General features: G+C 71.9%; 96 protein-coding genes and 1 pseudogene. 54 read left to right on the top strand and 43 right to left on the bottom strand.

The window, feature by feature from the left end; genetic code table 11:
- Positions 1 to 144: 144 nt before the first annotated feature.
- Positions 145 to 1,152: a hydroxyacid dehydrogenase gene (locus ACIRD7_RS01950; protein WP_403448421.1), complete on the bottom strand. Its 1,008-nt coding sequence runs from the start codon at positions 1,150 to 1,152 to the stop codon at positions 145 to 147.
- A 117-nt stretch (positions 1,153 to 1,269) separates the two neighbouring features.
- On the opposite strand from ACIRD7_RS01950, the gene ACIRD7_RS01945 reads away from it, so the two are divergent.
- The 9 genes from ACIRD7_RS01945 to ACIRD7_RS01905 all read left to right on the top strand — a co-directional run bounded on the left by ACIRD7_RS01945 (position 1,270) and on the right by ACIRD7_RS01905 (position 12,875).
- On the top strand, positions 1,270 to 2,532 hold the full coding sequence (locus tag ACIRD7_RS01945; protein WP_403448418.1) for an FAD-binding protein: 1,263 nt from the start codon (positions 1,270 to 1,272) through the stop codon (positions 2,530 to 2,532).
- 153 nt (positions 2,533 to 2,685) lie between these two features.
- On the top strand, positions 2,686 to 3,933 hold the full coding sequence (locus tag ACIRD7_RS01940; RefSeq protein ID WP_403448415.1) for an ROK family protein: 1,248 nt from the start codon (positions 2,686 to 2,688) through the stop codon (positions 3,931 to 3,933).
- Between the two features lie 182 nt (positions 3,934 to 4,115).
- Positions 4,116 to 5,378, top strand: coding sequence for an ABC transporter substrate-binding protein (locus ACIRD7_RS01935; protein WP_403448412.1), 1,263 nt, complete (start codon positions 4,116 to 4,118; stop codon positions 5,376 to 5,378).
- Between the two features lie 20 nt (positions 5,379 to 5,398).
- On the top strand, positions 5,399 to 6,364 hold the full coding sequence (locus ACIRD7_RS01930) for a carbohydrate ABC transporter permease (RefSeq protein ID WP_403448409.1): 966 nt from the start codon (positions 5,399 to 5,401) through the stop codon (positions 6,362 to 6,364).
- Complete coding sequence (locus ACIRD7_RS01925) at positions 6,361 to 7,242, top strand: carbohydrate ABC transporter permease (RefSeq protein WP_403448407.1); 882 nt, start codon at positions 6,361 to 6,363, stop codon at positions 7,240 to 7,242. The genes ACIRD7_RS01930 and ACIRD7_RS01925 overlap by 4 nt, the downstream gene beginning before the upstream one ends.
- A gap of 25 nt (positions 7,243 to 7,267) precedes the next feature.
- Positions 7,268 to 10,144 carry a glycoside hydrolase family 2 TIM barrel-domain containing protein gene (locus ACIRD7_RS01920; protein ID WP_403448404.1) on the top strand — a complete coding sequence of 959 codons (2,877 nt, stop codon included), beginning with the start codon at positions 7,268 to 7,270 and terminating at the stop codon, positions 10,142 to 10,144.
- 113 nt (positions 10,145 to 10,257) lie between these two features.
- A complete protein-coding gene (locus tag ACIRD7_RS01915) occupies positions 10,258 to 11,265 on the top strand; it encodes an ATP-binding cassette domain-containing protein (RefSeq protein ID WP_403448402.1) in 1,008 nt (335 codons plus the stop codon).
- A gap of 1 nt (position 11,266) precedes the next feature.
- Positions 11,267 to 12,073: an ABC-2 family transporter protein gene (locus tag ACIRD7_RS01910; protein ID WP_403448399.1), complete on the top strand. Its 807-nt coding sequence runs from the start codon at positions 11,267 to 11,269 to the stop codon at positions 12,071 to 12,073.
- Between the two features lies 1 nt (position 12,074).
- Complete coding sequence (locus tag ACIRD7_RS01905) at positions 12,075 to 12,875, top strand: ABC transporter permease (protein ID WP_403448396.1); 801 nt, start codon at positions 12,075 to 12,077, stop codon at positions 12,873 to 12,875.
- Positions 12,876 to 12,934: 59 nt separating this feature from the next.
- Here ACIRD7_RS01905 and ACIRD7_RS01900 read toward each other — a convergent pair whose 3' ends face one another.
- From ACIRD7_RS01900 to ACIRD7_RS01885, 4 genes are all read right to left on the bottom strand, one after another.
- Entirely contained in the window at positions 12,935 to 14,962 is a 2,028-nt protein-coding gene (locus ACIRD7_RS01900; protein WP_403448394.1) for a calcium-binding protein, read from the bottom strand.
- A gap of 120 nt (positions 14,963 to 15,082) precedes the next feature.
- Positions 15,083 to 16,360 (bottom strand): MFS transporter, encoded by a 1,278-nt coding sequence (locus ACIRD7_RS01895; protein WP_403448392.1) that lies wholly within the window; start codon positions 16,358 to 16,360, stop codon positions 15,083 to 15,085.
- Positions 16,361 to 16,439: 79 nt separating this feature from the next.
- The gene (locus tag ACIRD7_RS01890; RefSeq protein WP_403448390.1) at positions 16,440 to 16,952 is read right to left on the bottom strand and encodes a hypothetical protein; all 513 of its coding nucleotides are present in this window, start codon (positions 16,950 to 16,952) and stop codon (positions 16,440 to 16,442) included.
- Positions 16,949 to 18,673: a PHP domain-containing protein gene (locus ACIRD7_RS01885; RefSeq protein ID WP_403448387.1), complete on the bottom strand. Its 1,725-nt coding sequence runs from the start codon at positions 18,671 to 18,673 to the stop codon at positions 16,949 to 16,951. The genes ACIRD7_RS01890 and ACIRD7_RS01885 overlap by 4 nt, the downstream gene beginning before the upstream one ends.
- A 243-nt stretch (positions 18,674 to 18,916) precedes the next feature.
- Between ACIRD7_RS01885 and ACIRD7_RS01880 the strand changes: the two genes are divergently transcribed.
- The 5 genes from ACIRD7_RS01880 to ACIRD7_RS01860 all read left to right on the top strand — a co-directional run bounded on the left by ACIRD7_RS01880 (position 18,917) and on the right by ACIRD7_RS01860 (position 24,447).
- Entirely contained in the window at positions 18,917 to 20,236 is a 1,320-nt protein-coding gene (locus ACIRD7_RS01880) for a jacalin-like lectin (RefSeq protein ID WP_403448384.1), read from the top strand.
- Between the two features lie 487 nt (positions 20,237 to 20,723).
- Entirely contained in the window at positions 20,724 to 21,542 is an 819-nt protein-coding gene (locus tag ACIRD7_RS01875) for a hypothetical protein (protein ID WP_403448381.1), read from the top strand.
- 59 nt (positions 21,543 to 21,601) lie between these two features.
- Positions 21,602 to 22,204 (top strand): TetR-like C-terminal domain-containing protein, encoded by a 603-nt coding sequence (locus tag ACIRD7_RS01870; protein WP_403448379.1) that lies wholly within the window; start codon positions 21,602 to 21,604, stop codon positions 22,202 to 22,204.
- 61 nt (positions 22,205 to 22,265) lie between these two features.
- Positions 22,266 to 23,687, top strand: a complete 1,422-nt coding sequence (locus ACIRD7_RS01865; protein WP_403448376.1) for a hypothetical protein — start codon at positions 22,266 to 22,268, stop codon at positions 23,685 to 23,687.
- A gap of 37 nt (positions 23,688 to 23,724) precedes the next feature.
- Positions 23,725 to 24,447 carry a hypothetical protein gene (locus ACIRD7_RS01860; protein WP_403448374.1) on the top strand — a complete coding sequence of 241 codons (723 nt, stop codon included), beginning with the start codon at positions 23,725 to 23,727 and terminating at the stop codon, positions 24,445 to 24,447.
- Here ACIRD7_RS01860 and ACIRD7_RS01855 read toward each other — a convergent pair.
- From ACIRD7_RS01855 to ACIRD7_RS01840, 4 genes are all read right to left on the bottom strand, one after another.
- A complete protein-coding gene (locus ACIRD7_RS01855; RefSeq protein ID WP_403448372.1) occupies positions 24,434 to 24,859 on the bottom strand; it encodes an NUDIX hydrolase in 426 nt (141 codons plus the stop codon). The genes ACIRD7_RS01860 and ACIRD7_RS01855 overlap by 14 nt on opposite strands.
- A 73-nt stretch (positions 24,860 to 24,932) precedes the next feature.
- Positions 24,933 to 25,727, bottom strand: a complete 795-nt coding sequence (locus tag ACIRD7_RS01850) for an isocitrate lyase/phosphoenolpyruvate mutase family protein (protein ID WP_403448369.1) — start codon at positions 25,725 to 25,727, stop codon at positions 24,933 to 24,935.
- Positions 25,728 to 25,893: 166 nt separating this feature from the next.
- A complete protein-coding gene (locus ACIRD7_RS01845) occupies positions 25,894 to 27,582 on the bottom strand; it encodes a DUF2264 domain-containing protein (RefSeq protein ID WP_403448366.1) in 1,689 nt (562 codons plus the stop codon).
- A 67-nt stretch (positions 27,583 to 27,649) separates the two neighbouring features.
- Positions 27,650 to 28,675, bottom strand: coding sequence for a rhamnogalacturonan acetylesterase (locus ACIRD7_RS01840; protein ID WP_403448363.1), 1,026 nt, complete (start codon positions 28,673 to 28,675; stop codon positions 27,650 to 27,652).
- A gap of 188 nt (positions 28,676 to 28,863) precedes the next feature.
- On the opposite strand from ACIRD7_RS01840, the gene ACIRD7_RS01835 reads away from it, so the two are divergent.
- Positions 28,864 to 30,528: a rhamnogalacturonan lyase B N-terminal domain-containing protein gene (locus ACIRD7_RS01835; protein WP_403448361.1), complete on the top strand. Its 1,665-nt coding sequence runs from the start codon at positions 28,864 to 28,866 to the stop codon at positions 30,526 to 30,528.
- Positions 30,529 to 30,558: 30 nt separating this feature from the next.
- Here ACIRD7_RS01835 and ACIRD7_RS01830 read toward each other — a convergent pair whose 3' ends face one another.
- Positions 30,559 to 31,632 (bottom strand): family 43 glycosylhydrolase, encoded by a 1,074-nt coding sequence (locus tag ACIRD7_RS01830; protein WP_403448359.1) that lies wholly within the window; start codon positions 31,630 to 31,632, stop codon positions 30,559 to 30,561.
- A gap of 188 nt (positions 31,633 to 31,820) precedes the next feature.
- On the opposite strand from ACIRD7_RS01830, the gene ACIRD7_RS01825 reads away from it, so the two are divergent.
- Entirely contained in the window at positions 31,821 to 33,917 is a 2,097-nt protein-coding gene (locus tag ACIRD7_RS01825; protein ID WP_403448356.1) for an autotransporter, read from the top strand.
- A gap of 109 nt (positions 33,918 to 34,026) precedes the next feature.
- On the top strand, positions 34,027 to 34,950 hold the full coding sequence (mmuM, locus tag ACIRD7_RS01820) for a homocysteine S-methyltransferase (protein ID WP_403448353.1): 924 nt from the start codon (positions 34,027 to 34,029) through the stop codon (positions 34,948 to 34,950).
- 37 nt (positions 34,951 to 34,987) lie between these two features.
- On the opposite strand, the gene ACIRD7_RS01815 is transcribed toward mmuM, so the two are convergent.
- Positions 34,988 to 36,562: a carboxylesterase/lipase family protein gene (locus ACIRD7_RS01815; RefSeq protein ID WP_403448350.1), complete on the bottom strand. Its 1,575-nt coding sequence runs from the start codon at positions 36,560 to 36,562 to the stop codon at positions 34,988 to 34,990.
- A gap of 397 nt (positions 36,563 to 36,959) precedes the next feature.
- On the opposite strand from ACIRD7_RS01815, the gene ACIRD7_RS01810 reads away from it, so the two are divergent.
- Both ACIRD7_RS01810 and ACIRD7_RS01805 read left to right on the top strand, forming a co-directional pair.
- Positions 36,960 to 38,021 (top strand): LacI family DNA-binding transcriptional regulator, encoded by a 1,062-nt coding sequence (locus tag ACIRD7_RS01810; protein WP_403448347.1) that lies wholly within the window; start codon positions 36,960 to 36,962, stop codon positions 38,019 to 38,021.
- Between the two features lie 165 nt (positions 38,022 to 38,186).
- Positions 38,187 to 39,344, top strand: coding sequence for a ferritin-like protein (locus ACIRD7_RS01805; RefSeq protein WP_403448344.1), 1,158 nt, complete (start codon positions 38,187 to 38,189; stop codon positions 39,342 to 39,344).
- An 11-nt stretch (positions 39,345 to 39,355) separates the two neighbouring features.
- On the opposite strand, the gene ACIRD7_RS01800 is transcribed toward ACIRD7_RS01805, so the two are convergent.
- Positions 39,356 to 40,009, bottom strand: coding sequence for a ThuA domain-containing protein (locus tag ACIRD7_RS01800; RefSeq protein WP_403448342.1), 654 nt, complete (start codon positions 40,007 to 40,009; stop codon positions 39,356 to 39,358).
- An 83-nt stretch (positions 40,010 to 40,092) separates the two neighbouring features.
- Here ACIRD7_RS01800 and ACIRD7_RS01795 point away from each other — a divergent pair, with 83 nt between their 5' ends.
- Positions 40,093 to 40,725 carry a VOC family protein gene (locus tag ACIRD7_RS01795; RefSeq protein WP_403448339.1) on the top strand — a complete coding sequence of 211 codons (633 nt, stop codon included), beginning with the start codon at positions 40,093 to 40,095 and terminating at the stop codon, positions 40,723 to 40,725.
- A 51-nt stretch (positions 40,726 to 40,776) separates the two neighbouring features.
- Positions 40,777 to 41,184, top strand: a complete 408-nt coding sequence (locus ACIRD7_RS01790; RefSeq protein WP_403448336.1) for a VOC family protein — start codon at positions 40,777 to 40,779, stop codon at positions 41,182 to 41,184.
- Here ACIRD7_RS01790 and ACIRD7_RS01785 read toward each other — a convergent pair.
- A complete protein-coding gene (locus ACIRD7_RS01785; RefSeq protein ID WP_403448333.1) occupies positions 41,161 to 41,853 on the bottom strand; it encodes a helix-turn-helix domain-containing protein in 693 nt (230 codons plus the stop codon). The two genes, ACIRD7_RS01790 and ACIRD7_RS01785, sit on opposite strands and share 24 nt — an antisense overlap.
- Before the next feature lie 72 nt (positions 41,854 to 41,925).
- Positions 41,926 to 42,864, bottom strand: a complete 939-nt coding sequence (locus ACIRD7_RS01780; protein ID WP_403448330.1) for an AraC family transcriptional regulator — start codon at positions 42,862 to 42,864, stop codon at positions 41,926 to 41,928.
- Between the two features lie 80 nt (positions 42,865 to 42,944).
- Between ACIRD7_RS01780 and ACIRD7_RS01775 the strand changes: the two genes are divergently transcribed.
- Positions 42,945 to 43,796: an NAD(P)H-binding protein gene (locus ACIRD7_RS01775; RefSeq protein ID WP_403448327.1), complete on the top strand. Its 852-nt coding sequence runs from the start codon at positions 42,945 to 42,947 to the stop codon at positions 43,794 to 43,796.
- 16 nt (positions 43,797 to 43,812) lie between these two features.
- Here the strand turns inward: ACIRD7_RS01775 and ACIRD7_RS01770 are convergent, their stop codons facing one another.
- Positions 43,813 to 44,961 carry a YihY/virulence factor BrkB family protein gene (locus ACIRD7_RS01770; protein WP_403448324.1) on the bottom strand — a complete coding sequence of 383 codons (1,149 nt, stop codon included), beginning with the start codon at positions 44,959 to 44,961 and terminating at the stop codon, positions 43,813 to 43,815.
- A gap of 137 nt (positions 44,962 to 45,098) precedes the next feature.
- On the opposite strand from ACIRD7_RS01770, the gene ACIRD7_RS01765 reads away from it, so the two are divergent.
- The 15 genes from ACIRD7_RS01765 (at position 45,099) to ACIRD7_RS01695 (ending at position 59,838) form a co-directional block, all read left to right on the top strand.
- Positions 45,099 to 46,733 carry an acyl-CoA dehydrogenase family protein gene (locus tag ACIRD7_RS01765; protein ID WP_403448321.1) on the top strand — a complete coding sequence of 545 codons (1,635 nt, stop codon included), beginning with the start codon at positions 45,099 to 45,101 and terminating at the stop codon, positions 46,731 to 46,733.
- A gap of 258 nt (positions 46,734 to 46,991) precedes the next feature.
- Positions 46,992 to 48,281 (top strand): GAF domain-containing protein, encoded by a 1,290-nt coding sequence (locus ACIRD7_RS01760; RefSeq protein ID WP_403448318.1) that lies wholly within the window; start codon positions 46,992 to 46,994, stop codon positions 48,279 to 48,281.
- Between the two features lie 168 nt (positions 48,282 to 48,449).
- Positions 48,450 to 49,739 carry a hypothetical protein gene (locus ACIRD7_RS01755; protein ID WP_403448316.1) on the top strand — a complete coding sequence of 430 codons (1,290 nt, stop codon included), beginning with the start codon at positions 48,450 to 48,452 and terminating at the stop codon, positions 49,737 to 49,739.
- Positions 49,740 to 49,810: 71 nt separating this feature from the next.
- Positions 49,811 to 50,383: a GNAT family N-acetyltransferase gene (locus ACIRD7_RS01750; RefSeq protein ID WP_403451609.1), complete on the top strand. Its 573-nt coding sequence runs from the start codon at positions 49,811 to 49,813 to the stop codon at positions 50,381 to 50,383.
- Between the two features lie 126 nt (positions 50,384 to 50,509).
- Positions 50,510 to 50,593: a putative leader peptide gene (locus ACIRD7_RS01745; protein ID WP_349817346.1), complete on the top strand. Its 84-nt coding sequence runs from the start codon at positions 50,510 to 50,512 to the stop codon at positions 50,591 to 50,593.
- 128 nt (positions 50,594 to 50,721) lie between these two features.
- On the top strand, positions 50,722 to 52,419 hold the full coding sequence (locus ACIRD7_RS01740) for a nitrite/sulfite reductase (protein WP_403448313.1): 1,698 nt from the start codon (positions 50,722 to 50,724) through the stop codon (positions 52,417 to 52,419).
- The gene (locus tag ACIRD7_RS01735; RefSeq protein ID WP_403448310.1) at positions 52,416 to 52,595 is read left to right on the top strand and encodes a hypothetical protein; all 180 of its coding nucleotides are present in this window, start codon (positions 52,416 to 52,418) and stop codon (positions 52,593 to 52,595) included. The genes ACIRD7_RS01740 and ACIRD7_RS01735 overlap by 4 nt, the downstream gene beginning before the upstream one ends.
- Positions 52,592 to 53,302, top strand: coding sequence for a phosphoadenylyl-sulfate reductase (locus ACIRD7_RS01730; RefSeq protein ID WP_403448306.1), 711 nt, complete (start codon positions 52,592 to 52,594; stop codon positions 53,300 to 53,302). The genes ACIRD7_RS01735 and ACIRD7_RS01730 overlap by 4 nt, the downstream gene beginning before the upstream one ends.
- 36 nt (positions 53,303 to 53,338) lie before the next feature.
- Positions 53,339 to 53,875, top strand: a complete 537-nt coding sequence (cysC, locus tag ACIRD7_RS01725; protein WP_403451607.1) for an adenylyl-sulfate kinase — start codon at positions 53,339 to 53,341, stop codon at positions 53,873 to 53,875.
- Positions 53,872 to 54,819: a sulfate adenylyltransferase subunit CysD gene (cysD, locus tag ACIRD7_RS01720; protein WP_403448304.1), complete on the top strand. Its 948-nt coding sequence runs from the start codon at positions 53,872 to 53,874 to the stop codon at positions 54,817 to 54,819. The genes cysC and cysD overlap by 4 nt, the downstream gene beginning before the upstream one ends.
- 2 nt (positions 54,820 to 54,821) lie before the next feature.
- Positions 54,822 to 56,156, top strand: a complete 1,335-nt coding sequence (locus ACIRD7_RS01715; protein ID WP_403448302.1) for a sulfate adenylyltransferase subunit 1 — start codon at positions 54,822 to 54,824, stop codon at positions 56,154 to 56,156.
- A gap of 128 nt (positions 56,157 to 56,284) precedes the next feature.
- The gene (locus ACIRD7_RS01710; RefSeq protein WP_403448300.1) at positions 56,285 to 57,385 is read left to right on the top strand and encodes an aliphatic sulfonate ABC transporter substrate-binding protein; all 1,101 of its coding nucleotides are present in this window, start codon (positions 56,285 to 56,287) and stop codon (positions 57,383 to 57,385) included.
- Positions 57,386 to 57,421: 36 nt separating this feature from the next.
- A complete protein-coding gene (locus ACIRD7_RS01705) occupies positions 57,422 to 58,210 on the top strand; it encodes an ABC transporter ATP-binding protein (RefSeq protein ID WP_403448297.1) in 789 nt (262 codons plus the stop codon).
- A complete protein-coding gene (locus tag ACIRD7_RS01700; protein WP_403448294.1) occupies positions 58,197 to 59,090 on the top strand; it encodes an ABC transporter permease in 894 nt (297 codons plus the stop codon). Before ACIRD7_RS01705 ends, ACIRD7_RS01700 begins: the two co-directional genes overlap by 14 nt.
- A gap of 7 nt (positions 59,091 to 59,097) precedes the next feature.
- A complete protein-coding gene (locus ACIRD7_RS01695; protein WP_403448291.1) occupies positions 59,098 to 59,838 on the top strand; it encodes a sirohydrochlorin chelatase in 741 nt (246 codons plus the stop codon).
- A gap of 8 nt (positions 59,839 to 59,846) precedes the next feature.
- Here ACIRD7_RS01695 and ACIRD7_RS01690 read toward each other — a convergent pair whose 3' ends face one another.
- The 5 genes from ACIRD7_RS01690 to ACIRD7_RS01670 form a co-directional block, all read right to left on the bottom strand.
- Entirely contained in the window at positions 59,847 to 60,716 is an 870-nt protein-coding gene (locus tag ACIRD7_RS01690; protein ID WP_403448288.1) for a GNAT family N-acetyltransferase, read from the bottom strand.
- Positions 60,717 to 60,719: 3 nt separating this feature from the next.
- Positions 60,720 to 61,010 (bottom strand): hypothetical protein, encoded by a 291-nt coding sequence (locus tag ACIRD7_RS01685; RefSeq protein WP_403448286.1) that lies wholly within the window; start codon positions 61,008 to 61,010, stop codon positions 60,720 to 60,722.
- Between the two features lie 89 nt (positions 61,011 to 61,099).
- Entirely contained in the window at positions 61,100 to 62,116 is a 1,017-nt protein-coding gene (locus ACIRD7_RS01680) for a ketopantoate reductase family protein (protein ID WP_403448283.1), read from the bottom strand.
- 2 nt (positions 62,117 to 62,118) lie between these two features.
- Positions 62,119 to 62,496 (bottom strand): DUF4440 domain-containing protein, encoded by a 378-nt coding sequence (locus ACIRD7_RS01675; protein WP_403448280.1) that lies wholly within the window; start codon positions 62,494 to 62,496, stop codon positions 62,119 to 62,121.
- On the bottom strand, positions 62,489 to 63,037 hold the full coding sequence (locus tag ACIRD7_RS01670) for a DUF1697 domain-containing protein (protein ID WP_403448277.1): 549 nt from the start codon (positions 63,035 to 63,037) through the stop codon (positions 62,489 to 62,491). The genes ACIRD7_RS01675 and ACIRD7_RS01670 overlap by 8 nt, the downstream gene beginning before the upstream one ends.
- Before the next feature lie 340 nt (positions 63,038 to 63,377).
- Here ACIRD7_RS01670 and ACIRD7_RS01665 point away from each other — a divergent pair, with 340 nt between their 5' ends.
- Positions 63,378 to 65,645 carry an MMPL family transporter gene (locus tag ACIRD7_RS01665; RefSeq protein WP_403448274.1) on the top strand — a complete coding sequence of 756 codons (2,268 nt, stop codon included), beginning with the start codon at positions 63,378 to 63,380 and terminating at the stop codon, positions 65,643 to 65,645.
- 55 nt (positions 65,646 to 65,700) lie between these two features.
- On the opposite strand, the pseudogene ACIRD7_RS01660 reads toward ACIRD7_RS01665, so the two are convergent.
- The 4 genes and pseudogenes from ACIRD7_RS01660 to ACIRD7_RS01645 form a co-directional block, all read right to left on the bottom strand.
- Positions 65,701 to 66,940 (bottom strand): annotated as a pseudogene (locus tag ACIRD7_RS01660) (glycosyltransferase).
- A 19-nt stretch (positions 66,941 to 66,959) separates the two neighbouring features.
- Positions 66,960 to 68,243: an ABC transporter substrate-binding protein gene (locus ACIRD7_RS01655; protein ID WP_403448271.1), complete on the bottom strand. Its 1,284-nt coding sequence runs from the start codon at positions 68,241 to 68,243 to the stop codon at positions 66,960 to 66,962.
- Positions 68,243 to 69,079, bottom strand: a complete 837-nt coding sequence (locus ACIRD7_RS01650; protein WP_403448269.1) for a carbohydrate ABC transporter permease — start codon at positions 69,077 to 69,079, stop codon at positions 68,243 to 68,245. Before ACIRD7_RS01650 ends, ACIRD7_RS01655 begins: the two co-directional genes overlap by 1 nt.
- Positions 69,080 to 69,129: 50 nt before the next feature.
- Entirely contained in the window at positions 69,130 to 70,065 is a 936-nt protein-coding gene (locus ACIRD7_RS01645) for a carbohydrate ABC transporter permease (protein ID WP_403448266.1), read from the bottom strand.
- A 169-nt stretch (positions 70,066 to 70,234) separates the two neighbouring features.
- Between ACIRD7_RS01645 and ACIRD7_RS01640 the strand changes: the two genes are divergently transcribed.
- Positions 70,235 to 71,098: a phosphotransferase enzyme family protein gene (locus tag ACIRD7_RS01640; protein ID WP_403448263.1), complete on the top strand. Its 864-nt coding sequence runs from the start codon at positions 70,235 to 70,237 to the stop codon at positions 71,096 to 71,098.
- A gap of 19 nt (positions 71,099 to 71,117) precedes the next feature.
- Here the strand turns inward: ACIRD7_RS01640 and ACIRD7_RS01635 are convergent, their stop codons facing one another.
- Entirely contained in the window at positions 71,118 to 72,032 is a 915-nt protein-coding gene (locus tag ACIRD7_RS01635; RefSeq protein WP_403448261.1) for a LysR family transcriptional regulator, read from the bottom strand.
- Positions 72,033 to 72,125: 93 nt separating this feature from the next.
- On the opposite strand from ACIRD7_RS01635, the gene ACIRD7_RS01630 reads away from it, so the two are divergent.
- Both ACIRD7_RS01630 and ACIRD7_RS01625 read left to right on the top strand, forming a co-directional pair.
- Entirely contained in the window at positions 72,126 to 73,091 is a 966-nt protein-coding gene (locus ACIRD7_RS01630) for a DMT family transporter (RefSeq protein ID WP_403448258.1), read from the top strand.
- On the top strand, positions 73,055 to 73,558 hold the full coding sequence (locus ACIRD7_RS01625) for a YbaK/EbsC family protein (protein ID WP_403448255.1): 504 nt from the start codon (positions 73,055 to 73,057) through the stop codon (positions 73,556 to 73,558). The genes ACIRD7_RS01630 and ACIRD7_RS01625 overlap by 37 nt, the downstream gene beginning before the upstream one ends.
- 40 nt (positions 73,559 to 73,598) lie before the next feature.
- Here ACIRD7_RS01625 and ACIRD7_RS01620 read toward each other — a convergent pair whose 3' ends face one another.
- The 4 genes from ACIRD7_RS01620 to ACIRD7_RS01605 all read right to left on the bottom strand — a co-directional run bounded on the left by ACIRD7_RS01620 (position 73,599) and on the right by ACIRD7_RS01605 (position 78,036).
- Complete coding sequence (locus ACIRD7_RS01620) at positions 73,599 to 74,321, bottom strand: 3'-5' exonuclease (RefSeq protein WP_403448253.1); 723 nt, start codon at positions 74,319 to 74,321, stop codon at positions 73,599 to 73,601.
- 102 nt (positions 74,322 to 74,423) lie between these two features.
- Entirely contained in the window at positions 74,424 to 75,662 is a 1,239-nt protein-coding gene (locus ACIRD7_RS01615; protein WP_403451605.1) for an SAV2148 family HEPN domain-containing protein, read from the bottom strand.
- A 102-nt stretch (positions 75,663 to 75,764) separates the two neighbouring features.
- Complete coding sequence (locus ACIRD7_RS01610) at positions 75,765 to 77,075, bottom strand: copper amine oxidase (protein WP_403448250.1); 1,311 nt, start codon at positions 77,073 to 77,075, stop codon at positions 75,765 to 75,767.
- Between the two features lie 145 nt (positions 77,076 to 77,220).
- Positions 77,221 to 78,036, bottom strand: a complete 816-nt coding sequence (locus tag ACIRD7_RS01605) for a Tat pathway signal sequence domain protein (RefSeq protein ID WP_403448248.1) — start codon at positions 78,034 to 78,036, stop codon at positions 77,221 to 77,223.
- A gap of 192 nt (positions 78,037 to 78,228) precedes the next feature.
- Between ACIRD7_RS01605 and glgX the strand changes: the two genes are divergently transcribed.
- Positions 78,229 to 80,355 (top strand): glycogen debranching protein GlgX, encoded by a 2,127-nt coding sequence (gene glgX / locus ACIRD7_RS01600; RefSeq protein WP_403448245.1) that lies wholly within the window; start codon positions 78,229 to 78,231, stop codon positions 80,353 to 80,355.
- Here glgX and ACIRD7_RS01595 read toward each other — a convergent pair.
- Positions 80,352 to 81,659, bottom strand: a complete 1,308-nt coding sequence (locus ACIRD7_RS01595; protein ID WP_403448242.1) for an MFS transporter — start codon at positions 81,657 to 81,659, stop codon at positions 80,352 to 80,354. The genes glgX and ACIRD7_RS01595 overlap by 4 nt on opposite strands.
- 81 nt (positions 81,660 to 81,740) lie before the next feature.
- Between ACIRD7_RS01595 and treY the strand changes: the two genes are divergently transcribed.
- Both treY and ACIRD7_RS01585 read left to right on the top strand, forming a co-directional pair.
- Positions 81,741 to 84,104: a malto-oligosyltrehalose synthase gene (gene treY, locus ACIRD7_RS01590; protein WP_403448239.1), complete on the top strand. Its 2,364-nt coding sequence runs from the start codon at positions 81,741 to 81,743 to the stop codon at positions 84,102 to 84,104.
- Positions 84,105 to 84,436: 332 nt separating this feature from the next.
- The gene (locus ACIRD7_RS01585) at positions 84,437 to 85,687 is read left to right on the top strand and encodes a M14 family zinc carboxypeptidase (RefSeq protein ID WP_403448237.1); all 1,251 of its coding nucleotides are present in this window, start codon (positions 84,437 to 84,439) and stop codon (positions 85,685 to 85,687) included.
- A 72-nt stretch (positions 85,688 to 85,759) separates the two neighbouring features.
- On the opposite strand, the gene ACIRD7_RS01580 is transcribed toward ACIRD7_RS01585, so the two are convergent.
- From ACIRD7_RS01580 to ACIRD7_RS01570, 3 genes are all read right to left on the bottom strand, one after another.
- Positions 85,760 to 86,167 (bottom strand): SSI family serine proteinase inhibitor, encoded by a 408-nt coding sequence (locus ACIRD7_RS01580; RefSeq protein ID WP_403448234.1) that lies wholly within the window; start codon positions 86,165 to 86,167, stop codon positions 85,760 to 85,762.
- Complete coding sequence (locus ACIRD7_RS01575; protein ID WP_403448232.1) at positions 86,164 to 87,534, bottom strand: M14 family zinc carboxypeptidase; 1,371 nt, start codon at positions 87,532 to 87,534, stop codon at positions 86,164 to 86,166. The genes ACIRD7_RS01580 and ACIRD7_RS01575 overlap by 4 nt, the downstream gene beginning before the upstream one ends.
- Positions 87,535 to 87,672: 138 nt before the next feature.
- Positions 87,673 to 88,224, bottom strand: a complete 552-nt coding sequence (locus ACIRD7_RS01570; protein ID WP_403448229.1) for an FHA domain-containing protein — start codon at positions 88,222 to 88,224, stop codon at positions 87,673 to 87,675.
- A gap of 185 nt (positions 88,225 to 88,409) precedes the next feature.
- On the opposite strand from ACIRD7_RS01570, the gene treZ reads away from it, so the two are divergent.
- Entirely contained in the window at positions 88,410 to 90,161 is a 1,752-nt protein-coding gene (gene treZ, locus ACIRD7_RS01565; RefSeq protein ID WP_403448226.1) for a malto-oligosyltrehalose trehalohydrolase, read from the top strand.
- Between the two features lie 40 nt (positions 90,162 to 90,201).
- Here treZ and ACIRD7_RS01560 read toward each other — a convergent pair whose 3' ends face one another.
- The 4 genes from ACIRD7_RS01560 to ACIRD7_RS01545 form a co-directional block, all read right to left on the bottom strand.
- Positions 90,202 to 91,146: an aminoglycoside phosphotransferase family protein gene (locus ACIRD7_RS01560; RefSeq protein ID WP_403448224.1), complete on the bottom strand. Its 945-nt coding sequence runs from the start codon at positions 91,144 to 91,146 to the stop codon at positions 90,202 to 90,204.
- Positions 91,147 to 91,207: 61 nt separating this feature from the next.
- Positions 91,208 to 92,335 (bottom strand): aminopeptidase P family protein, encoded by a 1,128-nt coding sequence (locus ACIRD7_RS01555; RefSeq protein ID WP_403448221.1) that lies wholly within the window; start codon positions 92,333 to 92,335, stop codon positions 91,208 to 91,210.
- 107 nt (positions 92,336 to 92,442) lie between these two features.
- Entirely contained in the window at positions 92,443 to 93,063 is a 621-nt protein-coding gene (locus ACIRD7_RS01550; RefSeq protein ID WP_403448218.1) for a LysE family translocator, read from the bottom strand.
- A 77-nt stretch (positions 93,064 to 93,140) separates the two neighbouring features.
- Complete coding sequence (locus ACIRD7_RS01545; RefSeq protein WP_403448215.1) at positions 93,141 to 93,734, bottom strand: PDZ domain-containing protein; 594 nt, start codon at positions 93,732 to 93,734, stop codon at positions 93,141 to 93,143.
- Positions 93,735 to 93,844: 110 nt separating this feature from the next.
- Between ACIRD7_RS01545 and ACIRD7_RS01540 the strand changes: the two genes are divergently transcribed.
- On the top strand, positions 93,845 to 95,335 hold the full coding sequence (locus ACIRD7_RS01540; protein WP_403448212.1) for a hypothetical protein: 1,491 nt from the start codon (positions 93,845 to 93,847) through the stop codon (positions 95,333 to 95,335).
- Here ACIRD7_RS01540 and cyc2 read toward each other — a convergent pair.
- Complete coding sequence (cyc2, locus tag ACIRD7_RS01535; protein ID WP_403448209.1) at positions 95,328 to 97,487, bottom strand: germacradienol/geosmin synthase Cyc2; 2,160 nt, start codon at positions 97,485 to 97,487, stop codon at positions 95,328 to 95,330. The two genes, ACIRD7_RS01540 and cyc2, sit on opposite strands and share 8 nt — an antisense overlap.
- A 179-nt stretch (positions 97,488 to 97,666) precedes the next feature.
- On the opposite strand from cyc2, the gene ACIRD7_RS01530 reads away from it, so the two are divergent.
- Both ACIRD7_RS01530 and ACIRD7_RS01525 read left to right on the top strand, forming a co-directional pair.
- Positions 97,667 to 98,908, top strand: coding sequence for an endonuclease/exonuclease/phosphatase family protein (locus ACIRD7_RS01530; RefSeq protein ID WP_403448206.1), 1,242 nt, complete (start codon positions 97,667 to 97,669; stop codon positions 98,906 to 98,908).
- 146 nt (positions 98,909 to 99,054) lie between these two features.
- On the top strand, positions 99,055 to 100,329 hold the full coding sequence (locus ACIRD7_RS01525) for a cytochrome P450 (RefSeq protein WP_403448203.1): 1,275 nt from the start codon (positions 99,055 to 99,057) through the stop codon (positions 100,327 to 100,329).
- A 14-nt stretch (positions 100,330 to 100,343) separates the two neighbouring features.
- Here the strand turns inward: ACIRD7_RS01525 and ACIRD7_RS01520 are convergent, their stop codons facing one another.
- The 3 genes from ACIRD7_RS01520 to ACIRD7_RS01510 all read right to left on the bottom strand — a co-directional run bounded on the left by ACIRD7_RS01520 (position 100,344) and on the right by ACIRD7_RS01510 (position 103,209).
- On the bottom strand, positions 100,344 to 101,525 hold the full coding sequence (locus ACIRD7_RS01520) for a damage-control phosphatase ARMT1 family protein (RefSeq protein WP_403448201.1): 1,182 nt from the start codon (positions 101,523 to 101,525) through the stop codon (positions 100,344 to 100,346).
- A gap of 22 nt (positions 101,526 to 101,547) precedes the next feature.
- Positions 101,548 to 102,195 carry a ScbR family autoregulator-binding transcription factor gene (locus ACIRD7_RS01515; RefSeq protein ID WP_403448198.1) on the bottom strand — a complete coding sequence of 216 codons (648 nt, stop codon included), beginning with the start codon at positions 102,193 to 102,195 and terminating at the stop codon, positions 101,548 to 101,550.
- 72 nt (positions 102,196 to 102,267) lie between these two features.
- On the bottom strand, positions 102,268 to 103,209 hold the full coding sequence (locus ACIRD7_RS01510) for a ScbA/BarX family gamma-butyrolactone biosynthesis protein (RefSeq protein ID WP_403448195.1): 942 nt from the start codon (positions 103,207 to 103,209) through the stop codon (positions 102,268 to 102,270).
- A gap of 196 nt (positions 103,210 to 103,405) precedes the next feature.
- Here ACIRD7_RS01510 and ACIRD7_RS01505 point away from each other — a divergent pair, with 196 nt between their 5' ends.
- The gene (locus tag ACIRD7_RS01505; RefSeq protein WP_403448192.1) at positions 103,406 to 104,083 is read left to right on the top strand and encodes a ScbR family autoregulator-binding transcription factor; all 678 of its coding nucleotides are present in this window, start codon (positions 103,406 to 103,408) and stop codon (positions 104,081 to 104,083) included.
- A gap of 153 nt (positions 104,084 to 104,236) precedes the next feature.
- On the opposite strand, the gene ACIRD7_RS01500 is transcribed toward ACIRD7_RS01505, so the two are convergent.
- On the bottom strand, positions 104,237 to 106,039 hold the full coding sequence (locus ACIRD7_RS01500) for a S8 family peptidase (RefSeq protein ID WP_403448189.1): 1,803 nt from the start codon (positions 106,037 to 106,039) through the stop codon (positions 104,237 to 104,239).
- A gap of 412 nt (positions 106,040 to 106,451) precedes the next feature.
- Here ACIRD7_RS01500 and ACIRD7_RS01495 point away from each other — a divergent pair, with 412 nt between their 5' ends.
- A complete protein-coding gene (locus ACIRD7_RS01495; RefSeq protein WP_403451603.1) occupies positions 106,452 to 107,417 on the top strand; it encodes a lytic polysaccharide monooxygenase in 966 nt (321 codons plus the stop codon).
- An 18-nt stretch (positions 107,418 to 107,435) separates the two neighbouring features.
- Here ACIRD7_RS01495 and ACIRD7_RS01490 read toward each other — a convergent pair whose 3' ends face one another.
- The gene (locus ACIRD7_RS01490; RefSeq protein ID WP_403448186.1) at positions 107,436 to 108,089 is read right to left on the bottom strand and encodes a Tat pathway signal sequence domain protein; all 654 of its coding nucleotides are present in this window, start codon (positions 108,087 to 108,089) and stop codon (positions 107,436 to 107,438) included.
- Positions 108,090 to 108,774: 685 nt separating this feature from the next.
- On the opposite strand from ACIRD7_RS01490, the gene ACIRD7_RS01485 reads away from it, so the two are divergent.
- From ACIRD7_RS01485 to ACIRD7_RS01470, 4 genes are all read left to right on the top strand, one after another.
- Positions 108,775 to 109,467 carry a DUF6230 family protein gene (locus tag ACIRD7_RS01485; RefSeq protein WP_403448183.1) on the top strand — a complete coding sequence of 231 codons (693 nt, stop codon included), beginning with the start codon at positions 108,775 to 108,777 and terminating at the stop codon, positions 109,465 to 109,467.
- Complete coding sequence (locus ACIRD7_RS01480) at positions 109,467 to 109,877, top strand: DUF6114 domain-containing protein (RefSeq protein WP_403448180.1); 411 nt, start codon at positions 109,467 to 109,469, stop codon at positions 109,875 to 109,877. Before ACIRD7_RS01485 ends, ACIRD7_RS01480 begins: the two co-directional genes overlap by 1 nt.
- Positions 109,878 to 110,038: 161 nt before the next feature.
- Positions 110,039 to 111,394, top strand: a complete 1,356-nt coding sequence (locus tag ACIRD7_RS01475; RefSeq protein WP_403448178.1) for an MATE family efflux transporter — start codon at positions 110,039 to 110,041, stop codon at positions 111,392 to 111,394.
- 96 nt (positions 111,395 to 111,490) lie between these two features.
- Positions 111,491 to 112,294 (top strand): SAM-dependent methyltransferase, encoded by an 804-nt coding sequence (locus ACIRD7_RS01470; protein ID WP_403448175.1) that lies wholly within the window; start codon positions 111,491 to 111,493, stop codon positions 112,292 to 112,294.
- The last annotated feature ends 1 nt before the right edge of the window (position 112,295 follow it).

Raw genomic sequence — 112,295 nt, 5'->3', positions numbered from 1 at the left:
CTCACGCCTCCCGCCCCAGCACCGCAGGGTCGACCGGATACCCCGGCTCGTCACCTCCCACCAGCCACCAGGTGAGCCGTCAGGCGGCGGCGCGGGGCCGCTGGTGGGCGCGCGTGAGAGGCGCGGGAAGCCGACCGCAGGCCCTCACGCCTCCCGCCCCAGCACCGCAGGGTCGACCGGATACCCCGGCTCCTCCCCCGCCACCAGCCGCGCCGCCTCCGCCACCACGGCCAGACCCAGCCGCGCCGCCTCGTTGCCCTGGGAGCCCGCGAGGTGTGGGGTGAGGTAGGCGTTCGGCAGGTCGTACAGGGGGGAGTCGGCGGGCAGGGGCTCGGGGTCGGTGACGTCGAGGATCGCCGAGAGGCGGCCGGTGCGCAGCTCGGCGATCAGGGCCTCGTGGTCGAGCAGGGTGCCGCGCGCGGTGTTGATCAGCACCGCGCCGTCGGGCATCAGGGCCAGTTCGCCGGGGCCGATGAGGTGACGGGTCTCGGGGGTCTCGGGGGCGTGGACGGTCACGACGTCCGAGGTGCGCAGCAGTTCCTCCAGCGGGAGCAGGGGTACGCCGAGGGCGGCGGCGCCCGCCTCGTCGACGTACGGGTCGGTCAGGGTGGGGACCAGGTCGAAGGGGCGCAGCAGCTCGATCACCTTGCGTCCGATGCGCGAGGCCCCGATCACGCCGACCCGGCGGCCGTGGTTGCCGATGCCGGGGACCAGCCCCCAGCCCGGGAAGGCCCGCTCGGTGCGCAGGCGGTCGCGGGCGGCGAACAGGTCCTTCCCGGCGAGCAGGATCATGGCCAGCGTGTACTCGGCGACCGGCACGGCGTTGGCCACCGCCGCCGAGGTCACCGTGATCCCGCGCCGCCACAGCTCGGGCGTGGCGAGGCCCTTGACCGAGCCGGCCGAGTGCAGCACCGCCCGCAGCTTCGGGACGGCGTCCAGTGCGGCCGCGTCGAGGCGGGGGCAGCCCCAGCCGGTGACGAGGATCTCGGTGCGGGCGAGGGCGTCCGCGAGGCCGGGGTCCGTGAAGTCCTCGGCCACGAAGGCGGGGTCGATGTCCACCGACTCGCGCAGCCGCGCGAGCACCTCCGGCGGGAAGACCTGCGGCACGTTCCGGCGGGACATGGCGAACATGGCGTACGGCCGCTCGGTCATGGACGTGGCCTCCGGCTCGGCACAGTGCGGGAGATGAATGGAGAAAGCGGTCTCTACGGTAGGCAGCCGCGGATGAGAGGGTCAACGCACAGGCAGCCACCTGGAGGGACGGCGAGGATGACCGAGACGATCACCAACTGGGCGGGAAACATCACGTACACCGCCAAGGAGCTGCACCGGCCGTACTCGACCGGCGCGATCAGCGCGCTGGTGGCCGGCAGCGAGCGGGTGCGGGTGCTGGGCAGCGGGCATTCGTTCAACGAGATCGCCGAGCCGGGCACCGAGGGCGTGCTGCTGTCGATCGCCGACCTGCCGCCGGTGGTCGACGTGGACCGGGCGGCCCGTACGGTACGGGTCGCGGGCGGCGTGCGGTACGCCGAACTCGCCCGCGCGGTGTACGCGCACGGCCTCGCGCTGCCCAACATGGCGTCCCTGCCGCACATTTCGGTGGCCGGGTCGGTCGCCACCGGCACCCACGGGTCGGGGATCGGCAACGGCTCGCTGGCCACGTCGGTGCGGGAGGTGGAGCTGGTCACGGCGGACGGCTCGGTGCTGACCGTCGGCCGGGACGACGAGCGGTTCGGCGGTGTGGTCACCTCGCTGGGCGCCCTCGGCGTCGTCACCGCGCTCACCCTCGACCTGGAGCCGTCCTTCGACGTCGAGCAGCACCTGTTCACCGAACTGCCCCTGGACGGCCTGGACCTGGCGGCGTTCGAGACGGTGATGTCGTCGGCGTACAGCGTGAGCCTGTTCACCGACTGGCGCGAGCCTGGGTTCCGGCAGGTGTGGCGCAAGCGGCGCACGGACCGGCCGCTGACCGACTTCCCGTGGGCGGCGCCGGCCACCGAGAAGCTGCACCCGGTGCCGGGGATGCCGGCGGTCAACTGCACGGAGCAGTTCGGCGTGGCGGGGCCGTGGCACGAGCGGTTGCCGCACTTCCGGGCCGAGTTCACGCCGAGCAGCGGTGCCGAACTCCAGTCGGAGTACCTGCTGCCGCGCGAGCATGCCGTGGCGGCGCTGCACGCGGTCGACGCGATCCGGGGGACGGTCGCCGCCGTGCTCCAGACCTGCGAGGTGCGCCTGGTCGCGGCGGACGCGCAGTGGCTCAGTCCCTCCTACGGCCGGGACACGGTGGCCCTGCACTTCACCTGGATCGAGGACACCGCGGCCGTACTGCCGGTAGTGCGGCGCCTCGAGGAGGCGCTGGACGCCTTCGAGCCGCGGCCGCACTGGGGCAAGGTGTTCGCACTGCCGGCCCGGGTCGTGCGCGGGCGGTATCCGAGACTGGCCGACTTCCGGGCGCTGGCGCGGGAGCTGGACCCGGCGGGGAAGTTCGCCAACGCGTTCGTGCGGGATATCCTCCACGACTGGGACGACTGATACGCGCCAGTACTCTCCCACCTGGCGCTTCCAGCGGAAAGACTTTCTACAGCCCCTTTCCTAACCCCTTGTAGAAAGGCGGCGCACGCCATAGCCTTGCGCCGCGCCGGTGCCGACGACGACCCGGCCTGAGCGAAGGGACGGGGGGCACCGGTGAAGCGCACGTCACGTGACATCCGCACCGCGAACCGCTACGAGGTGCTGCGCCAGATCATCGCCTCGTCACCCACCTCCCGCCAGGAGCTGGCGGCGGCCACGGGTCTCAGTCTCGCCACCGTCGCCACGCTCGTGGGCGAGCTGCTCGACCTGCGGATGATCACGGAGGTCGGGTTCGAGGACTCGGCCGGCGGCCGGCCCCGGGGGCTCGTGGCGGTCAACGCCTCCGGCGGCGCGCTGATCGGCGTCGACATCGCCGAGACGTACGTCCGGGTCGAGCTGTTCGATCTCGGGCTGAACGTGCTGGCCCGCGCCGACGAGGACATGCGCCCCGGCGAGAGCCGCCCCGAGCAGGTCGTCGGCCATGTCGCCGCCGCCGTCGGCTCGGTGGTCGCGCAGGCCGGCGTGGAGGGCGCGCGGGTGCTCGGCGTGGGGGTGAGCGTGCCGGGGCAGGTGGACCGCGACACCGGTGTCGCCGAGTACGCGCCCAACTGGGACTGGCACGACGTGCCGCTGCTCGATCTGCTCGCCGAGCACGTCGCCTACCCGCTCTACATGGACAACCCGCTGCGCGCGAGCGCGGTGGCCGAGCTGTGGTTCGGTGCCGCCCGCGGCCGGGGTGACGCCGTGGTGGTCAACCTCGGCACCGGCGTCGGCGCCGGGCTCGTGCTCGGCGGCGGACTGCACCGGGGCGTGAGCAACAGCGCCGGCGAGTGGGGGCATACGACGCTCGTGCTGGACGGGCGGCACTGCCACTGCGGCAACCACGGCTGCGTCGAGACGTACGTCGGCGCGCCCGGGATCATGGTGAACCTGCGTGAACTGGCCGCCGACAGTCCCCTGCTGCACCCGGAGGACCAGACAGCGACGATCGACGCGCTGGCCCGCGGCGTCGACGCGCGTGATCCCGTGGCGCTCAAGGTGGTCCGGGACACCGCCCGTTACCTGGGCGCCGGGATCGCCGACCTGGTGAACCTCTTCAACCCCGAGGTCGTCGTGCTGAGCAGCTGGGTCGCCGCGAGCCTCGGCGAGCCGCTGCTGCGCGAGGTGCGCGAGGCCGTCGCCCGGCACGCGCTCAGGCGGCCGCTCGCCGCCACCGCGATCGTCCTGTCCCCCATCCCCACCGACCCGGTGTGCCTGGGCGCGGCGACGTTCGCGCTCGAAGGGGCGCTGCAGACGGTGGGCCAACGGACCGCGGCCAAGCGCACCGCTGCCGCGAAAGGCCGTACCGCACCGCCTTCGTAGCGCCGCAACGTCCGGTATCCCGAACGTCGCACAACGCTTCGCGCAGACTTCGTCCAACCCCTTGCCGAAGCCTTAGCCGAAGGTTAACGTCCCGCACCGCAACCCCTTTTGAGCCACCTGGCGCTGAGCCGCTCCAGTCAGGGAAACAGGGCCGCAGCCGCACTCGAGACAAGGACGTCACCATGTCGGCATTGAGCAGCAGGAACTTCGACCGCCGTACCGCACTGCGGGCCGCGCTGGGTCTGGCCGCCGCGGGCGGGCTGGCCGCGTGCGGGAGCAACACCGGCCGAAGCAGCGGAGGTTCGGGGGACCGACTCGTCCAGTACTTCCACGCGTACGGCGAGGCGGGCGTCGAGCAGGCCGTCAAGAAGTACGCGAAGGCCTACGACAAGACCGACGTGACCACTCAGTGGATCACCGGCAACAACTTCGAGCAGAAGCTGTTCGCCGCGCTGCTCACCAAGAACGCGCCGGACGTCTTCGAGTTCCATCCGCAGATCCAGCTCATCAAGAGCGGTCAGGTGGCGGACCTGACCGACATCATCGAGCCGGTCAAGTCCGACTTCAACCAGGCCGACATCACGTCGCACACGGTCGACGGGAAGATATACGGCGTCCGGATGATCGACGACCCCCAGTTCTTCTTCTACCGCCCCTCGCTCTTCGAGAAGGCGAAGGTCGAGGTGCCGACCACGCTGGAGGAGCTGGTCGAGGCCGCCGCCAAGCTCAAGACCAGCAAGGTCAAGGGCGCCTACCTCGGCAACGACCTCACCCCGGTCCAGCACAACCTGATCTGGTCGGCCGGCGCCGACACCCTCACCGCGGACAACAAGCCCGCCTTCAACACCGACGCCGTCGCCGACGGCCTGAAGCAGCTGCGGGGTCTGTTCACCAGCGGTGACCTGCTGCTCGACGCCCCGGCCGACTGGTGGGACCCGTCGGCCTTCACCCAGGGTCTGACGGCGATCCAGTGGTGCGGCATGTGGGCCATGCCGGCCATGCAGCAGGCCCTCGGCGACGACATCGGCGTCTTCCCCTTCCCGAAGGTCGGCTCCGCCGGCAAGGAGTCGGTGTACAACGGCGGCTGGTCGATGTTCGTGAACGCCAAGGGCAAGAACGTCGAGGCGGCCAAGGAGTACGTGAAGTGGCTGTGGATCGACCAGAAGGAGTACCAGGAGGACTTCGCCACCTCCTACGGCTTCCACATCCCGCCGCGCACCTCTCTCGCCGAGTCCGCGACGAAGCTGAAGTCCGGTCTGCCGGCCGAGGGTGTGAAGCTGTTCAACGAGTTCGGGCACTTCGACAACATCGGCTGGACCCAGGCCATGATCGCCGCGTTCAACGACGTGATGGCGAACTCCGTCCGCAAGGACGGCGACCCGAAGGCCCAGCTCGCCGCCTGTGAGAAGAAGGTCACCACCGAGCTGCAGAAGCTCTTCGGATAGGCCGCCGGACGGATCTCGACATGTCGACCACCACCACACGCGGGGTCGCCTCCCCCGCCCCGGCCAAGGTCTCCAAGGACCGGCCGCGGCGGGGCCTGAGGGCGAACAGCACCTTCAACTTCTGGCTCTTCACCGGGCCCTTCCTGATCGGCCTGGTGATCTTCGTCTTCGTGCCCATCGGCTGGAGCCTGTATCTCAGCTTCTTCGAGGCACGGTTCACCGTCACGCCGAGCGAGTTCGTCGGCCTGGACAACTACAAGCAGATCCTGTCGGACACGGACTTCAGGAACTCCCTGGTCACCTTCACCGTGTTCGCCGCGTTCATCGTGCCGACCACCTGGGCGCTGTCACTCGGCCTCGCGCTGCTGGTGAACCGGCTGCGGTTCATGCGGGCGTTCTTCCGGTCGGTGTTCTTCCTGCCGACCGCCGTCAGCTACGCGGCCGCCGCGCTGATCTGGAAGATGTCCATCTTCAACGGCGTCCGCTTCGGCATGGCCAACACCTTCCTCGGCTGGTTCGGGATCGAGAACATCGCCTGGCTCGGCAATCCAGATCCGCCCTGGTACTGGCTGGTCATCGTGACCGTCCGGCTGTGGCTGCAGTCCGGTTTCTACATGATCCTCTTCCTGGCGGCGCTGCAGAACATCCCGAGGGAGCTGTACGAGGCCGCCTCCATCGACGGCGCGAAGCCGGGCTGGCAGACCTTCCGGCACATCACGCTGCCCCAGCTGCGGGCGACGTCGACCGCGGTGATCCTGCTGCTGCTCATCGCCGCCTACCAGGCCTTCGACGAGTTCTTCATCCTGCTGGGCAAGGCCACCTGGGGCATGCCGCCGCTGGTCGAGCTGTACAAGATGGCCCTCGGTGAGAACCAGAACTACGGCGCGGGCAGCGCGGGCGCGCTGGTCCTGACCGCGCTCATCTGCCTCGTGACCCTGTTCCAGGGCAAGATCATGGGCTTCGGAAGGGGTGACGAGTCCCAGTGACCACCACAGCACCCGACGTCCGCAAGCAGGCGCCGGCCCGGGCCACGCGCCGGGGCGGCGTCATCGGCAACACCGGTCTGTACATAGCGACGGGCGTGGCCGCCGTCCTCTTCCTGATCCCGTTCTATCTGATCGTCCGCAACGCCTTCATGACGGACCCGGAGATCACGGGCGAGGAATGGAAGTGGTTCCCCACCGAGATCCAGTGGGCCAACGTCAAGGAACCCTTCGACGACGTCACGGTCGACTTCGCCAGGTCGATGTGGAACTCGTTGGTCGTGGCCATCCTGCACACCACGGGGATCCTGCTCATCTGCTCGCTCGCCGGATACGGCCTGGCCCGCATTCCGTACAAGCACGCCAACAAGATCTTCTACGCCGTACTGGCCACCCTGATGGTCCCCACGGCCGTCACGTTCGTGCCGAGCTTCGTGCTCGTCTCGTCGCTCGGCTGGATCGACAGTTACCGGGGTCTCATCATTCCGGGCCTTTTCAGTGGTTTCACGTGCTTCCTATTCCGGCAGTACTTCCTGGGGTTCCCGAAGGAGCTGGAGGAGGCGGCGCGCGTGGACGGGCTCAGCTACTGGGGGGCGTACTGGCGTGTCGTCGTGCCCAATTCGCTGAACTTCTTCGCGGCGATCGCGACGATCACCTTCATCGCCGGCTGGAACGCCTTCCTTTGGCCCCTGGTCATCGGCCAGGACCCCAGCGCGTGGACGGTCCAGGTCGCGCTCTCCTCGTACGCGACCAACCAGACCGTCAACTACCACCTGATCTTCATGGCCACGGCCATCTCCATCCTGCCCCTGTTGTTCGTGTTCCTGTTCCTTCAGCGCTGGCTGGTCCAGGGCATCGCACAGACCGGCATCAAGGGCTGACGCCTTCTTTCAGACCTGGAGAAAGATGTCTTTCCGCACCACCCGACCCGTCGACTACGTAGAGGACGTCTCACCCGGCCGCGGCACCCTCCCGCCGCGCGCCTGGTACGCGTCCTCGGACGCGCACTCCCTGTCCCTGAACGGCAGCTGGCGCTTGCGGCTGTCGGCGACCGCCGATGCCGCGGACGACTCGTTCGCCGCCGAGGGCTACGACGCCGGGGGCTGGGCCGAGGTCACGGTCCCCGGCCACTGGGTCCTGCAGGGCGACGGCGCGTTCGGTTCGCCGACCTACACCAACCACCTCTACCCCTTCCCGGTGGACCCGCCGCGCGTCCCCACCGAGAACCCGACCGGCGACCACCTGCGCCTCTTCGACCTGCCGGACGACTGGCCGGCCCTCGACGACGGCGGTGCCGTCCTGCGCTTCGACGGTGTCGAGTCCTGTGCCCGCGTCTGGTTGAACGGCACGGAGCTCGGCGAGTTCAAGGGCTCCCGGCTGCCGCACGAGTTCGCGGTCGGGCCGCTGCTGAGGCCGGCCGGGAACGTGCTCGCGGTCCGCGTCCACCAGTGGTCGGCGGGCTCGTACCTGGAGGACCAGGACCAGTGGTGGCTGCCCGGCATCTTCCGTGACGTCACCCTGCTGCACCGGCCGACGGGCGCGGCGGGCGACTTCTTCGTGCACGCCTCCTACGACCACACCACCGGCGAGGGCACCCTGCGCGTCGACTCCGACGTCGAGGGGCGGGTGTCCGTGCCCGCCCTCGACATCGATGTCGCCACCGGCGAGCCGGTCACCGTCGCGGTGGAGCCGTGGTCGGCGGAGACGCCGAAGCTGTACGACGGCGAGCTGGTCACCGCGGGTGAGCGCGTGCCGCTGCGCATCGGCTTCCGTACCGTCGAGCTGGCGGACGGCCTGATCAAGGTCAACGGCGAGGCGCTCCTGTTCAAGGGCGTCAACCGGCACGAGTGGCACCCCGAGAAGGGCCGCGCGCTGGACCTGGAGACCATGCGCGCGGACGTGCTGCTGATGAAGCGGCACAACCTCAACGCCGTGCGCACCTCGCACTACCCGCCGCACCCGGCCTTCCTCGACCTGTGCGACGAGTACGGCCTGTGGGTCATCGACGAGTGCGACCTGGAGACCCACGGCTTCACCGAGCAGGGCTGGCGCGACAACCCCGTCGACGACGACCGCTGGACCCCGGCCCTGCTGGACCGCGCGGCCCGGATGGTCGAGCGCGACAAGAACCACCCCTCGATCGTCTTCTGGTCGCTGGGCAACGAGGCGGGCACCGGGCGCGGCCTGACCGCGATGGCCGAGTGGATCCACGGCCGGGACCCCGAGCGGCTCGTGCACTACGAGGGCGACTGGAACTGCCGGGACACCGACGTGTACTCGCGGATGTACGCCTTCCACGACGAGGTCGAGAGGATCGGGCAGCATCTCGACGGGGGGACGCGCAAGCGTCGCGAACTCCCGTTCATCCAGTGCGAGTACGCGCACGCCATGGGCAACGGCCCCGGCGGTCTCGCCGACTACCAGCGCCTGTTCGAGAAGTACGACCGGCTCCAGGGCGCCTTCGTCTGGGAGTGGATCGACCACGGCATCAAGCACCCCGAGCTGGGCTACGCCTACGGCGGTGACTTCGGCGAGGAGCTGCACGACGGCAACTTCGTCTGCGACGGGCTGGTCTTCCCGGACCGCACGCCCTCGCCCGGACTCGTCGAGTACAAGAAGGTCATCGAGCCGGTCCGCATCGAGGGCGACGGCGCCGACGGCACCGTACGCGTGACCAACAAGTACGACTTCGCCGATCTGTCGGCGCTCGCGTTCGAGTGGTCGTACCAGGTGGACGGCGAGACGGTGGAGGCCGGAGCGCTGTCGGTGCCGGCCCTCGCGCCCGGTCAGTCCGCGGACGTGAAGCTGCCCGCGCCGCCGGCCGACGCGGCGGGCGGGTCGGAGGCGCAGTGGACCGTACGGGCGCTGCTGGCGGCCGACACGGCGTGGGCGCCGAAGGGCCACGTGGTGGCGTGGGGTCAGGTGCCGGTGTCCGCGCGGCAGCCGGTGCCGGTCACCGCGAGCGAGAGGCCCGCCGCGGACGAGCGGGTGATCACCCTCGGCCCGGCCTCCTTCGACGCCCGTTCCGGAGCGCTGCGGACGATCGGCGGCGTCGAGGTGACGGCCCCCCGCCTGGACGTGTGGCGGGCGCCCACCGACAACGACGACGGCGCCGAATGGCAGTCCGACACCCGCTGGGGGATGCTGTGGCGCAAGTACGGCCTGCACCGCATGCGGCACCGGCTGGACGCCGTCGAGCTGAGCGACGACGCGCTGACGGTACGGACCCGGGTGGCGCCCGCCGCCCGGGAGGTGGGGCTCGCCACGGTGTACCGGTGGACCTCCGACGGCACCCGGCTGCGGCTGACCGTGTCCGTGACGCCGGAGGGCGACTGGAAGGTGCCGCTGCCCCGGCTCGGGATCCGGCTCGGGCTCGCGCAGGCGGACGCCGTGACCTGGTTCGGCGGCGGTCCCGGTGAGGCGTACCCGGACACCAGGTCGGCGTCGATGCTGGGCCGTTGGCAGGCCGGTGTGGACGAGCTCCAGACGCCGTACGTCCGCCCGCAGGAGAACGGCGCCCGGGCCGACGTGCGCTGGGCGGAGCTCGGCGGGCTGCGGATCGAGGGCGACCCGGAGTTCTGGTTCAGCGCGCGACGCTGGACCAGCGAGCAGGTGGACGCGGCCCGGCACCTGAGCGACCTCACGCCGGGCGACACCGTGTGGGTCCACCTCGACCACGGCCAGCAGGGCATCGGTTCGCAGTCCTGCGGGCCGGGCCCGCTGCCGCAGTACTTCCTGAACGCCGAGCCGGCCGAGTTCTCGTTCGTGTTCTCGACCCTGTAAATCGATTGACCGATTGATCGACTTTCCGACACCGTCGGAAGACCACCAGCGGCCGGTCGGCGCTCCTGCCGACCGGCCGCAACTTGTTTGCCCGGCAAGGGAGTTGATGTCACTTGAATGGAAGTATCGAGGTTCGCGGACTCTCCCGGACCTTCCACAGCACCGTCCGTCGCCCCGGCTTCGCCGGCGCCCTGCGCTCACTCGTCGATCCTGAGCGCGTCGCCAAGCACGCCGTCCGCGACGTGTCCTTCTCCGTCGCCTCCGGCGAACTCCTCGCCCTGCTCGGCCCGAACGGCGCCGGCAAGTCCACCACCATCAAGATGCTCACCGGCATCCTCACCCCGAGCGCGGGCGAGGCCCGGGTCGCGGGCGTGGTGCCGTACGAGGAGCGGGAGCGCAACGCCCGCAACATCGGCACGGTGTTCGGCCAGCGCACCCAGCTGTGGTGGGACCTGCCGGTGCGCGAGTCGTTCGCGATCCTGCGCGACATCTACGAGGTGCCGAAGGCCGAACACGCCGCCCGCCTGCGGGAGTTCGACGACCTGCTCGACCTCTCCTCCTTCTGGGACACCCGCGTCCGCCACCTCTCCCTCGGCCAGCGGGTGCGCTCCGACCTCGCCGCCGCCCTGCTGCACGACCCGCCGGTGGTCTTCCTCGACGAGCCGACCATCGGCATGGACGTGGTGGTGAAGGAGCAGGTGCGGGAGTTCCTGCGGCACCAGGTCGAGGAGCGCGGCCGTACGGTCCTGCTCACCACCCACGACATGACGGAGGTCGAGCGGCTCGCCGAACGGGTCGTCCTGATCAACCACGGACGGCTCGTCCTGGACGGCACGCTCGACGAGATCCGCCGCAAGTACGGCTCGACCTGGCAGGTGCGGGTGACCCTGGCCGACCCGCACACCGAGGTCGGCCCGCTGCCCGGGATCGCGCTGCTGCGGCGCGAGGGCCCCCAGGCGGTCTTCGGGCCGGACGGACCCGACGCCCCGACCGTGCACCAGGCGCTGAAGCAGGTCGTCGAGCGGTACGAGGTGACCGACCTCGCCCTCGACGAGGCGGACCTGGAGGACGTGATGCGGGCCGCGTACGTGCATGCCGGCCCCGCGTCGGGAGGAGCCTGAGATGGCCTCCGTCCTGCACGGCCTGCGGGCCGCCCGCGTCACCCCGCTCGGCGAACTGCACACCCCGCCCCGGATGACGGCGGTCCTGCTGCGGCTGACCGTCCAGGTGGTCCTGGTGGCGTCGCTGTGGCGCGGCCTGTACGCCGACACCGGCAACTCCGCCGGACTGACCCGGGACCAGGCGGTCACCTTCGCCGTCCTGGCCGTACTCGCCTCCCGGCTGCGCGAGCTGGACCAGCAGGCGGGCCGGGACTCGGTGCTCCAGCACATGCACTACGGCACCATCGTCTACTGGTATCTGCGCCCGCTGTCGCCCCAGCGCTACTACGCCCTGCGTGCGCTGGGCGAGCAGTTGTACGGCCTGGCGTGGGCGCTGCTCGGTTACGGGGTCTGCCTGGCCGCGGGAGTGGTGGAACCGCCCGCTTCGGCGACCGTTGCGGCGGCCTTCGCGGTGAGCATGCTGCTGGGCCAGTGGGTCCTCCACTACGTCATGCTCCTGCTCGACCAGCTCTGCTTCTTCACCATCCGCAACCACTCCGCGATGCTGATCCTGATCTTCGCCCAGAACCTGCTGTCCGGGGTGTACGCGCCGCTGTGGTTCTTCCCGGACTGGTTCATCACCCTGAGCGGCTTCCTCCCCTTCCAGGCCACGCTGAACGTGCCGCTGTCGATCTACGTCGGCCGGATCGAACTCGGGGACGCCGTGGCCCAGTTGGCGGTGCAGGCGGCCTGGGTCGTGGTGCTGGCGCTGTTCACCCGCTGGGTGTGGCGGCGGGCCGCGCGCCTCGTGATCTCGCAGGGAGGCTGAGATGTCGCTGAAGGCTCTGCGCATCGTGTGGCGCATCTCGCTGCTCAACATCCGTGCCGCGATGGAGTACCGCACGGAGTTCCTGCTGAACGTCGCGGCCGGCGCGATCTGGCAGGTGGCGGTGATCGTGTTCGCGACGGTGCTGCTGGCCCGGTTCACCGGGATGGGCGGCTGGGACAGCGGGGACGTGCTGCTGATCCCGGCGATCCGGATGCTCGCGCACGGTCTGTTCGTACTCCTGCTGGGACGGATGCACTTCATCGGCCCGCAGGTCCAGGAGGGACGGATCGACATCTATCTGCTGCGCCCGATGCCGGTGCACCGCCAGGTCCAGCTGAACCACTTCCCCACCAACGCGATCGGTGATCTCACGGTCGCGGCGGGCCTGATGGCGGGCGCGCTCGGCCGCAGCACCCTGGACTGGTCGGCGGGCCGCGTCTCCTACCTGATCGCGGCGGTCGTCGGCGGCATGCTCCTGGAGGGGGCCCTGTTCACGGCCGTGGCCTCCGCGTCGCTGCGCTATCCCGCCGCCGACTACTGGAGCCGCTGGCTGGAGGAACTCCTCGGCACCTTCGGCAGCTATCCGCTGAACGTCCTGCCGAAGGCGGTGGGCGGCTTCCTCACCTTCGCCCTGCCGCTCGCGTTCGTCGCGTACTTCCCGGCGGCGGTCCTCACGGGCCACGACACGGCCGTTCCGTACTGGCTGGCCGCGTCCTCCCCGCTGTTGGGGCTCGTGGCGTACCTCGGGTCCCGGGGGCTGTGGCGGTGGGCGCTCGGGCACTACACGGGGGTGAACGGATAGCGGGGCCGGCCGGCACCCCGGGTGGGGGTGCCGGCCGGCTGCCGGGCGGGGCGGGGTGCCTACGGGCAGCTGATCCGCGTGTCCCCGGCGTCCGTCGTGCAGACGTCCAGGCCCAGACCGCCGTTGGCGGTGTCGTTGCCGGCGACGTTGTCGACCGTGTTGAGGGTGTCGTTGCCGGAGTTGCCGAGCAGGGTGTCGTTGCCCGGGCCGGCGTTGAGGGTGTCGTTGTTCAGGCCGCCGTCGACGCGGTCGTTGCCGTAGTTGCCGTACACCGTGTCGGTGCCCGAGCCGGCGTTGATCGTGTCGTCGCCGCCGAGCCCGCACATGACGTCACTGCCGCTGGTGCCGGTCATGGTGTCGTTGCCGCTGGTGCCGATGCGGGTGCAGCCGCGGGAGTTGTTGACCGTGGTGGGGGCCGTGGCGGTGTTGTTGCCGGTGTCCGGGTCGGACTGGTCCGCGGTCACGGTGGCCCGGTCGGTGAGGGTTCCGGTGGCCCTGGGTTCGACGACGACCGTCACGGTGGTGCGGGCGCCGGCGGCGAGGGTGCCGAGGGCGCAGGTCGCGCCGGTGGCCGAGGTGGTGCAGGTGCCCTGGCCCGGGGTGGCCGAGATGACGGTGGCGGCGGGGCCGGTGACCGTGTCGGTGAGGGTGACACCGGTGGCCGAGGTGGTGGTGCTGTTGTTGGCGACCGTCACGGTGAAGGTCGCGCGGTCACCGATGCTGACCGCGCCGGTGCCGGTCTTGGTGACCGACAGGTCGACGCCGGCGGGCGGCGGGGGCGGGGGCGGCGGGGTGCCGACGCCGCCGAGGTAGCGGGCCATGACGCGCAGGCCGTTGAAGCCGCTGTTACCGAAGGCGACGAACCTGCCGTCGGACTGGAGGGCGAGGGCGTTCAGCCGGTCGCCCGAGCCGAAGTCCGTGGTGGTGCGGCCGCCCGTGCCGAAACCGGTGTCGAGACCGCCGTCGGCGTTGAAGCGGGCGAGCAGGAAGTCACCGGCCTGGCCGGCGCCGCCGGCGATGATCCGGTCGTCGGACTGGACCTCGAGGTCTCTCACGCCTGCTGTGCCGCCGAAGTCCGTGGTAGCGAGACCGCCGGTGCCGAAGGTTGTGTCGCGGCTGCCGTCGAGGTTGTAGCGCACGAGCGTGAACGCGCCTGCGCTGAATCCGCCTGCGATGATCTTGCCGGTGGACTGCACGCCCACGGCGTATGCGCTGTTCTCTCCGCCCAGATCCGTGGTGACCTTGCCGTCGCCGCTGAAGGTGGTGTCCGGGCTTCCGTCGGGGTTGTAGCGCGCCACGGCGAAGTCGAAGGCGGTCTCACCCGCGTCGCCGACCATGACAATCTTCCCGTCAGGCTGGAGGGCCATGTCCTGAGCGGACGCGCCGCCACCGCCCGTGTCCGAGAACGCGGTCATGACCACGCCGTCCCCGCCGCCGAAGGCCCCGTCCGGACTCCCGTCGGGCAGGTACCGGACGACCGCGAACCAGCCGCCGGCGTAGGCCCCGCCGACGATCTTCCCATCGGGCTGCACCGCGACACCGACCGCCTGCTCGGCCCCGCCTGCCAGACCGGGGCTGACCCAGCCGTCCCCGCCCCCGAAAGAGGTGTCGACGCTGCCGTCGGAGTTGTAGCGCGCCACCGTGAACCAGCAGCAGCCCGCGAACTCGTCGTCGGTCTCCTGGTGGCGGCCGGCCACGACGATCTTCCCGTCGGGCTGTACCGCCACCCTCTGGGCCACGTCCTCGCCGTTCTCGAAGTCGGTCAGCACCTCGCCGTCGCCACCGCCGAAGGAGGTGTCGACGCTGCCGTCGGCGTTGTGCCGCGTCAGGGCGAACTCGCCGTCGAGGAACTCCGGGTCCTGCTCATACCCGACCGAGACGATCTTGCCGTCGGGCTGGACGGCCACGTCCTCGCCCTCGGCGTAGGTGGAGGTCGTGATGCTGACCCGTCCCCCGGTGCCGAACGTGGTGTCCAGGTCACCGGGTGCGGCGAACGCGTCGTGCGGTACGGCGACGACGAACGCCAGTGCCGCGGCCAGGGCGGACGCGGCACGTAGGGATCCCCGTAGGGAAGCAATGAAGGACATGCCGCCAGAGTCCGGGTGCGGAGACGCGCCTTGGGACGGCTGGCCAGCGAAATCGGCTTACTGGGCCGCAGAGTTCCACCCTGCGGGGTGACCGTTCCGACGATATGAAACGGCCGGCGGTCAGGTCCGGTGCCCCGAACGCCAGATCGGCGTGAAGATCGCGGCGACCGCGACCAGTACGCAGCACGCTCCCGCCAGCAGGGCGACCGGGGCGGTGCCTTGGTGTTCCGCGGCCCAGGTGATGAGGACCGCGCCGATCGGGGCCGCGGAGTAATGGAGGGTCCAGTAGGCCGAGGTGACCCGGCCGAGGAGCGGCTCCGGAGTGACCTCCTGGCGCAGCGACATGGAGCAGGTCCCCGCCATCCCGACGCACGCCAGGAAGGCCGCGGTCAGGGCGGCGACGGCGGGGACGTCCCGCGCCCAGCCGAGCCCGGCGAAGGAGAGGCCGCACACCGCGACCGAGCCGGTCCAGGTCGCTGCGAAACCGAGCCGGCGGCGGACCCGGGCCACCAGCAGCGCGCCGGTGATGGTGCCGAGCGCGCCGACGGCCATGACGGTGCCGACCGTGCCGTCGTCGTGGCCAAGGTCGTGCTTGAGGTGGTAGATGACCAGGTCGTACAGGCCGAGGGTGAGGAAGCTGAAGACGAACAGCAGGGCGGTCAGGGCGCGCAGCACCGGGTGGCCGCGGAGAAAGGCGATGCCGGTGCGCAGGTCCCGCCACACTCCCGACCCTTCCGGCGACTTGCCGGCGCGCACATTCAGCCGTACGAACACCAGGCACGCGGCGGAGAGGCCGAAGCTGGCCGCGTCCACGCCGACGGCCGCGGCGGGGCCCGACCAGGCGGCGACCAGACCGGCGCACAGCGGCCCGAGCACACTTGCCCCGGCGGCGGTGGCGTTGAGCCGGCCGTTGGCCTCGGTGAGCCGCTTGGTGCCGACCAGGCCGCGGACGACGGTGACATAGCCGACGGCGAACAGCATGCCGACGGCCTCGCAGAGCGGCAGGACGACATAGAGCAGCCAGATCTGCGGTCCGAACAGCCAGACCAGCGGGACGAGTCCGTACAGCGTCATGCGCACGAGGTCGCAGCCGATGAGCAGCTTGCGCCGGTCGACGCGGTCCACGACGACCCCGGCGAACACCGCCGCGACGACCGCCGCCGCTCCGCCGACCGCCGTGAGCAGACCCATGCGGGCCAGCGAGCCGGTCGCCTGAAGTACCAGCAGGGGCAGGGCGATCAGGGCGAACGAGTGGCCGACGACGGAGAGGGTCTGCGCGGCCCAGAAGATCCCGAAGTCCCGTTGCCGCCACAGTGGGCGGGCGGGGTCGTCCGGGGGCGGCGCGGGACGGGTGCGGCGTCGGTCGGCCTCGCCTTGGCGTTCCGCGTCGTACGTCACCCGACCCCCGTCCGAAACCGACCCCGGGCATGACGCGCAGTGAAGCGAACGCGACAACCCCCGCCAGCCTACGATCCGTTCAGTGGTCGGCGCAGCACGGCGTGGGATCCGGCACCTCGAACGGGACGAGCGTCCCGCCGACCGCCGGCATGGCGGTCAGGACGAGTTCACCGCCCTGCCAGACGGGCCGGACATGATCTCCCGTCAGCAGCACGGTGTCCGGGGCTGGTTGGTCCCGCGAGCCCAGGACCGTCACGCGGGTGATCGCCGAGCGTGACAGGACGTCGGCGATCGTCAGCGTGCCGGTCAGGGCCGAGGCACCCGGGTAGAGGACCGCCCGGCCCACCGCGTCCGGGATCCCCGGGGCCACCTCGTGTCCTCCGGCCGCGAGCCGCTCCTGGGCGGTACGCAGGAGCGACTCGGACGGGAGGGTGAGGGAGAGGGCCACGCGCGGACGCTCCCCCCGCACCAGGTGGGTGCAGCCGAACGCGTCCTCGGGGAGGGCGAGTTCGGCCGCCAGCGAGTGGAGCAGGTGGTCGGCGGCACGGAGGTCCCTGACACCCGCGTCCACGGTCAGAACGTACGGCGTCACGAGGGCAGGACCCACACCGGGTTGGAGTAGAACCACAGGTCGCGCCACGGGTCGGCGTCGCCGACGACGTCGATCGCCGGGCCGGCCGGGTCCACGGCGGCGCCCATCGGGCCCACGGCGCCCCGGTTGCCGTCGGTGCCGCGCACGCGCACGTAGACGGGGCGGTCGACCTTGCCGAGGTCGTAGGTGAGGCGGACCGTGCCGGTCGACTTGTTCACCTCGTACGACTTGACGACCTTGGCCGTCGGGGCGGTGAAGGTGTCCTTGTCCGCGACCGGGCCGGTCACGTCGCCCTGGATGACGTCCACGCGGGCCAGCTTCGGCACGAACCCGGCCCAGTTGGGGCCGCCGGCCATCGCCACGTCGACGGTCAGCGTGACGTCGGTGCCCTTGCGGACGTGCAGCGCGCCGCCGAGGGTGGCCCAGCGGTAGCCGCCGGTCACCCGGACGTCGAGGCCGCTCAGGAGCTGGCCGTGGTCGACCCAGATACGGCCGGCGCGGATGCCGTCCATGACGGCGGCGTAGGTGAAGCCGTCCGAGCCGACGTGCGTACGGCTGTACTGGCCGGGCCAGTAGTCGCCCTGGGTGATGTCGATCTGGCCGCTGTAGACCGGGTCGTCGTAACGGCCGTTGGTCTCGAAGCTGCCGCCGCCGCGCGCGGCGGTGTCGGCGTAGACCTGGTGGGAGTCGGAGTTGGCGGTGATCCACCAGGGCTTGCCCTCGGCGAGGAGGCTGTCCCACAGGCCGCCGACGGTGGCCGTCATCCAGTCGAAGCCGCCCCAGGTGCGGTAGCTCTCCGGCGGGTAGCCGGCGAAGGAGTTGGCGCTGGGGTTGTTGTCGTAGATGCCGCGGGCGCGGCCCATGCCGAGCGGGGCGGGCAGGCCGGCGGCCTGGTGACCGGGGGCGCCCTCGAAGCCGACGGCGATCTGGCGGGTGCGGCCCGCGTCACGCCAGTTGCGTATCTCGTGCGGGGAGTCGACACCGCGCCGCGCCGGGTGGTTGGCGAGCATCAGCGCGTCCTTGACCTTGCGGCGCCGGATCTGCTCGTCCAGGAAGTTCAGGCCGGCCACGGCGAGGGCCTCGTTGGCGGGCGTCGAGTCCGAGGCGCCCTTGACGCTGCCGTCGTAGTCGGTCTCGAACTGCTTGAGGACGGAGACCTCGTTGCTGCCGGGGTGCACGAAGACGGTGCCGTGCTCGGCGCCCGGGATGTTCCACTCCAGGCCCTGGAAGACGAGGGTGTCCTCGTAGGCCGCGCGGGCCGCCTTGATGTCCGGGTTGACCTTGTCGACGCCGATCTTGGCGTGGGTCGCGCTGCCGTGGTCGGTGATGACCAGCCAGTCCATGCCGTGCCTGGCGCCCTGGCGGACCTGGTCGACGACCCGGTACTTGCCGTCGCTGCTGTACTGCGTGTGGATGTGGTGGTCACCGGCCAGCCACAGGAAGCCCTTCGAGCGGCGGCCGGCGGAGGCCGGGGCGGCGGACGCGGCCGGTGTGGCGGCGGCGGCCGCGGCCGGGGCGACGACGCTCGCGGCGGCCAGCCCGGCGCCCAGCAGGCCCGCCCTGCGCAGCAGCGAGCGGCGCGACTGCTGTTCGGGGGTCAGGGCCTCGTCGGGCACGGCGGGGTCGAAGGCGGCGGGCAGTTCGCCGGCCGGCGCGTCGTGCGAGTGATCGTGGTCGTGCCCGTGGTGGTGGTGATGGCCGTGCGCGTGCCCGTGCCCCATGAACGCCTCCTGGGATGCCGCTGACTGACCGGCGGCTGCCTTCTGACGGCGCTGTTGCGCCCTGTGGAGGATCAAGGCGAAACATGAACATTGAACAAGCGACGCGTGACCGCCGGGTGCCACCGACACGGCGGAACGCCCCGTCCCTCACTGTTTCCTCAACGGCCCTTGTACGTCAGTCTGGTTGACACCGAACCTGAGCAGCGCTCACCTTCTTCGTCACCCACCGGAGACACCCCCACCATGAGAAGACTGATCGGCACCCTCGCGGCCGCCGCGCTCGCCCTGACCGGCCTCACCGCCACCGCGGCCACGCCCGCGACCGCCGCCGGCTCCGGCTCCTTCAACGTCCTGACGTACAACATCGCGGGCCTCCCCCTCGGCCTCGGCGACAGCGATCCCGAGACGAACACGCCGCTCATCGGGCAGCGGCTGGCCCCGTACGACATCGTCAACGTCCAGGAGGACTTCAACTACCACGCCTCGCTGTACGCCAACGACACCCACCCCCACCGCACGGCGACCAGCGGTGGCGCGGCCTTCGGCGATGGCCTCAACACACTGTCGGACCAGCCCTTGGAGGACTTCGAGCGGGTGAGGTGGAACAAGTGCACCGGCACCAACTGCCTGACCCCGAAGGGCTTCACGCTGGCCCGGGTGCGGCTCGCCGAGGGCGTGTTCGTTGACCTCTACAACGTCCACACCAACGCCGACTCCGACGACGCGGCACTGGCCGCCCGCCGCGCCAACGTCGAGCAGCTGTCGGACTTCATCCAGGCCAACTCGTCCGGCAACGCGGTGATCGTCATGGGCGACACCAACACCCGCTACACGCGCGCCGGCGACAACATCCGCACGCTGGTGAGCGAGAACGGCCTCACCGACGCCTGGGTCCAGCTGGTCAAGGCCGGCACGCCCCCGGCGGCGGGCAGCGACCCGCTGCTGTGCGACGCGGCGGCTCCGGCCAACGACTGCGAGGTCGTGGACAAGGTCCTCTACCGCGGCAGCGACCTGCTGAACCTGAACGCCACCCGCTACAACAACGACTGGGCGAAGTTCCTCCGCGCGGACGGCAAGCACCTCTCCGACCACTTCCCGCACACGGTCGACTTCTCCTACACCCTGAACCCGTCCCTGAAGGCGAGCGACTTCTTCGGCGGCCCGCACGGCACGGCCTTCAACGACGCCGACGACCTCCCGGCCACCCCGTCGCCCCGCACCCTGACCCTGCGCGGCGCCTCCCGCCTGGACGCGCTGTCCCTGACCCACGACGGCGGCACGACCCTCACCCACGGCGGCGCGGGCGGCACGGCGACCTCCCTGACCCTGGCCTCCGGCGAGCACCTCACCTCGGTGAAGCTGACCCAGGGCCAGAAGGACGGCCGCACCCGGATCTTCTCGGCGTCCTTCACCACGGACAAGGGCCGCACCCTGTCCACCGGTACGGCGACTTCGGCCACGAAGACCTTCACGGCGCCGCCGGGTTGGCAGATCGCCGGGTTCACGGGGCGTTCCGGCGACGAGATCGACAAGCTGGGGGTGCTGTACGCGCCGGCCGGGTGACGGTGCGAGAATTCCCCGGTGACACCGGAGGCGCTGGGACCGTACAACCGCAGGGTTCGCCTGGTCGTCGAGGTCCGTGACGACCAGGACGAACTGGAGCTGGCCAGCGGGGTGTTCGGCGCCCAGGGGTGGGGAGTGCGGCCGGCGCGGGACGGCGACTCGGTCACCGTGGACGACGGGTACGCCGGGCTGATCGTCGAGGTGCCGGTCCACGGCTCCCGCTGGACGGCCCGGTCGACGGCCGTCGAGCAGCTCACCACGCTCGCCAAGCGGCGCAAGCTGGATCTGTGGGTGCGCGAGAGCAAGCTGATCCCGCCCAGGTCCGGTGAGCCGCAGACGGTCTACCACGTGCACCGCAGGGTGCCCGCCGACGCGGGACCCGTGCTGCGGTGGCTGGCCGAGCACTGGGCGGCCGTCGGCGGCCTGGACGTGCGCCACACACTGCAGCTGCGCGGCGAGTACTCCGACGAGCAACGCGAGCGCGTGGATGACCTCCAACGCACCGCGTCCCAAGCTCGTCCGGCTGGGCTGCGGGGTGATCCTGGCGGGCAGCGGGACGTTCGCCGGATGGATGTGGGGGCGCTCGGACGACATGGGGCTGTCCGGGCTGCTCGGCGGGCTGGGCCTGACGCTCGGCCTCGGGCTCACGGCCTTCGGGCTGTGGTACGCGCTCAGCGCGTCCTGGTTCAGCCGCAACGTGCAGTGGTTCCTGCCGGTCCTCGCCGCGCCGCTGCCCTTCGTCCTGCCGTGGGTCGGGGCGTTCCTGCACGCCGTCTATCTGGAGGACAGGTTCGGGATCCCGGCCGACGCGGTCCATGTGGGCTTCTACTGGCAGTACCTCGTGGCCCTGCGCCCGCTGGCCGTGGCCGTGCTGTTCCTGCTGGGACTCATCGCGCTGGCGGGCTGGGCGCGGCATTTCAATGTGCAGGCGCCCGTGAGCGGGTTCTTCCGCCTCTCACTGGTGCTGGCGGGGCTGATCGCCGTCCTGACCGTGGTGCAGATCGCGCTCGACGACGTGGAGAAGGCCGCCGATCGCGCGATGAGGGCGGCCGGCGCGGGCCAGCGTCCGCCCGGCTACTTCGGGCTGCGCGCCGAACTCGTCTGCGTCCGGCCCCTGGGCGACGCGACACCCGTCGTCAACGGCCCGGTCCCGACAGGCCATCCGGTGCTGTCGTTCCGGCCGAGCGGCGACACGGTCTGGCTCTGGGACCCCGCACCGTCCCGGGGCGACGACACCGAGCGCCACGCCCTGCGGGTGCGCGCCGAGGACGTGCAGCTCGTGGTGGCCCACGGTACGCGGTGCTGACCTCCACTAGCATCCTGCCTAGGATCTTTAGGTTTCCGCAGTCGGAGGACACACGCCCCATGGCCCGCGCAGGACTCACCGCCGACCGGCTCGCGGCGGCCGCCGCCGAGCTCGCCGACGAGGTGGGCTTCGAGAAGGTCAGCCTGTCCGCGCTGGCGCGGCGTTTCGGGGTGAAGGACGCGAGCCTGTACTCGCACGTCCGCAACCTCCAGGACCTGCGTGTCCGGGTCGCCCTGCTGGCCGGCGGCGAGATGATCGACCGGATCGCCGCGGCCGTGGCGGGGCGCGCCGGGAAGGACGCGCTCGCCGCCTTCGCGGATGCCTACCGGGCCTACGCCCTGGAGCACCCGGGGCGCTACGCGGCGACGCAGATCCACATCGACCAGGCCCTGGTCGCCGACTCCCCCGCCATGCGCCGCACCGCCGAGATCACCTACGGCATGCTCCGCGCCTACGGCCTGCAGGAACCCGACCTCACCGACGCGGTCCGCCTGCTGCGCAGCACCTTCCACGGCTACTGCGCCCTGGAGTCCACCGGCGCCTTCGGCGCTCCCCGTGACGTGCGGGAGTCCTGGGAGCGCGCGGTCGACGCCCTGCACGTGGCCCTCGCCAACTGGCCGCGCGAGGAGGACAACCGGCGGCCGCCCCAGTTGTCACCCTGACCACTTAGACTGGAAGCTTCGCGGAGGTCACACGCCGCCGCCACGGGGGAGGGAGCGTGTCTTGTCCCAACAGCAGCTCGGACGCGGTCCCTTGAGGTCCCGTCGGCCCGACCCCGCACCCCCCTCTCCCGACGCCGACGACTCGGACACCTCGCCCCCGGCGCGCTTCGTCGGCTGGCTCGGAGGCCTGGGCGCCGCTGCCGCCGGGTACGGCGTCTTCCAGTTCCTGTTCAGTGTGCTGCCCGACTCCATCGACGGCTCGGCCGCCCGCTATCTGATCTCCGGCGTCAGCGGGCTCGGCACCTTCGTCGCGGCCTGGCTGGCGGCGAGTCTGCTGCGGGCGCGGACGGCGGCCGGCTCCGCTCAGGCTCCCGCGGTGGGGCCCGGCGCGATGGCCCCGCGAGCGCCCGGCCCGCTGCCGGTCGTGTTCGCCACCGCCTACGACACCCTCGTCGACCAGGTGTCCGTGGTGGAGGACCCGGAGCACGGCCGGCTCACCGGCTGGCCGCACTCCCTCGGCGAGGACACGCCCTCCCGGCCCACCCCCGTGGGCACCGCCTACGGCCTGCACATCATGCTCGACCTCGGCGTGCCCGAAGGGCGGCTCAGCATCGGCGAGCTCGTCGAGACGCTGTGGCGGCTGCGACTCCCGGACGGTGGCTGGTCGGCACGCTCACAGGGCTCCGAGGCGCGCCCGGAGGTCACCGCGCTGGTGCTCGGGGCGCTGGCCCGGGCGGGCGCGCCCGCCGAGCGGCTCGCCGCCGAGGTGGACCGCTGCACCGACGGGTTCACCCGTCAACTCGACCGCGCCGGAAGGGAGTCCACCCACGTAGTGACGACCGTGCTGCGCGGGCTGCTGCGCGCCGCACCCCGCTGCGAGGTCCTGCCGCTGCTGCGCGAGGCCCTCGCGGACGGCGCGATCAGCGACCCGCGCCGCGACCATCTGCGCTGCTGGGGCTACCGCCTGCAACCGCCGTACGGCAGGCCCTCCCCGCTGCACACCGCGCAGGCCGTCGTCGCCCTGGACCGGGCGGCGCGGGTGCTGGGCGAGGACGGCGACGCGCGTGCCGAACGCGCCCGCGCCGCCCGCGAGGACGGCATCCGCTGGCTGCTGTCGTGCCCGGACGCACCCCACGACACCTGCCCCGACCTGGCGAACCTGCACGAGGAGGTGCGCCGCCCGCGCACCGACGACCCCGCGCGCCACGAGGTGCTGAACGTACGGCACTTCACCGCTTCCTGGCTGGCCCGCGCCCTGCTCTCGCCGAGCGCGCTGGAGATCGCCCGCGCGGAGGGCCTGGAGGAGGAGCTCCGGGTGCGGCTGGAGGGTGCCGTCGCCGCGGTGTGGGCCGGGCAGAGGGACGGCATCTGGCTGTGGGCGCGGGACGAGGCCGCCGACCGGCGACGGCCGATGTGGATGACCTATCAAGGTCTTTCGGCGCTGCGCGCGCATGCCGTATGGATGTACCAGCCGCACGGCTGAAGTCAGGTGAAAACAGCGCGCGTTGGAGGATGAGTGCATGGGCGGTCGGCAGGTCCTGGCGGCACGAAGGCTGCTGGCAGGGGCGCTGGACGGTGAACTGCCCGAGCACGAGCTGGTGGCCGCGGCCCGCGCGGTCGTCACCGAACTCGGCTCCCCCGAACGGCTGCTGGAGCTGGTCGCCGAACTCGCCTCGGGCGAGGGGGATCCGGACGCCTGCGCCCGCCTGTCGTACCGGCACGTCCTCGGCTTCGACAAGCTGCTGCTGATCGACGGCGGACCGCGTCAGATGCTGCGCGCGCACGTGTGGCACCCCGGTGCGGGCGCGATCGGCAAGGAGGACATCCACAACCACCGCTCACCGCTGGCGTCCTATGTCGTACGGGGGCGGCTGGCCATGGAGCTGTACGAGGTCGGCGACGGCGGCATCGCGGCGGCCCGCTACGAGGAGTCGCTGGCGGAGCATTCGGCGAGCTGGATGCTGGAACCGGCCGGGCCGGCCCGGCTGCGGCTGACGCATCTGGGCCAGTACGCGGCGGGCAGCTCCTACGCCCTGCCCGCGCGCACCCTGCACCGGGCTTGGTGCGACACGGACGCGCCGACGGTGACGCTTTTCCTGGAAACGGGTGCCGAACGGCGGCCGCACACCGATGTGTTCACGTCGGCGGGCCCGCACCCGGGCGCGGTGGCGAAGGTGCCGTTGGGGACGGCGGAGTACTTGGCGGCGCTGCGGGAGCTGGCGGAGCGGCTCAGAACTCTGTGAAGGCCTGCCGGACGATGTCGAGGTTGTACTCGTCGATGTCGACCGTGGTCAGCTCCGCCCACGCCAGCCAGGCGGAGTCCTGGTCGGGCTCGGGCAGGGTGATCGCCCTGGTCAACGGCCTGACCAGGAAGTTGTCCTGCCAGTTCTTGATCTCGTGGCCGCGGTAGTCGCTGAGGAAGGACGACTCGCCGACCTTGCGGACGACCTCGCCGAGCAGACCGGTCTCTTCCTTCAGCTCGCGCAGGGCGCCGTCCCGGGGACTCTCACCGGGCTCCAGCTTTCCGCAGGGGACGCCCCACACGCGGGGCAGGAACCGCTCCTTCTCGCTGCGGCGCACCAGAAGCACCCGCTGCTTGTCGTCCATCACGACGGCGGCCGCCAGTCGCCTGTCGCCGGGGATGTCCATGGTCATGGTTCCTCGGTCCCTCGCCGGTGATGAGTCCAAAGGGTCTGATACCCGGGAAAGAGTCAAGGCTAACAGGAACCTACGGTGTGTCGCTGTGAGTCACGTCGCTGTGAGCGGCGTCCCCGCGCCGGCTGAGCGCGTCCACCTCGCCGTACGACGGGACGGCCCCGCCCGGTGTCCGCCCCTGCCTGATCTCGGTCATCGTCTCCAGCGCCGCGCCCAGCGCGCGCCGGTAGAGCAGGGAGCCGAGGCTGACCCGGCGGACGCCGAGGTCGGCGAGTCGGGGGACGGTCGGGCCGGCCGGGCTGTAGAGGATGTTGAGGGGCAGGTCGAGGTGTTTCACCAGGTCGGCGATCGCCCTGGGTTCGGTGAGGCCGGGTACGAACACGGCGTCGGCGCCCGCCCGTTGGTAGGCGTCGAGCCGGTCCCGCGTGTCGAGCTCCGCGCCGCCCAGCCAGTAGGTGTCGGTGCGGGCGTTGACGAAGAGGCCGGGCGCGGCGGCCTTGACGGCGGCGATCTTCTCGGCGTGCAGCGCGGGCGAGCCGAGCCCGTCCTCCAGGTTGATGCCGGCGGCTCCCACGGCGACGAGTTCCCGGGCGAACTCCGCGACCTCGTCGGGGTCGTCGCTGTAGCCGCCCTCCGCGTCGACGGACAGGAGGTACGGTCCCGAGCCCAGCGCGAGGGCGAGCCGGAGCGTTTCGTCGCGGGTGGCCGACGCCCCGTCGGGCAGGCCGACGGCGGCCGCGAGGCCGAGGCTGGTCGTACCGATCGCGGGGAAGCCGTCGGCGGCGAGCGCCCGCGCCGAGGCGTGGTCCCAGGCGTTGGGGAGGAGCAGCGGCGCAGGGCCGTGGTGGAGTTCGGCGAAGGTGGTCACGGCGGTCTCCCTGCGGCGTCGGCGGCGGGACGGCTTGCGTCCTGCCCGCAACGCTAGGCCCGGGTCGCTTCGGTGCGGGCCGAACCGACCCCGACGGCGTAGCGAAGCGGCCCCGCCTGCGCGGCGACCGGCTCGGTCCCCCTGGGAAGCCGGCGTCCGCGACCGCTCAGGCCCGCACGCTGACGCCCTCGCCGTCCGCGAGCCGGGCCTCGACCGCGTGTCCGTCGTTCCAGCGGACGTGGATCGTCCCCCCGTCGTCCACCCGCACGGACACCAGTTCCGCCAGCGGCGCGGGGTCCCGCTCGGCGGTGAGCCGGACGAGGGCGACGAACAGGGTGTCCTGGTCACCGGTGGCACCGGAGAGGTCGTCGGCCAGGCCGGTGACCGGCCGGATCTCCGCGCGCGCCGCGTCGCGGCAGGCCCAGCCGGTGACCCGCACCGGCGTCCCGGGCGCCGCGCCGGCCACCAGATGGGCCCGCACCTCCACGGCCCCGCGCGCGAGCACGAGGCTGGTCACCCGGGCCCCGCCGCCCGCCGTGTGCCGGGAGGCCGCCCAGCCCTCGCCCACGCCGAGCGGCACGATGTCCGTGCGGCTCGGGTCGTGGCCGACGATCACGCTGTTGTCGTACCACCGCGAGGGCACCGTCGCCGTCGAGTAGGCGAGCCGGGTGTAGTACGGGTCGTAGCGGACATCCTCGCTGCCGTGGTTGTGCAGGCGGACCAGGCCGTCCGAACGCGTGGACTGCAGCAGCCAGTTGGGGGCCCGGACGGCGGTGACCTCGTCGGCGAGCTCGGACGGGGCGGGCTCCTCGGTGGCCGTCCAGACCTCGTGGTCGGCCGGGAGGAGCAGGGCGAGGAAGGCCTTGCTCGCCCAGTACGGCGACGCGGGGCCCGAATAGCCCTGCAGCACCGTCTCGTCGGGGCCGTGCCAGCCGAGGGTGAGCAGACCGTTCGCGTCCACCGCGCCGCGCTCCAGGAAGTACTTCAGCGCGCCGGAGGCCAGCCGCCTCGTCCGGCCGGGCGACAAGGGCGTGTGTCCGGTCAGCGCGCCGAGCCACAGCGGGGCCGTCGTCGCGAAGCGATACGTCAGCGACCGGCCCTGGTGCATGGGGGCGCCGTCGCCGCCGAACAGGCGGGCGTAGTCCTCCAGATGGCGCGACAGCCTGCCGCCGTACAGGTCCAGGAGCCGTTCGTCCCGGGCCAGCCAGGCGTGCAGCACCGGGTACAGGTGCATCGCCCAGCCGTTGTAGTAGTCGTACTTGCGGCCGTCGCCGTCCGTGTACCAGCCGTCGCCGACGTACCAGTCCTCGATGCGGGCCAGCCCGCGGTCGATCGCCTTGCGGGACGCCTCGGCCTCGTGGCCGATCTCCTGGAGGAAGCCGCCCACCGTCACCGGGAACAGCTCCCAGTTGCAGGGCCAGGCCTCGGCGGTCAGCGCGTCGCCGAGCCAGGCCGCCGCCCGCTGCCGCACCGGGTCGTCGAGCCGGTCCCACAGCAAGGGCCGGGTCAGGCGCAGCGCGAGCGCGATCGACGCGGCCTCGACGAGGGGCTGGCCGCGGTCCTCGATGCGCGGCCAGACGCCCGAGACGCCGGCCGCGAGGCCGTCGGCGTAGCGCTCCAACGCCGTCTCGTCCCGGCGGAAGGCCGCCAGCAGGAGCGTACGGGCGTAGCCCTCCAGGCCGTCGGAGAGGCGGCCCGACCAGCTCTCGTGGTCGCCGGGGAAATGGTAGAGGGCGCGGTCCGCGGTGGCGTACGGCTCCACGGCGGCGAGCAGGGCGTCGGCGGCGGCCTCCCAGTGGGCGCGGGTGCAGCCGGTGTGCGGGCTGAGCGTGCGGTCGTCCGGGGGCAGGTGCATCGGGTCTCTTTCTGGCCGGCCGGTCAGGCCTGGGGCGCCCCGGTTCCGGTCGGGGCGCCCCAGGGGTTCATCCCACCCGCACCAGGCCCTGCGGCACCAGATGGCGGGCGAGGAGTCCGTCGCGGACGAGGCTCGCATACACCTTGGCACCGTGCACCGAGGTGTGGGTGTTGTCCCGCTTCTCGTCGTACAGGTACAGCGCCTTCGACGCCTCGACGCCGAGGGACTCCACCAGGGCCTTGGTCTTGGCCGTCAGGTCGATCAGGGGGACGTCCTGGGCGGCGGCGACCGAGCGGACGACCGCGGGGTGGTCCACGCACAGGCCGTTCACGAGCAGGGCGGTGCCGTTGTCCAGCGTGCCGTCGGCGTTGAACCAGCGGCGGACGATCGGGGTGAGGAGGACCGGCTCGCCTCCCTTCTCGCGCACGCCCGCCACCAGTGTCTCCAGATTCGCCCGGTACGTCGCCCCGTCGGTCGTCTTGTCGTTGTGGGCGAGCTGGACGAGGACGAGGTCGCCGCGGCGGATCCGCGGCTGGACGGTGGCCCACAGACGGGCGTCGGCGAGGTAGCTGACCGTACTCTCGCCGGAGTCGGCGTAGTTGGCGACGGACAGGCCTTTACGGAGGTACTGCGGCAGCTGCTGGCCCCAGCCGGCGTACGGGTCGCCGGGCTGGTCGCAGACCGTGGAGTCGCCGACGAGGAAGAGCCGGCGGGTGTGCCGGGCCGGGGTGACCTCGATGCCGGCCAGGGCGGGTACGGAGCCGCCGAGGCGCAGGTCGAGGCCGGGGCTGCCCTCGGGGCCCGTCGGCTCACCCTCCGGGGTGCGGACGTCCACGGTGAAGCTGCGGGCGACGCGTTCGCCGGCCGCGACGGCCGTCTCGGGGAGCAGGGCGCGACGGGTCTCGCCCGCGATGCTCGTGCTCGACGCCGCCCCGCCGCCCAGGAGGACCTTGACGTCGTAGGTACCGGGCGGGACCTCGAAGTGGCAGGCGTCGGCGGTGCAGTTGCCGTGCGCCCGCGCCTGGGCCGGTGCCGCGGTCAGCACGGTGCCCAGGGTGGCCGCCACCAGTACGGCGATGCTGAAACGTCTCATGCGCGCCTCCTCGCTCGGATGAACCCGGCGTGCGCCAGGACCGTACCCGTTTCGACAAGCGCTTTCTAGAGAGAAAACGCAAGTTCCATCAGGTACCAAGTCCCAGCATGCGCAAGCCCTTTCGCGAAATCGATTCAACTGTCACTCTGCACAGCACCCGCACCCCCACTCCGAAGGAGGCACCCCCCATGTCCGGATCCCACGGCAGATCCGTTCGCCGCCGCACCTTCGTCCTCGGCGCCACGGCCGCCGCCGGCACGGCGGCCCTCTCCGGCACCGCGCGCGCCGCGGCCTTCGGCTGGCGCGACGACGGCTCGAACTACGTCGTCGACACCGGCGCCAACCTCGTCTTCAAGGTCGGCAAGACCAACGGCGATCTGACCTCGCTGGTCTACCGCGGCACGGAGTACCAGGGCTACGGCGGCATGAACTCGCACATCGAGTCCGGCCTCGGCGCCTCCACCGTGTCCGTCAGGCAGTCGGGTTCGACGATCCTGATCTCGGTGGCGTACGGCACGCTGCGGCACTACTACGCGGCCCGCAGCGGCGAGAACAACATCTATCTGTGGACGAACAAGGCCGACACGTCCGTCTCCGCGACCCGCTACATCCTGCGTGTACGAAAGGGCCTGTTCCGCAACGACGAGCCCGACTCCTACACGTACACCAGCAGCACCGTCGAGGCCTCGGACGTCTTCGCGAAGTCCGACGGCCAGACGCGCTCGAAGCACTACTCCCGGCTCCGGGTGATGGACTACGACTACATCGGCTGGAGCGGCGGCGGGGTCGGCCTGTGGGTCGTGCGCAGCAATCACGAGAAGGCCTCCGGCGGGCCGTTCTACCGCTCGCTGCTGCGCCACCAGAGCGCGGACGGCGGCGGCCTGTACGAGATCCTGTACTACGGCCAGAACCAGACGGAGGCCCAGCGCTTCGGCCTCCAGGGCCCGTACGTCATCGCCCTCACGGACGGCGGGGCGCCCTCCTCGTCGCTGTTCCCGGGCACCCTCACCACCTCGTGGGCGGACTCGCTCGGCATGTCCGGGTACGTCGGCGCGAGCGGGCGCGGCCGGGTGGCCGGGGTCGGCATCTCCGGGCGGAACACGGCGTACCCGTACACCGTCGGGCTCGCCAACCCGTCGGCCCAGTACTGGGGTTCGGCGCGCGCCTCGGACGGCTGGTTCTCGATCGGGGGTGTGCTGCCGGGGACGTACACTCTGACGGTCTTCAAGGGCGAACTCGCGGTGCGCACGGGGTCGGTGACGGTCACGGCGGGCGGCACGACCACGCTCAACACGATCGCGATCCCGTCCTCGAACGACCCGGGGAACGCGAACGTCATCTGGCGGATCGGCGACTGGAACGGCACGCCGGGCGGCTTCAAGAACGCCGACCTGATGACGTACGCGCACCCTTCCGACGTCCGGGCCGCCCCCTGGACCGGCAACGTGGTCGTCGGCAACGACGAGACGGCCTCCTTCCCCTGCTACCTCTGGAAGGACGTCAACAGCGGGATCCTGGTGTACTTCGGGCTGACCGCGGCCCAGGCCGCCGCCGCGCACACCCTGCGGATCGGGGTGACGACCGCCTACGCCAACGGCCGCCCCCAGGTCACCGTCAACGACACCTGGACGTCCGCCATCCCCTCCCCGCCCACCCAGCCGAGCACCCGGTCGCTGACCAACGGCTCCTACCGGGGCAACAACCACACGTTCACGTACAGCGTGCCGGCGTCCGCCTGGAAGACGGACCCCGGCCAGTACAACGTGCTGCGGATCGACGTGGTGAGCGGTTCGGGGACGACCGGCTATCTCAGCGCGGGCACGGCGATCGACGCGATCGACCTGCTCGCCTGACGGTGTCTCAGGTGCCGCGCGCACTCTCCTTCACTCGACAGTCGTGTCCGCTACGGGTACGCCGAAGTCCGGGGTGCCGTCCGCGTTCCAGCCGAGCCGCTGGACGCGGGTGTGGCGGTTCGGGTCGTTCAGCGGGTCGCCGGCGATCTCCTTGTACTGGCGGGCGTGGTACACGAGGACGTCGCCGCGGCCGTCCTCGGCGACGGTGAAGCAGTTGTGGCCGGGTCCGTACTGCTTGGTCGTGTCGTTGCTGGTGAGGACCGGGGTCGGCGACTTGGTCCAGCTGCCGGGGTCCATGAGGTTGCTGTCGGCGTCGGCGGTGAGCATGCCGACGCAGTAGTGGTGGTCCGTGGCGGAGGCCGAGTAGGTGAGGAAGATCCGGCCGTTGCGCTTGAGGGTGTAGGGGCCCTCGTTGACCTTGAAGCCGACGCACTCCCAGTCGTACTCCGGTGTGGACAGCCGGATCTGAGGTCCCGTCAGGGTCCAGGGGTTCGCCATCTCGGAGAGGAACAGGCCGGTGTTGTTGTCCATCCCGGGTTCGTGCTGCGCCCAGCAGAGGTAGCGGGTGCCCCGGTGGGTGAAGGTGGTGGCGTCGAGGGAGAAGGTCTCCCAGGCCGTCCTGACCTGCCCTCTCTCCACCCAGGTGCCCTTGAAGGGGTCGGGGTGGGCGTTCTCCAGGACCCAGATGCGGATCCGCCAGACGTCCTCGGCGGGCGCGGCGGCGAAGTAGACGTACCACTTGCCGCCGATGCGGTGCAGCTCCGGCGCCCAGATGTGCGCGGCCATGTCGCCGGTGGGGTGGGCCCGCCAGATGACCGATTCGGCCGCCGTGGACAGGCCGCCCAGGGTCCGGGAGCGGCGCAGGACGATCCGGTCGTACTCGGGGGCGGTGGCCGTGAAGTAGTAGCGGCCGTCGGTGTGGCGGTGGACGTGGGGGTCGGCGCGCCGGCGGACCAGAGGGTTCGCGTAAGGGGCCGGCTTCGGGGGCCCGGCGTGGGCCACGCCGGGGATGCCCGAGGCGGCGGTCAGGGCACCGGCGGCTGCGGCGCCCCTCAACAGCAGTCTGCGGCTGGGGATTTCGGGCAGGTCGTCTTCGCGGCTCATACGGACTGCCTCTCGGGGTTCTGAGGGGGGATGCGTTCGAAATGCCAGACGTGATCTGCCATTACGAACGCCGAAAAGGTAAGGGTGCGCACCGTGGAGGTCAACGGGTTCGACGGGACGGGTGAGAGCGCTTTCCCCTCGCGCTCGAATTTCTGTTATCGGCCGCCTCCCCCACCGTCTCCCATGACGTGCGCAGCCTCACCGACCAGACAGCAGCGGCCGCCGGCGCCCTCGCGGCGGTCGCCGCCCTCACTCTCGCGGCTCCCCCTGCGGCGGCCGCCGGCCCCCGGGACATCTCCGCCGACGTCCTCCGCGGCCGGGACGTCACGCTCGGCGGCGACACGGTGGTCACCGTGCCGCCCGGCAGGACGACGTACGACGGCGTCCTGCGCGGCGAGGGCACCCTCACCGTGCGCGGCACCGGGACACTGATCCTGACCAGGGACAGCGATTTCACGCTCCCCAGGTCCCGGCAGCGGCAGCAGGTGAGCGTCCTCGGCGGCAACCACCCGTACGTCACCACGGCCAACCCCGACCCGCCCGCGATCACGGTCGAGCGCGGTGCCACCCTGCAGTACGGCGACGGCGGCACGACCGGCCTGATCGGCCACTTCCCGTACAACACCCCGGCGTTCCGGCTCAACCAGGACAACATCCGGGTCGACGGCACCCTGCGGCTGTCATTGACGAGCGCCTACAACCTGGGCACGATCAGCGGCTCCGGACTCATCACCCAGCCCCGGTTCCTCTGGGGCACCTGGGACCTCACGTCCGGCCCCTTCTCCGGGGTGATCGACAACGGCACCCAGGCGAACGCCGGGCGGCCGGAGTTCGCCACCTCACTGCCGAACGCGCGCAAGGTCCTCAACCAGGGCACCTGGACCGTCGACACCCCGCTCGGCCGGACCGTCACCCTGGGCATGGACTTCTACCAGCGCGAGTACGGCAGTGACATCAACGTCCAGTCACGGCCCGGCGGCAAGGTCGTGCTCACCGGCCAGTACAGCTGGTCGGACCAGGGCGGCGACACCGACCCCTCGCTCAGCGACCCCGCCCTGAACTGGACGCCCGCGCGGAAGAACGTCAACAAGCGCGGCACCAACATCAAGGGCGCCGACGTCCAGTGGGGTGACGGGACGACGAACGAGATCTTCATGCCGGGGACCGCCGAGACGGTCTACATCAACCTGCTGGCGGCCAGGTCCCGTTCGCTCCTCACCTTCGACTACAACGGCCCGGTGACGCTCGGCGCGCCCATCGGCGGCGGCAGGTACCACGACACGCTGTCCGCTCCCGGCGCCGGTGACATCGTCATCAAGGGCACGCGGGGCAACGACGTCACCTTCGCCGCCGTGCAGTACTACGACGGCTCGACGACGGTCGAGAAGGGCGCCGTGCTGCGGTTGGGTAGCGGTGCGCGGGGCGGCGACGGAGGGCTGTACACGCGGGGGGCCCGCCACAAGGTCGTCAACGACGGCTCACTGGTGCTGAACAACGCGGCCAAGCCCCTCACCCTCCCCCGGATCGCCGGCAGCGGGTCGCTCACGCAGGCGGGGCCGGCGACGGCGACGCTGACGGGGCCGGGAGTGACGTACACCGGCAGGACGACGGTCAGGAAGGGCACGCTGGCGCTGCGCGGCGGCGCGACACTCACCCGCAGCGAGTCGATCAGGCTCTCCTCGGCCGACTCCCGTCTGGACGCGGGCACTTCGGGTCTGCGCGTGAGGACGACCCTCACCGGCAAGGGGACCGTGACGGGGGCGGTGAGGAACGAGGGCGTGGTGGCCGGCCCGCTGACCGTCTCCGGCGCCTACACGCAGTCACCCAAGGGCGAACTGGTGCTGCGCGAGGGCCCGTTGAAGGTGACCGGCGCGGTCCGGCTGGCCGGTGACCTGGACGTGGCGAGCATCGCCGAGGCGGCGAAGCCGGCCCGGCGGATCACGGTCCTGGACCACCGGGGCCGGGCGAGGACCACGGGCACCTTCACCGGACTGCCGGAGGGCAGGAAGCTCCAGCTCGACGGCACCACGTACCGCATCTCCTACCGGGGCGGCGACGGCAACGACGTGGTCCTCACGGCCGTCACCGTGAGCCCCTCCCCCGGCTCGGACGCACCCCGTACGGCGACCGGCGCCGACGCCTCCCCCGGCACCCGCGCCGCGGGCAACGGCCTCGGCTGGTGGCCGTACGTCCTCGCCGCCGGGCTGCTCGTGGGCCTCGCGGCACCGGCGGCCCGGCGGGGCCGCGGGCGACGGCGGGGCGGGCGGCACGCGGGGCGGGGCTGAGTGCTTCGCCGGATGTGCCGTCGCGGCCGGACGGGCAGTGCCCCGCCCCGCCCGGGGCGCCGCCGTCCACATGCTGGGCACCCTCCCCCTCTCGACTACCGTCGTCAGCATGACCAGCACCATCACCCTCGCCGAAGCCCTCGCCGCCGGGACCGTCGTGCTCGACGGCGGTATGTCCAACCAGCTCGAATCGGCCGGGCACGACCTCAGTGACGAGCTCTGGTCGGCGCGGCTGCTCGCGGAGCGGCCTGAGGCGATCACCGAGGCGCACCTCGCCTACTTCGAGGCCGGAGCGGACGTGGCGATCACGTCCAGCTACCAGGCCACCTTCGAAGGGTTCGGCAAGCGGGGGATCGGACCGGAGCGGGCGGCCGAACTCCTCGCCCTGAGCGTGGAGTTGGCGCGCGAGGCGGTACGGCGGGCGAACGCCGAGGGGGTCACGCGCCCGCTGTGGGTGGCCGCGTCGGTCGGACCGTACGGCGCGATGCTCGCGGACGGCTCCGAATACCGCGGGCGGTACGGACTGAGCGTCGGCGAACTGGAGCGCTTCCACCGGCCCCGCCTGGAGGTGCTGGCCGGCGCGCGTCCCGACGTGCTGGCGCTGGAGACGGTCCCGGACGCCGACGAGGGCGAGGCGCTGCTGCGGGCGGTGCGCGGCCTCGGGGTGCCGGCCTGGCTGTCGTACTCGGTCGCCGGCGACCGCACCCGCGCCGGGCAGCCGCTGGAGGAGGCGTTCGCCCTGGCCGCCGACGCCGACGAGGTGATCGCGGTCGGCGTGAACTGCTGCGCGCCGCAGGACGTCGAGGGTGCCGTGCGGATCGCGTCGCGCGTCACGGGAAAGCCGGTCGTCGTCTACCCCAACAGCGGGGAGTCCTGGAACGCCGAGGCCCGAGCCTGGGCCGGCGGCTCCACGTTCGCGCCCGAGCAGGTGCGGGGGTGGCAAGCGTCGGGGGCGCGGCTGATCGGGGGGTGCTGCCGGGTGGGTCCGGAGGCGATCGGGTCGATCGCGGGGACGCTGGCGGGGGCGCGATAGCGGCGGGCCGCCGCTGAGGGCACCGCCGAGCAGGCGATCAGTGCCGGCGAACCGCGCCCGGCAGACGCAGGCGTCGTACGACCGAGCGCATCTCCGCACCCCGCGCGGGCGTGCCGTCGGCGAGGGCCGGCGTGGACTGCGGTCCCGGGGCGGCGTTCGCCCACAGGGCGAGCTCGGCGTCGCGCGGGCCGTGGGCGGTGTGGGGGGCGCCGTCGCCGAAGATCCGTACCGGATGCGAGTCGTCCCAGGGCCGCCAACCCGGGTCGCCCTGCTCCGCGAACCGCACCCACGCCCCGTGCATCTCCCGCGCCAGCTCCGGCGGGGCGCCCTCGCCGGCCAGCTTGCGGGACTCGGGGACGTCCCCGGTGTCGAAGACGAAGCCGAGCTCCAGCGCGTGGCAGGCGCCGAGGTCGGGGAGGTTGGAGGGCCAGGCGAACTCGTACACGTACGACGCGCCGGCGTGGGTGTCGGCCAGCCGGTGCAGGGGGATGCGCAGCAGGTGGTCGGTGACCATCTGGCCGACGATCTCGGCGGTGCCGGCCTCCGGGTGCAGGGCCCGGTAGCCGCGGGGCACGTCGGCGCCGACGCGGCAGCGGGCCATGGCACCGGCCAGGGCGACCGCGCCGAGCCGGTCGAGGCGCTCCAGGAGCCCGCCCGGCACCAGCCACAGCCGGTACTCGTCCCGCGTCCAGCCCATCATCAGGTCGACGCCGGCCGCGGCGTCACCCTGTGTGAGCGCCTCCAGGGGATCGCGGGGCACGAGGTCGCCGTCGACGACGATCCCGAAGGCGGGACCGCCCACCACCGGACTGCTGAGCCGGCCCACCTCGGCCTGGGTGCGCAGCAGCAGCTCGCGGTCGACCTCGGCGAAGGCCGCGGCGGTGGCGGGGATCTTCAGCCGGGTCGCCATCCGGCGCACCATCCGCCGTACCTTGTCCCGCTCGGCGGCCTCCGGCGGGCCGCTCTGCAGGATCGCCCGCCGGGCCAGGCCCTGGGCCTGCGGGGCGGCGAGCAGGGCGCCGATGCTGATCGCGCCGGCCGACTGGCCGCACAGGGTGACCCGCTCAGGGTCGCCGCCGAAGGCCGCGATGGAGTCGTGGACCCAGGTCAGGGCGGCGAGCTGGTCGCGCAGACCGGGGTTGGCGGGGGCGTCCGGGAAGTAGCCGTAGCCCTCGACGCCGAGCCGGTAGTTGACCGAGACCAGGACGACGCCGTCCCGGGCGAAGGCCCGCCCGTCGTACACGGGCATGCCCGAGGAACCGCGGGTCAGGGCGCCGCCGTGCAGCCACACCATGACCGGGAGCCGGGCGCCTGGGCCGGGCTCGGGCGTCCAGACGTTGAGGTTGAGGCAGTCCTCGCCGGGCACGACCGGGTCGGACAGGTACTGCGCGAAGGCCTCCGAGTACGGCGGTTTCGGCGGCGTCGGCCCGAAGGCCGCGGCGTCGCGCACACCGTCCCACGGCTCGGGCGGCACGGGCGGCCGGAACCGGAGCGGGCCGAAGGGGGGCGCCGCGTAGGGGATGCCCCGGAACACCGCGACGCCGTTCTCGTACCGGCCCCGTACGGCACCGTAGGGCGTGCTCACCACGGGGTCTGCCTGGACTGCCGTCATCCGTCCACCAGCCTCCTCACCGCGCTCGTGCACCGTGAAGATCAGAGCAACACATTGTGGCCCGATATTCCGGCGCACGAGCGGATGTGAGGGCCGTTCGGATGACGCGGCGGACGACCTGGCGGTGACCGGACGTCGCGAGATGACAGCGGCGCGGACCGTACGTGCGGCGGACAGGACGGCATCTTCTTCGCCTGCGTGGTGGGGTCCTTCCTCATTCCGATCGCGATGCGCCGCTACTGGCGGACCGGCGTGACCCTGGGGGCCTCAAGGCTCCCGCGACGCCGTGCCCCTTCCGGACTCATCGCGGCGTACCTAGGGTAGGAAGCGCTTACTGTTTTCGCCCTGTTCGAAAACTTTTCACGGCCCACGGGCGGGCCGGAGAGGTGGTTTCCCGATGGTCCGTACGGGCAGTGCGAGCGTGGCTGCCGGGCCGACCCTCGCGGTCGTGGCCCGTGAGGCCGGGGTGTCCGTCCCGACCGCCTCCAAGGTGGTCAACGGCCGCGAGGACGTGGCCCCCGAGACCCGGCGCCGGGTCACCGAGGCGCTGGACCGGCTCGGCTATGTGCGCAGACCGCGCTTCGACGCGGCGAAGACACCGGGCCTGGTCGACCTCGTGGTGCACTCGCTGGACACCTCGTGGTCGGGGGCGGTGCTGCACGGGGTGGAGGCGGCGGCCCACGACGCCGGTCTGGAGGTGGTGGTCTCCGCCGGGCTGACCCGCACCCGGGGCAGCCGCCCGGAGCGGGGCTGGCTGGACAAGCTCATCGCGCGGGGCTCCTCCGGCGTGCTGTTCAACCTGGCCGAGCTGACGCCGTCGCAGTACTCCTGGCTGGAGCAGCACCGCATCCCGTTCGTGATGATCGACCCGGTGCTGGACCCGCCGCCCGGCGTGGTGTCGGTGGGCGCGGCGAACTGGCACGGCGGCGTGACGGCGACCGAGCACCTCCTGGCGCTCGGCCACGAACGCGTCGCCGTCATCGCCGGTCACCAGCGCAAGATGTGCAGCACCGCGCGGGTGGCGGGCTACCGCTCGGCGCTGGCCTCGGCCGGGGTGCGGCACCGCCCCGAGTTCATCCGGCACGCCAGCTTCGACGAAGGGTTGGCCCACCGCCGGATGCTGGAGCTGCTCGACCTGCCCGAGCCGCCGACGGCCGTGTTCGTCTGCTCGGACCGGATGGCCCTCGGGGTCTACGAGGCGCTCGCGGAACGGGGCTTGAGCGTGCCGGACGACATGAGCGTCGTGGGCTTCGACGATCTGCCGGAGGCCCGCTGGATCTCGCCGGCCCTCACCACGGTCCGCCAGCCCCTGTCGGAGATGGCCGCCACGGCGCTGCGACTGCTGGTGCGGATGATGGACGGGGAGCGCCCGGAGAGCACCCGGACCGAGCTGTCGACCCGGCTGGTGCGGCGGTCGAGCACGGCCGGGCCGCGCGCCGGCGTCTCCGCGCCCGCCTGACGGGCCCGCGTTGGCCCGACAGGGTGGTCGCTGCGCCGCTCGGCACGTGTGCCCTGGTGGCGGCCTTGATCGCTGCTAGCTTCGCGAGCTGTCGGAGGGGCCCCGGATGCGGTGTGTGGAGCCGCGGCGGGGCCGTCCCTATGAGCTGAGGCGAGGTTGACGGGTATGAGCGAAGAGCCGGACGAATCGGCGGTTGCTCCGTTCAGGCGCAGGAGATTCCTGGCGTCGGCCGCGGTGGCGGCCGGGACGCCGGCCGTGGTCGCCGGTCCCGCGCAGGCGGCCGCGGCACCGGAGGGCGCGCCGCTCGCCGCGGCCGGCCTCGGGTCGGTCGCGCGTCTGATGGCCGTCCCCGCGGACAGCCGCGGGGTCGCCTGGCTGAGGTCGGCGCTCCAGGTCGCCGTAGGGCTCGAACTGGCCACCATCCCGCCGTACTTGTGCGGGTGGTGGTCGGTGAAGGACCACCGCGGCGAGGTCGCGCGGATGCTGCGGCGGATCGTGGGAGACGAGATGTACCACCTGGGCATCGTCTGCAACCTGCTCGTGGCCGTCGGCGGCAGGCCGCAGATCAAGGCCGCCGCGCCCGTCTACCCCGGTCCGCTCCCCGGCGGTGTCCGTGCCGGGGTGACCGTGTACCTGTCGGGACTGACCAGGCCCTTCGTGCGTGACGTGATGATGGCGATCGAGGCCCCCGAGGAGCCGCTCGCCCGCAGCGCCCAGTCCTCCCCCACCGTGGGCGAGTTCTACGACGGCATGCTGCGGGCGTTCCGGACCGTCCGGCCGGATCTCTCGGTGCGCGGCCAGGTGACCCAGCACATCGACACCGACGAACTGCGGCCGGTGCGCGACCTCGACGACGTCGAGCACGCCATCGAGATCATCCGGGAGCAGGGCGAGGGTACGGCCGGCTCCCCGATCGACACCTTCTCCGACGACCGTCCGGCGCACTACTACGCCTTCGGCGAGATCTACCACGGCCGGGAACTGCGCGAGACCGAGGACGGCTGGCGGTACGTCGGACCACCGGTGCCCTTCCCGGACGTGCGGCCCATGGCGCCGGTGCCGGTGGGCGGCTGGCGGAACACGTCGGCCCATGTCGGCGGGCTGCTGTTCCGCTTCGACGCCATGTACAGCACGGTGCTGGACTCCCTGGACGCGGCCTGGGCGGGCGGCGGCTCCCGCTCCCTCGGCTCGGGCATCCGCACCATGCGCGGGCTGGAGCGGCCCGCGGTGGAACTGATGGAGACCCCGATCCCGGGCGGCCGGGGCACCTACGGCCCCCGGTTCCGCGCGCTGCGCAGGCCGGCGGCGGCCGGCGGGAGGTAACAGGCGTACGCCTACAACGCCCCTTGATTTCGCGCCCAGGTGATTCCGCCGAGGAGGTGGGCGCGGAAATCCGGGTCCTCGTACGCCTCGGCGGCGTGCCCGAGTGCCGTGTAGAAGACGCGGCCGGCTCCTTGCGCACGGCACCAGACCAACGGGTGGTCCGCGCCCATGCGGCCCCCCTCGTACGACGACTCGTCGGCCCGCGCCAACACCCGTGCAGCTTTTCGGGGGTTGGCGCGGAAGTCGTACCACTCGTCGACGAAGTCCCATACGGCGGGAAGGTGCCGGGTGGCCGGGTGGTCTCGGTCCTCGACGACCACCTTGCCCGGCTGGTACTCGGGGTGCCGCTCGAACCGGGCGCCCAGCAGGTCGCCGTAGTACGGCCAGTCGTACTCGGTGCAGGCCGCCGCGTGCACCCCGACGAACCCGCCGCCCGACTCGACGTACGCGGCGAGCCGCTCGCGCCCGGCGGGAGTGAGCACCTCGCCGCTGGTGGAGAGGAAGACGACGGCGGAATAGGCGTCGAGGGGCCGCTCGAAGGCCCCTGGATCCTCGGTGTGGTCCACCTCGAAGTCACCGGCCGTGCGCACGGCCTCGACACCGGCCTGGATGGACTCGTGCCGGTAGTCGGTGGTGCGGGTGTACACGAGGAGTCGTGCGGGCATGTGGCCGAGCGTAGGTGACCGTGCCCCCGTCCTGGCGCACAGCTGTTCCATATCGCGGCCCGCCCTGCGTAGCCTCGGCTGCGATGAACGCCATTCCCGCGCTCCTGGACCATCTCGTCCTCGCGACCCCGGACCTGGCCGCCACGGTCGCCGACTTCACCCGGCGCACCGGTGTGACCCCGGCCCCGGGGGGCGTGCACGTCGGGTTCGGCACCCGTAACCACCTGGTGTCCCTGGGCGGTACCCGCTATCTGGAGATCATCGGCCCGGACCCCGAGCAGTGCGCGCCCGGCCGGCCGCGCCCCTTCGAGGTCGACGGCCTCACCGGCCCGCGCACGGTCACCTGGGCGATCAGCCCGCCCGACCTGGACGCGGCCATCGCGGCCGCCCGCGCGCAGGGCTACGACCCGGGCCCGGCGCAGTCGATGAGCCGCCGCAGGCCCGACGGCACGCTGCTCCAGTGGCGCCTCACCGACGGCGACGACGCCCACCCCTCCGGCCTCGTGCCCTTCCTCATCGACTGGGGCACCTCGCTCCACCCCACCGCGTCCGGGCTGCCCACCACACCCCTGCTGTCCCTTTCCGCGAGCGCCCCCGACCCGGACGAGATCCGTTCCCTGCTGGCGGCACTGGACACGGACCTCGACCTCACGACGGGGCCGGTGGGGATCTCGTTCACGGTGGGCACCCCGATGGGGCCGGTGACCTTCGGCTAGGTGTCCGATTCGTTCAAGACCGGCCGACGCCGGGCTGCCTACGGTGGCCGCATGACTCCACGATTCGATGCCATCGGCCTCGTCGTCACCGACATGGCCGCCTCCGTCGCCTTCTACCGGCGGCTCGGCTTCGCCTTCCCCGAAGGCGCCGGGGACGAGCCGCACGCCGAGGCCGAACTGCCCGGCGGACTGCGCCTGTTGCTCGACACCGAGGCGACCGTCCGGTCCTTCCACCCGGGCTGGCAGCCGCCCACCGGCGGCAGCCGGGCCGCCCTGGCACTGCGGTGCGCGGATCCGGCCGAGGTGGACAGGGTGTACGGGGAGCTGCTGGAGGCGGGTCACCACGGCGAACTCAAGCCCTGGGACGCCTTCTGGGGCCAGCGGTACGCCACCGTGCACGACCCCGACGGCAACGGCGTCGACCTGTTCGCGCCGCTACCCGCCGCGCCGGCCGAGTAGCTCGCCGAGCGGCACCCCCGCCAACTCCCTGACGTCCCGGGCGAGATGGGCCTGGTCGGCGAACCCGGCGCGCACGGCCGTGTCCGCGAAGCCCGCACCGCCGCGCGCCAGCGCCAGCGCGCGTTGCAGCCGCAGGATCCGGGCCAGCGTCTTCGGGCCGTAACCGAAGGCGCTCAGACAACGGCGGTGCAACTGGCGGGCGCCGAGCCCGAGTTCGTCGGCGGTGGCGGCGACCGGGCGCCCCGCATCGAGGGCGGCGACGACCCGTCGTAGCGCCGGATCGGGCGGCTCCGCGCCGGCGGCGCACTCCACGGCCACGTCCTCGAGCGCGCCCACGGGGTCGTCGGCGGCCTCGATACGACCGTTCAGCCGCCGTACCTCCGAGACCGGCCACAGCTCGGCGAGGTCGACACGCAGGTCACGCAGCTCGTGCGCGGGGACGCCCAGGAAACCGGGCGCGGTCCCGGGGAAGAACCGGACACCCGCCCAGCTGCCCCGCTCCCCCTCGGTGACGTACGCCCGGGTGTCGGGCCCGGCGACGAGCAGCCGCCCGTCGTGCCAGAGCAGGTCCATGCAGCCGTCGGGCAGGACACGCCCCGTGGCGGTGTCGGACGACGTGTTCGTCCAAACGACGGCGCCAGAGAGCCGGGACGCGCGCTCCTCATACACATACGCCAGCGTAGGCGCCCCGACAGGGGGGCGGGGAACCGCGCGACCAGCCCCCACACACCCGCAGCCGCTCTACGACAGTCCCCGCCCCCGATGCTCCTGCGGACTCACCCCGTAGACCCTCTTGAACGCGCTGGACAGGGCGAACGCGCCCCCATACCCGACGCGCCGGGCAATGGCGTCCAGCGTGTCGTCGGTGTCCCGCAAGGCGTCCGCGGCCAGCGCCATCCGCCACTCCGTGAGGTACGTCATCGGCGGCTCCCCCACCAGCTCCGTGAACCGGCGGGCCAGCGCGGCGCGCGACACCCCCGCCTTGGCGGCCAGCGAGGCCACCGTCCACGGGTGGGCGGGGTCGTCCTGGACGAGCCGCAGCACGCGCCCGACGACGGGGTCGGCGAGCGCCGCGTACCAGGCGGGAGCCTCCGCCTCGGGACGGGAGAACCAGGCCCTCAGCGCGGCGATGACCAGCAGGTCGAGCAGGCGGTCCAGGACCACTTCCTGCCCGGGCTCGTCGCGGACGATCTCCTCCATGAGGTACGGGGTGAGCGGGCAGTCCCACACGTCGGCCGGGAGGCACAGCAGCGGCGGCAACGCCTTCAGCAGGCGCCCGCTGATCTCGCCCTCCCACAGGTACGTGCCGATGAGCATCACCGCGGAGCCGTCGAGCCGGTCGCCCCAGGTGCGCACGCCCAGGTCCATGGAGCCGCTCAGGGAGCGCCCGTCGGGGTAGCGGCACTCGGCGCCCGGCAGGATCAGGGCCTGGGGGGCGGTGACCGGGTCGTCCGCGCAGAGGTAGGGGTCCGGGCCGCGCGCGACGGCGAGGTCACCGGCCCGCAGCCGCACCCGCTCCCCCTTGTCCTGGACGATCCACGCCTCGCCGCGGACCATGACCATGACCGTGAGCGGGGCACGGTCCTCGACTCGTACGCACCACGGCGGCTCGAAGCACGCGCGGATCATGAAGGCGCCACGCGCACGTGGACCCTCCAGCAGTCCGGCAAGGGCGTCCATGTCGTCAGCGTAGACGCCCGCACATGGGAATGAGCCGTTCGGCGATGGGCTGTTGGGGCGCGCGGCCGTTGACTGGAGGCATGACGCAGAACACGGCCGCAACGGCGAGCACGCAAGCGATGACGGTAGTGGTGACCGGTGCCTCGGGTCGTACCGGGAGCCGGGTGGCGGAAGCGGCGCGCGCGGCGGGGCTCACGGTACGGGCCGCCTCACGGGCGCAGGGCTTCGACTGGGAGAACCCGACGACATGGGCCCAGACCCTGCGCGGCGCGGACGCGGCCTATCTGATGTACCCGTCCGACGTCGGCTCCCCGGCGGCGGCCGAGGGCGTCGGCGCGCTCGCCCGGGAGGCGGTCGGGCTCGGGGTGCGGCGGCTGGTGCTGCTGTCGGCGCGCGGCGAGGACCAGGCGCTGCCGACGGAGGAGGCGCTGAAGTCGTCGGGGGCGCACTGGACGGTCGTACGGGCCACGTGGTTCGCGCAGAACTTCAGCGAGGGGCCGCTGGTGGAGGGCATGGTCCACGGGGAGCTGGTCTTCCCGGCGGGCGAAGTGAAGGAGCCGTTCGTCGACGTGCGGGACATCGCGGACGTGGTGACGGCCGTGCTGACGAACGGCGATCGCCATGTCGGGCGGACGCTGGAGCTGACCGGGCCGCGGCTGCTGTCGTGGCGGGAGGCGGTCGCGGAGATCTCCGCGGCGACGGGCAGCGCGATCACGTACACCCCGGTCCCGACCCCTTCGTACGGCGAGGCGCTGGCCGGTTTCGGGGTCCCGCCGGAGGAGGTCGAGCTGCTGGTGGAGGTCTTCGAGACCCTCATGGACGGCCGCAACGCCCATGTCACCGACGGTGTGCGCGAGGTGCTGGGCCGTGAGCCGCGCGACTTCTCCGACTTCGTGCGGGAGGCCGCGGCGGCAGGCGTGTGGAAGGCGTGAGCGCGGACGAGGGACCCTAGGAGTCCGTGTCCTCCGGCTTGTGCGGGTGGTGGTGCGTGCTCTTCACATGGGTGCGCAGTCTCGACGTCACGTCCTCCGGCGGCAGGAAGCGCGACCAGCGCTCGGGGAACTCCGAGGGCATGTCCGGGTCGTCCGGGTCCGGCTCGCGGCCCGCGGCGGCGCGGGCCACGTACTCGGCGACCTGGGCCTCGCGCAGCCGCTCGTTCGCGGCGCGGGCCGCGGCCGTGGCGGCGGCCGGCCAGACCCGGTCGATCGCGGCGTTGACCGCGGCCCCGACGAGCACGGCGAACGCGGACACACCGATCCACAGCAGCACGGCGACCGCGGCGGCGAGGGAGCCGTAGATCGTCGCGCCCTCGATGGTGTTCGTCAGGTAGATGCGGAGCAGGAAACTGCCCAGCACCCACATGCCCAGGGCGACCAGCGCGCCGGGGACGTCCTCGATCCAGGGCGAGCGGACCGGCACGGACACGTGGTACAGCGTGGTCAGGAACGCGATCGACAGGACGATCACGACCGGCCAGTACAGGACCTGCACCAGGGTCTCCGACCACGGCACGATCCGCACCACCGCGTCCGGTCCCGCCACCATCAGCGGCAGCGCCACCGAGCCGATCAGCAGCGCGGCGAGGAACAGCAGGAACGCCACCAGCCGGGTCTTGACGATGCCCCGGACGCCGTCGAGGCCGTACATCACGGTGATGGTGTCGATGAAGACGTTCACCGCGCGGGACCCCGACCACAGGGCGAACAGGAAGCCGACGGAGATGACGTCGGGGCGGCCGCCCTTCATGACGTCGTCCAGGATGGGCTGGGCGATCTGGCGCACCCCCTTGTCGGACAGGACGGTGCGGGAGGCCTCCAGGAGGTTGGTCTCCAGACTGGTGATGGTGTCGGTGCCGGTCCAGTCGTCGACGTAACCGAGGAGGCCGATGAGGCTGAGGAGGAGCGGGGGCACGGACAGCAGCGTGAAGAACGCGGCCTCGGCGGCGAGACCGAGGATGCGGTACTCGATGCACGAGTTGACGGTGTCCTTGAGCAACAGCCAGGCGGTCCTGCGCTTCGAGACGTTCCGGTAGAGGGCACGCGCCCGGTGGAGACGCCCGGAGGGCTCCTGGGGGGACGATTCACTTGCTGACTGCACGACCTAAAGGTATCCGCCGTACGGGGCGGAACTCATCGCGGCGCCGGATGCGCACCGGGCGCGACCTGCCGGGTCCCCCGCTCGGTCTCCGTGTCAGGGTGGAATCCACCGGCCGTCGCAGGGATAGGTTCACAGGCATGGCAGGCAGCACGCACACGGTGACCAATCAGCCCCCGCCCCTGGTCGGCTACGACGTCTACACCGCCGACCGGGCCCTGACCTCGGCCGTCGAGCGTCACCTCGACCCGGATCTGCTGGACGAGGTCCGCGGGGAGCTGGCCGCGTTGGGACGGACCTGTGGGTCGGCGCAGGTGCAGGAGTGGGGGAGGCTGGCGAACGAGAACCCGCCGCGGCTGCGCACGCACGACCGCTACGGCCATCGCGTCGACGAGGTCGAGTTCCATCCGTCCTGGCACCGGCTGCTCGGCAAGGGCGTCTCGGCGGGACTGACCGCGGCCTGGGTGCGGCCGGGCGGGCATGTGCGGCGGGCGGCGGCCTTCCTGCTGTGGACGCAGGTCGAGGCGGGCAACGGCTGCCCGCTGTCCATGACGCACGCGGCGGTCCCCGCGCTGCGCACCGACCCGGACCTGTCCGCCGTCTGGGAGCCGCGGCTGACGTCCATGATCTACGACCAGCAGCTGCGGCCGGCCGGGCAGAAGCCCGGGGCGCTGTTCGGTATGGGCATGACGGAGAAGCAGGGCGGCAGCGACGTGCGCGCGGGCACAACGGCCGCGCACCCTCTTCCCGACGGCGAGTCCTACGAGCTGACCGGGCACAAGTGGTTCTGCTCGGCGCCGATGTCGGACGGGTTCCTGGTGCTGGGCCGGGCGCCGGGCGGCCTCACCTGCTTCCTCGTGCCCCGGGTGCTGGAGGACGGCACCCGCAACGTGTTCCTGATCCAGCGGCTAAAGGACAAGCTGGGCAACCGGTCGAACGCCTCGGCCGAGGTCGAGTTCGACCGGACGTGGGCCCACCGGGTCGGTGAGGAGGGGCGCGGGGTGCGCACCATCATCGACATGGTGGCGGCGACCCGGCTCGACTGCGTGCTCGGGTCGGCGGGTCTGATGCGGCAGGCGGTCGCGCAGGCGGTCCACCACTGCACCCACCGTGAGGCGTTCGGCGGCAAGCTCGTCGACAAGCCGCTCATGCGCAACGTCCTGGCCGACCTGGCGATCGAGTCGGAGGCGGCGACCACGCTCGCGCTGCGGCTCGCGGCGGCCTGTGACGACGGCGGCGAGCAGGAGCGGGCGCTGCTGCGGATCGCGGTGCCGGCCGCCAAGTACTGGGTGACCAAGCGGTGTACGCCGGTGACGGTCGAGGCGTCCGAGTGCCTGGGCGGCAACGGGTACGTCGAGGAGTCCGGGATGCCCCGGCTGGTGCGCGAGTCACCACTGAACTCGATCTGGGAGGGCGCGGGCAACGTCCAGGCGCTGGATGTGCTGCGGGCGTTGCAGCGGGAGCCCGCGGCGCTCGACGCGTATCTGCGGGAGGTCGGCCTGGCACGCGGTGCCGATCACCGGCTGGACGCGGCGATCAAGGGCCTGTTGACCGAACTGGCCGATCTGGAGGGCATCGAGGCGCGCGCCCGGCGCCTGACCGAGCGGCTCGCGCTGGTGCTCCAGGGCTCGCTGCTGGTGCGTTTCGCGCCACCGGAGGTGGCCGACGCGTTCTGCGCGTCCCGGCTGGGCGGCGACGCGGGTGCGGCGTTCGGAACCCTGCCGCACACCCTGAACCTGGCGGCGGTGGTGGATCGGTCCAGGCCGGAGGCCTGAGACGCCGGGAGACGGGGGTGGTGCTGCGCCGACACGGCACCACCCCCGCGCTTGGCCCGTTCGAGGCCACGAACGCCGCTCGGGACGGCGTCCATCAAGTCTCAATCAGGCCAGACCGGACCACCAGGGTTGCAAGGGGTTGCAACTTGTTGGCGTCTGTGTGCGGACTGTGTCCCTCCACGACTGACGGGGCGGCACTATGAGACACGCACAATGAGACGCACAGTCAGGATGAGACCTCTTCTGCCGGGAGGACCCTTGGCGCTCTCGCCGACGGATGTGACGCAACTGGCCACCGTGGACTCGGCGCGGGCGGCGCGCGTGCTGAGCGAGGTCCGCGCCGCCACGCTGTCCGGACAGCGCGCGCCCGTGGCGCCGCGCCCGGTGATCGAGCGGTCCTGGGAGCGGATGCTGCGCAGCGGTGTCGACCCGGACCACGACTTCCGCTCGGGGCTGCTGTCCCGCGAGGAGGTGCAGCGGCGCCGGGAGGGCACCGCGCTCCGGCATGTGCTGCCTGTGCTGCGCGAGGGCCTTCTGTCGGTCGCCGACGTCGCGCACCACATCATGGTGGTCGCCGACGGCGAGGGCCGGGTGCTGTGGCGGGAGGGCAGCCCCTCCGTGCTGCGCAAGGCCGACAGCCTGGGGTTCGAACTGGGCGCCGACTGGCGGGAGGACGTCGTCGGCACGAACGGCATCGGCACCCCGGTCGTGGTGCGCAGACCCGTACAGGTCTTCGCCTCCGAGCACTTCCAGCGTTCGCAGACCTCCTGGACCTGCACGGGCGCCCCGATCACGGATCCGCGGGACGGCCGGCTGCTCGGCGTGGTCGATGTCAGCGGGCCGCTGGAGACGATGCACCCGGCCACGCTGGCCTGGGTCGACTCGGTGGCCAAGCTCGCCGAGGCCCGCCTGCGGGAGCTGCATCTGACGTCGTTGGAGCGGCTGCGCGCGGTGGCGGCGCCGGTGCTGGCGCGGCTGACCGGCCGGGCGCTGGTGGTGGACCGGGACGGCTGGACGGCCGCGGTGACCGGGATGCCGTACACGAACCGGACCGCGCTGCCCAAGGCACTGTCTCCGGGGCGTCGCTGGCTGCCGCCGCTGGGGTCGTGCTGGGTGGAGCCGCTGGCGGGCGGGTGGCTGCTGCGGCCGGCGGACGAGCCGGTGCCGCCCGGGGCGACGCGGATCGCGCTGGATCTGGCGCAGCCGCGCCGCTGGTCGGTGACGGTGTCCGGCGGGGCGGGGTCGTGGAGTCATGAACTGAGCCCCCGGCACGCCGAGTTGCTCTATCTGCTGGCCCTGCACCGGGCGGGCCGCAGCGCGGCGGGGCTGGCCGAGGACATGTTCGGCGACCCGGGCCGTACGGTGACGGTACGCGCCGAGATGTCGCGGGTGCGGCGCTACCTGGGCGCGTTCCTGGAGCACCGGCCGTACCGCTTCCGCGAGGACGCGGAGGTGGAGGTGCTGCTGCCGCAGGACCCGCGCGATCTGCTGCCGTACTCGACGGCGCCCGCGGTGGTGCGGGGCAGGATCTCGGCCGAGATGTCCTGACTTCTAACCTTTCTTCCCTATATCCACGAGGTTTTGACCCGCATATTTGCGGGGTCTTAGTCCGCAGCCGGGCTCGACTGCCGTAGCATCCCTCTACGGGCCACCCCACCTGCTCCTTTGGTCAACGCACAAACCAATGGCCGCAGTTGGCTCGCCTCGGGAGGTTTGATGAAGCACCGCGGCAGACACCGTCGACGCAAGCAGGGCCGGGCCGTTCGCGCGTTCCTGGCCGGAACCGCCCTCGCCCTCACCGCCGCCGCCACGATGATCAGCGCCTCACAGGCCACGGTCGGCGACAACCCCGGGGCGCTCACGCCTCTCACCAGGGCCGCCGACACCGGCGCGCTCCGCCTCCAGGAGCAGCTGGTCCCGCAGGCCACCCTCGACGAACTCTCCGCCGGGATGGGCCGGCCGGTCGGCGTCGGAGCCGTTCTGGAAACCGCCGACCGTAGCCTGCGCCCGGCGAGTGGCTGTACGGCAGGCGAGCGCACCGCGCTGCCGGTGGCGCCGGCGGCCACGCGCGCGTACTGCTGGGACACCGCCGACACCCGGGCCTGGCAGCCGGGAGCCGTCACCACCTCGGGGGACGCCGACGACGACGGCTGGTGGAACGACCATCGGGTGATCCTCTCCGGCTGGAGCCGGCAGGGCGCCGACCGGGACCTCGCCCGGGTCGCCTTCGTCGACGCGAACGACCTGGCCCACCTCAGATACGCATCGGCCCTCCTCGTCGTCCCGGTGGACGGCGGCCGTGACTACCGCGCCCTGACCTCCCGGCTGACGGGCATGGTCTGGTACCAGGACAAGCTGCTGGTCACCGCCGGCGACGGCCTGTACGTGTACGACATGAACCGCGTCCAGCGCACCACGGTCCTGCGCACGGACGTGGGCCGCGTGGCCGGGGGCTGGTCGGCGCACGGCTACCGCTTCGTCCTGCCGGCCGTCGGCTCGTACCGCATGACCGGCGGCAGCGAGGCTCCCCGCCTCGGCGGGATCTCCCTCGACCGCAGCACGGCGCCCGACAGTCTGGTCGCGAGCGAGTCGACGCCGTCCGACAGCGACCGGCCGGCCCGCCTGTGGCGCTACGACTTCAGCAAGGACCCGGCGCGCCCCGGCCTGCTGGCCACCGACGCCACCGGATCCGCGTCCGCGGTCGAGGCGTACGAGACGGAGGCGTCCGGCATCGCGGGCGTCCTGTCCCACCGGGCGGATGGTTCCGACCGCGCCGACTGGTACGTGGGCCGCTCCCCCGGCAGCACGGACCGGCACGGCAGCCTGTGGCGCCAGGACGGCGACGGCGCCGAGGCGACCCGCTGCGGCGACGAGAACGCCCCGCGCTGCTGGGGCACACGGGTCGGCCCCCTGTCGTACTGGGAGGCGACCGGCGAGGTCTGGTCCCAGTCGGGCCGGATGCTGTTCGCGCTGCCGCTGGAGTCGATCGACCGGGCGCTGGGCTAGGCACCGGCGGAGATACCGCCCGCGTGGACGCCGATCGACAGATCGGCCACCCGGATGATTCCCTGACGGACATGCCCAACATCGCCGTGACCACCTGGTCCCTGGAACAGACCGCGCCCACCGACCTGCTCCCGGCGCAGGCACCGCGGGGCGACGTGCGCGTCGTCCGTGCCGAGGTGGCCTCCCCCGAGTTCAGCCGGTTCCTGTACGCGTCGGTCGGCGGCGACATCCGGTGGATCGACCGGCTCGGCTGGTCGTACGACCGGTGGCAGGAGCACCTGGCGCGTCCGGGGGTCGAGACGTGGGTGGCCTACGACCGGGGGACGCCGGCGGGGTACGTGGAGCTGGAGCCGCAGGACGACGGGGTCGTGGAGATCGTCTACTTCGGCTTGATCCCGGCCTTCCGCGGCCGCCGCATCGGTGGCCACCTGCTGGCGTACGGCGCCGCGCGCGCCTGGGACCTGGCGGACCGCTGGCCGGGACTGGCGACGACGAAGCGGGTATGGCTGCACACCTGCAGCAAGGACGGGGAGCACGCCATGGACAACTACCAGCGCCGTGGCTTCAAGCTCTTCGACACCAAGGTCGAGGAGGAGGCCGAGGTGGCGACTCCCGGACCGTGGCCCGGGGCATACCCAGCCTGACCTGGGCAGAAACGGCCCAATACGGCCATGTGACCGACGACACCCCTGTCTCGACCCTCGGGACACGGGTGTCCGCATGGCGGACAATGCTGGACTCTGTCCAGATCGCCATGCCACGCTTCCGTCATGTCTGGAACTGGAATTGCCTTGGTGAGTCGGCGGCACGTCGACCTCGGCCGCATGTCCAGCGCCATCTGTCCGGTGCGCTGACCGTCTCGCAGCGCCCGACATCTCTCACTTTTCGCTTCATTCCCGCGCAATGCCGCGCAGGTCTCCCCATGCGCACGTATGCGCAGGTCAGAGCCGCTTTCCCGCCTGTCCCGAAGGACGTAACAACCATGGCCGCCACCCCGCAGAAGCCTGCCGCCGCGACTCCCCGCCGCAAGGTGAGCCGTCACCGCGGTGAGGGTCAGTGGGCAGCGGGGCACTTCACCCCGCTCAACGGCAACGAGCAGTTCAAGAAGGACGACGACGGTCTCAATGTGCGGACACGCATTGAGACGATCTACTCCAAGCGTGGCTTCGACTCCATCGACCCCAACGATCTTCGTGGGCGGATGCGCTGGTGGGGGCTCTACACCCAGCGCCGCCAGGGGATCGACGGCGGCAAGACCGCCGTTCTGGAGCCGGAGGAGCTGGACGACGAGTACTTCATGCTGCGGGTGCGCATCGACGGCGGGCGGCTCACCACCGAGCAGCTGCGCGTGATCGGCGAGATCTCGCAGGAGTTCGCGCGCGGCACCGCGGACATCACCGACCGGCAGAACGTCCAGTACCACTGGATCCGGATCGAGGACGTGCCCGAGATCTGGAACCGCCTGGAGGCGGTCGGCCTGTCCACCACCGAGGCCTGCGGCGACACGCCCCGCGTGATCATCGGCTCGCCCGTCGCCGGCATCGCCGCGGACGAGATCATCGACGGCACCCCGGCCATCGACGCGATCCACAGCCGCTACATCGGCAGCAAGGAGTTCTCCAACCTGCCGCGCAAGTTCAAGACGGCGATCTCCGGCTCCCCCCTGCTCGACGTGGCCCACGAGATCAACGACATCGCGTTCGTCGGTGTGAACCACCCCGAGCACGGCCCCGGCTTCGACCTGTGGGTCGGCGGCGGCCTGTCCACCAACCCGAAGATCGGCGTCCGGCTGGGCGCCTGGGTCCCGCTGGACGAGGTCCCGGACGTCTGGGCCGGCGTGATCGGCATCTTCCGTGACTACGGCTACCGGCGCCTGCGCACGCGCGCCCGGCTGAAGTTCCTGGTCGCCGACTGGGGCGCGGAGAAGTTCCGCCAGGTGCTGGAGGACGAGTACCTCAAGCGAGCGCTCGTCGACGGCCCGCCGCCCGCGGACCCCGTCGAGCGCTGGCGCGACCACGTCGGTGTGCACCAGCAGCAGGACGGCCGTTACTACGTCGGCTTCGCCCCGCGCGTCGGCCGTGTCGACGGCGCGACGCTGACGAAGATCGCCGAGCTGGCCGAGGCCCACGGCTCGGGCCGGGTCCGGACCACCGTCGAGCAGAAGATGATCGTGCTCGACGTCGAGGAGGCGCAGGTCGAGTCGCTGGTCGAGGCCCTGGAGGCACTGGACCTGACCGCCAAGCCCTCCCCGTTCCGCCGCGGCACCATGGCCTGCACCGGCATCGAGTACTGCAAGCTCGCCATCGTCGAGACCAAGGCGCGCGGCTCCGCGCTGATCGACGAGCTGGAGCGCCGGATCCCGGACTTCGACGAGCCGATCACCATCAATATCAACGGCTGCCCGAACGCCTGCGCCCGTATCCAGGTCGCGGACATCGGTCTCAAGGGCCAGCTGGTCGTGAACGACCGGGGCGAGCAGGTCGAGGGCTTCCAGGTGCACCTGGGCGGCGCGCTCGGCCTGGAGGCCGGGTTCGGGCGCAAGGTGCGTGGCCTGAAGGTCACCTCCGAGGAGCTGCCCGACTACGTCGAGCGGGTGCTGAGGCGCTTCCAGGACGAGCGCGAGGACGGCGAGCGGTTCGCCACCTGGGCCGCGCGCGCCTCCGAGGAGGCCCTGTCGTGAGTGAGCGGGCCGCCCCCTTCTACTGCCCCTACTGCGGCGACGAGGACCTCCGTCCGGGTGAACAGGGCCATGGCGCATGGGAATGCGCGGCGTGCAACCGCGCATTCCAGTTGAAGTTCCTCGGGCTGCTGGCCCGGGGGCTTCAGCCCAAAGACGCAGGGGGAAACGAGATATGACCGCGATTCAGGAAGAGCGCACGACCGACGACCTCAAGGCGCTCGCCGAGCAGGCGGGCCGCGATCTGGAGGACGCCTCCGCGCTGGAGATCCTCCAGTGGGCGGTGGACACCTTCGGCAAGCGCTTCTGCGTGACCTCGTCGATGGAGGACGCGGTGGTCGCCCACCTCGCGTCCCGCGCCATGCCCGGCGTTGACGTCGTGTTCCTCGACACCGGCTACCACTTCGAGGAGACCATCGGCACCCGCGACGCGGTGGAGGCCGTGATGGACGTCAACGTCATCACGCTGACCCCGCGCCAGACGGTCGCCGAGCAGGACGCCGAGTACGGGCCCAAGCTGCACGACCGCGACCCCGACCTGTGCTGCAGGCTGCGCAAGGTCGAGCCGCTGGAGCGGGGCCTCAAGGGATATGTGGCCTGGGCGACCGGACTGCGCCGCGACGAGTCCCCGACCCGGGCGAACACCCCGGTGGTCGGCTGGGACGAGAAGCGGCAGAAGGTGAAGGTCTCCCCGATCGCCCGCTGGACCCAGGACGACGTGGACGCCTACGTCGCCGAACACGGCGTCCTGACCAACCCGTTGCTGATGGACGGCTACGCCTCCGTCGGCTGTGCCCCCTGCACCCGCCGGGTGCTGGAGGGCGAGGACGCGCGCGCCGGCCGCTGGGCGGGCCGCGCCAAGACCGAGTGCGGGCTGCACGGCTGACCCATGACCGACTCCCTTGCGAATTTGGAGAACCACGTGACGAGCGGAGCCACCGTCTGGCTCACGGGTCTGCCGAGCGCCGGCAAGACCACCATCGCGTACGAACTGGCCGGCCGGCTGCGCGAGGAGGGCCACCGCGTCGAGGTGCTCGACGGCGACGAGATCCGCGAGTTCATCTCGGCGGGCCTCGGCTTCAGCCGCGAGGACCGCCACATCAACGTGCAGCGCATCGGCTTCGTGTCCGAACTGCTCGCCCGTAACGGCGTCAAGGCGCTCGTCCCGGTGATCGCGCCCTACGCCGACAGCCGTGAGGCGGTGCGCAAGCGCCACCAGGAGGGCGGGACGGCGTACCTGGAGGTGCACGTGGCCACGCCGGTCGACGTGTGCTCCGTACGCGATGTGAAGGGTCTGTACGCCAAGCAGGCGGCGGGCGAGCTCACGGGTCTCACGGGCGTCGACGACCCGTACGAGGAGCCGGAGACGCCGGACCTGCGCATCGAGTCCCAGAACCAGACCGTGCAGGAGTCCGCGGCGTCGGTGTACGCCCTGCTCAGCGAAAGGGGTTTGGCATGACGACGACCGTCGCCACGGTGAAGGGGGGCGAGGATGGCACGGACTCGCCGTACGCCCTCTCGCACCTGGACGCGCTGGAGTCCGAGGCCGTCCACATCTTCCGCGAGGTCGCGGGCGAGTTCGAGCGGCCGGTGATCCTGTTCTCCGGTGGCAAGGACTCCATCGTCATGCTGCACCTGGCGCTGAAGGCGTTCGCCCCCGCGGCGATCCCCTTCTCGCTGCTGCACGTCGACACCGGGCACAACTTCCCCGAGGTCCTCGACTACCGCGACCGCACGGTCGCCAAGCACGGCCTGCGGCTGCATGTCGCGTCCGTGCAGGACTACATCGACCGGGGTGTGCTCAAGGAGCGCCCGGACGGCACCCGCAACCCGCTGCAGACGGTGCCGCTGACGGAGAAGATCCAGAGCGAGAAGTTCGACGCGGTCTTCGGCGGCGGGCGCCGGGACGAGGAGAAGGCGCGGGCCAAGGAGCGGGTGTTCAGCCTGCGCGACGAGTTCTCCCAGTGGGACCCGCGCCGGCAGCGGCCCGAGCTGTGGAACCTGTACAACGGCCGGCACGCCCCCGGCGAGCACGTGCGCGTGTTCCCGCTGTCCAACTGGACCGAGCTGGACGTGTGGCAGTACATCGCCCGCGAGGGCATCGAGCTGCCGGAGATCTACTTCGCGCACGAGCGTGAGGTCTTCAAGCGGGCCGGCATGTGGCTCACCGCGGGTGAGTGGGGCGGGCCGAAGGACAGCGAGACGGTCGAGAAGCGGCTCGTCCGCTACCGGACCGTGGGCGACATGTCCTGCACCGGTGCCGTCGACTCGGACGCCGTGACGCTGGAGCAGGTCATCACCGAGATCGCCGCGTCCCGGCTCACCGAGCGCGGCGCCACCCGCGCCGACGACAAGCTCTCCGAGGCCGCGATGGAAGACCGCAAGCGCGAGGGGTACTTCTAAGCATGAGCACGACCACGACCGAGGAGCTCTCGGCCACCACGCTGCTGCGGTTCGCCACCGCGGGCTCCGTCGACGACGGCAAGTCCACCCTGGTGGGCCGGCTGCTGCACGACTCCAAGTCGATCCTCACCGACCAGCTGGAGGCCGTCGAGCGCGCCTCCGCGAGCCGCGGTCAGGACGCGCCGGATCTCGCGCTGCTCACGGACGGTCTGCGGGCCGAGCGCGAGCAGGGCATCACGATCGACGTGGCGTACCGTTACTTCGCCACGCCCCGGCGCCGCTTCATCCTCGCCGACACCCCGGGCCATGTGCAGTACACCCGCAACATGGTCACCGGCGCGTCTACGGCCGAGCTGACGGTGATCCTGGTCGACGCGCGCAACGGCGTCGTCGAGCAGACCCGCCGGCACGCGGCCATCGCGGCCCTGCTGCGCGTCCCGCACGTGGTGCTGGCCGTGAACAAGATGGACCTGGTCGACTACCAGGAGTCCGTGTTCGCCGCGATCGCCGAGGAGTTCACGGCGTACGCGCTCGAACTGGGCGTCCCGGAGATCACCGCGATCCCGATCTCGGCGCTGGCCGGCGACAACGTGGTGGACCCGTCCGCGAACATGGACTGGTACGGCGGACCGACCTTCCTGGAGCACCTGGAGACGGTCCCGGTCAGCCACGACCTGAGCCACTGCCACGCCCGGCTGCCCGTGCAGTACGTCATCCGGCCGCAGACCGCCGAGCACCCGGACTACCGGGGCTACGCCGGCCAGATCGCCGCTGGTTCGTTCCGCGTCGGCGAGTCGGTGACCGTGCTGCCGTCGGGCCGTACGTCGAGGATCTCCGGCATCGACCTGCTCGGCGAGCCGGTCGACATCGCGTGGACCACCCAGTCGGTGACCGTCCTGCTGGAGGACGACATCGACATCTCGCGCGGCGATCTGATCGTGCCGACCAAGGACGCGCCCGCGACCACGCAGGACATCGAGGCCACCGTCTGCCATGTCGCCGACGCGCCGCTGACCGTGGGCCACCGCGTGCTGCTCAAGCACGGCACGCGCACGGTCAAGGCGATCGTCAAGGACATCCCGTCCCGGCTCACGCTCGACGACCTGTCCCTGCACCCGCACCCGGGGCAGCTCGTCGCCAACGACATCGGCCGGGTGAAGATCCGCACCGCCGAGCCGCTGCCGGTCGACTCCTACGCCGACTCGCGCCGCACCGGCTCGTTCATCCTGATCGACCCCAGCGACGGCACCACGCTCACCGCGGGCATGGTCGGCGAGTCCTTCGCCTCGCCGGAGCCGGTCAAGGACGAGGCCGAGGACGACGGGTGGGACTTCTGACATGACCGCCGGTTGCCGGTGCGCGGACCCGCGCGCGCCGTACGCACGCCGCTCCGGACGAACTGCCGACCTCCCGGCCACGACCTGGTAAGGGCGTGAGCGCCGGGCCACCGAGAGGAACCCTTCCCGTGCCTGCCACCCCCGACCCGCGACGGACGCTCGCCGTCCTGGCCGCGCTGCCGTTGCTGGCCCTCGCGGCCTGCGGCTACGGCTCGCAGGCCAAGGAGAACACCGAGCAGGCCGTCGCCGGGGCGCCCAAGGTGGACGGCCTGGACTCGGTGCGGATCGGCTACTTCGGGAACCTCACCCACGCCACCGCGCTGGTCGGCAGGAACCAGGAGCTGTTCCAGAAGGAGCTGGGCGGGACCACGGCGGAGTACGCGACGTTCAACGCCGGTCCGTCGGAGATCGAGGCGCTGAACTCCGGGTCCCTCGACATCGGCTGGATCGGGCCCTCCCCCGCGATCAACGGCTACCTCAAGGCGAACGGCAAGAACCTGCGGATCATCTCCGGTTCGGCCTCGGGCGGCGTGAAGCTGGTCGTGAACCCGGAGAAGATCAAGTCCCTGAAGGACGTCAAGGGCAAGAGGATCGCCACCCCGCAGCTCGGCAACACCCAGGACGTGGCGTTCCTCAACTGGGTCTCCGAGCAGGGCTGGAAGGTCGATGCCGAGAGCGGTCAGGGTGACGTGTCGGTGGTCCGCACGGACAACAAGATCACGCCGGACGCCTACAAGTCAGGTTCGGTCGACGGCGCGTGGGTGCCCGAGCCGACCGCCTCCAAGCTGGTCGCCGAGGGCGGCAAGGTGCTGCTGGACGAGGCCGACCTGTGGCCCGGCAAGAAGTTCGTGATCACGAACGTGATCGTGTCGCAGAGCTTCCTCAAGGACCACCCGCAGGCGGTGGAGGCCGTGCTGCGCGCCTCGGTGAAGGCGAACAAGTGGATCGCCGCCCATCCGGACGAGGCGAAGGCCGCGGCGAACGCGCAGCTCGAGGCCGACACCGGCAAGCCGCTGCCCGCCGACGTCATCGACCCGGCGTGGCAGTCCATCCAGGTCACCGACGACCCGCTGGCCGCCACGCTGGACACCGAGGCCGAGCACGCGGTGAAGGCGGGGCTGCTGCGCAAGCCGGACCTGACCGGCATCTACGACCTCGCGCCGCTGAACAAGGTCCTCAAGGCCGAGGGCGGCACCGAGGTCGACGACGCCGGACTCGGCGCCGAGTAAGCATCCCGTTCCGAGACATCCCAGGAGGTGACGACCATGGCAACAGCCCTCGCCAAGGCCGCTGCCACGGACGCGTCCGTGGAGCACGCCGCGCGGATCGAGCACGTCTCGAAGTCCTTCGCCGGCCCCGCCGGGCAGCAGCTCGTCCTCGACGACATCACGCTCGATGTCGCACCGGGCGAGTTCGTCACCCTCCTCGGGGCCTCCGGCTGCGGCAAGTCGACGCTGCTGAACCTGGTGGCCGGGCTGGACGAGCCCACCGCGGGCGGCATCACGACCGACGGGCGACCGGCGCTGATGTTCCAGGAGCACGCCCTCTTCCCGTGGCTGACCGCGGGCAAGAACATCGAGCTCGCCCTGAAGCTGCGCGGGGTCGCCAAGGCGGAGCGGCGCGAGCGCGCCGAGGAACTCCTCGAACTGGTCCGGCTGAAGGGCGCGTACGGCAAGCGGGTGCACGAGCTGTCCGGCGGTATGCGCCAGCGCGTCGCCATGGCCCGCGCGCTCGCCCAGGACAGCAGGCTGCTGCTGATGGACGAGCCGTTCGCCGCGCTGGACGCGATCACGCGTGACGTGCTGCACGACGAGCTGACCCGCATCTGGCGCGAGACGCGGGTTTCCGTCCTGTTCGTCACGCACAACGTGCGTGAGGCGGTCCGTCTGGCCGAGCGCGTCGTCCTGCTGTCGTCCCGTCCGGGCCGGGTCGCGCGGGAGTGGACCGTGGACATTCCGCAGCCGCGCCGCATCGAGGACGCCGAGGTCGCGGAGCTGTCCCGGGAGATCACCGAAGAACTGCGTGGGGAGATCCGCCGCCATGGCCAGCACTGAGACGACCGTCAGCAAGGACGGCAACGATCTCGCCGGGCTCGAAGCGGGCCTGGACGCCCTGGAGACGGTCCAGACGGGACGTACGCCGTTCCGCAAGACCCTGACCCGGAAGATCCTGCCGCCGGTCGTCGCCATCGCCTTGGTGCTGGGCGTCTGGCAGCTCCTGGTGTCGACCGGTGTCGCCGACGACCCGACCAAGCTGCCGGCGCCGGCCGACGTGTGGGGCGAGCTGCGCGAGTCATGGCTGGAGGGCACCCTCCACGAGTACATCTGGACGTCCGTCTCGCGCGGTCTGCTGGGCTTCCTGCTGGCGCTCGCCATCGGTACGCCGCTCGGCCTGGTGGTCGCGCGGGTGCGGTTCGTGCGCGCCGCGATCGGCCCGATCCTGTCGGGCCTGCAGTCCCTGCCGTCGGTGGCCTGGGTGCCGCCGGCCGTCATCTGGCTGGGGCTGAACGACCGGATGATGTTCGCGGTGATCCTGCTCGGCGCGGTCCCCTCGATCGCCAACGGCCTGGTCTCCGGCGTCGACCAGGTGCCGCCGCTGTTCCTGCGCGCGGGCCGCACGCTCGGTGCGACGGGCCTGAAGGGCACCTGGCACATCGTGATGCCGGCCGCGCTGCCCGGCTATCTGGCCGGTCTGAAGCAGGGCTGGGCCTTCTCCTGGCGGTCGCTGATGGCCGCGGAGATCATCGCCTCCTCCCCCGACCTGGGCGTGGGCCTTGGCCAGTTGCTGGAGAACGGCCGCAACACGAGCTCCATGTCCATGGTCTTCTTCGCCATCCTGCTCATCCTGATCGTCGGCATCGCCATCGACCTGCTGATCTTCAGCCCGCTGGAGCGGTGGGTGCTGCGCAGCCGCGGTCTGCTGGCAAGGAGCTGAGATTCCGATGTCCGTGAAACCGGTACTTCTCGTCATCGCCCACGGCAGCCGTGACCCACGGCATGCATCGACGGTGCACGCCCTCGTACGACGCGTGCGCTCGCTGCGCCCGGACGTACGGGTGGAGACCGGCTTCCTGGACTTCAACATCCCGTCGGTGCAGGGAGTGCTGGAGTCGCTGGCGGCGGAGGGCGTCCGGGACGTCGTGGCACTGCCGCTGCTGCTGACGCGCGCCTTCCACGCGAAGGCGGACATCCCGGCGGTCCTGCGGGACGCGCCGCGCCGCCTGCGGATCCGGCAGGCGGAGGTGCTGGGCCCGTCACCGCTCCTGCTCTCGGCCCTGGAACGGCGCCTGTACGAGGCGGGACTGACGCCCGCCGACAAGTCCTCGACCGGGGTCGTGCTGGCCTCGGCGGGGTCCACCGACCCGGAGGCGATCGCAGTGATCGCAGAAATCGCGCGGGAGTGGCGGCACACCGGTTGGTGCGCCGTGCGGCCTGCGTTCGCCTCCGCATCCCTTCCCCGCACCGAGGACGCGGTCCGTGAGCTGCGCGACCTCGGCTGCGAGCGGGTGGCCGTGGCGCCGTACGTCCTGGCACCGGGCTTCCTCCCGGACCGCATCGCGCGGGGCGCGGCCGAGGCGGACGTCCTGGCCGACGTGCTCGGCCCTGCGCCCGAGGTGGCGCGGGTGCTGCTGGAGCGGTATGACGCCGCGCGGGTGCCGGTGTTGGCGGCGGTCGGGGCCTGAGTCCTTCCTCAGCGGGCCTTCGGTGCCGCGTCGGAGAACCCGTAGCCCGTGAAGTAGGTGACCGGGGTGTATCCGAGCCGCTGGTAGAGGGCGTTGCTGGTGGGGTTGTCCGGGTTGGTGAACAGGACGACGTCCGTGGCGCCCGCGGCCAGCGCGGCCCTGCTGACCGCGACGGTCACGGCGCCGGCGTAACCGCGCCCGCGCAGGCGGGCCGGCGTGTAGACGGGATCCACCCGGATCATGCCGCCGACCATCGACGTCGAGCCCGCCATGGAGACGGGAGTGCCGTCCGGGGCCTCCCAGAAGGTGAAGTGCTTGTCGGCGAAGCGGGTGCCGGCCCAGGAGCCGGCGTCGATGGAGACCTGCTCGCCGACGTCGACGCAGAACTCGCGGCACCAGCGCACGAGTCGCTCATGGTCCGGCCCACTCGCGGGGCGTCCGCGGCCCTCGGCGGCCGGTTCCGGCGGGGTGAGCGTGCCTAGCCGGTAGAGCCGGGCCCGCCAGTCGCGTGCCGGCACCGCACCGGTCTGCCGTTGCCACGACGCGGCGAAAGCGGTCGCGGTCTCGTGGTCCGAGGTGACGCCGGAGAGGCGGTGGCCGAGGCCGGCCAGGTCGGCGGCGAGGGTGTCGGCCTGCTCCGGGTCGAGGGTGGTGAGGGTCAGGCGGCGGGATCGAAGGCGGTAAAAGACAGCGCGGACCTCGCCACCCGACTCCAGTCGCCCGAACAGGGCGGCCTCCGCGTCCGCCCCGCCGGTGCGCAGTTTCTCCGTCACCGTCAACGGCGTGGTGTGCAGGGCGGGGCGTGAGCACAGGAAGTCCCCGGCCAGGGCGAGGAATTCGTGGACGTCGTCAGTGAGGTGCCAGTCGTCCGGGCGCACGCCTCACACCCCGAGCACCCGGTCGATCCGCTGGACCAGGGCCAGGCTGCCGCTGCCCGCTGCCACGCCTATGCGGATGGCCTCCAGGGCGAAGCGGATGCGGCCGCGGTTGGCGGGGAGGCCGTCGTGGATGGCGTGGTGCAGCTCGTCCCGGACGACGACTCCCTTCGGGACGAGGGCCGGGGCCTCGATGCCCAGCAGTTCGACGAGCCGCTCCGCGAGGCGCAGCACCGCGGCCGGGTCGGCGCCGTTCTCGGACGGACCGTCGATGTCGCTGATGTCGTAGGTGCTCACTGTCCCGCCTCCCATGGGGTTCGCGCCGATCACCCTAGGGACAACCCACCTTCCTTGTCCCGGACTTGGGGCGAGCTCCAGTCGGATGATCAGCCCGTGTTGACAACGGCCTCGTCGGCCAGCCGCACCAGCTCCGCCACCGGCATCGATCCGGGTGCCCGGCGCTCGCGCGCGAAGGAGTCGGCGAGGTGTTGCAGGAGTTCGTTCAGCGGTGTCGGCACGCCGTGCAGGCGGCCCAGCAGGGCGATCTCGCCGTTGAGGTAGTCGGCCTCGATGGTGCCGGTGCCACGGGTGAGGGACTGCCAGGAGGAGCCGCCGCCGCGCGGGGCGCCGTCGAGGGGGACGAGGGTGACCTTGTCGCCCCGTACCGCCTGCTGCTCCTCTGCGCTCGCGTACGCGATCCCGGCGGCGTCGAGCACGGCCACGCCCTCGGCCCGCACGCGCCGGAAGAGTGCCGTCGCCTCCTCGCTGTCGACGGGGCCGGTCACCGCCTCCAGGGCGTTGCCGAGGTTGGACAGCAGCTTGGCGTACTGCCAGCGGGCCACGTCCGCGACGACCGGCGCCTCGAAGTGCGACTTCTCCAGGTCGGCGGCGATGAGGCGGGCGGTCTCGTCGGTGCCGTGCGGGTGGCGCCCGAGGTGCAGGATGCCGGTGAGGGGGCTGCCGGCGGCGGAGACGACGCCCGGTTCGACGTACGTCGACGGCAGCCAGACGCAGACGCCGTAGACCCTTCGGAACAGGCGCAGGGCGAGGCGCTGGCCCTCGACGCCGTTCTGCGCGCAGACCAGCGGCAGCCGCTCGGCGGCCGTACCGCCGCCCTGGACCGGGGCCGGGCCCCAGCTCTGCAGTGCGGCCACGCTGTCCTGCGTCTTCACGGCGAGGACGAGAACGTCGTCGGGGCGCAGCTCCCCGAGCCCGGCGGGCCCGTCGACGACCGGCAGCCGGAGGCTCAGCTCCCCCTCGGGCACCCTGAGCCGCAGCCCGTGATCCCGTAGGGCTTCGAAGTGGGCTCCCCGGGCGACCAGAACCCCGTCACGTCCCGCGTCGGCGAGCCGTCCGCCGATGACTCCGCCGACGGCTCCGGCACCGATGATGACGTAACGCAAGGTCACTCTCCTTCGACGCGGAACGGCGTCGCCTGGTGGAAGTACATCTGCCATGCGCCGTCCGTGCGCCGCCACAGCGAACTGCGGTGTGCGCGCCCGCCGTTGTTCTCCGTGTCGAAGGTGAGGTGGACGAGGTCGGGGGCGAGCTGGACGCCCTCCATCCGTGACACGACGACCGGCCGGGGACCGGGGTCCTCGCCCGCGAGCAGGGATTCGATGATCGACGTCCGGTCCCAGTCCCGTCCCGACGCTCCGAACTCCCGGAACCGGGGGTGCAGCAGCTCAGCGAGCAGTTCCGGGGAGGAACGCACCTCCGGTCGCAGAAGGCGCAGTTCGCCCTGCACGGCGGCTTCCACGGCGGCGGTGGACAGATCAGTCACCGGTCATCTCCACGAGTTTCACGACGGTGTTCCAGTTGCGGCTGGTGGCGATCAAACCCTTGTTCAGCCGGGGTCGCGAGAGAATTTCGGCGAGCTTGGAGCGGCCGAGGCCGTTCGGGACGTACAGGTACAGCGCGCGGTCGCCGAGCCGGAACTCCTCCGGGAGGTAGGCGGGCTGGTCGATCTCCGCGAAGCGCTCGGCTTCGAGCGGGGCGGAGCAGTAGGTGACGTGGAGCTGTTTGGCCTCCAACTCGGCCGCCGGGAAGGGGCAGTTGTCGACGACGGCCTTGAGGTAGGCGTGGTCGCGCACGATCACGTCCACGTCGAAGCCGAAGTGCTTCTCGATCGCCGAGGCGAGCTCGGCGGCGAGGGAGTCCTCGTCGCCGTGGTCGGAGGCGAAGACGGCCTGCCCGCTCTGGAGGTAGGTGCGTACGCCGTCCAGGCCGAGGCCCGTCATGAGGGTGCGCAGGTCGGCCATCGGGACTTTTCTGCTGCCGCCCACGTTGATTCCGCGTAGCAGCGCCGCATACGTCGTCGTCATCCGGCCACCTTAAGACGACCCGACGCTTCCGGCCGTCGTGCCCAGTGGGGGCGGGCACGACGGCCGGAAGCCGTAAGTTACTTACCGGTCAGCACGAAACACAAGCTCTTCCCTCCGATCAGCCTCCCCGGCGGCCCCTGATCTTCGTCCCCGACCCGGCCGGATAGATGTAAGGGACCCTCATCCTCCCCAGTGGGGAGAGCCCGGGGGCCGAGGGGATGAGTTCCGGCCCCCGCACTTCACCGAAGAGCACGACGAGATGGCTTTATCCGGCCCATACCTTCGAAACGTGAGGAGGCGGCAGGGGGCCGCCACCGCAATCCAAGGGGGCAAGCCCGTCATGGTGAACGGAGATACGCGGGTACGAGGTCTCGCCGCCCGCGCCGGCGGCTGGAGCGCCCGGCACCGATGGGCTGCCGTCGGCATCTGGGTGCTGTTCGTCGTCCTGGCTATGGGGCTCGGTTCGGCGGCCGGCCGGGTCGACGTCAAGGACAGCGACCAGCTGAAGGGCGAGACCCACACCGCCGCCAAGATCATCGAGGACGCCGGGATCGAGGAGCCGGCCGGCGAGACCGTCCTGATCCAGTCCAAGGACGCCTCGGTCAAGGCCACCGACAGCGAGTTCCGCAGCGCCGTCGCCGCGGTCGTCAAGGCGGTCGAGGGCACCGGCAAGGTCGCGGACGTGACATCGCCGTACGACACGCAGACGATCTCGAAGGACGGGCGCAGCGCGCTGGTCCAGTTCGACATACGCGGGGAGTCGGACACCGCGGGTGAGCGCGTGGAGCCGGTGCTGAAGGCCGTCGAGGAGGTCCAGAAGGACCACGGGTCGCTGCGGATCGAGGAGATCGGCGGCGCGAGCATGATGAAGACGTTCGACGACGCGTTCGGGGACGACTTCCAGAAGGCCGAGTACTCCGCGGTGCCGGTGGCCCTCGGCATTCTGCTCATCGCCTTCGGCGCGCTGGTGGCGGCCCTGCTGCCGGTGCTCCTCGCGGTCACCGCGATCATGGCGACGATGGGCCTGATGGGCATCGTCAGCCACGTCATGCCGATGAGTGACACCGCCAACTCCGTGATGCTACTGGTCGGTCTGGCCGTCGGCGTCGACTACTGCCTGTTCTACCTGCGCCGTGAGCGCGAGGAGCGCCAGGCCGGGCGGGACCCGCAGACCGCGCTGCGCGTCGCGGCCGCCACCAGTGGCCGCGCGATCATCGTCTCCGGTGTCACGGTGTGCGTGGCGATGGCGGGCATGCTGTTCACCGGCCTCGCCGAGTTCGAGGCGATGGGCCTGGCTTCGCTGATGGTCGTGGCGGTCGCGATGGTCGGCTCGGTCACCGTGCTGCCGGCGCTGCTGTCGCTGCTGGGCGAGCGGGTCGAGAAGGGGAAGATCCCCTTCCTGCACCCGGACAGCAAGCTGCGCCGCAACCGGGGACAGGGCAACCGCGAGAGCCGGTTCTGGACCGCCGTGCTCAAGGGCGTGCTCGCCCGGCCGGTCATCTCGGTCGTCGTCGCGGCCGGTGCGCTGCTCGCCATCGCGGCTCCCGCGCTCGGCATGAAGACCCAGCAGCTCACCCTGGACAAGGAGTTCGGCGACTCGCTGCCGATCGTGCAGACGTACAACCGGCTCAACGAGGCCTTCCCGGGCGGCTCCGAGCCGGCCGAGGTGGTCGTCAAGGCGAACGACATCAACGCTCCCGAGGTGAAGTCCGCGCTCGCCGACTTCCGTGACCGGGCGATCACTTCGGGCGCCTCGCGCGGCCCGGTCGAGATCAAGCTGCACGACGAGCAGAACATCGCCTTCGTGTACGTCCCGCTGGTCGGCGGCTCCGACCTCGACAAGGCGGGCGCGAGCCTGGACAAGCTGCGTGACGACGTGCGCCCGGCCACGCTGGGCAAGGTGGACGGTGTCGAGGCGCCGATCACCGGGCAGGTCGCCGGTTCGAAGGACTTCAACGACCAGTTGGCGGGATCCGTCATCCCGGTCTTCGCCTTCGTCGTGGTCTTCGCCTTCGGACTGATGCTGCTGTCGTTCCGCTCGCTGACGATCGCCGCCACGTCGATCGTGCTGAACCTGCTGTCGGTGGGTGCGGCGTACGGCATCCTCGTCGCCGTCTTCCAGCACGGCTGGGGAGCGTCCCTGGTGGGCGCGGAGGGCGTCGGCGCCATCATCACCTGGCTGCCGCTGTTCCTCTTCGTGATCCTGTTCGGCCTGTCGATGGACTACCACGTCTTCGTGGTCTCGCGGATCCGCGAGGCGCGGCTGCGCGGCCGTACGACGAAGGACGCGATCCAGCACGGCGTGGTCACCACGGCCGGTGTCGTCACCAGCGCCGCGGTCATCATGGTCGCCGTGTTCGCGATCTTCGGCACGCTGTCCATGCAGTCCATGAAGCAGATGGGCGTCGGCCTCGCGGCCGCGGTCCTCATCGACGCGACGATCATCCGGGGTGTGCTGCTCCCCGCGGTGATGGCCCTGCTGGGCGAGCGCAACTGGTACCTGCCGAAGTGGCTGCACCGCCTGCCCGACCTGACCCACGACGAGGCGCCGGAGGCGGTGACCCGGGGGGCCGCGCGGGACGACGAGGGTGAGCGGGTGCCGGTCTGACCCCGCCCGCCCCGCAGAGGGCCCGTCGGTTCCGGGGGAACCGACGGGCCCTCGCTCATGCCCTGGCCGCGCGCAGTTCCGCCTCGACGAGGTCGGCCGCACGCGGCGTACCGCCCTCTTCGGCCATCTCCGCCTGGATGCCCTTCAGCCGCCGCGCGACCTCGGGGTCGTCGACGAGCGCGAGCGCGGCCTCGCGCAGCGTCTCGGCGGTGGCCTCCTCGGTCGGTACGTGCCGGGCGACGCCGAGCGCCTGGAGCATGTCCGCGTTGCCGAACTGGTCCACGGCCTGCGGTACGGCGATCATCGGCGTGGCCGTGGCCAGCCCCTCCTGGCTGCCGCCGGCGCCGGCGTGGGTGACGAACAGGTCGGCCTGCTTGAGGATCGCCAACTGCGGGACCCATGACCGGATTTCGACGTTCGCGGGTACGTCGCCGAGGTCGGCCGCGTCGACGTGCCGGCCGACCTGGAGGACCACGTGCCAGCCCGGCAGATCACCGAAGGCACGCACGCACTCCCGGTAGAAGGCGGGCTGCTTGGTGAAGGAGGACCCGAGCGAGACGAGGACGACCTTCTCGGCCCTCTCCGGGCGCCGCCAGTCGCCCTCGGCGGTGCGGTCGCCCTGGCAGGCGCCGACGAAGGTGTGGACCGACTCGTCGACACGGTCGGCGTTCGGCTGGAGGGCGCGCGGAATGAGGACGAGCGAGCGGTCGGGGCGGCCGGCGAACGGGTCGGGGTGCCGGGTGATGCCGTTCTCCTCCAGCCAAGCGTTAAAGCGCCGGTAGTACGCCTGCCCGCGCTCGGTCCGCTTCGGCTCCGCCCACATCGGCTCGGCGACCTCCTCCTCATAGCCCTCCCAGGCCACGAGGTTGGGCGACAGCGAGATCGCGGGCACGCCCCAGCGGTGGGCGAGGACGCGGGCCGGGTAGGAGGTGATGTCGTGCAGGACGAGGTCCGGCTCGTCCCCGTCGTACGCCTCGATCAGTTGCGGAAGGGCCTGGATCGCGTCGGCCAGGAACGGTTCGACGTTGTCCAGCAGGGTGCTCCCCCAGGCCTCCGGGTCGGCGTCGGGGCCGGGCAGCGTGGAGTGCCAGAGCTTGGGCTCGGCACCGGTTTCGGCGACCTTCTCGGCGAAGGCCGGCGGAATCGCGTAGGTGACCCGGTGCCCGCGCGCCACCAGCTCGCGGATCACTTCGAGGCTGGGGTTCACGTGACCGTGGGCGGCGATGGAGAACATGGCGATGTGAGCGGGACTGGTCATGATGGTGAGGCTAGTCGAGACGAGACGTCTCGTGCAACGTGCTTTTCCGCGGGGCCTCAGCGCTGGTAGCGCGCCAGCACCAGGTTCCCGTCCTCCTCCAGCCGTTCGCGCAGCTCCTCGAGGTCGATGGCGCCGCTGTAGTACTCCTGGAAGGCGGGCGTGGCGACCTTGTCCTTCCACTCCGGATAGCCCCGTACCGACTGCGCGGGCGCCGAGCGGAGATGTGTGGCGAGGGCGGTGCCGATGTCCCAGTCGTCCTTGGTCGTGTGCAGGGCGGGGTCCTTCAGCGCCGAGGTCCCGGTGGGCAGCATCCAGTCGCCGAGCGCCAGGCGCACCATGTTGTCGGGGCGGAGCAGGAAGTCGATGAACTCGGCGGCCTCCCGCTGGTGCGGGCTGTCCTCGGCGATGGACAGGGTCTGGGGGCTGACGCCCTGGGTGAGGCCGTCGGCGCCGGCCGGGGCGGGCAGCACCTGCCAGTCGAAGCCCTTCGGCGCCTGCTGCACGATCTGCTGGCGGTAGGAGAAGCCGAGCGGGACCATCGCGTACTTGCCGCCGAAGAATCCGGGCAGGGTGTCCGAGCCGCCGCTGCCGAGGGTCGTGGGCGAGGCGCTGTGGTCGGCGTTGACCTGATCGCGAACGGTACGCGGCATGACCTCGTCGGCCGGCTCGAAGCGTACGGTCACCTTGTCGTCGGCGCCGCGGTGGAAGAGCTGTCCGCCGGACGACAGCGACAGGTTGAGCGTGGCGGAGACGGGCTCCTTGAGCGGCCAGGCGACGCCGTACTTGCCGTCCCCGCCGAGCTTGTCGGTGATCGCCTCGAACTCCGCCCAGCTCCATGGATGTTCGGGCGTCGGGATACGTACGTCCGCCTCTTTCAGCCAGGTCGCGTTGGCGATCAGCACCCGCGGCTCCTGCAGGAACGGCACCCCGTAGATCCCGTCCCCGAAGGTCGCCGTCTCCCAGCTGCGCCGCGGGATGTCGGACTTGAGCCGCTCGGGCAGCAGGTCGGTCAGATCGGCGAGATAGCCGCCGTACGCGAAGTCCGCGAGGTCGTCGGAGGCGTCGTGGATGATGTCGGGGGCCTCACCGCCCTCGAAGGAGGTGAGCAGCTGGTCGTGGACGCCGTCCCAGCTTCCCTGGACGTACTCGACCTTGACGTCCGGATGGGTGGCGTTCCACTCCTTCACCAGTTCCTGGTTGACCTGGACGGACTCCTCCTGCCAGGCCAGGGACTGGAAGCGCAGGGTGATCCGGCCGTCCGCGCGGTCACCGCCGTCGCCGCCGCACCCGGCGAGCAGCAGGGCGAGGACCGAACAGCTCACCAGCGTTCTTCCACGCATCAGTTCTTCACCGCCCCGGTGAGCATGCCGCCCGTGATCCGTCGCTGGATGACCGCGAACACCACCAGCGAGGGCAGCGTCGCGAGGAACGCGGCGGCGGCCAGCGGGCCGAGGTCCGCGACCCCCTCCGCGCCGATGAAGTGGGTGAGGACGACCGGCAGGGTCTGCTTCTCGGGTGTCTTCAGCAGAACGAGCGCGAAGAAGAACTCGTTCCACGCCGTGACGAACGCGAACATCGCCGTCGCCACGATCCCGGGCGCCAGCAGCGGCGCGGTCACCGACACCAGCGTCCTCAGGCGCCCGGCCCCGTCGACCGCCGCCGCCTCCTCCAGTTCCGGCGGCACGGCACGGACGTATCCGACGAGCATCCACAGCGCGAACGGCAGCGCCCACACCACGTACACCAGGATCAGCCCCGGCATCGAGTTGATCAGCCGCAGGTTCTTCAGAACCAGGAACAGCGGAATGATCACCAGCACCAGCGGGAACGCCTGGCTGACGACCACCCAGCCGGTCGCCGCCCGCGCGAGCGGGCCGCGGTGCCGGCGGGCCATGACGTACGCCATCGGGGTCGCGAGGAGTACGGCGATCAGGGCGGCGCCGAGCGCGGCGATCAGGGAGTTGAGCGCGGCGTGCAGCAGGGGCTGCTCGTCGAAGGCCTGCCGGAAGTTGGCGAGGGTGGGGTCCTTCGGGATCCAGGTGGGGTGCAGACTGCCCAGCTCGCGCGGGGGCTTGAAGGCGGTGGAGATCAGCCAGAGGAAGGGCAGGGCGAGGAAGAGGAGGTAGGCGAGCAGAGCGGCGTACTGTCCGGCGCGACCGGCGCGGCTGGTCCTCATACCCAGAGTGCTCCTCATACCCGGACCGCGCCTCATACCCGCACTGCTCCTCATGCGTCGTCGCCTCCCCTGAGCCGGCCGACCAGGAAGACGGCGAGGAGTATCGAGATCAGGGCGACCATCACGCAGCCCATCGCCGCCGCGTAGCCGAACTGGCCGTAGCGGAAGGCCTCTTCGTAGGCGAACAGCATCGGCAGGCGGGTGCGGCCGCCGGGGCCGCCGCTGGTGAGCACGTAGACCAGGGCGAAGGAGTTGAAGTTCCAGATGAGGTTGAGCGCCGTGATGGAGAGGGCGACGGGTCGCAGGGCGGGCCAGGTGACCGTGCGGAAGCGGCGCCAGGCGCCGGCGCCGTCCACGGCCGCGGCCTCGTGCAGTTCGCGCGGGGTGTTCTGCAGGCCGGCGAGCAGGGCGACCGTCGTGGTCGGCATGCCCGCCCAGATACCGACGACGATGACGGCGGGCAGGGCCGTGCCGAGCCCGCTGAGCCAGTCGCGGCCGTCGCCGAGGCCGAGGTCGCGCAGGGTCTCGTTGAGGATGCCGGCGTCGGGGCTGTAGACCAGCCGCCACATGACACCGACGACGACCTCGGGCATCGCCCACGGGACGATCGCGAGGGCGCGGGCCAGCCAGCGCAGGCGCAGGTCCTGGTTGAGCAGGAGGGCGAGGCCGAGCGCCAGCAGGAACTGCGGCACGGTGACCCCGACCGCCCACACCAGACCGATCCGGAACGACTCCCAGAACAGCGTGTCGTGCAGCAGGTCCCGGAAGTTGAGGGCGCCGATCCACCGGGTGGCCTGGGTCCGCCCGGACTGGGCGTCGGTGAACGCCAGCAGGATGCCGTACAGCAGCGGTCCGACGCTGAGGATCAGGATGGGGATCAGCGCGGGCAGTACGAGGAACCAGGCGCCGCGATCCATCACGCGCCGCCGCCCCTTGCCGCCCGGCGCACGTCTCACCGGCCTGTCCGCCTCGGTCACCAATGCCACGGAGTCAGCCCCTTCGCGCGGCTCGGGTGGGCCCCGTCATGGTCGTGAAGGCGCCGTACCCCGTCAAGGCCGCGCGCACGCGGTCCGACCTGTGGAAATGCGAGACTGAGCGGCGATGGCGGGATTCCGACGCCGTCCACGCGGGCGTACAACCACACGGAGGCGGACCATGGACGAGGCACGGGCGCGGGACGTACTGGCCGCGGCGGCCGTACTGCCCGGACCGGCACGGGACGCGCGGCTGCTCGCCCTGGGCGAGAACGCGGTGTTCGCCGCCGGTGACCTGGTCGTCAAGGTGGGCCGGGACGCGGAACTCCTCGACCGGGCGCGGCGCGAACTCGACATCGCCGTGTGGCTGGCGGAGGCGGGCGTGCCCGCGGTGCGGGCCGCCGAGCCGAAGGCGCTGCTGGTGGAGGGGCACCCGGTGACCGTGTGGCACCGGCTGCCTGATCCGCTCCGGCCCGCCGAGCCACGGGATTTGGCCGAACTGCTACGGGTCGTGCACGCCCTGCCCGCGCCGTCCTTCGAGCTGCCGCCCCGTGAGTTGCTGGGCGGCGTGGAGCGGTGGCTGCGGCTGGCGGGGGACGCGATCGATCCGGCGGACGCGGCGTATCTGCGGGAGCGGCGCGACGGGTTCGCTGCGGCCGCGGCGGGACTGACACCTCGGCTGGCCCCGGGGCCGATCCACGGGGACGCGCTGCCCCGCAACGTGCACGTGGGGCCGCAGGGCCCGGTGCTGGTCGACCTGGAGACCTTCTCCCTCGACCTGCGCGAGCACGACCTGGTGGTGATGGCGCTCTCCCGGGATCGGTACGGACTGCCCGCGGCGGCCTACGACTCGTTCGTCGGGACGTACGGCTGGGATGTGCGGGAGTGGGAGGGCTGCTCGGTGCTGCGGGGGGCCCGGGAGACGGCCAGTTGCGCCTGGATCGCCCAGCACGCGCCGAGCAATCCGAAGGCGCTGGCGGAGTTCGAGCGGCGGGTGGCGTCGTTGCGGGGTGGGGACGAGACGGTGCGGTGGTATCCGTTCTGAGCTCACCGCCGGCGCCGTGTCACCCCGTCGGCGCTTCCCTGTTCTGGATGTCGCGTGCGGCCCGGCGCAGTTCGGTCAGTACGGTGCGGACCGCCGACCTGGCCGTGCGCTCCGGACGGTAGAGGGCGTCGATGTGGCGGTGGGCCCGCACTCCGCTGAGCGGCCGCAGGACCAGGGCCGGATGCCGGCGCATCGTCCAGCGCGGCATCAGCGCGATGCCCCCGCCGGCCGCCACGACCTCGGCGACCACCGTGAACTCGTTGATGCGGTGGGCCAGATGGAGGCGGCGGCCCGCTGCCGCGGCGACGGCCTCGATGACCGCCAGGACCGGGAAGCCGTCGTGCACGGTGATCCACGGCTCGTCGGCCACGTCGCGCGGGGTGACGCGGCGCTTCGCGGTCAGGGGGTGGTCGGCGGGCATCGCCACGTCCAGGGGCTCGCGCAACAGGGTCGTGGCGGCCACCGTGTCCGGCCACGGCGGGGCGTGCTCCAGGCGGTGGGCGAGGACGATGTCGTACTCCCGGGTGAGACGCGGGAAGTCCTCCTGCGGCACGTCCTCGTCGGCGAGCCTCGGCACGGGTCTGCCCGGTCCGGCGAGGGACCGCAGCAGCAACGGGAAGAGCGCGGTGCCCGCGCTGTGGAACGCCGCCACCGAGACCTCCCCGCCCGGCTGCCCGACGAACTCCTCGACGGTGTGCCGTGCCCGCGCCAGGGCCGTCTCCACCTCGACGGCCGCGCCCGCCAGCGCCTGCCCGGCGTCGGTGAGCACCAGCCGGCGGCCCTGGCGCTCGGTGAGCGGCACCGGGATCGCGCGCTGGAGCAGTCGTAGCTGCTGGGAGATCGCCGACGGTGTCACCAGCAGCGCGTCGGCCACCGCCGTGACACTGCCCAGTTCGCCGAGCTCGCGCAGGATCCGCAGCTGTCGTTCGTCCATGGCGTCAGTGTAGGGACAATGTAGCTCCGCTAAATGATCGTTGTAGAAGGAGGTACTGGGCTACAAGGAGGCCTTCGTTGCACCGTAGGGCGTGTGTCCGACGTTCGCCGTACCGATGCGGTACTCCTGCTGGTCGCGCTCGTCTGGGGTTCCAGCTATCTGTCCGCCCAGACGGCCACCGCCGCGCTCCCCGTCCTGCTCGTGCTCCTCGCCCGCTACGCCCTGTCCGCCGTCACCTGCCTCGGCCTGATCGCCTCCCGGCGGCGCGGGTCGCGGGGGTGGACGCGGGAGGAACTGCGGGCCGGTCTGCCCCTGGGGGTGACCCAGGCCGCCGTCCTGGTCGTGGAGACGTACGGCGTCGCCCACACCAGTGCCGCCAACGCCGGTCTCATCATCAGCCTGACCATCGTCCTCACCCCGCTCCTGGACCGCGGCGGCCACCGCGGCGCGCTGCCTCTCTCCTTCTTCGCGGCGACCGGTGTGTGCGTCCTGGCCGTCGGACTGCTGATGTCCGGCAACGGCTTCCACGCGCCCCGCCTCGGCGACTTGCTGATGCTCGGCGCCGCGCTGGTCCGTGCCGGGCACGTCGCCCTCGTCGGCCGCTTCACGTCGGGGCGGGCGGTCCGGCCCCTGCACCTGACGACCGTTCAGACCCTCGTCGGCACCGCTCTGTTCCTGCCCGTCACGGCGCACGAGCTGCCGACGCTGGTCCGGGCGGACCCGGCCACCTGGGCGCAGTTGCTCTATCTCGCCCTGTTCTGCAGCGTGTTCGCCTTCCTCGCCCAGACCTGGGCCGTGCAGCGCACCTCCGCCAGCCGGGCCAGCCTGCTGCTGGGCACCGAGCCGGTGTGGGCCGTGGCGGTGGGCGTGGCCCTCGGCGGCGACCACCTCACCCCGCTCACCGGCCTCGGCGCGGCCCTCATGGTCGCCGGCACGTACTGGGGGCAGGCGGTGGAGCGAAGGCACCGCGCCGCACCTGTTCCCCGACCCTCCTCCGCCTCCGCCCTCAGCAAGGACCCCGCATGCCCGAGCACCCCCACGACACTTACGACCACCTGATCTCCCTGCTCGACTCCTCCCACGTCGACTACCGGCTCATCGACCACGCACCCGAAGGCAGCACCGAAGCCGTCTGCGCCCTGCGCGGGCACCCGGCGTCCGAGGCCGCGAAGTGCATCGTGCTGCGGGTCAAGGTGGACCGCCGCACCACACGTCACGTCCTCGCGGTCGTACCCGGAGACCGGCGGGTGGACCTGGACGCCGTCCGGGCGCTGTTCGACGCGCGCTACGTGGGCTTCAGCGACCCCGAGACCGCCGAGCGGCTGGCCCGCGCCGTCCCCGGCACCGTCCTGCCGTTCAGTTTCGACCCCGACCTCGAGGTCGTCGCCGACCCGGCCGTCGTGACCCAGCCGAAGCTGTACTTCAACGCGGCCCGCCTGGACCGGTCCCTGCTGATCTCCGGCCCCGACTACGAACGACTGGCCAACCCCCGCATCGAACACGTCGCGGGCCCGCCCTCGGCGTGACACACGGCGCCGGTGCCGGTGCCGGTCGAGCCGCCACCTCTCAGACCGTCTCCCCCGCCGGCTCCCGCACCGGCCAAGTCCCGTCGACCACCGCCGAGGCGTCGCCCTTGCGGCGCAGGAAGTCCTGGAAGTCGGCTGCCCACTCGGCGTACCACTCGATCTGGCGGCGGTGCAGTTCGGCGGGGCCCAGGGACGCGATCTTGGGGTGGCGGTCGGCTATCGCGCAGGCGAGCCGGGCCGCGGCGAGGGCGTCGGCGGAGGCGTCGTGTGCGGAGTCGAGGGCGATGCCGTACTCGCGGCAGACCGCTTCGAGGTTGCGCTTGCCGCGGCGGTAGCGGTCGGCCCAGCGGTCGATGGTGTACGGGTCGATGACCGGGGCGGGCTCCGAGCCGCCGAGGCGGTCGCGCAGCGACGGCAGTCCGTGGCGGCGCAGTTCGGCGGAGAGCAGGCTCAGGTCGAAGGCCGCGTTGTAGGCGACGACCGGCACGCCCGTCTTCCAGTACCCGACGAGGGCGTCCGCGATGGCGCCCGCCACCTGGTCGGCCGGGCGGCCCTCGGCGGCCGCGCGCTCGTTGCTGATGCCGTGGACCGCGACCGCGTCCGCCGGGATCTCCACGCCCGGGTCGGCCAGCCACTCCTTGTGCCCTATGGGCTGTCCGGCCCTGACCTCGATCACGGCCCCCGTCACGATGCGCGCCTCGCGCGGATCGGTCCCCGTCGTCTCCAGGTCGAAGCCGATCAACAGCTCACGGTGCCAGCCCATGGGCGGGTCCCCCTTCTTGTGGTGCGTCCCCCAGTGGTCTCCACCTTCCCATGTGCCACTGACAACCAGAGGATCGCATTCCGCTCAGCCCGTCGGAACGGTTCAGGACACCGGCCGCGAATCCGCCCACATCAGCTCGAACTCCTCGCGATACGTCGGGAAGAGCCCGCCTTCGTCGATCTCGTCCGACTTGACCACCTTGCTGCCGTTGCGCAGCACCAGGACCGGCGCCTCCAGACCTCGCATCCGCCGCAGATAGGTCTGCACAACCGCGACGCCGTCGGCGCCGTCGCCGTCCACCAGGTAGGCCGTGAAGCGGGGTGTCTCGTCGAAGACCTGGATCTCGAAGGCACCGGGGTCGCGCAGCCGGGACCGCACCCGGCGCATGTGCAGGATGTTCATCTCGACCGCCCGGCTGAGCTCGCCCCGCTTGATGCCGAGTTCGCGCTCGCGCCGCTTGACCGCGCTGGAGGCCGGGTTCAGGAACAGCAGCCGCACCCGGCAGCCCGACTCGGCCAGGCGCACCAGGCGCCGTCCGGAGAAGTTCTGCACGAGCAGGTTGAGGCCGATGCCGATGGCGTCGAGCCGGCGCGCACCGCCGAAGATGTCCTCCGCCGGGAACTGGCGCAGCAGCCGCACCCGGTCGGGGTGCACGGCGACCACGTCGGCGTAGCGGTCGCCGACCAGGTCCTCGACGGCGTCGATGGGCAGCCGGCGCGCGGAAGGCACGTCGCCGCCCGAACCGAGGACCTCCAGCAGCCGCGCCGAGGCCCGCTCGGCCTGGTTGAGGACCGCCTCGGACAGGGCGCGGTTGCGCGAGACGACGTTGCGGCTCACCTCGAGCTCGTCCAGAGCGAGCTCGACGTCCCGGCGGTCGTCGACGTACGGCTCGAAGCACGGCCAGTGCTGCACCATCAGCTCGCGCAGCTGCGGCAGCGTCAGGAAGCTGAGGACGTTGTCGTCGGCCGGGTCCAGCAAGTAGCCCTTGCGGCGGCTGACCTCGCGTACGGCGACCGCCCGCTGCACCCACTCCTGTCCGGCCGGTCCGGCGGCCGCGACGACCCAGTCGTCGCCGTGGACGGGTTCGTAGATGGGGCGCAGCACAGCGGCCACGACCGCGCGCAGCCGCTGTTCGACGAGGTTCAGCCAGATGTAGGCCCGGCCCGCTCGCTGGGCGCGCGTACGCACCTCGCGCCATGCGTCGATGTCCCAGTCCAGCTCCGGGCCGATGGAGCTGGTCTCCATCGGCCTCGCCAGGGACACCGTGCCGGGCGGGACCTCTGTGGAGTTCCCCTCGTGACCCTCGTCACCAGGGGGCAACTCCAGCCCTCCCGAGCCCACCCGCGCACCGCCTTCCGCTCCCCCGAGCACTCCCCGTCCCAACGATCAAGGAAGGGTACTCCGGGAGCGGTGGGCGGTGCAGCCGGATGGACACGTCGTTTCTCAACTGCGCGGCCGCCAGTGCCCGTTCTGCCAGGCGAGCTCGCTCGGAGTGAGCGGATTCATAGCGGTCACATCACGCGGAAGGATGGAGAATCCCTGCCAGTGGACCGGCATGGGCTGCTGGTCCTCGTCCCGGGCGATGTGGTGGAAGCCCACGTTGACCCAGGTGATCGGGTGGGTGAGGTTCTGGCCACCGACCCACTTGTCGACGGACTTGGGGTGGCCGTTGCCGCAACCGGGGTTGTTGGTGGCGAACTTCTCGCACTTGTCGTACTCGGTGAAGTACACGTCGTGCTTGGTGAAGTTGCGGCCCGGGTACTTGGTGGTGGCACCGGGGACGATCTCGTAGGAGCGCGCGTGGCCGTCCTTGTTCTTGCCGGTCGCGCTGACCATGCGCCACCAGCGGTAGGCCTTGGCGTCGCCCGCGAGCTCCTTGCCGACCTTGCTGACGGTGGTCTTCGTCTTCGGCGCGCGGTCACCGGCGGCGGGCGCGGTCACCGTCGAGTCGTACTGCTCGACACGGTTCTTGGTGGAGCCGTCCAGGCCGAAGTCGAGCCGCCAGAAGACGTTGTGGCTGTGGCTGGTGGCCTTGGCGCGGTCGCCCTTGCCGATGGGCCAGCCACGGCCGTCACCGGCGTCGTAGTCCTCGAACGACAGGCTGCCGGTCGCGCCGACGTTCATGGTGACGGTGCCGTCGTCCTGGAAGCGCCACTCGGTCATGTACTCGTACCAGCCGACCTGGTTGACCGTGTAGACGAGCAGGTCCTTGCTCTGGGCCTGGTAGACCTTGTTCGCGGTGTCGCCCTGCATGCGGTAGGCGTGCCCCCGCGCGCGGGTCGTGGTGCACAGGCCCTTGACGTTCGGGTCCTGCCAGGCCTCGGGGACCTTGACGGTCTTGATGGTGCCGCCGGGGCACTCGGCGGGCGCCAGGTTCATCAGCCCCTGGGCGAAGCCGAACCCCGTCAGGTCGTCGTACTCGACGCTTCCGTCGTCGTAGGGGACGTGGATCTGGCCGAGCCGGGCGCTGTTGAGGACCTTGATCGGCTTGGTCTCGCCCTTGGGCTGGTAGGAGATGTCGTCCAGGACGAGCCCGGCCTTGCCGTCGTAGCGCCAGCACATCCGCCAGGTCGTGCCGCCGGTGAGCTTCTGCTCGATGCGGTAGTCGGCGCTGCACTCGGCGGCCGGCGCGGGGGCGTTCTTCGGCTGGGCGGAGGCGGATCCCGCGCCGGTCGTCGCGCCGGCGGCCAGCGCGGCCACGGACAGGCCTACGGCTGCGCCCTTGCGGGCACGGCTCATTCTGTTCACGCGCATGGAAAAGTGACTCCCTAACAGGAGATGCAAGTACGTGAGGTGCAAGTACGTGGGGTGCACCTTGGTGAGGTGCAGGTGCACGAGGTGCCGGTACGCGAAGCGCACGGACCCGGTGTGCGAGTTGGAAAAGTGAACCGAGTGCGGCTCAGCGCATGTCGAGCTTCGCGACCTTGCGGGCGCTCAGGTCGATCACGAAGGACCGGGCGTCGATCCAGGGCCCGTTCTTGACCTTCGGGAACAGCCGCACGCACCGGTGCTCGCCGCACTTGTCGAGTACGGCCGGCTGGGCGCCCGGAGCGGCCCGGTACACGGCGCCGTTGAGCAGCAGCTGGTCCGGCGAGGTGAGCTCCTTGCCGGTGGCGTCCTTGTAGTCCGCCTTCATGTCCGCGCCCAGCGGGTCGGCGATCAGGAGCTTCGCCGCCTCGGCGTACTCGTCACGGCTCAGCGGCGGCTGGACGCCGTGCTCGGTGGAGGTCTGCTCGACCTTCCCGGTGTCGAGGTTGACGATCCTGGTGACGAGCGCGTCGGCCTTGTAGTCGTAGAACGACACCTCGGCACGGCGCGGAGAGTTCGCGTCGTCCAGTTCGTCGGCGTCCGGCTCGGCGATGTCGACGCCGAGGCGCTGCGGGCCGCGTCCGCCTTCGACGTCCTCGCCGGCCCTGCGCATCTGCGGGCTCGCCGCGAGCTTGGCCGCCCGTTCCATCTCGTCGTCGGTCAGCGGGTCGTTGCCCGTGCCCTTGTCACCCTCGTTCGGGGCCTGCTCGACGACGCCCGGCGGCACCGCGCCGGCCTCCTGCCCCTGGGCCGCCTGCGATGCGGCCTGACCCCCGTTGGTCCCTCCCGTTTCGTCGGCCCCCGCCGTGCCCGGCAGAGTGATTCCGACCATCACGGCCGTTCCGGCCACCGCGATGGCCGCACCCGCCACCACCTTGCCCAGATGGCGGTGCACTATCTTGCGCACATCTTCCCCCTACTCCCCGTACGTTCCCGGGAGTACGTGTCGGGCCCCACCGGTACGCCCTTGCTGGCGTACCCGCGTCTGCACTGGTCGCCCGGTAAGAGGGACGTAAGTCATAGGTGGTTCCATCACTTTCCGGGAGACTCGTCGCCAAGGCGCCCCCGACGGCGTGCCCTAGCTGAAAGAGTCGTGTCCATGCAGGTCTGGCCTGGAGAGGCATATCCACTCGGTGCCACCTACGACGGCGCCGGCACGAACTTCGCGGTCTTCACGGAGGCCGCGGACCGAGTAGAGCTGTGTCTGCTGCACGACGACGGCTCGGAGACGGCGGTGGAACTGCGCGAGAGCGACGCCTTCGTCCGGCACGCGTACCTGCCGGGCGTGATGCCGGGGCAGCGGTACGGCTTCCGGGTGCACGGCCCGTACGCCCCCGAGCGCGGGCTGCGCTGCAACTCCGCGAAGCTGCTGCTCGACCCGTACGCGAAGGCGATCAGCGGCTCGATCCGCTGGGGCGAGGAGGTGTACGGCTACCACTTCGACGCACCCGACCGGCGCAACGACCTCGACTCGGCACCGCACGCGATGTCGTCGGTCGTGGTCAACCCGTACTTCGACTGGGGCGACGACCGCCGCCCGCGCACCGAGTACCACCACACTGTGATCTACGAGGCCCATGTGAAGGGCCTGACCATGCGCCACCCGGGGCTGCCCGAGGAACTGCGCGGCACCTACGCCGCCCTCGCGCACCCGGCGGTCATCGAGCACCTCACCGAGCTGGGCGTGACGGCGCTGGAGCTGATGCCGGTCCACCAGTTCGTCAACGACCACCGCCTGGTCGACATGGGCCTGAACAACTACTGGGGCTACAACACGATCGGCTTCTTCGCGCCGCACAACGCGTACGCCTCCTGGGGCGACCGCGGCCAGCAGGTGCTGGAGTTCAAGTCGGCGGTGCGCGCGCTGCACGAGGCCGGGATCGAGGTCATCCTCGACGTGGTCTACAACCACACCGCCGAGGGCAACCACCTGGGTCCCACGCTGTCGTTCCGGGGCCTGGACAACGCGCAGTACTACCGTCTGACGGACGATCCCCGCTACTACATGGACACCACCGGGACCGGCAACTCGCTGCTCATGCGGTCCCCGCACGTCCTCCAGCTGATCATGGACTCGCTGCGTTACTGGGTCACCGAGATGCACGTCGACGGCTTCCGCTTCGACCTCGCGGCCACCCTGGCGAGGCAGTTCCACGAGGTGGACCGGCTGTCGTCGTTCTTCGACCTGGTGCAGCAGGACCCGATCGTCTCCCAGGTGAAGCTGATCGCAGAGCCGTGGGACGTGGGCGAGGGCGGCTACCAGGTGGGCAACTTCCCGCCGCTGTGGACCGAGTGGAACGGCAAGTACCGCGACACCGTACGGGACCTGTGGCGCGGCGAGCCGCGCACGCTGGCGGAGTTCGCCTCCCGGCTCACGGGCTCCTCGGACCTCTACCAGGACGACGGCCGCCGCCCGCTGGCCTCCATCAACTTCGTGACCTGCCACGACGGGTTCACCCTGCACGACCTGGTGGCGTACAACGACAAGCACAACCACGCCAACGGCGAGGACAACCGCGACGGCGAGAGCCACAACCGCTCCTGGAACTGCGGCGCGGAGGGCGAGACCGACGATCCGGCGGTCCTGGAGCTGCGCGCCCGCCAGATGCGCAATTTCGTCGCCACCCTGATGCTGTCCCAGGGCGTGCCGATGATCAGCCACGGCGACGAGTTCGCGCGCACGCAGCGCGGCAACAACAACGCCTACTGCCAGGACAACGAACTCGCCTGGGTGAAGTGGCCGGCCCCTGGCGAGGAGGGCGAGGGCGACGAGGGGCTGCTGGCCTTCGCACGCGCGATGGTGTGGCTGCGCAAGGACCATCCCGTCTTCCGCAGGCGCCGCTTCTTCCACGGCCGGCCCGTGGAGGGGACCCACGACGAGCTGTCGGACGTCTCCTGGTTCACTCCCGAGGGCCGCGAGATGACCCAGCAGGACTGGGACTCGGCGCGGGCGTCGGCGCTGACGGTGTTCCTCAACGGCAACGCGATCTCCGAACCGGGGTCGCGCGGGGAGCGCATCACCGACGACTCGTTCCTGCTGATGTTCAACGCCTCGCCGCGCACGCTGGACTTCGTGGTGCCCGTCAACCACGGACGGCAGTGGCAGGTCGTGGTCGACACCGCCCGCCCGGACGGCGTACCTCCGGGCGAGGGCAAGAAGGTGGCGGACGGAGACCGGCTGACGCTGGTGGACCGGAGCATGACGGTGCTCCAGCGGCCGGTCTAGCGCGACGGGCTCGGCGGCTGGTCGGGCACGCGCGCGTGGCGGTCGCCCGCGGCGGTGCGTCCGGTGTACGACGCCGGGCGCGCCGTCAGCGCGATGACGCACGCGAGGGCCGCGGCGAGGCTCGCCGCCCCGAAGGCCGCGGCGGGACCGTAGGACTCGGCGAGGCGGCCGGTGCCGGCGACCGCCAGAGCCTGGCCGCCGACCAGCGCGCTCGTCGCCACCGCCATCGCCTCGGCGAGCCGCGCGGGCGGCACCACGCGCTCGGTGAGTCCGAACACCGTGATGAGGTGCGGCGCGTAGGCGACACCGAGGACCGTGACGGTGGCGTAGAGGGCGGGCAGACCGTCGGCCCACAGCAGCGGCAGGGACAGCGCGAACGCGGCCGCGGTGGCGGTCCGCCGGCGTGCGGTCAGCCCCACGCGGGCCGGCAGGGCGGCCATGGAGAGGCCCGCGACGGCGCTCATCACTCCCATGGCGGCGTACACGAGCCCCGCCTGGTCCGGCTGCCCGAGCCGCTCGGTGAGGGCGGTGATGCCCGCCTGGCAGGCACCGAACATGGCGCCCTGGAGGGCGAGGGCGGCACGGAGGGAGTGGACGGAGCGGGGGACACGGGTGGTGTTCCGTGACTCCTGGGGCGTCGGGGCGGGGCCGTCCCGACGTTCCGGCACCGGCGCGACCGACCCCGTCCGGTGCAGCGCGAAGCCCGTTCCGCACAGGCCGACCAGCGCCGCCGCGCCGCCCAGCGCGTACCCGGGATGGGCCGTCACCGCGGCCATGCCGACCAGGGCGGGCCCCAGGACGAAGGAGATCTCGTCCAGGGTGCTCTCGAAGGAGAACGCGGCGCCCACCGTGCTCTCGCGGGCCCCGGCCCGGCGGGCGAGGGCGACCAGCCGGGTTCGGGCCATGGGCCCGATCTGCGGCACGGTGGCCCCGGCCGCCGCACCGAGGACGGCGAGTACCGGCGTCGGCAGCCCGGCGAGCGCGCCGGCGACCAGGCCGGCGATCGCGAGGGCGTTGGCGAGGGAGAAGGCGAGCACGACCGCCCGTTGGCCGCGGCGGTCGGCGAGCCGGCCCACCAACGGGCCGCACGCCACCTGCCCGAGGGCGAGCGCGCCGCCGGTCAGTCCGGCCGCCGTGAGCGAGCCGCTGGTCCGCGCGACCAGCAGCACGCTGCCGAACTGGATCGTGGCGGTCGGCAGCCGGGCCAGGAAGGACAGGACCGGCAGCAGCGGCCCGGTCAGAGCGATCACCTCGCGGTAGTTCGCCGACGCGCCGCCGTCCGCCGTGGTCCCCGTCTTCCTCATCGCTCGAAGCTAGGCACGCGCGTGGGCCCACGTGGAGGGGACGATGACACGAAGCGCGCCGGGGCGGGTACGTAGGTTTCCATGACACCTGAGCGACCCGAACCGACGGTGCCGACCGCCACCTACCGACTCCAGCTGCAGCCCGCGTTCCCGTTCGGGGCCGCGGCGGCGGCCGTGCCGTATCTGGCCTCGCTCGGCGTCTCGCATCTGCACCTGTCCCCCGTCCTGGAGGCGGTGCCCGGATCGGGGCACGGCTACGACGTCGTCGACCACGCGCGCGTGCGCGAGGAACTGGGCGGCGAGGAGGGGCTGCGTGCGCTGGCGGCCACCGCGCGCGAGCACGGTCTCGGCCTGGTGGTGGACATCGTGCCGAACCACATGGCCATGGCCCCGCGGCACAACCGCGCCCTGTGGGAGGTGTTGCGCGAGGGCCCCAAGTCGCCGTACGCGCGCTGGTTCGACATCGACTGGGAAGCGCAGGGCGGCCAGGTGCTGCTGCCGGTGCTGGGAGGCCCGCTGGGCGAGGAGCTCGGCCGCCTGGAGGTGGACGGCGACGTCCTGCGCTACTACGACCAGGTGTTCCCGCTGCGGGAGGGCACCGGCGAACTGCCGCTGCCGCAGCTCCTGGACGCGCAGTGGTACCGCCCGGTGTGGTGGCGGCTGGCGCGAACGGAGCTGAACTACCGGCGGTTCTTCAGCATCTCGGAGCTGATCGGGGTGCGGGTGGAGGATCCCGGGGTCTTCGAGGCCACGCACGCCAAGATCCTCCAGCTGCTGCGCGAGGGCGTGATCGACGGGCTGCGCGTCGACCATCCCGACGGGCTCGCCGACCCCGACGGCTATCTCCGGCTCCTGCACGAGGCGACCGGCGGACGCTGGACGGTCGTGGAGAAGATCCTGTCGGACGGTGAGCACCTGCCGGCCTCCTGGCCCGTCGCCGGCACCACCGGCTACGACGCCCTGCGGTACGTCGACGGTCTCTTCACCGACCCGGCGGGCTTCGGTGAACTCCTCGGCCAGTACCGGCGGTTCGCGGCCCCGCAGACGGACCGGGGCGGCGACTGGGAGGCGACGGTGCGCAGGGCGGCGTACAAGGTGCTCACGCACGAGCTGGCCGCGGAGATGGACCGCCTGACCCGGGCCGCGAACCGGGTGTGCGTCACGTCCCCGGAGCCCGCGCTGCGCGACCGGGCGCCCTGGGCGCTGCGCACCGCGCTCCAGGAACTCCTCGTGCGGCTGGAGGTCTACCGGCCCTACGCCTCCGGCGACGCGGCCCGTGTGGTCACCGAGGAGGCCGCGGCACAGGCCCGGCTCGCGTTCGTCGTGCCCGAGGAGGCCGGTGCCGTCGACGTCGTACGCGAGCTGGTGCTGAGGCGGGCCGGGGACGGGCCGCAACACGCGGAGTTCCAAACCCGGTTCGCGCAGACGGCGTCGGCGCTGCGGGCCAAGTCCGTGGAGGACACGGCGTTCTACCGCTATGTGCCGCTGCTGTCGGCGACCGAGGTGGGCGGGAACCCGGGGAGCCCCGCGGTCTCGCCGGACGACTTCCACGCGTACTGCGCGCGCCTGCAGCGCGACTGGCCCTTGACCGGGACGGTGGCGTCGACGCACGACACCAAGCGCAGCGCCGACGTACGGGCCGCGCTCGCGGTGCTCACCGAGTGCCCGGAGCGCTGGGCCGACGTCCTGACCGAGGTGACGCTCGACGGCGAGGGCGTACCGGACGCGCAGCTCGCCTGGGCCGCCTGGCAGACGGTGTTCGGGCTCGGCGAGGGGGACGTGGAGCGTGTTCAGGGTGCGCTGTTGAAGCATGTCCGGGAGGCCGGGCTGTTCACCAGCTGGACCGAGCAGGAACCACCGTACGAGGAGGCGGTGGCGGCGTTCGTGGCGGCGGGGCCGTGCGGGGCGCCGGGCGAGCGTGTGGCGGCCTTCCGGGACCGGCTGGAGCCGCACATCCGGGCGAACACGCTGGGCATGGCCCTGGCGCAGCTGACGATGCCGGGCGTGCCGGACGTCTATCAGGGCACGGAGGGCGAGTACCGGGCGCTGGTGGACCCCGACAACCGCCGGGTCGCGGAGTTCCCGCACCCGGACCCGGGTGACAAGGGCGCGGTGACGGCGGCGGCGCTCCGGCTGCGCCGGCGCCGGCCCGAGGTGTTCGGGGACTCGGCGTCGTACACGCCCCTGGCCGCCGAGGGAGCGGCGGCCGCCCACTGTGTGGCCTTCGCGCGGTCCGGGGAAGTCGTCACCGCCGTGACGCGGCTGTCGCTGCGGCTGGCGCGGTCGGGCGGCTGGGGCGAGACGCTGCTGCCGCTGCCTCCGGGCCGGTGGGCCGATGTGCTGGCCCCGGAGCGGGAGTTCAGCGGGCACGCGCGCGTGGAGGAGCTCTTCGCACGATTGCCGGTGGCGTTGCTGGAGCGGGTCGGCGGGGCGGAAGCGGGCTGAACCGGCACCCGCGGTGTCCCACGCGCAGTGCGGCCACGCCCGCGACCGGCCCGGACCCGCACACACCCCCGGGATTCGCGCGGGACGGCCGGCGCGTGGTGATGAGCGGCGCGGTCCGCCCCCCGTCCTGGCCCTGCGCCGTGCGTCGGCGCAGGACAACGGCCTGCGGTACCCCGGCAGGACCGGCCCGGCGCCCCAGCCGGTGCCCGTCGCGGCCGTCGCCCGGCGGCGAATGCACCTGGGCGCCCCGGGGAGCCTCCCTGTGCAGTCCTTGACAGGTCAACCAGAGCATGGGGTACTGCGGATTGCGAAGCCGGGCGGACGTGACGGGGGTGAGTCTTCTGCCGGAGCTGCGCTACCCCACCCTCGCCGAACTGGTGCTGTCCGCCCGCGCCCTGGCGGCTCACCGACCCGGACTGTGCACGCTGAGACAGGTGGGAGCCTCCCGGGCGGGCCGGCCCCTGCACCTGCTGTCCATCGGTCACGCCCGGCGCGCCGTCCTGGTGGTCGCGGGCGCGCACTCCAACGAACCGACCGGCGGGCCCACGCTGCTCGCGCTCGCCGAAAGGGTTCTGCGCGAGCGCGAGCTGCGGGCCGACATCTCCTGGCACTTCCTGCTGTGCGCGGATCCGGACGGGGCGAGCCTGCACGTCACCCCGGCGCCCCGCAGCCTGTTCGACTACCACCTCGGCTTCTTCCGGCCCGCCGCCCCGGAGCAGCCCGAGTGGGCGCCCGCCGCGCTGCCGCCGGACCGCCTGCCGCCCGAGACCCGGGTGCTGACCCGGGTCATCGACGAACTGCGGCCCTACCTCCAGGTGACCCTGCACGGCACCGATCTGGGCGGCAGCTGGGTGCAGTTGACCAAGGACGTCCCCGGACTCGCCGAACCCTTCGCGAAGTCCGCGGCCGAGCTGCACATCCCGGTGGAGACCGGCGCCTCGGACGCGGCGGGCTGGCCCGCGGCCGGACCCGGGGTGCATGTGATGCCGGCGCCCGGCGCGGGGGCGGCGTATCCGAGCATGCCGGACGACGCGCGCAGCAGCACCTGGTTCCACGTGCACCGGTACGGCGGGCTGACCGCGGTCGTCGAGGTGCCGATGTGGGCGAGCGACCTGGTGGACGACCCGGCTCCGCATCCCGACCCGGCCCGGGCGCTGCGCAGGCTGGGGGCCCGGCTGCTGCGGGACTCGCTGGAGGTCGACCGGGTGCTCACCGAGGCGCTCCCCCGGCTGGACGGCGTCGACGGGCCGTTGCTGCGGGCCGCGAGGTGGGCGCTGGAACTGATGCCGGGGCTGGCCGCCGACTGGACGCACACGCCGCCCCCCGGCGACACCATGGCGTACGTCGGGAGCGTGGACGCCTTCGGGCGGCGGCTGCCGCTGCGGGCCGCGGCCATGCTGCTGCGCGTTCTGCAGGAGACGGAGGACCGCGGCGCCCCGCGTCTCGAACACCTCGTGGCGACCTGGAGCGACGCCTTCGCCGAACGCTTCCGGGCCCGCTGGGTGCCCCTGGAGCACCAGGTCGAGCACCAGTCCCGCACGGTCGTCGCGGCGGCACTGCACGCGCGTGAACGGGCGGCCTGAGCCCGCGCCCGCCTCACCCGCGCGTGTGGCCACGTGCCGCCGCGACGACCCGCCGGGCCGCAGGCCCCCGGCTCAGCCGTCCACCGCGAACACCGCTCCCGTCCGGGCCGCCATCCCGCACCCGTTCGAGAACGTCTCCCGGTACTCGACCGGCTGGCCGTTCCACTCCCCGTGCGCGTGGGCGGTCACCGGCGCGTAGACCATCGGGCAGAAGGCGTCCTTCCGCTGGAGCCGGCTGATGTCGCCGCCCACCCGGTCGAGATCCGCGCAGGCCTCGGCGGCCTTGGTGTGGCCCGTCGGCGGGTCGCACAGCAGCAGTCTGCCGGGAGCCTCGTGGTGGCCGCCGTCGCCGCGGGTGACCGTGACGAAGAGCCAGTTGCCCGAGTCCTGGGCGGCCGCCGAGGGCGTGGTCGTGCCGAGGGTGAGGGCGGCGGCCACCGCGAGCAGGCCGCCTCGTACCGATGTGATGCGTCGCGTCATTCCCGGTGTATCGGCACGGCGGCCCCGGCGTTCCACCCCGACTCACCCGAACGGGAGCACGCGGGCGCGTGCCGTCCGGCGAGTTCGAACGCGGCGAGCACCACCCGCGCCTGGTACTCCACCTGGCGTGCCACCGGGATCCAGCGGGCGCCGCAGCCGTCGCGGTAGTCGTCGCACCACTCGTCGATCCGCCGGTCCAGCTCCGGCAGCACCCCGGCCGGATCGCGCCCGGCGGCGGTCACGAGCTGGTGGAGCAGCCCGGCGGTCCGCAGGGCGAGCCGCCGTCCGGCGATGCGCAGGGCGGCCAGGTGGGCGGCGCTGAGCGGGGGCAGGGGGTGGACGCCGACGGGGTCCTGGACATCGGGGTCCCAGGTGTCGGCGAGCCCTGGGCAGACCAGTAAATAGTCGTCCACCGGGGCGAGCAGCCGGGCCGTCTCCGGACCGGCGGGAAGGTGCGGCCGCAGGCGCTCAAGCAGCCGTTGCAGGAGGCGGGAGTCGTGGCGCAGGGTGTGGCTCACCTTGCGCAGGACCGTTTCCTCATCGGCGCGCCGGGAGGCGTCCTCCACCCCCGCCACACCCCACATGGGGGCCTCGACGACCGCCGTGACCGTGCCGTGCCGGTGCGGATGGAACCAGGTCGACTCGACGGCCGCCTCGGTGATGGCGGCGGCCAGGTCGCCCCGGCGCGGCCGCGGGATCCGGTACACGGCGGGCCCCAGTTCCGGCCAGTACAGGGTGTCGTAGGGACCGAGTTCGCGCGGGATGCCGAGGCGGGCCGCGGAGTGCGCGACGCGCTGGGCGAGGCCGGGCAGGTCGTGGGTCAGCTCGACGAACCCGCCGCCCACGTCCACGCCGTGCAGGGAGCACTGGAGAAAGGGCCGCAGCTCGTCCTGGAGTTCGAGCAGGGCACAGGTCTCGGGCAGGGTGGCGGCGTCCGCGCCGTCGGGCAGCCATTCGGGCTGTTCCAGGAAGCCGGGCCGGAAGAAGTGCCGGAAGTAGCCGCCGAGGGCGTACGGGCCGCGCAGCCAGCCCTCGTTGCGGCGCAGGCCGTCGGGGTCGAGGCACAGCAGCAGGTTCCAGGTGGCGTCGGCGCCCTCGTGCAGACGCGGGTCGGCGAGCACGCGTTCGGCCAGGCGCAGGACGGTGCCGCCGCCGACGGGCTCGTTGGCGTGCGGGCCGGCCACGATCAGGGCCTGGCGGCTGCCGTGGCCGATGGACAGCAGCCACAGGGGTGTGCCCGCGCGGGACGTCCCGACTCGGCGCAGTCGCGTCTCGCGGGGGCGGCGGGCGACGAGCGCGGCCGCCCGGGCGCCCAGCTCGTCGACGGTCGGGTAGCGGAGGAGTGGCGGCAGGGCACACCTCCACAAATGTGGTGCCGTCGGTTCACCTGGTGTGCATGGTGTAAGCACAGTCAGTCACGAGTTGACGACTACGTCAACACCGCGAAAGGCAAAGGGACTTGCGCCCGGCCTTGAGTAAGGCGGAGGCCGGGGCCGGGAGAGGGCTCAGGTCACGGCGAGCCGGAACGACATCCGGCCGAAGCCGACCTGATCGCCCTCGCGGACCACGACGGCACCGATGACACGCCGGCCGTTCACCGTCGTGCCGTTGGTGGAGCCGAGGTCGCGCAGGACCCACAGGCCGCCCTGATGACTGAGTTCGGCGTGCACCCGGGAGACGGTCTCGTGGGTCAGCCGCAGCCCGTTGGCGGGGTCGCGGCCTATGCGCAGCGGATGACCGGACGCGGGGTGGGGCAGCAGCAGCTTGGGCAGCCGCTCGGCCTGCCAGGCCCTGCGCAGCCGTACGGTGAAGCCGGAGACCGCCTCGACCGTGCCGAACACCACCCGTGACAGACGGCTCTCGGAGGGCAGGTCGGCGGTGAGTACGGCGAGCTCGTCGGCGCGGCGGGCGGCGAGTGCGAGTTCCATGCGGCGCACGAACGTGTCGTGCGACAGCCGGCCCATGGCGACGCCGTCACGCAACACCTGCAGCGCCTTGTCGCGCTCCGCGTCCGAGAGCCGCGCGGGGTACGTGTTGAACTCGAAGGACGACGTCACGCTGCTGATTGTCGGTCAGTGGACCCCGGGTGTCCAGAAAACGGCCGAACGGCCACCACGCGCGCGTGATCGGCGGAACAGTCGGCGACACCCACCGCAAAAGGGAAGATTCAAAAGCGGATTGATCTCGTTTGGAGCACCATGGACGGGCTACATCACGGTGAGCAGACGAAGGGGAACCGTCCGTGCAGTTCGAGGTGTGGGCACCGCAGGCCGACCGTGTGACGCTCCATTGCGAGGGCGCCACGCGCGCGTTGGAGCGCGATCCCGATCGCGCGGGATGGTGGTGGGGGGAGGCGGAGGCGAGCGACGGGTCGCGGTACGGCTTCGCGCTGGACGACGGGCCGGTGCTGCCCGATCCGCGCTCGCGCCGGCAGCCGGACGGCCCGGACGGGCTGAGCGCGGTCGTCGACCACGGGCGCCACGAGTGGCGCACCGAGTGGGCGGGAAGGCCGCTGCCGGGTGCGGTGCTGTACGAGCTGCACGTGGGGACGTACACCCGTGAGGGCACGCTGGACGCGGCGGCCGAGCGGCTCGGGCATCTGGCCGAACTGGGCGTCACGCACGTCGAGTTGATGCCCGTGAACCCCTTCCCCGGCCGGCACGGCTGGGGCTACGAGGGGGTCTCGCTGTGGGCCGTGCACGAGCCGTACGGCGGACCCGAGGCGCTGAAACGCTTCGTCGACCGAGCCCACGAACTGGGCCTGGGCGTGGTCCTCGACGTGGTGCACAACCACTTCGGCCCGTCCGGCAACTACCTGCCCGCCTTCGGCCCCTACCTCACGGACACGCACCAGACGCCCTGGGGTGCCGCCGTGAACCTGGACGCGCCCGGCTCGGACGAGGTGCGCGCGTACCTGGTGCAGAGCGCGCTGGCCTGGCTGCGGGACTACCGGATCGACGGGCTGCGCCTGGACGCGGTGCACGCTCTGGTGGACACGCGCGCGTGCCACTTCCTGGAGGAGCTGTCGACGGCCGTGGACGCCCTCGCGGCCGACCTGGGCCGGCCGCTGTCCCTGATCGCCGAGTCGGATCTGAACGACCCCCGGCTCATCACCGCGCGCGAGGAGGGCGGCCTCGGAGCGCACGCGCAGTGGAACGACGACTTCCACCACACCCTGCACACCGCACTGACCGGCGAGTCCCAGGGCTACTACGCCGACTTCGCGCGCGCCCCCATGGCGGGCCTCGCCAAGACCCTCACCGGCGGCTACTTCCACGACGGCACGTACTCCAGCTTCCGGGGACGCGGCCATGGGCGCCCCCTGGACCGTACGCGCGTGGCGGCGCACCGCCTCCTCGGGTACAGCCAGACCCACGACCAGGTCGGCAACCGGGCCCAGGGCGACCGCCTGGCGGCGCTCCTGCGGGAGTCCCCCGGCCTGCTGGCCTGCGCGGCGACGCTGACGCTGACCGCGCCCTTCACGCCGATGCTGTTCATGGGCGAGGAGTGGGCCGCGAGCACGCCCTGGCAGTTCTTCACCGACCACACCGACCCGGAGCTCGCCGAGGCGGTGCGGCGCGGCAGACGGCGGGAGTTCGCGGCGCACGGCTGGGCGGAGGAGGACGTGCCCGACCCGCAGGACCCGGCGACGCGGGACCGCTCGTGTCTCGACTGGGCGGAGCTCGACAGCGAGCCGCACGCGCGCGTGCTCGCCTGGTACCGCCGTCTCATCGCCCTGCGCCACGAGCAGCCCGACCTCACCGATCCGGACCTCGCCGACACCAAGGTGGCCTACGACGAGCAGGAGCGCTGGCTCGCCTTCCGCCGCGGGGACGTACGGGTGGCCGTGAACCTCGCCAAGGAGCCGGCGGCGATCCCGCTGGGGCCGCGCAAGGCGGACGTACTGGCGGCGTGGGAGCCGGTGGAGTCGCCGGGGGCGGACGGGGTGCTGCACGTGCCCGGGGAGTCGGCCGTGGTGCTGCTGCAGGGGTGAGCCGGGCCCCGCGACGCCGGGTCGGTCAGGAAGACCGGCCCTAGGGCTCCTGCTCGTCGTCCTCCTCGCGCAGCTCCGTCACGCGCTCCAGCAGGATCGCCTCCCACGCGTGGCGCAGCTGTGCCCGCAGCTGCGGGAGCGGTGTCCCGCCCTTGGCGTCGAGGCGTTCGGCGAGGTGGAGGACGGTGTCGCAGCGGGCGAGCCAGAGGCCGCGCAGGCAGGGGCGGGCCCCGTAGCCGGCGAGGGTGGCGGCGCGGACGGCGGCCGGGGAGCCGACGGCGCGGGCGAGGCCGGCGATGTCCTCGGCGGGATCGCCCACGACGGTGTCGGCCCAGCCGAGGACGCCGCGCACCCGGCCGTCGGCGCTGACCACGAGGTGGTCGGCGGTGAGGGCGTGGTGGACGAGGACGGCGGTGCCGGGCTGGGCGGCGAGCTGGACCGCGGCCGGCTGGGTCAGCTGGCGCAGGCGGGCGGCGTCGAACTCGTCCGCGTCGGCGAGGCGCGCCGCGGCACCCTCGGCGGCCAGCCGCAGAGCCTCCAGGGAGCGCGGCGCGGCGCGCGGCACACCCAGCGCCTCGGCCTGCCGTACGGGGATCTCCCGCAGGCCCGTGAGGACGCCGGCCAGATCGGCCTCGCCGAGGGCGGAGACGTCGTGCTGCGCGCCCGCTCCGCCGGGCACCTTGGTGTCCAGGGTGTAGGTCAGGCCGGGGGCCCACTCGCCGTACGCCACGCTCGTCGGCACCGCCACGGGCACGTGCGGCCGGACGACGTCGCGCAGGCGCAGTTCGCGGCGCTGGCCGGCGGCGGCCTCACGGTCGGGGGCGAGGCGCAGCACATGGCGGGTGCCGATCAGCCAGGTGACGGGTTCGGCGCCCGGCGAGGCGGGCCGGACCTCGGGTCCGGCCGACGCGGCCGCGCCGTCCTTGAGCAGGGTACGGACCAGTCGTCGGACGGTGTCCGCGGTGGGTGTCGGTGCCTGGGTCATGGTCGCGCCGTTGTCGCTCGGGGGTCTACGGGGGCTCCTTGCGCCGGGGTCGGTCGGCGGGTCAGCCGACTATGACCATCTCGCGGGTCGTGTCGTTCAGGCGCCGGCCGCCGTCCTCCGTGACGGTCACGATGTCCTCGATCCGCACGCCGAAACGTCCGGGGAGATAGACGCCGGGCTCCACGGAGAAGCACATGCCGGGCACGAGGGGCTGCTCCTCGCCCTCGATCATGTACGGCGGCTCGTGCGTGGTGACGCCGATGCCGTGCCCGGTGCGGTGAATGAAGTACTCGCCGTACCCCGCGTCCGCGATGACCGCGCGGGCGGCCCGGTCGACCTCCTGGCAGGCGACGCCGGGCCGCACCGCGCGGAACCCCGCCTCCTGCGCCTCGCGGACCAGGTCATGGACCCGGCGCTCCTCCTCGGTGGGTTCGCCGACGTGGACCGTACGGGAGGTGTCGGAGCCGTAGCCGTCCTTGAGGCCGCCGAAGTCGAGGACGACCATGTCGCCCCGCTCGATCACCCGGTCGCCGACCTCGTGGTGCGGGTTGGCGCCGTTCGGGCCGGAGGCGACGATCGTGAAGTCGACCTGGGAGTGGCCGAAGCGACGCAGCAGGTGGGCGAGGTCGGCGGCGACCTCGGACTCGCGCCGGCCGCCGAAGGGGACACCGCGGATCTCCTCGAACGTCGCGTCGGCCGCCGCGCCCGCGGCCGTCAGCAGCTCCAGTTCGGCGGCGTCCTTGACGGCACGCAGCATCGGCAGGGCGTCGGTGAGGGAGGCGTACGAGGTCCCGGGCAGCGCCTTCTGCAGGGCCAGCAGGTGCATCGCCCAGGCGTTGTCGCTGATGCCGAACCGGCCGCCGGCGTCTAGCAGGGCCGCGGTGGCGGCGTAGGGGTCCTTGCCGTCGGCCCAGTCGCGCAGGCTCAGGGCGGGTGCGCCGGTGGCCTTAGCGGCGTCCGGGGCCTCCAGGGCGGGGACGACGAGGACGGGGTCCCGGCCGGGGGTGAGGACGAGCAGGGTGAGCCGCTCGGTCTCGGCGGTGGGCGCGTAGCCGGTGAGCCAGACCAGGTCCGGGCCGGGGGCCACCAGGAGCCCGGCGAGACCCGCGTCGGCGGCCGCTTCCACGGCACGCTCCATACGGGCCCGGTAGTCGTCGGCGGTGAAGGGCGCGGGTGCGGTGCCGGTCATCCGGGCCTCCCTGGGCACGTGAAGGGGCTACGGGCAGCATCCTGCCCGGACCGAGGGGGCGGCGCGAGCCGATCGGCGGGTCCCGCGGGCGGCCGCCGGGGCACCGGTCAGCCCTCCAGGGCCATGCGGACGCCGAGGAGCAGCAGCACGCCCCCGGAGACCTGCTCCAGGCGGCGGCGCACGCCCGCGCGGGACAGCACGGACTTCAGCCGGCCGACGAACCAGACGTAGAGGCCGTAGTAGCCGACCTCGTAGACCGCCCAGAGCGCGGCGAGGCCCACCATGGCCGGCAGGTGCGGTGCTCCCTGCGGCACGAACTGCGGCAGGAAGGACATGGCGAACACGGCCGCCTTGGGATTGGCGAGGTTGAGCAGCAGCCCGCCGCGGTAGGAGGCCCAGCCGCTCTTCGCGGTGGCCTCCCACGCGCCCTCCTCGGCACCCTTGGCGCGGCGGGCCGCCCGCAGGGCCTGGATGCCGAAGCCGACGAGCACGACGGCACCGACGACGCGGATCACGTCGTACGCCACCTCGGAGGCCGTCAGCAGCGCGGTCAGGCCGAAGGCGGCGACCACTCCCCAGAGGAAGACGCCGGTCTCGTTCCCCAGGACGGTCAGGAAACCGGAGCGTCTGCTGTGCAGGGACTGCTTGATGATCAGCACCGTGCTCGGGCCGGGCGAGGCGGCGACCAGGGTGCAGGCTCCCAGGAAGGCGAGAAGAGTGGTCGGCATGGGGTCATGGTGGCCCTGTCGGCAGGACGTGACCAGTGGTTTTCACGGACCTGCGCGGGGCATGCCGACCCCTCTCATCAGGTGACGACTCCCGGAACCACCACCAGCTGCTGCCGGCCGCCGCCGCGGTGGCGCACCGTCAGGGTGACCTGGTCGCCCGGGCGGGCCCCGGCGACGGCGCGCGCGAGGTCGGCGGCCGAGTCGACACGGCTTCTGCCGAACGCGAGGAGCACGTCGCCCCGTACGAGCCCGGCCGTGTACCCCGGTCCGGGTACGTGGACGCCGATGATCTGCGCGCCGGTCTTCTCGTCGTCGACGGCCTCCACGCCGAGGGTGGCGAGGGCGCCGGGGGACGGCGCGGCGGTCGCTGTCGGGGACGGCCGGGGCGAGGAGCCCGGGTTTGCGGCCGGGCCTCCCGGGGCGCCCGGTCCCGTCTGACGCTGCAGCTCGGCCAGCCGGCTCATGCCGATCACCGTGGCCCCGAGGGTGCCGAGGCCGACCCCGGTCAGGATCAGGACCGCCCCGGCCAGCAGGGCGCACAACAGGGTGGTGAGCCGTCGGCCCCGCCGCCGGGGCGCGGCATGCGGACGCCGTGCGCCGGGGCCGGGCGCGGCCTCGTCACCAGGGCCCTGACCAGGCATGGGCTTGGGTCGCAACGCAGTCTGTTCCATCGGATCGCCTCCGGCTGGTGACTACCCCGCGCACCGGCGCACGACGAGCCACGATCGGGTGAGACTGGCCGGGAAGTCTGTTGTCAGTGGGGGCTGTTACGTTCTGTGACATGACCGATCACGCGCTGCGGGTGCTCCGAGAGAACCCTCACCTGGCCGAACTGGCGGCCTTCCCCTTCGACTTCGACATCGGCCGCGCGTCTTACGGCCATGTCGAGGAGGTCCGTCTCGCCTCGGGCGGCCCCCTGGACATCGTGGCGGGGGACGCCTCCGGGGGTACGTACTTCGTGTGCGCGGACGGCTCGGTGCTGTACGCCGACTCGGAGGGCTCGGCAGGGATCATCGGCACCAGCGTGGATGAGGCACTGGAGATAAGGATCGGCCTGGCGGAACCCGAGGACGAGGAAGACGACGAGGACGACGAGGACGCGCCCGAGCAGCAGGGTGAGCTGGAGCGGGCGCGGGCCGAGCTGCGTGCGGCGCTCGGCTTTCCGGACCGCTCCCGGACGGAGCTCGAAGCCATGCTCCGAGCCGCGCTCCTGCGCACCGAGCCCCACTTCGTCCTGCTGAACGACCTGGAGCACAACGCCTATCAGCTGCTAGACACCTACCCGCGCCCACCGCTGTGGGAGCCGGTACTGGCGAGCGGCCGCGCCGACCTCGCCCTGCTGCGCGCGGGCGACCGCACGGCGTGGGAGGAGGTCGCCGAGGATGCCGTACGGCGCCGGCTCACGCTGCGGGCCGCGCAGTTCGACCGCGCGGAGGGCGATGTGGAGCTGCTGCGGCATCTGCTGCGGTACGAGACGCGGTCGTCGATGACGGACGAACTGCGGCTCGCCACCGTGCTGGTGGGTCTGCGTGGTGACACCGGAGATCTGCCCTTGCTGTACGAGGTGCGTCAGACTGACTTCGACACCGCCTGCGGCCTCAGCGAAATACCGGAGCCCGGTGCGAGCGCGGAGGAGCTCCGGGACTGGGCGCGCGAGCTCGACGAGTCGCTGTTCGGCACGGATCCGGCGGACGAGCCGGTCTCCACATGGACCGACCTCGCGCGGGACCAGGGCATGACGGAGCTGGCCCGCGTGACCCTGATCCGCGAACTCGATCAGATCTCCATGGACCAGAGCAGACTCCGCCGCCCGGGCGCACCGGACGGGCTGTTCACCGCCCCGTTGAGCGCGCTCGCCCAGGACTTCGAGGAGCTCGGCGACCTGCCTCAGGCGCTGCGCGCCCAGCGGCTGTACGCAGCCCTTCAGGAGTCGGCGTGGGACCGTGCCTCGGCCCGGCACACCCAGGCCCGGCTCGAACGGGCGGCGGGCCTGTTGCCGGACGCGGCACGGACCCTGGCCGCCGTACGGGAGGCGCTGGCCACCCCCGATGACGCGTCGCTGCGCCACTGGCAGCGGACGAATCTCGGCCGCTTCATCGCCGAGGAGCACTACCTGCTCACGCGCGCCCTGGCCGACGCGGGCCGCCCGGACGACGCGCGCGCGGTCCTCACGGCAGCCGACGCGATACTCGGCGAGCTCTCGGAGTACGCCGCGAGCGGCGTCCGGGAGCTCGCCGAGGAGACCGAGGCGCGGGTGCGGGCGATCAGCTGAGGACAGGCACGGCGGGCGCGCTGTCCGGCAGGAAGCCGTGGGTGCGGCGGGCCAGGTAGTCGGCCTTGTAGCGGTCCACCTTCTGGTGCCAGTTCAGGATGCCCGCCAGCCAGTTCTGCAGGTCGAGCACATAGTTCCGCATGACTTCCCTGCCCTCGTCCGAGAGCCCGAAGTCGTCGTACACGATGGGCAGTTCGTGCGCGACCACATGCTCGAACTGCTGCATGCGCTGGGTCATGAGGTCGTGGACGACGTGGAGGGCGGTGGGGTAGTCGATGCCGAAGAAGTTCTGCACGACGAGGATCGCGTTGTGGATCTCGCCCTCGTACTCGATCTCCTTCTGGTACGAGAAGACGTCGTTGAGCAGGCAGGCGTAGTCGATCGCGGCGTTCTCCAGCGAGCGCACGGGCCCGCTGCGGTACACCTCCGGCGGTACGGCGGGGCCGTTGCCCATCCGGCACAGGCTGAGGGTGAGGTCGGAGCCGAAGGTGGCGCGGCGCATCTCCAGGTAGTCGACGGGGTCGGGGATGCGGTTCTGCAGCTGGTTGGACAGCTCCCACACCCAGCTCTCGGTCATTACGTTCACCGAGTCCTTCAGCGTGCGGCGCTCTCCGGGCGTCATCTCCGCCGTCGTGCGCGCCCACAGGTCGATCAGGCCGCGTTCCATGCCGTTGGCGGGGACAAGGGCGGGCTCGCCGTCGACGGGCATGCAGTCCGACAGGCGCCGGGTGGTGAGCCGGGCGGCGGCCAGGTCGCGGCGCTGGCCGAAGACGAGGGGGTAGTAGTCGTCACCGTAGGTGCCCCAGGCGAGCCACCGGGAGCTGAGGTCGAGGGCCTCGGGGGTGGCGTCGGGGTCCAGACCGGCCGAGCACAGCGGGAGATCGTAGGCGGCCAGTTTGTCCTCGTCCCAGACGCCCTCCTGGAGCATGCCCATGCGGTGCATCCACTCGGTCAGGCGCGCCCGGGCGGCGGGCAGGTGCGGGCTCAGCTCGACCGCGAAGGGCATGTAGAAGTCGGGGAGCAGGGACGGGCCGACCTTCTGGTACGGCACATGCGTGTAGGCACGCAGGCGTTCGGCACCGGCCGCCGCGAGCAGTGCTCCGATGTCGGCGGCGGAGGTGCCGCGACCGGTCGGACCCGCCCAGGGCGTGGTGCGTTCGGCGCGTGCGTTCATGTACCGGCTGGAGCGCATGTGCCATTCGTGGCCGCCGGACTGCCAGTCCTGCAGTCCCTGTGTGTACGCGGCGACCGCGGTGACCTCGTCCGGCGTCAGCCCGTTCTCCAGGGCCACGGCGGGGACTTCGGTGAGGGCGGTGTGCTCGAACTGGTGGAGCCGGGAGGTGAGGACGTCGTTGACGGTCTCGGCGGCCTCCTGGGTGGTGCAGCCGAAGAAGGTCTCCAGCACCAGGACGCCGTTGCTCAGTTCCCCCTCGTCCTCGACCTCGCGCTGGTAGGAGAACAGGTCGTTGCGCAGGTGCACGGCGTCGGAGAACGTCTCCATCAGCACCCTGAGCGGCCGCGACTCGGCGACGGACGCGGGGACTTCGGCGGTGGCGTACTCCACGAGGCCCGACGACCAGGGCGCGCCGCCGACCTTGCGGCGCATCTCGATGTACTCGACGGGGTTGGCGACGCGGCCCTCGTTGATGTTGGACAGCTCCCACAGGGACTCGTTGAGGAGGTGCTCGGTCGCCACGGAGAAGCGGCGCCGCCAGTCGGCGGACATCTTGGGCACCGTGCGCGTCCACAGGTCCGCGAGGCCGGCCTCGACCGGGTTCTGCGGCTCGGGCATCGGCGTCGACAGGTCCATCGGCATGAACAGGGGCAGCCGGTCCAGGTGGGCCTTGCCGCCGGCGCGGTCCTGGGAGCGCTTGAAGATCTCCAGGAAGTGGTCGTCGAAGAAGAAGACCCACACATACCAGTCGGTGATCAGGGAGAGCGCGGGGCCGTCGCATTCAGGGTGCGTGTAGGCGCAGAGCAGGCCGTAGTCGTGCGCGTCGAGATCGGCCTGCTCCCAGACCCCGGACCCCTCGAGCATGCCCATGTCCCGTGCCCACTTCGTCGAGTGGGCACGGGCCTCGTCGACATGTGGGTTCAGCCGCGCGGGATACGGCATGTAGAAGTGCGGGAGTTCGAAGGGCTGCTGCGTCATGGCCGGGCCCTACCCCCGGCCTTCGAGGGCCATCCGCGGCGCGGGAGATGATCACACCATCGCGTGAATCACGGGTGAATCCGGGAGTTCTCGCCGGGCCTTGTGGCGTTCATCTCTACGCGCGCAGACTTTTCGAGCTTCATGTGTCCCCCTGTGTCCCCTCCCGCACCGGAGTCGCGATGAACCACCTCGGATCCCTCTCCCGCCGCACGGCGCTCGCCTCCCTCGCCGGGGCGGCTCTGGCCACGACCGCGGCACTCCCGGCCGAGGCGACCGAGCGGCACGGCCGCCGCTCCGTTCGGTTCGCCACCTTCAACGCCTCCCTGAACCGCGGCACCCAGGGGGCGCTGATCACCGACCTGTCCACGCCCGACAACGCGCAGGCGCGCAATGTCGCGGAGACGATCCAGCGGGTCGACCCGGACGTCCTGCTGATCAACGAGTTCGACTACGACGAGCAGGGCAGAGCGGTACGTCTGTTCCTGCGCAACTACCTGGCCGTCGGGCACAACGGCGCCGGTCCGGTCCGCTTCCCGTACCACTTCACCGGCCCGGTGAACACGGGCGTCGCCACCGGCGTGGACCTCGACGGCAAGAACGGCGCGGTGACGACCCCCGGTTCGGACGCCTACGGCCAGGACGCGTACGGCTACGGCTGGTTCCCGGGCCAGTACGGCATGGTCGTGCTCTCGAAGTTCCCGATCGACACGCGCGCGGTGCGCACCTTCCAGCACTTCCTGTGGAAGGACATGCCGGGTCACCTCATGCCGCCGGGCTACTACAGCGACGAGGCCCGCGCGATCCTGCGGCTGTCGTCGAAGAGCCACTGGGACGTGCCGGTGTGCGTCGGCCGCGAGACCGTGCACTTCCTGGTCTCGCACCCGACGCCGCCCACCTTCGACGGCCCCGAGGACCGCAACGGCCGGCGCAACCACGACGAGATCCGGCTGTGGGCCGACTACATCGGCGGGCGCCGGCGCAGCGCCTACCTGTACGACGACAAGGGGCGGCGTGGCGGGCTGCGGCCCGGGGCACGGTTCGTGATCGCGGGCGACAACAACGCCGACCCGTACGACGGAGACAGCTACGACCACGCCATCCTCCAGCTGCTCGACCACCCGGCGGTGAACCTCCCGGCCACTCCCCCGGCCGGCGCCGGCGGCGTGGAGGCGGCGAGGCTGCAGGGCGGCGCCAACGCCTCCCACCTCGGTGACCCGGCGTACGACACGTCCGACTTCGGCGACACCGCGCCCGGCAATCTGCGCGTCGACTACGTACTGCCGTCCAAGGGGCTGACACCGGGCGGCAACGGCGTGTTCTGGCCGACGTCCGGTGACCCGTTGTACCGGCTGGTGGGGAACGGCACGACGGTGCCGACGTCCGACCACCGGATGGTCTGGCAGGACGTCCGGCTGGGCTGAGGCGGGCGGGGAGGGGGCGGCCCCGGCCGGCGCTGTCCGGTGCGGGCCCCCCGCGTCCGTCTGTCGGTCTTCACCGATATACGTCACCTTGGTCACATGACCTCCTCCACCCTCCCGCGCCGTCCCGGCGGCGCGAGCGCGCGCGCGTGACCGGGCACCCCGGGATCGGCGACGCCCCCGCCGTTCCCGACGTCTTCGACCCCCGCCAGTACGCCACCGGCGTGCCCTACGCCGCCTACCGCGTCCTGCGCGACCACCATCCCGTCGCCCGGCAGGACGAGCACGAGGTGCTGGGCTGGCCGGCCGGGCCCGGGTTCTGGGCGGTGACGCGGCACGCGGATGTCGTGCGGGTGCTCAGGGATTCGTCGGCGTACTCCTCGTACATGGGCGCGACCCAGATCCGCGATCCCGACCCGGAGGACCTGCCGTTCATCCGGCGCATGATGCTCAATCAGGATCCGCCGGGGCACGGGCGGTTGAGACGGCTGGTCAGCCGGGCCTTCACGCCGGGTCGCGTGGACCGTTTCACCACCGTCGCCAAGGAGCGGGCCCGTGCCCTGCTCGCGCACGCCCTCGACACCGCCCGCGCGGCGGACGGCGCCGTCGACCTGGTTGCCGCCGTGACCGACGACTACGCCCTGCTCAACCTCGCCGACCTGCTCGGGGTCCCGGAGGCCGACCACAAGCTGCTGCTGCACTGGACGCAGCGGGTCATCGGCTACCAGGATCCCGACGAGGCGGGGCCTCAGGTGCGGGACGCCGAGGGACGGCCGGTCAATCCTCGCTCGCCCGCGATGCTGCGGGACATGTTCGACTACGCCCGTCAACTGGCCGCGCACAAACGGCGGTTCCCTGACGACGACGTCATGACGACCCTCGCTCACGACGCCGAACTCGGCGGGCCCGAACTGGAGATGTTCTTCTTCCTGCTCACCGTCGCGGGCAACGACACCGTCCGCAGCGCGGCGCCGGGCGGCCTGCTGGCCCTGGCCGAGCACCCGGACGCGTACGAGCGGCTGAGGGCGGGGCGGGTGGAACTACCCCCTGCCGTCGACGAGTTGCTGCGCTGGCATCCGCCCGTCCTCACCTTCCGCCGCACCGCCGCGCAGGACACCGAGCTGGCCGGGCGGCGCATCCGCGCGGGTGACAAGGTGGTCGTCTTCCACGCTTCCGCCAACCGCGACGAACGGGTCTTCGCCGACCCGGACCGGCTGGAGCTGTCCCGCACCCCGAACCCGCACGTGTCCTTCGGTGACGGCCCGCACGTCTGCCTGGGCGCCCACTTCGCGCGCCTTCAGCTACGGGTGCTCTACCGGGAGACCCTGCGAGCCCTGCCCGTACTGCGGCCGGCGGGGCCGCCCGAGCGGCTGGTGTCGAACTTCATCAACGGGATCAAGTCGCTGCCGATGCGGATCGCTTGAGCGGGGCGACCCAGTCAGGTCCGAACCTGGATCAGCGCGTGCGTCCCACCGGTCCGCCACTTCTGGCCCTCCGCAGCCACCAGCGCCGCCTCCGTCGCGGCGTCCAGGCCGGTGATCACGTCGGACTTCAGGGTGCGCAGCGCGGCGACCGGGCCGGGGAAGTACGCGGTGACGTCGGCGAACGGTGTCGTCGGCGGCCAGAGCCGGTCGCCGACCAGGCGACGGTAGTTGAGGTCGCCCTTGACGACGGTGAGGGTGGCCGCGGCCAGTTCCTCGCGGAGGTCGCCGGGCATGTCCGCGAACGGCAGCGGGGCGCTGGAGAAGGGGTGGGCGCGGACGGTGAGGCGGCCGTCCGTCAGCGCCGACCAGAGCGTGCGGCCGTACGCCGCGACCGCGCCCGGTGCCGACGTCAGCCGGCGCAGGGCGTCGAGCACATCGGCGTGCGTGGCGTCGGAGACGTAGTACGGATACGGCTTGATGTGCAGGACGGCCCGGTCGATCCGCCCCTGGGTGAGGAGGTGGGCGATGAGGAGCAGGTCGGGGACGAGCTCGCGGCCGGCGTTGTCGGCGATGAGGCACAGGGTGGCCGCACCGGCGGGCCGGAGCAGGGACCAGAGGGTCTCGCTGTCGTCGGCGACCAGCGGTGGGGTGTCCGAGGCGGTCTCGTCGTGCCCGGCCGACAGCCGGAAGCCGAGGTCGGCGCGGTTGCCCCACAGCGAGCCGTGCAGCAGGGCCCGGTCCTGCTCGTCGGCCGGCCGGTCCGCGAGGGCGTCCAGGGCGGACAGCTCCTCGTCCGTCTCCGGGGCGTCGAGCTCGGCCAGCTTGGAGGGACGGAAGGGGTCGATGCCCTGCCAGGGGCCGGGGGTGAAGTAGCCGACTGAGTCCAGGAGTTGGCGGTAGAAGTAGCTCTCCGACCACAGCCATGGCACGTCGAACCAGGACCGGCCGACGTACTTCTCGGCGCCCCACTGCGTCCAGCGGTCCCGGTCGTGCGCGTCGGCGGGGAGCGGCTCGATCACGCCCTCGGTGCAGCTCGCGAGGAGCGCGTCCAGGGCGCGCTGTCGCCGCGGGCCGTACGGGAAGGAATCCCGCACCTGCCGGATGATCGCGGGATGGCGCTCGGCGAGCACGCTGTGCGGGAACGAGCCGGGTTCGTTCCCGAGGAGCACGGGCGGAGTGTCGGAGCTCTCGGGCATGCGCCTCACCGTACCGCCCGTGTCATACGGCTTTGATCTCCCGCTCCAGCTGTGTCGCGAGGGCGAGATAGCGGGCCCTGCGGGGCACCGGGACCAGGCCGCGGATCATGATGTGCCACATCTCGGCCACTCTGCGGGGCTGGCGCGCGACGGGTTCGAGGGAGCGGCCGACGACCCGGGTGCCGACGAAGAAGCAGACCAGGGCGTGGGCGGCGGCCTCGGCGTCGACGTCCGGGTGGATGTCGGACTCCTTGGCCGCGGCGTGGAGTCTGCGGGTGGCGATGTCCAGCAGCTCCGTGAACGGGTGCCGCAGGGGCGGCCGCATCACCACCGAGCCGGTGGCCAGGCGCAGGCCGGCCCGGGGGATCGGGCCCTCGACGGCGAGGCGCGTGATCCCGAACGTCGTGCGTATCAGCGCCTCCAGCGAGGTGTGGCCCCGGGCGTCCATCTCGCTCGCCAGCTGCCGGGACGCCCTGGACTGGAGCTCCATGATCGCCTGCGCCAGGTCCTCCTTCGCGGCGAAGTGGAAGTACAACGCCCCTTTGGTGACCTGCGCGTGCTCGACGATGTCGCTGAGGCTCGTCGACTCATAGCCGTGGCGGTCGAACAACTCGGCCGCGGCCGTGAGGATCGTGGTGCGGGTCTGTTCCGCGCGTAACTGCCTCGCCATCGGCTGGACTCTCCTGGGACCGGGAAAAGAACGGGTCATGCCGTTTGTTTCTTACTCCCTGTACACGATAACTCACCCGCCCACCGTGCCCACCCCGCACTCGAAGACCGTCGACTCCCCCTGGTGTCCCACGACTTGGACGTCGGTACCGTGCGCCCCCGGTTTGTCCACCGTCTCTATCCAGGCGGGCAGGTCGAGTTCGGCGTACCGGTGGAAGACCGCGTGGTAGGAGACGGGTGTCCGGAAGCCGGTTCCGGTCCGGGTCCGTACGGCCTGCCGGGCGGCCTCCAGCAGCAGCATGCCGGGTATGTGGTCGAGCGGATGGTCGAAGAAAACAGCATGTGCGGTATCGACTCGCAGCCGCCAGCGGTCGGGGTGGTCCGTCGGGGCGAGGACGACGTCCGCGGGCAGGGCGCGGCCCACGGCGGCGGCCGGCACTCCGGGCGGGACCGGCAGCGCGGACACCGTGGCGGGGGTACGGCCACCGCGCAGCCGCCGATAGACGGCCGCGCTCGTCCAGGTCACGGCCAGGTGCGCGGTCGCGACGCGCTCCCCGGCGAGCCGTATCCCCGCTGTGAAGCGGAGTCCGGCGGGGCGGCCGCCGCGCCGGTCGACATCGGTGACGGTGATGTGCAGTGCCGGTTCGGCGGGAACCGCGCCCACGGCCAGGCGCTCCGGGTGCGTGGTGACCCCCAGCTCCCTGAGCACGAACTGGTGGCCCAGCGGGACCTGGTAGGCGGTGTGCGCGAGTAGGGCACCGACCTGGCGGACGGTCTCCGCGACCAGCAGGGGCTCGTACGCCGACCGGTCGGCAGACACGTGTAACTGATGGGCACGCGGCCACTGCGCGAAGACGGTGAAACGGTCGGTTCCGGTGCTGGTCAGACCGGTGAGAAACGTTTCCGCCACCGCGGCTCGATGCACGAGCTGGCGAGGTACGGTGGCGGTCAGGGCAGGTGGCGCCGCGGGGGTTTCGGCGGACGAGGCCGTGGTGGGCCGGCGCGGATCAGACATACCTGTCCCCTTCTTGGGTCCCCCCGTATGTGCGCTGACAGACGGCGAGGTTCCCGTGCCGCGAGCGTTAGAGTACGAGCCGACCGGTTTGTTTTCAATGCGGCCTCGGGGTCGCCCCGGGCCGGCGCCGAACCGCACCGGCGCACGCCGAGCGCGGAGTTCGACTCGACACGGCCGGAACACACGGAGGGCTGTTATGGCGAGGCAGGAGCGCGCCATCAGAACGCGGAAGGTGATCCTGGAGGCCGCGGGCGCGGTCTTCGACGAGCACGGATACACCGCGACGACCATCGCGATGGTCCTGGAGCGCGCCGATGTGACCAAGGGCGCCCTCTACTTCCACTTCCCCTCGAAGGAATCCCTGGCCCAGGCGGTACTGGACGTGCAGATCCCGCTCGGCGCGGTGCCCCCGCAGCCGTGCAAGCTCCAGGAACTCGTCGACGTCACCTTCGTGTTCGGTCAGCGGCTGCTCAGCAACTCCCTGCTCAAGGGCAGTGTGCGGCTGGCGGTGGACCAGTTCGCGCCGCCCGGCGTCGACCACTCCGGGCCGTTCCGGCAGTGGGCGGACCATCTGGTCGGGGTGCTCGAACAGGCCCGGAGGCAGGGTGAGTTGCTGCCCTCGGTGGAGCCGCGGCAGACGGTGGAGCTGGTGGTCGGCGCCTTCGCCGGGATCCAGCTGATGTCCCGGGCGCTGACCGACCGGAGCGATCTGGCGGAGCGGATCTCGGTCCTGTGGGGGCACCTCCTGCCGAGCATCGCGGTGCCGGCGCTGCTGCCCGGCCTCGACCGCGGTCCCGACCGGGGGGCTCGCGTGCTGGCCACTCTGGAGGAGGCGGACGCCGAGCGGGACGCCATGGAGCGCTCGGCACGCTGAGTACACGAGCACCGACCGGAGTGACGGTTTCCGCCATTGCGGCCGGTGCTCGCGCGACGAACGGCGGGCCGGCCGATGCCCCATCCGCACCGGTCGGCCCGCCCGCTTGTGATACGCGCCCGTTCAGGGCGCGCGTTCAGTTGTCGGCCACGCTCAGAAGGTCAGCTTCCAGCTGTTGACCCGGCCCGTGTCCTGGGCCGCCGTGTCCTGGACGCGCAGCTTCCAGGTGCCGTTCGCGGTCTCGGCCGAGGCGTTCACCGTGTAGGTGGTGTTGACGTTGTCCGCGGAGTCCGAGGAGCTGGCGGCCTTCAGGCGATAGCTCGTACCGTCCGGCGCCACCAGGTCGATGACCAGGTCGCCGCGGTAGGTGTGGGTGATGTCCACGCCGACCTGGAGGGCCGAGGGGGCGTTGCCGCTGCGGCCGCTCACGGTGATCGGGGATTCGATCGCGGAGCCGTTGTCCGGGATGGAGACCGCGGTGGTGCTGGTGAAGGTGGTGCCCCCCGTGGAGCCGCCGGAGCCGCTCACCGCCTGCACCGTCTTGGCCGCGTCCGCGAGGCCGGCACCGCAGCCGCCCGAGCAGGTACCGGGCAGAGCACGCGAGTTGGTCTTGATCGCGGACTCGATCTGTGCCGGGGTCAGCGCCGCGTTGGCCGACTTCATCAGCGCCGCCAGGCCCGCGACGTGCGGCGCGGCCATGCTGGTGCCCTGGTAGTAGTCGTAGCTCTCGGACGACGGGCCCTGCGCGCCGGAGTTCAGCGTGGACAGGATGCCGTTCGACGTGACGGAGTTGGTCTCTCCGCCGGGAGCGGCGATGTCGACGACCGTGCCGTAGTTGGAGTAGTAGGAACGGTTCCCCTGGCGGTCCGTGGCCGCCACGCTGATGACGTTGTTGCAGCTCGCCGGCGAGTAGTTGGCCGCGTTGGCGTTGCTGTTGCCCGCCGCGACGACGACCGTGGTGCCGCGGTTCACGGCCGCGTTGATCGCGCTCTGCGTCGCGGTGGAGCAGGTGCCGCCGCCGCCCAGGCTCATGTTGATGACCTTGGCGACGTTGGCGTTGGCCGGCACACCGGAGACCGTGCCGCCGGACGCCCAGGTGATGGCGTCGATGATGTCGGAGTCGTAGCCGCCGCACTTGCCGAGCACCCGCAGCGGGGAGACCTTGGCGCCGTGCGCGATGCCCGCGACGCCCTTGCCGTTGTTGGTGACGGCGGCGATGGTGCCCGCGACGTGGGTGCCGTGCCAGGAGGAGGTGGAGGCGGGGTCGCCGGCCTGGCACTCGCCCGCGGCGGTCCAGTCGCCCGGGTCGGCCGGGTTGCTGTCACGGCCGTTGCCGTCGTTGCCGACGGTCGCGTCGGAGATGAAGTCGTAGCCCGCGACGATGTTGGCGCCGAGGTCGGAGTGGCTGACGTAACCGGTGTCGATGACGGCGACGGTCACGCCGCTGCCGGTGGCGACGTCCCAGGCACCCGGCACGTTCATGCCCGCGGTGGTCTCGAAGAGGTCCCACTGCTTGCTGTACTCGGTGTCGTTGGGCGTGGCGAGCGGCTTGTTCAGCCGGTCCGGTACGACGTAGGCGACCTGCGGGTCCGCCTGGTACTCGGCGACGACGTCGGCGACGTCCGTCCTGCTCAGGTTCGCACCGAGGTCCACGAGGGCGGCGCCGGAGCCGAGGCGGCGCTGGAAGTCGAGGTCCTCGCCGGCCTCCTTGCCCTTGGCGGCGGCGTCGGCCTCCGCGGCCTTGTTCGACTTGGCCTCGGCGGCGCCGGACTTGTAGCCGACGATGAGCCGCTCGGCCGGGGTGCCGGCCGCGGCCTCGGTCTGCGCCGTGGGGACGGCGGCTTCCCGGGGAGCGGGCTCCTGGGCCACGGCGACGGTGGTGGCGGCCGTGAACAGCGCGGCGGAGACCGCGGCGACGGATATCAGCTTCCGTCTGAGGGGTGCAGAGGTACGCAAGGGGTTTGCCTTTCGTGGCCGGCCGTACTCCGGGCAGCGCGGAGCGGCGGTCGATTCGCTTCGTCTTCGAAGCGGAGGGGGGTACGCCAAAAGGGCGGAGGGGGAAGTGCGGCGAAGACGGGTGGGGCAAGTGCGACACGTGCGGGGCGCGCTGGGGGGCCGGCCTTGCGCGGCGCCGATCCGTTCGGGGTTACCTGTGGGTCGGCTGTGGTCGAACGATAGGCAAAGAGAAGGTCATCGGGATACAGGGGAAACCCTCGATCCGGCCGGAAACCCACCCTCTACCTCGGACACTCGCCCGGTATTGACGCTCTTTGTCCGACTAGTAACGCAGTGAACGCGCCGCGCCCCTTTCCCGTACTCCACGAGGACCGTTGCCACGCCGGCCGAGGAGACGTTCCGGATGTCCCGGATGCCCTGGATGAGTTCGCCCCGCACCGCCCTTGCGGCCACCGCCGTCACGCCGTTGCTGCTCACGCTGTGGGCGTCCGGCCCCGCCCACGCGCACGGCGCGCCCACCGATCCGGTCAGCCGGGTGTACGCCTGCTCGCCGGACGGCGGCGAGGCGTCCCGGTCGACGGCGTGCCGGGCCGCTGTCGCCTCGAACGGCGGGCCCTTCACGGCCTGGGACAACCTGCGGATCGCGAACGTGAACGGACGGGACCGGCAGGTCGTCCCCGACGGGCAGTTGTGCAGCGGTGGGCTGCCCGCCTACCGGGGGCTGGACCTGGCCCGCGCAGACTGGCCGTCGACTCGGCTGGCCCCGGGTGCCGGTCTGACCATGCGGTACGTCTCGACGATCCCGCACACCGGCACGTTCCGGCTCTACCTCACCAAGCCCGGCTACGACCCGACGAAGCCGCTCGCCTGGTCCGACCTGCCGGAGCGGCCGTTCGCGGAGGTGAAGGACCCGGCGCTGACGGACGGGGCGTACCGGATCAGGGCGACGCTGCCGTCCGACCGCTCGGGGCGGCATGTGCTGTTCACGATCTGGCAGAACAGCAGCACGCCGGACACCTATTACTCGTGCTCGGACGTGGTGTTCGCGGCGAGCCGGGGCGGGAGCGGGGAGGGCGAGGGGGGCGCGGGCACCGCCGCGGCGACCGGGAACGCGGATCGCGGCAAGGGTCGTACCACCACCGCCCCTTCCCCGGCGACCGAGCCGCGCGAAACCGCGGACACTCCCCCGGCGACTCCCGGCACGACCTCCTCGCAGGGCGGCGCCGAGAGCCGGCACGCCGGACACGACAGCACACCGGTGGCGTCCACCGGGGCCGCCGACACCGGACCCTCGGCGCCGCTGCTGGCGGGCGGCGCCGCCGCGATGCTGGTGCTCATCGGGGGCGCCGCCCTGGCACTGCGGTTGCGCCGGAGGTGAACTCCGGCGCCCTGGGCGTCAGTTGACGTACACCGCCTCACCACTGCCGGTCACCGGGGCGTACTTGGCGGTGAAGTAGCCGTTGGCGAAGCAGAGGGAGGAGCCGGAGACCTTGGCGAACTGCGCACGGGTGAAGTTGATGCTGTTGTCGTCGTTGCTCGCCGTGCCGGCCAGGCTGGGGGCCTGGTAGACGCAGTTGATGCTGCCCAGCAGGGTGCGCAGCACGACCGTCGTCTGGATGGTCGAGCCCGCGGCCGGGGTGACGGCGACGGTGCCGTCGGAGGAGACGGCGGCGCTGTAGGGCAGGTTGTTGACCGTGATGCTGGTGACGCCGAGCACGCCGACCACGTTGGTGGTGCAGCTGGCGGCGTTGAAGGTGTGCGCGGAGACCGACTCCGTCGCGGTTCCGGGCGCGCCGGGGTTGTCGGTCACGGTGGCCGTGAACTGCGACGACGTGCAGGAGATACCGCTCGTGCCGGTCGCGCTGGAGTAGAACGTGGCGGCGGTGCCGCTCGCCAGCGGGGCGGTGAGGACCTCGCCGGCCGCGACCGCGGTGCCGCCGACGGAACCGGTGGTGAGGACGGCGCCGTCGGCCGCGGAGGCCGGGCCGGCCAGGGGGAGGGTGAGGGCGGCGACGGTGCCGGCGAGGGTGAGGAAGGTGCGTGCACGCATGCGGGTGTACCTCGTCTTTCGTTGCGGGGTGTGCCCTCAGAGCCCGAGGGCTCAGGGGGTTCTGGGGTGCGGGAGTGGGAGGACACGCGAGTCCGTGTTCGCCGTTGCCGGTCCGTGACGCCTTCTCCGTACGACACGGACCGGCAACGGCATCCCGGCCCGGTGGCCGGCCGGAGGCCGTGGGAAGGGCTCCGGCCGGACCGGGCGGGGGGTGCGGCCGGCACGGACCGAGGGGGGAAGCGACCGTGACGGCGCCATGGAGTGAGCTCGCGGGAGTGACCTCGCGAAAAGGAAATGTGAAGGGCATCAAGGCCGGGAGCGCGGGCAGAGGCCGCGCGGCGGCGGATCCGGCGCCACGGATCCAGGGGGAACCAGGGAGAGTTGTAGACCTGAGGGTCAGTCAACGTCAAGGCGTCTAAAGGGAGTTGCTGCGAAAACAGCGACCTTTTGAGACCCGCGCGGGCGCACAACCCACAGCTGACGCACAACCAACACTCTTTTTACACAACTACCTTGACCCTCCGGTGTAACCACCGGTAACTTCCGGGCTTGGCTACTGCGGAGTACGAGAAAGCCCTTGCATCCGCCGGGAGTTGCGAGGAGGCGTGCGCCGTGGGCGCTGTCCGCGCCAGGACAACGTGCCGCTGAAGCCCTACCCGCATTTTTTCTGCACCTGGGAGCAGTCATGGCCTCGTCCCCGGACGTCACCCCGTCCACCGGCAACACCCCCGAGAACCCGGAAAGCGGTTCCGTTTCCGAAGTGCCCGAAACCCCGGACGGCCCCGCGAGACGCGGCCGGGTCCGCGCCCGCCGGGCCGCCGTGATGGCGGTGCCGGCCACGCTGGTCGCCGGCGCCCTCGCGGTGCTCACCGCCGAGGGCGCGCTGGGCGTCCAGTTCGCCATCTCCGGCATGCCCTTCACGGTCACCGCGACCGAGCTCGACGGCTCCGGGTTCGAGCAGTTCGGCGGCCTCGACAGCATGGCGCCCGGCAGCCCCAACGAGGGGGACACCGGCGGACAGGTGCTGGTCGTCACCTCCGCCATCAAGAACGCGACGCTGACGAAGCTGTGCCAGAGCGTCGACCTCGGCGGCACGAACCTGCTCATCAAGGCGGGCCACGGGAGGGAGAAGGTGACCGCCACGGACCTGACCACCGACTCGACCGAGCTGTCGGGTGACGCGGCGTTCAGGAACATCGAGATCGGCAACGACGCGAGCACCTTGACCAAGGCCGGGGTGAAGGGGCCGATCGGCGTCTTCAGCCAGCAGGCGGACCACGTCTTCATCAAGGACCTGCGGCAGACCAACTACGCGACGACGGCCGCGGTGTTCAAGCTTCCGGGTCTGAAACTGAGCTTCAGCAGCTCGGGTTGCTGATGAGCGGGCGACGGGATTTGCGGTCGGCCTTCCGTCAGTGGCGGGCCGACCGGCCGTTCTGGGGCGGGCTGCTGCTCGCCCTGGGCGGCGCGTGGATTCTGCTGACGATGAAGGCCTCGCTGAAGGTCGTCCTGCATGTCGGCATGCAGGGGCTGGCGGGGTATCTGCTGCCGACCCTGATGGTGCTGCTGGGGCTGCTGATCCTCTTCAATCCGGCGCAGCGGCTCTTCTACTCGATCACCGGTGTGCTGATCTCGCTGGGGACCTGGCCCACGTCGAACCTCGGCGGGTTCTTCGTCGGGTTGCTGCTGGGCGTGACGGGGAGCTGCCTCACGTTCGGTTGGCTGCCGGACCAGGAACCTCGGCGCGGGTGGCGGGAGCGTCGGCGCGGGGCCGTGCGGGCGGGCTGAGCAGCGGGGCCCTGTCGCCGCGCGGGCGGGCTGAGCAGTGGGGCCGTGTCGCCGCGCGGGCCGGCTGAGCAGCCGGGCCCTGTCGCCGCGCGGTGGGGCGGGGAGCGGCAGTTCGCCGCTTCCGCCGACCCGTCGGCTTTCACGATGTGATGATCGAACCCATGATCAAGAAAGGGACGGCACGGACCGGGCACGGCACATGGGCGCGGATAGCGGGGGCGGCGCTCCCGCTGTACCTGACGATGATCGCCGCTTCGGCCGGCGCCCTGGTGGACACCGCGCTGCTCGGCAACCACGCCACGACCACGCTCGCGGCCTTCGCCGTCACGATGGCCGTGTTCGGCCCCGCCACCGCCACGGTGGCGGGCGCGGTGCGCGGGGTGATGCCCTTCGTCGCACCGCACAAGGAGGATCCTGACCATCTTCTGCCCGTGGTGCGCGGCGGTATGTGGCTCGCGATCGCCGTCGGCGCGATCGCCGCGGCGGCGGTCGCGTCGGTCCCGCTGATCGGCCGGCTGACCGGGGTTCCCCGAGCCGCTCTCGACGAGTTGGGAGTGTTCCCCCTGCTGCTGGCGGGCAGTGTGCTCGCCGTCGCGGTCAGCTCCTCGGCCACGTCCGTCCTGGTCGCGCTGGGCCGCTCCAGGCTGGTGATGCGGGCCGGACTGCTGGGCACAGCCGTGTCCGCCGCCCTGTCCGTCCTGCTCGTGGGCGGTCCCGGCCCGCTGACCGGCCACGGCCTGACGGGAGCGGGCGTCGCCATGCTCGCCTCCAGCGTGCTCACCGCCTGCGTCGCCCAGCTGAGCCTGCGCCGCTCCACCGTGCTGACCGGCCGCTCCCTGGCCCCCGGCAGGCCGGATGTGCGGCAGGTCTGGAAGCTGGCCGCCGTGGGGATCCCGCTCGCGGGCACGGTGCTCGTCAAGTTCGCCGTCCTCGGCGTACTGACCTTCGCCGCCGCCCGGATCGGGACGGACAGCGCGGCGGTGCACAGCGTCGGGATCGCCTTGGTCAACCTCATGTTCACGGCCGCGGTGGCGGTCGGCCAGGCCACCGTCCCCGTCGTGGCCGACCAGGCGGAGCGATACGACAGATCCGGCGCCCGGCGGAGCGTGGTGGCGGGTACCTGGCTGGCGCTGGCCGCCGTGGGGCTCATAGCGGCGGTCCTGATGGCCCTCGGACCGTGGGTCGTACCGCTGTTCACCGCCGATGCCGAGGTGCGGCCGCAGATCACGGACCTGCTGCCGCTGGTGCTGGCCGTGGTGGTCACCGACGCCCTCCAGGCAGTCGTCGGATTCGGTCTCATCGGCCTCAAGCGCACGGTGCCGAGTTTCGTGTCGACCTTCGTCTGCTACGGCGTCCTGGCCCTCGTCGCCGCCCCGGTCGCCGCGTCGGGGGGCCTTGTCGCCCTGTGGGCCGCTCTCGCCGTCGCCAACTTCTGCCAGGCGGCAGGCAAGGCGTACTCGTTCCGACGGCACAGCGCGTTCGGAGAGATCCGCGAATCCACCCCGGCCGGCACCTGACCGTGTCGTCACCCGGTCGACACGGTGGTGAACCCCAACTCCCACGCTTCCGTGTGTGGTTGAGGACGCCGAAGCCCACCTCAGGAGGCCCGCCCCGTGCCCGCCGACGACATCGACACCGGACACCCCCACTCCGCCCGCATCTACGACTACATCATCGGCGGCAAGGACCACTACCCGGCGGACCGGGAGGCCGGTGACGCCATGGTCCGGGAGTGGCCCGCGCTGCCCGTTCACATGCGGGCCAACCGGGACTTCATGAACCGGGCCGTGCGGTATCTCGCCGAGGAGGCGGGGATACGGCAGTTCCTGGACGTCGGGACCGGGATTCCGACCTCGCCGAACATCCATGAGATCGCCCAGTCGGTCGCGCCCGGGTCCCGGGTCGTGTACGTCGACAACGATCCCCTGGTGCTCGCTCTGTCGCGGGGGCTGCTGTCCGGCACGCCCGAGGGGAGGACGGCGTACGTCGAGGCCGACATGCGTGACCCCGCGGCCGTTCTCGACGCCCCCGCCTTCCGCGAGACCCTCGATCTCGGGGAGCCCGTCGCGCTCGCGGTGATCGCGATCGTGCACTTCATGCTGGACGAGCACGACGCCGTCGGGATCGTGCGGCGGCTGCTCGAGCCGCTGCCCGCCGGCAGCTACCTCGCGATGTCCATCGGTACGGCCGACTTCGCGCCCGAGGAGGTCGGCCGGGTGGCCCGGGAGTACGCGGCGCGGGGCATGCCGATGCGGCTGCGCACCCTGGAGGAGGCCGGGGAATTCTTCACCGGTCTGGACCTCGTCGAGCCCGGCGTCGTACAGGTCCACAAGTGGCGGCCGGACGGCACGGGCGGCGAGGTGATCCGGGACGAGGACATCGCGATGTACGGGGCGGTCGCGCGCAAGCCCCGTTGAC

The organism is Streptomyces sp. NPDC093568, from assembly GCF_044764945.1.
GTDB lineage: Bacteria > Actinomycetota > Actinomycetes > Streptomycetales > Streptomycetaceae > Streptomyces.
Note: the sequence above shows the minus strand (reverse complement) of the source record. Positions and strands in the feature narration are given on the sequence as shown.

Bases quoted from the DNA above. Each gene is read 5' to 3' on its own strand.
- ACIRD7_RS01620 (WP_403448253.1), bottom strand. From the start codon at position 74,321: ATGGGCTGGCACCGTGAGCTGTTGATCGGCTTCGACCTGGAGACGACG.
- ACIRD7_RS01740 (WP_403448313.1), top strand. From the start codon at position 50,722: ATGGCCGCCACCCCGCAGAAGCCTGCCGCCGCGACTCCCCGCCGCAAG.
- ACIRD7_RS01595 (WP_403448242.1), bottom strand. From the start codon at position 81,659: ATGAGGAAGACGGGGACCACGGCGGACGGCGGCGCGTCGGCGAACTAC.
- ACIRD7_RS01835 (WP_403448361.1), top strand. From the start codon at position 28,864: ATGTCCGGATCCCACGGCAGATCCGTTCGCCGCCGCACCTTCGTCCTC.
- ACIRD7_RS01875 (WP_403448381.1), top strand. From the start codon at position 20,724: ATGACCTCCAACGCACCGCGTCCCAAGCTCGTCCGGCTGGGCTGCGGG.
- ACIRD7_RS01880 (WP_403448384.1), top strand. From the start codon at position 18,917: ATGAGAAGACTGATCGGCACCCTCGCGGCCGCCGCGCTCGCCCTGACC.
- ACIRD7_RS01920 (WP_403448404.1), top strand. From the start codon at position 7,268: ATGTCTTTCCGCACCACCCGACCCGTCGACTACGTAGAGGACGTCTCA.
- ACIRD7_RS01950 (WP_403448421.1), bottom strand. From the start codon at position 1,152: ATGACCGAGCGGCCGTACGCCATGTTCGCCATGTCCCGCCGGAACGTG.
- ACIRD7_RS01705 (WP_403448297.1), top strand. From the start codon at position 57,422: ATGGCAACAGCCCTCGCCAAGGCCGCTGCCACGGACGCGTCCGTGGAG.
- ACIRD7_RS01515 (WP_403448198.1), bottom strand. From the start codon at position 102,195: ATGGCGAGGCAGTTACGCGCGGAACAGACCCGCACCACGATCCTCACG.
- treY (WP_403448239.1), top strand. From the start codon at position 81,741: ATGACACCTGAGCGACCCGAACCGACGGTGCCGACCGCCACCTACCGA.
- ACIRD7_RS01580 (WP_403448234.1), bottom strand. From the start codon at position 86,167: ATGACGCGACGCATCACATCGGTACGAGGCGGCCTGCTCGCGGTGGCC.
- ACIRD7_RS01745 (WP_349817346.1), top strand. From the start codon at position 50,510: ATGTCTGGAACTGGAATTGCCTTGGTGAGTCGGCGGCACGTCGACCTC.
- ACIRD7_RS01495 (WP_403451603.1), top strand. From the start codon at position 106,452: ATGCCCTGGATGAGTTCGCCCCGCACCGCCCTTGCGGCCACCGCCGTC.
- cyc2 (WP_403448209.1), bottom strand. From the start codon at position 97,487: ATGACGCAGCAGCCCTTCGAACTCCCGCACTTCTACATGCCGTATCCC.
- ACIRD7_RS01800 (WP_403448342.1), bottom strand. From the start codon at position 40,009: ATGCCCGCACGACTCCTCGTGTACACCCGCACCACCGACTACCGGCAC.
- ACIRD7_RS01490 (WP_403448186.1), bottom strand. From the start codon at position 108,089: ATGCGTGCACGCACCTTCCTCACCCTCGCCGGCACCGTCGCCGCCCTC.
- ACIRD7_RS01845 (WP_403448366.1), bottom strand. From the start codon at position 27,582: ATGCACCTGCCCCCGGACGACCGCACGCTCAGCCCGCACACCGGCTGC.
- ACIRD7_RS01475 (WP_403448178.1), top strand. From the start codon at position 110,039: ATGATCAAGAAAGGGACGGCACGGACCGGGCACGGCACATGGGCGCGG.
- ACIRD7_RS01520 (WP_403448201.1), bottom strand. From the start codon at position 101,525: ATGCCCGAGAGCTCCGACACTCCGCCCGTGCTCCTCGGGAACGAACCC.
- ACIRD7_RS01810 (WP_403448347.1), top strand. From the start codon at position 36,960: ATGGTCCGTACGGGCAGTGCGAGCGTGGCTGCCGGGCCGACCCTCGCG.
- ACIRD7_RS01795 (WP_403448339.1), top strand. From the start codon at position 40,093: ATGAACGCCATTCCCGCGCTCCTGGACCATCTCGTCCTCGCGACCCCG.
- ACIRD7_RS01505 (WP_403448192.1), top strand. From the start codon at position 103,406: ATGGCGAGGCAGGAGCGCGCCATCAGAACGCGGAAGGTGATCCTGGAG.
- ACIRD7_RS01830 (WP_403448359.1), bottom strand. From the start codon at position 31,632: ATGAGCCGCGAAGACGACCTGCCCGAAATCCCCAGCCGCAGACTGCTG.
- ACIRD7_RS01805 (WP_403448344.1), top strand. From the start codon at position 38,187: ATGAGCGAAGAGCCGGACGAATCGGCGGTTGCTCCGTTCAGGCGCAGG.
- ACIRD7_RS01840 (WP_403448363.1), bottom strand. From the start codon at position 28,675: ATGAGACGTTTCAGCATCGCCGTACTGGTGGCGGCCACCCTGGGCACC.
- ACIRD7_RS01625 (WP_403448255.1), top strand. From the start codon at position 73,055: ATGCCCGAGCACCCCCACGACACTTACGACCACCTGATCTCCCTGCTC.
- ACIRD7_RS01870 (WP_403448379.1), top strand. From the start codon at position 21,602: ATGGCCCGCGCAGGACTCACCGCCGACCGGCTCGCGGCGGCCGCCGCC.
- ACIRD7_RS01665 (WP_403448274.1), top strand. From the start codon at position 63,378: ATGGTGAACGGAGATACGCGGGTACGAGGTCTCGCCGCCCGCGCCGGC.
- ACIRD7_RS01930 (WP_403448409.1), top strand. From the start codon at position 5,399: ATGTCGACCACCACCACACGCGGGGTCGCCTCCCCCGCCCCGGCCAAG.
- ACIRD7_RS01910 (WP_403448399.1), top strand. From the start codon at position 11,267: ATGGCCTCCGTCCTGCACGGCCTGCGGGCCGCCCGCGTCACCCCGCTC.
- ACIRD7_RS01900 (WP_403448394.1), bottom strand. From the start codon at position 14,962: ATGTCCTTCATTGCTTCCCTACGGGGATCCCTACGTGCCGCGTCCGCC.
- cysD (WP_403448304.1), top strand. From the start codon at position 53,872: ATGACGACGACCGTCGCCACGGTGAAGGGGGGCGAGGATGGCACGGAC.
- ACIRD7_RS01485 (WP_403448183.1), top strand. From the start codon at position 108,775: ATGGCCTCGTCCCCGGACGTCACCCCGTCCACCGGCAACACCCCCGAG.
- ACIRD7_RS01700 (WP_403448294.1), top strand. From the start codon at position 58,197: ATGGCCAGCACTGAGACGACCGTCAGCAAGGACGGCAACGATCTCGCC.
- ACIRD7_RS01655 (WP_403448271.1), bottom strand. From the start codon at position 68,243: ATGCGTGGAAGAACGCTGGTGAGCTGTTCGGTCCTCGCCCTGCTGCTC.
- ACIRD7_RS01775 (WP_403448327.1), top strand. From the start codon at position 42,945: ATGACGCAGAACACGGCCGCAACGGCGAGCACGCAAGCGATGACGGTA.
- ACIRD7_RS01555 (WP_403448221.1), bottom strand. From the start codon at position 92,335: ATGACCGGCACCGCACCCGCGCCCTTCACCGCCGACGACTACCGGGCC.
- ACIRD7_RS01935 (WP_403448412.1), top strand. From the start codon at position 4,116: ATGTCGGCATTGAGCAGCAGGAACTTCGACCGCCGTACCGCACTGCGG.
- ACIRD7_RS01540 (WP_403448212.1), top strand. From the start codon at position 93,845: ATGACCGATCACGCGCTGCGGGTGCTCCGAGAGAACCCTCACCTGGCC.
- ACIRD7_RS01635 (WP_403448261.1), bottom strand. From the start codon at position 72,032: ATGGACGAACGACAGCTGCGGATCCTGCGCGAGCTCGGCGAACTGGGC.
- ACIRD7_RS01860 (WP_403448374.1), top strand. From the start codon at position 23,725: ATGGGCGGTCGGCAGGTCCTGGCGGCACGAAGGCTGCTGGCAGGGGCG.
- ACIRD7_RS01765 (WP_403448321.1), top strand. From the start codon at position 45,099: ATGGCAGGCAGCACGCACACGGTGACCAATCAGCCCCCGCCCCTGGTC.
- ACIRD7_RS01730 (WP_403448306.1), top strand. From the start codon at position 52,592: ATGACCGCGATTCAGGAAGAGCGCACGACCGACGACCTCAAGGCGCTC.
- ACIRD7_RS01715 (WP_403448302.1), top strand. From the start codon at position 54,822: ATGAGCACGACCACGACCGAGGAGCTCTCGGCCACCACGCTGCTGCGG.
- ACIRD7_RS01650 (WP_403448269.1), bottom strand. From the start codon at position 69,079: ATGAGGACCAGCCGCGCCGGTCGCGCCGGACAGTACGCCGCTCTGCTC.
- ACIRD7_RS01885 (WP_403448387.1), bottom strand. From the start codon at position 18,673: ATGGGGCACGGGCACGCGCACGGCCATCACCACCACCACGGGCACGAC.
- ACIRD7_RS01640 (WP_403448263.1), top strand. From the start codon at position 70,235: ATGGACGAGGCACGGGCGCGGGACGTACTGGCCGCGGCGGCCGTACTG.
- ACIRD7_RS01545 (WP_403448215.1), bottom strand. From the start codon at position 93,734: ATGGAACAGACTGCGTTGCGACCCAAGCCCATGCCTGGTCAGGGCCCT.
- ACIRD7_RS01905 (WP_403448396.1), top strand. From the start codon at position 12,075: ATGTCGCTGAAGGCTCTGCGCATCGTGTGGCGCATCTCGCTGCTCAAC.
- mmuM (WP_403448353.1), top strand. From the start codon at position 34,027: ATGACCAGCACCATCACCCTCGCCGAAGCCCTCGCCGCCGGGACCGTC.
- ACIRD7_RS01610 (WP_403448250.1), bottom strand. From the start codon at position 77,075: ATGCGCGTGAACAGAATGAGCCGTGCCCGCAAGGGCGCAGCCGTAGGC.
- ACIRD7_RS01755 (WP_403448316.1), top strand. From the start codon at position 48,450: ATGAAGCACCGCGGCAGACACCGTCGACGCAAGCAGGGCCGGGCCGTT.
- ACIRD7_RS01815 (WP_403448350.1), bottom strand. From the start codon at position 36,562: ATGACGGCAGTCCAGGCAGACCCCGTGGTGAGCACGCCCTACGGTGCC.
- ACIRD7_RS01945 (WP_403448418.1), top strand. From the start codon at position 1,270: ATGACCGAGACGATCACCAACTGGGCGGGAAACATCACGTACACCGCC.
- ACIRD7_RS01480 (WP_403448180.1), top strand. From the start codon at position 109,467: ATGAGCGGGCGACGGGATTTGCGGTCGGCCTTCCGTCAGTGGCGGGCC.
- ACIRD7_RS01670 (WP_403448277.1), bottom strand. From the start codon at position 63,037: ATGACGACGACGTATGCGGCGCTGCTACGCGGAATCAACGTGGGCGGC.
- ACIRD7_RS01550 (WP_403448218.1), bottom strand. From the start codon at position 93,063: ATGCCGACCACTCTTCTCGCCTTCCTGGGAGCCTGCACCCTGGTCGCC.
- ACIRD7_RS01530 (WP_403448206.1), top strand. From the start codon at position 97,667: ATGAACCACCTCGGATCCCTCTCCCGCCGCACGGCGCTCGCCTCCCTC.
- ACIRD7_RS01695 (WP_403448291.1), top strand. From the start codon at position 59,098: ATGTCCGTGAAACCGGTACTTCTCGTCATCGCCCACGGCAGCCGTGAC.
- ACIRD7_RS01780 (WP_403448330.1), bottom strand. From the start codon at position 42,864: ATGGACGCCCTTGCCGGACTGCTGGAGGGTCCACGTGCGCGTGGCGCC.
- ACIRD7_RS01750 (WP_403451609.1), top strand. From the start codon at position 49,811: ATGCCCAACATCGCCGTGACCACCTGGTCCCTGGAACAGACCGCGCCC.
- ACIRD7_RS01560 (WP_403448224.1), bottom strand. From the start codon at position 91,146: ATGACCCAGGCACCGACACCCACCGCGGACACCGTCCGACGACTGGTC.
- glgX (WP_403448245.1), top strand. From the start codon at position 78,229: ATGCAGGTCTGGCCTGGAGAGGCATATCCACTCGGTGCCACCTACGAC.
- ACIRD7_RS01855 (WP_403448372.1), bottom strand. From the start codon at position 24,859: ATGACCATGGACATCCCCGGCGACAGGCGACTGGCGGCCGCCGTCGTG.
- ACIRD7_RS01510 (WP_403448195.1), bottom strand. From the start codon at position 103,209: ATGTCTGATCCGCGCCGGCCCACCACGGCCTCGTCCGCCGAAACCCCC.
- ACIRD7_RS01790 (WP_403448336.1), top strand. From the start codon at position 40,777: ATGACTCCACGATTCGATGCCATCGGCCTCGTCGTCACCGACATGGCC.